This window comes from Mesorhizobium sp. M0016, assembly GCF_040324035.1.
Taxonomy (GTDB): domain Bacteria; phylum Pseudomonadota; class Alphaproteobacteria; order Rhizobiales; family Rhizobiaceae; genus Mesorhizobium.
The window spans coordinates 1-90527 of the sequence record NZ_JAMYVM010000026.1; the positions used below are offsets into that span (position 1 = coordinate 1).

Annotated in this window: 82 protein-coding genes, 1 other RNA gene and 3 pseudogenes; 28 read left to right on the top strand and 58 right to left on the bottom strand. The window is 63.7% G+C overall.

Annotated elements, in window-relative coordinates:
- Positions 1 to 156 precede the first annotated feature (156 nt).
- Positions 157 to 1997: pseudogene (locus NKJ88_RS27370) on the top strand (ATP-dependent helicase); the annotation flags it as partial.
- Positions 1998 to 2315: 318 nt separating this feature from the next.
- On the opposite strand, the gene NKJ88_RS27375 reads toward NKJ88_RS27370, so the two are convergent.
- The 5 genes from NKJ88_RS27375 to NKJ88_RS27395 form a co-directional block, all read right to left on the bottom strand.
- On the bottom strand, positions 2316 to 3356 hold the full coding sequence (locus tag NKJ88_RS27375) for an ABC transporter permease (protein ID WP_023668309.1): 1041 nt from the start codon (positions 3354 to 3356) through the stop codon (positions 2316 to 2318).
- The gene (locus tag NKJ88_RS27380; RefSeq protein ID WP_023696998.1) at positions 3353 to 4150 is read right to left on the bottom strand and encodes an ATP-binding cassette domain-containing protein; all 798 of its coding nucleotides are present in this window, start codon (positions 4148 to 4150) and stop codon (positions 3353 to 3355) included. Before NKJ88_RS27380 ends, NKJ88_RS27375 begins: the two co-directional genes overlap by 4 nt.
- An 86-nt stretch (positions 4151 to 4236) precedes the next feature.
- Positions 4237 to 5250 (bottom strand): substrate-binding domain-containing protein, encoded by a 1014-nt coding sequence (locus NKJ88_RS27385; RefSeq protein ID WP_023682113.1) that lies wholly within the window; start codon positions 5248 to 5250, stop codon positions 4237 to 4239.
- Positions 5251 to 5366: 116 nt separating this feature from the next.
- The gene (locus NKJ88_RS27390; protein WP_023744620.1) at positions 5367 to 6272 is read right to left on the bottom strand and encodes a sugar phosphate isomerase/epimerase family protein; all 906 of its coding nucleotides are present in this window, start codon (positions 6270 to 6272) and stop codon (positions 5367 to 5369) included.
- Positions 6272 to 7303 carry a Gfo/Idh/MocA family protein gene (locus NKJ88_RS27395; RefSeq protein ID WP_023744619.1) on the bottom strand — a complete coding sequence of 344 codons (1032 nt, stop codon included), beginning with the start codon at positions 7301 to 7303 and terminating at the stop codon, positions 6272 to 6274. Before NKJ88_RS27395 ends, NKJ88_RS27390 begins: the two co-directional genes overlap by 1 nt.
- A 194-nt stretch (positions 7304 to 7497) precedes the next feature.
- Between NKJ88_RS27395 and NKJ88_RS27400 the strand changes: the two genes are divergently transcribed.
- Both NKJ88_RS27400 and NKJ88_RS27405 read left to right on the top strand, forming a co-directional pair.
- Complete coding sequence (locus NKJ88_RS27400) at positions 7498 to 8523, top strand: LacI family DNA-binding transcriptional regulator (protein WP_023688052.1); 1026 nt, start codon at positions 7498 to 7500, stop codon at positions 8521 to 8523.
- Between the two features lie 161 nt (positions 8524 to 8684).
- On the top strand, positions 8685 to 10160 hold the full coding sequence (locus NKJ88_RS27405; protein WP_352446316.1) for an esterase-like activity of phytase family protein: 1476 nt from the start codon (positions 8685 to 8687) through the stop codon (positions 10158 to 10160).
- A 184-nt stretch (positions 10161 to 10344) separates the two neighbouring features.
- On the opposite strand, the gene NKJ88_RS27410 is transcribed toward NKJ88_RS27405, so the two are convergent.
- Entirely contained in the window at positions 10345 to 11028 is a 684-nt protein-coding gene (locus NKJ88_RS27410; RefSeq protein WP_502904774.1) for a L,D-transpeptidase, read from the bottom strand.
- A gap of 198 nt (positions 11029 to 11226) precedes the next feature.
- On the opposite strand from NKJ88_RS27410, the gene NKJ88_RS27415 reads away from it, so the two are divergent.
- Positions 11227 to 12699, top strand: a complete 1473-nt coding sequence (locus tag NKJ88_RS27415; protein ID WP_352446318.1) for an MATE family efflux transporter — start codon at positions 11227 to 11229, stop codon at positions 12697 to 12699.
- Between the two features lie 3 nt (positions 12700 to 12702).
- On the opposite strand, the gene NKJ88_RS27420 is transcribed toward NKJ88_RS27415, so the two are convergent.
- Complete coding sequence (locus tag NKJ88_RS27420) at positions 12703 to 13911, bottom strand: MFS transporter (protein WP_352446320.1); 1209 nt, start codon at positions 13909 to 13911, stop codon at positions 12703 to 12705.
- 213 nt (positions 13912 to 14124) lie between these two features.
- On the opposite strand from NKJ88_RS27420, the pseudogene NKJ88_RS27425 reads away from it, so the two are divergent.
- Both NKJ88_RS27425 and NKJ88_RS27430 read left to right on the top strand, forming a co-directional pair.
- Positions 14125 to 14235 (top strand): annotated as a pseudogene (locus NKJ88_RS27425) (TMEM175 family protein); the annotation flags it as partial.
- A gap of 94 nt (positions 14236 to 14329) precedes the next feature.
- Positions 14330 to 14644, top strand: a complete 315-nt coding sequence (locus NKJ88_RS27430) for a hypothetical protein (protein ID WP_352446342.1) — start codon at positions 14330 to 14332, stop codon at positions 14642 to 14644.
- Between the two features lie 12 nt (positions 14645 to 14656).
- Here the strand turns inward: NKJ88_RS27430 and NKJ88_RS27435 are convergent, their stop codons facing one another.
- The gene (locus tag NKJ88_RS27435) at positions 14657 to 14938 is read right to left on the bottom strand and encodes a hypothetical protein (RefSeq protein ID WP_023668298.1); all 282 of its coding nucleotides are present in this window, start codon (positions 14936 to 14938) and stop codon (positions 14657 to 14659) included.
- A gap of 132 nt (positions 14939 to 15070) precedes the next feature.
- Here NKJ88_RS27435 and NKJ88_RS27440 point away from each other — a divergent pair, with 132 nt between their 5' ends.
- Positions 15071 to 15937, top strand: a complete 867-nt coding sequence (locus NKJ88_RS27440) for an SDR family NAD(P)-dependent oxidoreductase (protein ID WP_352446321.1) — start codon at positions 15071 to 15073, stop codon at positions 15935 to 15937.
- A gap of 26 nt (positions 15938 to 15963) precedes the next feature.
- On the opposite strand, the gene NKJ88_RS27445 is transcribed toward NKJ88_RS27440, so the two are convergent.
- The 3 genes from NKJ88_RS27445 to NKJ88_RS27455 all read right to left on the bottom strand — a co-directional run bounded on the left by NKJ88_RS27445 (position 15964) and on the right by NKJ88_RS27455 (position 18029).
- A complete protein-coding gene (locus NKJ88_RS27445; RefSeq protein ID WP_023750938.1) occupies positions 15964 to 16395 on the bottom strand; it encodes a low affinity iron permease family protein in 432 nt (143 codons plus the stop codon).
- 382 nt (positions 16396 to 16777) lie between these two features.
- Positions 16778 to 17419: a DapH/DapD/GlmU-related protein gene (locus NKJ88_RS27450; protein WP_352446323.1), complete on the bottom strand. Its 642-nt coding sequence runs from the start codon at positions 17417 to 17419 to the stop codon at positions 16778 to 16780.
- A 91-nt stretch (positions 17420 to 17510) separates the two neighbouring features.
- Positions 17511 to 18029 (bottom strand): CreA family protein, encoded by a 519-nt coding sequence (locus NKJ88_RS27455; protein ID WP_023753104.1) that lies wholly within the window; start codon positions 18027 to 18029, stop codon positions 17511 to 17513.
- Positions 18030 to 18265: 236 nt separating this feature from the next.
- Here NKJ88_RS27455 and NKJ88_RS27460 point away from each other — a divergent pair, with 236 nt between their 5' ends.
- The 3 genes from NKJ88_RS27460 (at position 18266) to NKJ88_RS27470 (ending at position 21746) form a co-directional block, all read left to right on the top strand.
- Positions 18266 to 18841, top strand: coding sequence for an SCO family protein (locus NKJ88_RS27460; protein ID WP_352446341.1), 576 nt, complete (start codon positions 18266 to 18268; stop codon positions 18839 to 18841).
- An 82-nt stretch (positions 18842 to 18923) separates the two neighbouring features.
- Positions 18924 to 19796, top strand: a complete 873-nt coding sequence (locus NKJ88_RS27465) for a 50S ribosomal protein L11 methyltransferase (RefSeq protein WP_352446324.1) — start codon at positions 18924 to 18926, stop codon at positions 19794 to 19796.
- Between the two features lie 105 nt (positions 19797 to 19901).
- Complete coding sequence (locus tag NKJ88_RS27470; protein ID WP_352446325.1) at positions 19902 to 21746, top strand: aminopeptidase P family protein; 1845 nt, start codon at positions 19902 to 19904, stop codon at positions 21744 to 21746.
- A gap of 155 nt (positions 21747 to 21901) precedes the next feature.
- Here NKJ88_RS27470 and NKJ88_RS27475 read toward each other — a convergent pair whose 3' ends face one another.
- Positions 21902 to 22198: an AzlD family protein gene (locus tag NKJ88_RS27475; RefSeq protein WP_023741691.1), complete on the bottom strand. Its 297-nt coding sequence runs from the start codon at positions 22196 to 22198 to the stop codon at positions 21902 to 21904.
- Positions 22195 to 22923: an AzlC family ABC transporter permease gene (locus NKJ88_RS27480; RefSeq protein ID WP_023668289.1), complete on the bottom strand. Its 729-nt coding sequence runs from the start codon at positions 22921 to 22923 to the stop codon at positions 22195 to 22197. The genes NKJ88_RS27475 and NKJ88_RS27480 overlap by 4 nt, the downstream gene beginning before the upstream one ends.
- 115 nt (positions 22924 to 23038) lie before the next feature.
- Between NKJ88_RS27480 and NKJ88_RS27485 the strand changes: the two genes are divergently transcribed.
- Positions 23039 to 23797 carry an SDR family NAD(P)-dependent oxidoreductase gene (locus NKJ88_RS27485; RefSeq protein WP_352446327.1) on the top strand — a complete coding sequence of 253 codons (759 nt, stop codon included), beginning with the start codon at positions 23039 to 23041 and terminating at the stop codon, positions 23795 to 23797.
- Positions 23798 to 23819: 22 nt separating this feature from the next.
- Here the strand turns inward: NKJ88_RS27485 and NKJ88_RS27490 are convergent, their stop codons facing one another.
- The 21 genes from NKJ88_RS27490 to mraZ all read right to left on the bottom strand — a co-directional run bounded on the left by NKJ88_RS27490 (position 23820) and on the right by mraZ (position 49974).
- On the bottom strand, positions 23820 to 24515 hold the full coding sequence (locus tag NKJ88_RS27490) for a DUF2461 domain-containing protein (protein WP_023682130.1): 696 nt from the start codon (positions 24513 to 24515) through the stop codon (positions 23820 to 23822).
- On the bottom strand, positions 24512 to 26716 hold the full coding sequence (gene ligA / locus NKJ88_RS27495) for an NAD-dependent DNA ligase LigA (protein WP_023804333.1): 2205 nt from the start codon (positions 26714 to 26716) through the stop codon (positions 24512 to 24514). The genes NKJ88_RS27490 and ligA overlap by 4 nt, the downstream gene beginning before the upstream one ends.
- A gap of 111 nt (positions 26717 to 26827) precedes the next feature.
- Positions 26828 to 28501: a DNA repair protein RecN gene (gene recN, locus NKJ88_RS27500; protein WP_023668285.1), complete on the bottom strand. Its 1674-nt coding sequence runs from the start codon at positions 28499 to 28501 to the stop codon at positions 26828 to 26830.
- Between the two features lie 218 nt (positions 28502 to 28719).
- Positions 28720 to 29589, bottom strand: coding sequence for an outer membrane protein assembly factor BamD (locus tag NKJ88_RS27505; RefSeq protein ID WP_023668284.1), 870 nt, complete (start codon positions 29587 to 29589; stop codon positions 28720 to 28722).
- A gap of 262 nt (positions 29590 to 29851) precedes the next feature.
- A complete protein-coding gene (gene lpxC / locus NKJ88_RS27510; protein WP_023668283.1) occupies positions 29852 to 30799 on the bottom strand; it encodes a UDP-3-O-acyl-N-acetylglucosamine deacetylase in 948 nt (315 codons plus the stop codon).
- 271 nt (positions 30800 to 31070) lie between these two features.
- Entirely contained in the window at positions 31071 to 32729 is a 1659-nt protein-coding gene (gene ftsZ / locus NKJ88_RS27515; protein ID WP_352446328.1) for a cell division protein FtsZ, read from the bottom strand.
- Positions 32730 to 32795: 66 nt separating this feature from the next.
- On the bottom strand, positions 32796 to 34103 hold the full coding sequence (ftsA, locus tag NKJ88_RS27520) for a cell division protein FtsA (RefSeq protein ID WP_023823166.1): 1308 nt from the start codon (positions 34101 to 34103) through the stop codon (positions 32796 to 32798).
- Entirely contained in the window at positions 34100 to 35041 is a 942-nt protein-coding gene (locus tag NKJ88_RS27525) for a cell division protein FtsQ/DivIB (RefSeq protein ID WP_023688033.1), read from the bottom strand. The genes ftsA and NKJ88_RS27525 overlap by 4 nt, the downstream gene beginning before the upstream one ends.
- Positions 35029 to 35955, bottom strand: coding sequence for a D-alanine--D-alanine ligase (locus NKJ88_RS27530; protein WP_023668279.1), 927 nt, complete (start codon positions 35953 to 35955; stop codon positions 35029 to 35031). The genes NKJ88_RS27525 and NKJ88_RS27530 overlap by 13 nt, the downstream gene beginning before the upstream one ends.
- 302 nt (positions 35956 to 36257) lie before the next feature.
- Positions 36258 to 37223, bottom strand: a complete 966-nt coding sequence (murB, locus tag NKJ88_RS27535) for a UDP-N-acetylmuramate dehydrogenase (RefSeq protein WP_031199085.1) — start codon at positions 37221 to 37223, stop codon at positions 36258 to 36260.
- Positions 37220 to 38626 (bottom strand): UDP-N-acetylmuramate--L-alanine ligase, encoded by a 1407-nt coding sequence (murC, locus tag NKJ88_RS27540; RefSeq protein WP_352446329.1) that lies wholly within the window; start codon positions 38624 to 38626, stop codon positions 37220 to 37222. Before murC ends, murB begins: the two co-directional genes overlap by 4 nt.
- Positions 38626 to 39750, bottom strand: a complete 1125-nt coding sequence (gene murG, locus NKJ88_RS27545; protein WP_023699607.1) for an undecaprenyldiphospho-muramoylpentapeptide beta-N-acetylglucosaminyltransferase — start codon at positions 39748 to 39750, stop codon at positions 38626 to 38628. Before murG ends, murC begins: the two co-directional genes overlap by 1 nt.
- A gap of 1 nt (position 39751) precedes the next feature.
- On the bottom strand, positions 39752 to 40903 hold the full coding sequence (ftsW, locus tag NKJ88_RS27550) for a putative lipid II flippase FtsW (RefSeq protein ID WP_023823169.1): 1152 nt from the start codon (positions 40901 to 40903) through the stop codon (positions 39752 to 39754).
- Complete coding sequence (gene murD, locus NKJ88_RS27555) at positions 40903 to 42303, bottom strand: UDP-N-acetylmuramoyl-L-alanine--D-glutamate ligase (RefSeq protein ID WP_023823170.1); 1401 nt, start codon at positions 42301 to 42303, stop codon at positions 40903 to 40905. Before murD ends, ftsW begins: the two co-directional genes overlap by 1 nt.
- An 8-nt stretch (positions 42304 to 42311) precedes the next feature.
- Complete coding sequence (gene mraY / locus NKJ88_RS27560; RefSeq protein WP_023668273.1) at positions 42312 to 43394, bottom strand: phospho-N-acetylmuramoyl-pentapeptide-transferase; 1083 nt, start codon at positions 43392 to 43394, stop codon at positions 42312 to 42314.
- A gap of 18 nt (positions 43395 to 43412) precedes the next feature.
- Positions 43413 to 44846 carry a UDP-N-acetylmuramoylalanyl-D-glutamyl-2,6-diaminopimelate--D-alanyl-D-alanine ligase gene (locus tag NKJ88_RS27565; protein ID WP_023823171.1) on the bottom strand — a complete coding sequence of 478 codons (1434 nt, stop codon included), beginning with the start codon at positions 44844 to 44846 and terminating at the stop codon, positions 43413 to 43415.
- A complete protein-coding gene (locus NKJ88_RS27570; RefSeq protein WP_023823172.1) occupies positions 44843 to 46297 on the bottom strand; it encodes a UDP-N-acetylmuramoyl-L-alanyl-D-glutamate--2,6-diaminopimelate ligase in 1455 nt (484 codons plus the stop codon). The genes NKJ88_RS27565 and NKJ88_RS27570 overlap by 4 nt, the downstream gene beginning before the upstream one ends.
- A gap of 54 nt (positions 46298 to 46351) precedes the next feature.
- Positions 46352 to 48076, bottom strand: a complete 1725-nt coding sequence (locus NKJ88_RS27575) for a peptidoglycan D,D-transpeptidase FtsI family protein (RefSeq protein WP_023682141.1) — start codon at positions 48074 to 48076, stop codon at positions 46352 to 46354.
- A gap of 14 nt (positions 48077 to 48090) precedes the next feature.
- On the bottom strand, positions 48091 to 48483 hold the full coding sequence (gene ftsL / locus NKJ88_RS27580; protein WP_023682142.1) for a cell division protein FtsL: 393 nt from the start codon (positions 48481 to 48483) through the stop codon (positions 48091 to 48093).
- Positions 48484 to 48487: 4 nt separating this feature from the next.
- The gene (gene rsmH, locus NKJ88_RS27585) at positions 48488 to 49504 is read right to left on the bottom strand and encodes a 16S rRNA (cytosine(1402)-N(4))-methyltransferase RsmH (protein WP_023823174.1); all 1017 of its coding nucleotides are present in this window, start codon (positions 49502 to 49504) and stop codon (positions 48488 to 48490) included.
- Positions 49501 to 49974, bottom strand: coding sequence for a division/cell wall cluster transcriptional repressor MraZ (mraZ, locus tag NKJ88_RS27590; protein ID WP_023682144.1), 474 nt, complete (start codon positions 49972 to 49974; stop codon positions 49501 to 49503). Before mraZ ends, rsmH begins: the two co-directional genes overlap by 4 nt.
- A 402-nt stretch (positions 49975 to 50376) precedes the next feature.
- On the opposite strand from mraZ, the gene NKJ88_RS27595 reads away from it, so the two are divergent.
- Positions 50377 to 51492, top strand: a complete 1116-nt coding sequence (locus NKJ88_RS27595; protein ID WP_023823176.1) for a cystathionine gamma-lyase — start codon at positions 50377 to 50379, stop codon at positions 51490 to 51492.
- A gap of 9 nt (positions 51493 to 51501) precedes the next feature.
- Here the strand turns inward: NKJ88_RS27595 and NKJ88_RS27600 are convergent, their stop codons facing one another.
- From NKJ88_RS27600 to NKJ88_RS27630, 7 genes are all read right to left on the bottom strand, one after another.
- Entirely contained in the window at positions 51502 to 51666 is a 165-nt protein-coding gene (locus NKJ88_RS27600) for a type II toxin-antitoxin system RelE/ParE family toxin (protein ID WP_245259999.1), read from the bottom strand.
- A gap of 125 nt (positions 51667 to 51791) precedes the next feature.
- Positions 51792 to 52076 carry a type II toxin-antitoxin system ParD family antitoxin gene (locus tag NKJ88_RS27605; RefSeq protein WP_023735972.1) on the bottom strand — a complete coding sequence of 95 codons (285 nt, stop codon included), beginning with the start codon at positions 52074 to 52076 and terminating at the stop codon, positions 51792 to 51794.
- Between the two features lie 180 nt (positions 52077 to 52256).
- An RNA gene (gene rnpB / locus NKJ88_RS27610) (RNase P RNA component class A) lies at positions 52257 to 52654 on the bottom strand.
- 50 nt (positions 52655 to 52704) lie between these two features.
- Positions 52705 to 53409: a lytic transglycosylase domain-containing protein gene (locus NKJ88_RS27615; protein ID WP_023729353.1), complete on the bottom strand. Its 705-nt coding sequence runs from the start codon at positions 53407 to 53409 to the stop codon at positions 52705 to 52707.
- 184 nt (positions 53410 to 53593) lie between these two features.
- Positions 53594 to 54361 (bottom strand): N-acetylmuramoyl-L-alanine amidase, encoded by a 768-nt coding sequence (locus tag NKJ88_RS27620; protein ID WP_023668262.1) that lies wholly within the window; start codon positions 54359 to 54361, stop codon positions 53594 to 53596.
- Positions 54358 to 55077, bottom strand: coding sequence for a J domain-containing protein (locus tag NKJ88_RS27625; RefSeq protein WP_023668261.1), 720 nt, complete (start codon positions 55075 to 55077; stop codon positions 54358 to 54360). Before NKJ88_RS27625 ends, NKJ88_RS27620 begins: the two co-directional genes overlap by 4 nt.
- 208 nt (positions 55078 to 55285) lie before the next feature.
- On the bottom strand, positions 55286 to 55483 hold the full coding sequence (locus NKJ88_RS27630) for a hypothetical protein (protein ID WP_023668260.1): 198 nt from the start codon (positions 55481 to 55483) through the stop codon (positions 55286 to 55288).
- A gap of 177 nt (positions 55484 to 55660) precedes the next feature.
- Here NKJ88_RS27630 and NKJ88_RS27635 point away from each other — a divergent pair, with 177 nt between their 5' ends.
- The 3 genes and pseudogenes from NKJ88_RS27635 to NKJ88_RS27645 form a co-directional block, all read left to right on the top strand.
- On the top strand, positions 55661 to 59620 hold the full coding sequence (locus NKJ88_RS27635; protein ID WP_352446330.1) for a hydantoinase B/oxoprolinase family protein: 3960 nt from the start codon (positions 55661 to 55663) through the stop codon (positions 59618 to 59620).
- 31 nt (positions 59621 to 59651) lie between these two features.
- Positions 59652 to 60950: a BtaA family protein gene (locus tag NKJ88_RS27640; protein WP_352446331.1), complete on the top strand. Its 1299-nt coding sequence runs from the start codon at positions 59652 to 59654 to the stop codon at positions 60948 to 60950.
- A pseudogene (locus NKJ88_RS27645) lies at positions 60947 to 61603 on the top strand (class I SAM-dependent methyltransferase); the annotation flags it as partial. The gene NKJ88_RS27640 and the pseudogene NKJ88_RS27645, both read left to right, overlap by 4 nt.
- Positions 61604 to 61726: 123 nt before the next feature.
- Here the strand turns inward: NKJ88_RS27645 and NKJ88_RS27650 are convergent.
- Positions 61727 to 63106 (bottom strand): serine hydrolase domain-containing protein, encoded by a 1380-nt coding sequence (locus NKJ88_RS27650; protein ID WP_352446332.1) that lies wholly within the window; start codon positions 63104 to 63106, stop codon positions 61727 to 61729.
- 283 nt (positions 63107 to 63389) lie between these two features.
- On the opposite strand from NKJ88_RS27650, the gene NKJ88_RS27655 reads away from it, so the two are divergent.
- The gene (locus NKJ88_RS27655) at positions 63390 to 64187 is read left to right on the top strand and encodes a glycoside hydrolase family 25 protein (RefSeq protein WP_023682151.1); all 798 of its coding nucleotides are present in this window, start codon (positions 63390 to 63392) and stop codon (positions 64185 to 64187) included.
- Between the two features lie 32 nt (positions 64188 to 64219).
- Positions 64220 to 65449: a lytic murein transglycosylase gene (locus NKJ88_RS27660; RefSeq protein WP_352446333.1), complete on the top strand. Its 1230-nt coding sequence runs from the start codon at positions 64220 to 64222 to the stop codon at positions 65447 to 65449.
- 25 nt (positions 65450 to 65474) lie between these two features.
- On the opposite strand, the gene NKJ88_RS27665 is transcribed toward NKJ88_RS27660, so the two are convergent.
- Positions 65475 to 66374 (bottom strand): LysR family transcriptional regulator, encoded by a 900-nt coding sequence (locus NKJ88_RS27665; protein WP_023682153.1) that lies wholly within the window; start codon positions 66372 to 66374, stop codon positions 65475 to 65477.
- Positions 66375 to 66505: 131 nt separating this feature from the next.
- Here NKJ88_RS27665 and NKJ88_RS27670 point away from each other — a divergent pair, with 131 nt between their 5' ends.
- Positions 66506 to 67237, top strand: coding sequence for an SDR family oxidoreductase (locus tag NKJ88_RS27670; RefSeq protein WP_023682154.1), 732 nt, complete (start codon positions 66506 to 66508; stop codon positions 67235 to 67237).
- Here the strand turns inward: NKJ88_RS27670 and NKJ88_RS27675 are convergent.
- Positions 67234 to 68454, bottom strand: coding sequence for an alanine racemase (locus NKJ88_RS27675; RefSeq protein WP_023668250.1), 1221 nt, complete (start codon positions 68452 to 68454; stop codon positions 67234 to 67236). The genes NKJ88_RS27670 and NKJ88_RS27675 overlap by 4 nt on opposite strands.
- A 210-nt stretch (positions 68455 to 68664) precedes the next feature.
- Between NKJ88_RS27675 and NKJ88_RS27680 the strand changes: the two genes are divergently transcribed.
- On the top strand, positions 68665 to 69582 hold the full coding sequence (locus NKJ88_RS27680) for a DMT family transporter (protein ID WP_023699616.1): 918 nt from the start codon (positions 68665 to 68667) through the stop codon (positions 69580 to 69582).
- A 448-nt stretch (positions 69583 to 70030) separates the two neighbouring features.
- Here the strand turns inward: NKJ88_RS27680 and metF are convergent, their stop codons facing one another.
- Positions 70031 to 70948 carry a methylenetetrahydrofolate reductase [NAD(P)H] gene (gene metF, locus NKJ88_RS27685; protein ID WP_023690856.1) on the bottom strand — a complete coding sequence of 306 codons (918 nt, stop codon included), beginning with the start codon at positions 70946 to 70948 and terminating at the stop codon, positions 70031 to 70033.
- Entirely contained in the window at positions 70948 to 71970 is a 1023-nt protein-coding gene (locus NKJ88_RS27690) for an ArsR/SmtB family transcription factor (protein ID WP_023682157.1), read from the bottom strand. The genes metF and NKJ88_RS27690 overlap by 1 nt, the downstream gene beginning before the upstream one ends.
- Before the next feature lie 167 nt (positions 71971 to 72137).
- On the opposite strand from NKJ88_RS27690, the gene tsaA reads away from it, so the two are divergent.
- Positions 72138 to 72644 (top strand): tRNA (N6-threonylcarbamoyladenosine(37)-N6)-methyltransferase TrmO, encoded by a 507-nt coding sequence (tsaA, locus tag NKJ88_RS27695; protein WP_023699618.1) that lies wholly within the window; start codon positions 72138 to 72140, stop codon positions 72642 to 72644.
- Positions 72641 to 72955, top strand: a complete 315-nt coding sequence (locus tag NKJ88_RS27700; protein WP_023668245.1) for a DUF2293 domain-containing protein — start codon at positions 72641 to 72643, stop codon at positions 72953 to 72955. Before tsaA ends, NKJ88_RS27700 begins: the two co-directional genes overlap by 4 nt.
- Before the next feature lie 6 nt (positions 72956 to 72961).
- Here NKJ88_RS27700 and NKJ88_RS27705 read toward each other — a convergent pair whose 3' ends face one another.
- Positions 72962 to 73468: a hypothetical protein gene (locus NKJ88_RS27705; protein ID WP_023699619.1), complete on the bottom strand. Its 507-nt coding sequence runs from the start codon at positions 73466 to 73468 to the stop codon at positions 72962 to 72964.
- 151 nt (positions 73469 to 73619) lie between these two features.
- On the opposite strand from NKJ88_RS27705, the gene NKJ88_RS27710 reads away from it, so the two are divergent.
- Positions 73620 to 74582 (top strand): D-amino acid aminotransferase, encoded by a 963-nt coding sequence (locus NKJ88_RS27710; protein ID WP_352446334.1) that lies wholly within the window; start codon positions 73620 to 73622, stop codon positions 74580 to 74582.
- A 145-nt stretch (positions 74583 to 74727) separates the two neighbouring features.
- Positions 74728 to 75570, top strand: coding sequence for an SDR family oxidoreductase (locus NKJ88_RS27715; protein WP_352446335.1), 843 nt, complete (start codon positions 74728 to 74730; stop codon positions 75568 to 75570).
- 59 nt (positions 75571 to 75629) lie between these two features.
- On the opposite strand, the gene NKJ88_RS27720 is transcribed toward NKJ88_RS27715, so the two are convergent.
- A complete protein-coding gene (locus NKJ88_RS27720; protein WP_023830781.1) occupies positions 75630 to 76247 on the bottom strand; it encodes an MOSC domain-containing protein in 618 nt (205 codons plus the stop codon).
- Positions 76248 to 76316: 69 nt separating this feature from the next.
- On the opposite strand from NKJ88_RS27720, the gene NKJ88_RS27725 reads away from it, so the two are divergent.
- Positions 76317 to 76466, top strand: coding sequence for a hypothetical protein (locus tag NKJ88_RS27725; protein WP_023705569.1), 150 nt, complete (start codon positions 76317 to 76319; stop codon positions 76464 to 76466).
- On the opposite strand, the gene NKJ88_RS27730 is transcribed toward NKJ88_RS27725, so the two are convergent.
- From NKJ88_RS27730 to ettA, 5 genes are all read right to left on the bottom strand, one after another.
- The gene (locus tag NKJ88_RS27730) at positions 76467 to 77588 is read right to left on the bottom strand and encodes a beta-ketoacyl-ACP synthase III (RefSeq protein WP_023690850.1); all 1122 of its coding nucleotides are present in this window, start codon (positions 77586 to 77588) and stop codon (positions 76467 to 76469) included.
- 131 nt (positions 77589 to 77719) lie between these two features.
- Positions 77720 to 78508, bottom strand: coding sequence for a trans-aconitate 2-methyltransferase (gene tam, locus NKJ88_RS27735; protein WP_023830782.1), 789 nt, complete (start codon positions 78506 to 78508; stop codon positions 77720 to 77722).
- Entirely contained in the window at positions 78505 to 78771 is a 267-nt protein-coding gene (locus tag NKJ88_RS27740; protein WP_023668237.1) for a type II toxin-antitoxin system RelE family toxin, read from the bottom strand. Before NKJ88_RS27740 ends, tam begins: the two co-directional genes overlap by 4 nt.
- The gene (locus tag NKJ88_RS27745; RefSeq protein ID WP_031194871.1) at positions 78768 to 79028 is read right to left on the bottom strand and encodes a DUF6290 family protein; all 261 of its coding nucleotides are present in this window, start codon (positions 79026 to 79028) and stop codon (positions 78768 to 78770) included. Before NKJ88_RS27745 ends, NKJ88_RS27740 begins: the two co-directional genes overlap by 4 nt.
- Positions 79029 to 79078: 50 nt before the next feature.
- Positions 79079 to 80728: an energy-dependent translational throttle protein EttA gene (gene ettA, locus NKJ88_RS27750; protein WP_023688009.1), complete on the bottom strand. Its 1650-nt coding sequence runs from the start codon at positions 80726 to 80728 to the stop codon at positions 79079 to 79081.
- Between the two features lie 235 nt (positions 80729 to 80963).
- Between ettA and NKJ88_RS27755 the strand changes: the two genes are divergently transcribed.
- Positions 80964 to 82250, top strand: a complete 1287-nt coding sequence (locus tag NKJ88_RS27755; RefSeq protein WP_352446336.1) for a GGDEF domain-containing protein — start codon at positions 80964 to 80966, stop codon at positions 82248 to 82250.
- Between the two features lie 5 nt (positions 82251 to 82255).
- Here the strand turns inward: NKJ88_RS27755 and NKJ88_RS27760 are convergent, their stop codons facing one another.
- From NKJ88_RS27760 to NKJ88_RS27775, 4 genes are all read right to left on the bottom strand, one after another.
- Positions 82256 to 82870 carry a hypothetical protein gene (locus tag NKJ88_RS27760; protein ID WP_031194875.1) on the bottom strand — a complete coding sequence of 205 codons (615 nt, stop codon included), beginning with the start codon at positions 82868 to 82870 and terminating at the stop codon, positions 82256 to 82258.
- A 70-nt stretch (positions 82871 to 82940) separates the two neighbouring features.
- Positions 82941 to 83948 carry a ribonuclease T2 family protein gene (locus NKJ88_RS27765; RefSeq protein ID WP_352446337.1) on the bottom strand — a complete coding sequence of 336 codons (1008 nt, stop codon included), beginning with the start codon at positions 83946 to 83948 and terminating at the stop codon, positions 82941 to 82943.
- A 98-nt stretch (positions 83949 to 84046) separates the two neighbouring features.
- A complete protein-coding gene (locus tag NKJ88_RS27770) occupies positions 84047 to 84496 on the bottom strand; it encodes a MarR family winged helix-turn-helix transcriptional regulator (RefSeq protein WP_023815585.1) in 450 nt (149 codons plus the stop codon).
- Entirely contained in the window at positions 84493 to 85380 is an 888-nt protein-coding gene (locus tag NKJ88_RS27775; RefSeq protein WP_352446338.1) for an alpha/beta fold hydrolase, read from the bottom strand. Before NKJ88_RS27775 ends, NKJ88_RS27770 begins: the two co-directional genes overlap by 4 nt.
- A 132-nt stretch (positions 85381 to 85512) precedes the next feature.
- On the opposite strand from NKJ88_RS27775, the gene NKJ88_RS27780 reads away from it, so the two are divergent.
- From NKJ88_RS27780 to NKJ88_RS27790, 3 genes are all read left to right on the top strand, one after another.
- Complete coding sequence (locus tag NKJ88_RS27780) at positions 85513 to 86445, top strand: alpha/beta fold hydrolase (protein ID WP_023733090.1); 933 nt, start codon at positions 85513 to 85515, stop codon at positions 86443 to 86445.
- A gap of 82 nt (positions 86446 to 86527) precedes the next feature.
- Positions 86528 to 87703 carry a CaiB/BaiF CoA transferase family protein gene (locus NKJ88_RS27785; protein WP_352446339.1) on the top strand — a complete coding sequence of 392 codons (1176 nt, stop codon included), beginning with the start codon at positions 86528 to 86530 and terminating at the stop codon, positions 87701 to 87703.
- Positions 87700 to 89349 (top strand): thiamine pyrophosphate-binding protein, encoded by a 1650-nt coding sequence (locus tag NKJ88_RS27790; protein WP_023714796.1) that lies wholly within the window; start codon positions 87700 to 87702, stop codon positions 89347 to 89349. The genes NKJ88_RS27785 and NKJ88_RS27790 overlap by 4 nt, the downstream gene beginning before the upstream one ends.
- Before the next feature lie 246 nt (positions 89350 to 89595).
- Here the strand turns inward: NKJ88_RS27790 and NKJ88_RS27795 are convergent.
- Positions 89596 to 90527 (bottom strand): PLP-dependent transferase (locus tag NKJ88_RS27795; RefSeq protein ID WP_352446340.1); only part of this gene is annotated, 932 nt, incomplete at its 5' end.

A 90527-nucleotide genomic window follows, 5' to 3' on the forward strand; every position in this document is an offset into this window, starting at 1 on the left:
CCCCCCAATGGTGGGGGGGGGAGGGGGCTCCCCACCCCCCCCGCCCGCCCGGGGGGGGGGGGGGGGCGCGCGGGGGGGGCCGGGGGGGGGGGGGGGGACGCGCCGGCGCCAGTCACCCCTCCCCGCCGCTTCGCGGCGACCCTCCCCATCCAGGGGAGGGTAAAGCGCGATCGGCCGAAGGCCGCAAGCCCGACCGGGCGTCCGAGCCGTTGCGAGGCGACTCCCGCGACGCCGAAGGCGCGCAAAAAAGAGGGGGCGGAGGGCCCGCGCCGGCACGCGCGGAACAGCCCGTGAGCCAAAACAAAGTCAACATTTGCTGCGTCGGCGACGACGACCAGTCCATCTATGGCTGGCGTGGCGCCGAGGTCGACAACATCCTGCGCTTCGACAAGGATTTCCCGGGCGCCACCATCATCCGGCTGGAACGCAACTACCGCTCGACGGCGCACATCCTCGGCACCGCCTCGCACCTCATCGCCCACAATGAGGGTCGCTTCGGCAAGACGCTGTTCACCGAGAAGGTCGCCGAGGACGACGAGAAGGTGCATGTCCACGCCGCGTGGGATTCCGAAGAGGAAGCGCGCGCCGTCGGCGAAACCATCGAGACCTACCAGCGTGCCAAGCACAAGCTGAACGACATGGCCATCCTGGTCCGCGCGTCCTTCCAGATGCGCGAATTCGAAGATCGCTTCGTCACGCTCGGCCTCAACTACCGCGTCATCGGCGGTCCGCGCTTCTATGAGCGCATGGAAATCCGCGATGCGCTGGCCTTCTTCCGCGTCGTCGCCCAAGGCGCCGACGACCTCGCCTTCGAACGCATCGTCAATGTGCCCAAGCGCGGCCTCGGCGAAGCCACCATCCGGCAGATCCACGACACGTCGCGGAGCTTGCGCATCCCGATGCTGGAGGCAGCCGCCAAGCTTGCGGAAAGCGACGAGCTGAAGCCGAAACCGCGCGCGGCCTTGCGCGAAGTGGCGGCCAATTTCGAACGCTGGCAGAAAGCGCTGGAAACCACGCCGCACACCGAACTCGCCGAGACCATTCTGGAGGAGAGCGGCTACACCGACATGTGGAAGAACGACCGTTCGGTCGAGGCGCCGGGCCGGCTGGAAAACCTGAAAGAGCTGCTCCGCTCCATGGAGGAGTACGAATCGCTGCGCTCCTTCCTCGAACATGTCGCGCTGGTCATGGACGCCGAGCAGAATGCCGAGCTTGACGCCGTCAACATCATGACGCTGCATTCGGCCAAGGGCCTCGAATTCGAGACCGTGTTCCTCCCCGGCTGGGAGGAAGGCCTGTTTCCGCACCAGCGCGCGCTGGACGAAGGCGGCCGCTCCGGCCTGGAGGAAGAGCGCCGTCTCGCCTATGTCGGCCTGACCCGGGCCAAGAAGAACCTGCATCTGTGGTTCGTCTCCAACCGCCGCATCCACGGCCTGTGGCAGTCGACCATCCCGTCGCGCTTTCTGGACGAACTGCCGGAAGCCCATGTCGAGGTCGCCGAAAGCGGCAATTCCTACGGCGGCTACGGCAATTCCTATGGCGGCGGTTCGTTCGCGTCGGGCCGTGGCGGCCAGGGCGCAGGACGGCAGAACCCCTACGGCGCCTCGCGCTTTGACAATGTCGGCGCGGAAAAATCCGGCGCCTTTTCCAACACCTATGCCACGCCCGGCTGGCAGCGCGCGCAGGCCAACCGCACCGAGGCCACCGACCGCAACTGGGGCTCGCGCTCCGGCCATCAGGTCGAGCGCATCGGCTATGGCGAGACCGACAGCGGTTATGGCGCCGGCCGCACCTCGGTCAAAGGCCGCACCATCGACGGCGAACTGGTCGCCAAATCCGTCGCCGACACGCCCTCGCCCTTCAGCGTCGGCGACCGCGTCTTCCACCAGAAATTCGGCAACGGCAACATTTCCAACATTGAAGGCAACAAGCTGACCATCGACTTCGACAAGGCCGGCCAGAAACGCGTGCTCGACGGGTTTGTGGCGGCGGTGTGAGCGCCCGCTTGTCCTGTTGTCCTACAAGCGACCACATTGTTGTAGTCTGGCGGAGCCCTCCCCGCCTCGTCATCCACGGGCGGAGCAAGGAGCGTAGCGACGCAGCGTAGACCCGAGGATCCATCCCGCGTCTTCAACGCGTTGCCACGGTGCGGAATCCTGCACAGCTGCACTCCAAGGTCGCGGAATGGATTCCAGGGTCTACGCGACGGAGCTTCGCTCCTGCTCCGCCCTAGAATGACGAAGCGACGGGCGTCTGCCCAGTCGTCGGGGCATGCGGTCCGCAACATGAGCGTCCCCGTCAATTTAGCCCGCCCCTCACCTGTACCGCGCCTGGTTCCACTTATGCCCCAGCAGCGACAGGATGATGATCAGGCCGTTGAAGAACTGCACGTAGAAGCCGCTCAAGCCCGCCGCCACGACGCCGGTCTGGATGAAGGACACGGTGACCGCGCCGATGGCGCCGCCGGCAACCGTACCGATGCCGCCCCAGGTCGGCGTGCCGCCGACGAACACTGACGCCAGCACCGGCAGCAGATAGCCGTCGCCCGCGGTCGGCCACCAGGTGAAGTTGATCATCACCGAAAACGTGCCGGCGATCGCGGCCCCGATGCCGGTGAAGATGAACACTTTCACCCGCACACGCTTGACGTCGATGCCCATTTGCTGGGCGCTGTCGGGGTTGTCGCCGACGACCCTCACCTGCGCGCCGAAGCGGTGCCGGTTGTAGAGCATTGCCGACAAAATGACGAAGGCGAGTGCCCAGAAGACCTGTACCGGAAAACCCCACACCTGACCGGAGAAGATGGTGTACGCCCAGCTGTCGCTGAGACCGGTCAATGCCGTCGACCTGCCCTCGTTGATGATCTGGATCAGTCCCCGCAGCAGGAAATTCATGCCGAGGGTGGCGATCAGCGACGACAGCCCGCCATAAACGACCAGGGATCCGACGAGAAAGCCGAGCAGCGTGCCGGTGAGAATCGCCGCTGCGATGCCGAGAAACGGATCGTAGCCGGCCTGCACCACCAGCGCGAACACCCAGGAGGCAAAGCCCATGGTTGCGGGAAACGACAGGTCGATCTCGCCGCAGGTGACGACGAAGACCAGCGGCACCACCACGAACAGCGCAACGGGCAGCGTGGTCAGCACGGATCTGTAGAGATACCAGGTGGTGAACACGGTCGGGTTGGCGATCAGGAACGCCGCCATCATGATGATGAACACGGCGAGCGTGCCGAGCGCTGCGCGGTTGTCGATGACGAAACCGCGCAGCCAGTGGTCGGACGGGTGCTTCCACTCAGGCCGGGCTGCCTTGCCGCCGAGAGGACTCTGCAGATCGGGTTCCATGGTCTTGCTCATCGTGCTGCCCTCTCCGCGTCGCCGGCATCGTGCAGGCCCGGCAATCCGCCGGGATGCGCAACTTCTTCCATGAAGTTGATCAGCTCTTCGGCCGACTTGACCTGGCTGCGATCGGCGGTCAGCGCCACCTTGCCGCGGTCAATCACCACGAAGCGGTCGGCGATGTCGAAGACGTGGTGGATGTTGTGGCCGATGAACAGGATCGAACGGCCGCTCGCCCGCACCTGGCGCACGAAATGGAAGACCTTGGCGGTCTCGGTCAGCGACAGCGCCGTCGTCGGCTCGTCGAGGATGATCAGCTCCGCCTGCTTGTAGATGGCGCGCGCGATCGCCACGCCCTGGCGCTCGCCGCCCGAGAGCTGGCCGACGATCGAGTGCGGCGTGAACACCTTCGAGGTGAAGCCGATCTCGCGCATCAGCCGGCTCGCCTCCTCTATCTCTTTATTGACCTTCAGAAAGCCCATGAAGCCGGTGAGTTCGCGGCCCATGAAGATGTTGCGCACAATGGTCTGCTGCACGGCCAGCGCCCGATCCTGGAAGACCGTCTCGATGCCGGCGTCGCGCGAGCGTGCCGCACTCCAGCCGGTCACCGGCTTGCCGCGCACCAGGATCTCGCCGCTGGTCGGCTTGACGACGCCGGACAGGATCTTGATCAGCGTCGATTTGCCGGCGCCATTGTCGCCGATCAGGCCAACCACCTCGCCGCGGTCGACCGAGAGATTGACCCCGCCCAGCGCATAGACCTGGCCATAGGATTTGCTGATGTCGCGCAGTTCGATGATGCGTTCGGCCATGGCGATCCTCGCTCCTGTGGTATCATCCCGGCCTGGTGCCGGCGGTCCTGCCGGCCGGGCTTGCGCCCAGCCGGCAGTTTGGGAGGTCAGCGCAGCGCCTGCTTGGCGAGCTCGGCGACGATCTCGTAATTCTGCGGCGTGACGAAGCCGGCGCCAGTGTCGACATTCATCGGCGCCAGGCCCAGCACCACCTGCTGGCAAAGGCTGAGGATCGGCAGATAGCCTTGCAGAAACGGCTGCTGATCGGCCGTCAGTTGCACCCAGCCGCCCTTGAACGCCTCGACGATCTGCGGGCTGGTGTCGAAGCCGAAATTGAAGATGTCGCCCGGCTTGCGCCCCGCCGCCTGCATGTAGGTGGCGACGTTGCCCAGCATCTGGCCGCCGGGATAGCCGACCGCCTTGACGTCGGGATTGTTGAGCAGGGCCGCGGTGATCACCGGTATCGCCAGATTGGGGTCGGACGCCCATTCGCCGCTCGGCGGCGACGACAGCTGGATGACCTCGACGCCGGCTTCCTTGAGTGCTGCCACCGTGCCGCGCTCGCGCGCGCCGCGGGCCTCGTTCTCGAACGGGCCGATCATGATCGCCTTGTCGCCGGACTTGAGATTGCCGAGCTTGAACGCTTCGACGCCGAGCGCGCGGCCCTGCTGCTCCTGCTGGGCGCCGACATAGCCGCCGCCGAACGCAGCCACCACCGTCGGCACCGGCACGTTCTGGTACATCATCTTGATGCCGTCCTTGTGCGCCTGTTCGGCCAGCGGCATGATCGCGGCGTCGCCGGGATGGCCCATCATGGCAATGCCGTTGGGCTTCACGGCGACGGCCTCGCGCAATTGCTGAACCATCTTCTCGACGTCCCACTGCGAGAAGATGTAGTCGACCTTGGGTCCGAGATCGGACGCCGCCTGCTTGGCGCCATTGTAGACGATGGTGCCGAAAGCGTCGCCCTCGGCGCCGCCGACGAAAAAGCGGATGTGGACATCCTTGCACCACTGGGCGTCGAGCGCCTGCGCCGGCAGAGTGGAGATGGCAGCGCACAGCGCCGTGGCGGCGGCCACGACGGTCGAGCGCAGAAGTGTCGTTCTCATTGCGATGCTCATGCACGTTCCTCCCTTTTGTCCTCGGTGAGCCGAGGGGTTTCGTCGTTCGCCTGTCGGCAGTGCTTGTCGGCAGTGCTTGGGAATCTGTCAGGCCGGCTCCTCCCACCGGCCCTCGGTCACGCCGGGTTCGGCAGGTAGGTCGCTCCTCCCCGGCATTGCTTGAGGTATTCCAGCCCGCGCACCTGGCCTGTGATTTCGAGGTCGCCGCGATAGACCGGGTCGTGCCAGCCCTCGATGTCGATGGCGCCCTTGTAACCGGCCAGCCGCAATTCGCTGATCACCCGCGTCCAGTCGCTGTCGCCAAACCCGGGCGTGCGCATCTGCACGAAGGGCAGCTTGCCGAACACGCCGTGCTCGCGGATCACATCCCAGCGCACCGTCGCGTCCTTGCCGTGGACATGGAAAATGCGCGGCGCCCATTTGCGGATCTGCGGCATCGGGTCGATGAGGTAGACAAGCTGGTGGCAGGGCTCCCATTCGAGGCCGAGATTGTCGTCGGGCAATTCGTTGAACATCAGCTCCCAGGCGTCCGGATTGTGGGCGATGTTCCAGTCGCCGGCGGCCCAGTTGCCGTCCATGGCGCAATTTTCGAAGGCAATGCGCACGCCCTTGTCGGCGGCGCGTTTGGCCAGCGGCCCCCAGACCTCACGGAAGCGCGGCAGGCTGTCGGTCAGCTTCTTGCCGCGCAGGCGGCCGGTGAAGCCGCTGACCGTCGAGGCGCCGAACAGATGCGCATTGTCGATCACCGTTTCCCAGGCCGCGAGCACGCCGCGATCGACCTCGCCATCCTCCAGCGGATTGCCGAACACACCGATCGACGACACGACGACATCGGCATCGCCGATCGCCTCGCGGATCTCGCCGGCGAGCCGCGGCAAATCCTTGCCGCCCAGCGTCTGCCAGAAGAAGGGCTGGATGCTCTCGAAGCCGAGCGGCAGAATCTCTTTGATGTAGGCGGCCGGGTCTTCGAGATTGGCCCGCACCATGGTGCCGATCCGGATGTCGAGAAGCGGGTTTGGCATCATGATGCTTCCTGTGTGATTGCGACGCGCCGTCCGGTCTCGGCGCTTTCGATGGCGCCAAAAACCATGGCCAGGCTTTTGATGTTGTCGCTGCCACGGGTTTCCGGCTCGCTGCCGGTCTCGATGGCGTGGATGAAATCCTTGATGATGCCGAGATGACCGCCGACGCGGTCGGCGGAATCGAGCGGCGGTACTGTGATGGGCTGGGTCAGGTCGAACAGGCCGTCGCGGACCGACAACACAACCTCGGCCTTCAGTCCGTCCTCGCCGTCCCAGACCAGGCTGCCGTGCTCGGCGACGATGCGCCACGTGCTCTCCCAGCTGGTGCGGAAGCCCGCCGCGCACCAAGAGCCTGCATAGGTGAACACCTTGCCGCCGCCGAGATCGAAGATAGCGCTGGCCGACGATCCCTGCCGGTACCAGGAATTCGCCGGCTCCCATTCCTGGCAAAAGACGCCGGCGGGATCGCCGCCGACCATGTAGCGGGCGGCGTCGAAAGTATGGATCGCCATGTCGAGCAAAAGCACATGCGCCATCTCCTCGCGGAAGCCGCCGAAATGCGGCGCGACGAAGAAATCGGCATGGATGCTGGTTGGCTTGCCGATGGCGCCGGAGTCGAGAAAGCGCCTGATGCGCCGGACATTGGCGACGTAGCGGCGGTTCTGCACGACCGCATGGATACGCCCCGCGTTACGTGCCGCATCGACGATGGCGCGGGCATTTTCCGGAGTATCGGCCAGCGGCTTTTCCGTCAGCAGATGGCAATTATGGGCAAAGGCGGCAAAGGCGACATCACGCCGGGCGGCTGGAACCACGACATCGAACACCGCGTCGGGCCTGGTCTGGTCGAGCACCGCGTCGAGGCTGGTGCCGATTACCGCGCCGTCGAGCCCGTATTCGTGCGCCCTCGCCTTCGCCCGTTCGGCGTCGAGATCGACAAGGCCGACAATGGCCAGCCCGTCGATCTGCCTCGCGGCATCGAGCCAGGCCTTGCTCATCGCACCACAGCCGACGAGGACGGCATTCATCATCCGGCATTCCTCCCGTCCGGTCCCTCCAGACCGAATGTCACGGCATTTCCGGCATCACCGTAAACGTTTCTCCGTAAACGTTTACGAGAACACACCCGACGGCGTAGAATGTCAATCGGCTGTCAGCGAAAATCATCCCGAAGCCTTGGCCTGGGCGGCAGCCGGTGCTAGCCAAGACAGGGGGAGAACTGTCCTTGGCGTCCAGTATCCATGACCTAGCGCGTCACCTGAACATTTCGATCGGCACCGTGTCGCGGGCGTTGAACGGCCGCGCCGACGTCAATGCCGACACCCGCCAGCGCGTGCTCGCCGCCGCCAAGCAATTGAACTATTCGCCCAACCAGTCCGGCCGCAGCCTGCGGCAAGGCACCACCCATTCGATCGCCTTCATGCTGCAGCCGCATCCGGGCGACCAGCAATATGGCGAACCGTTCTTCATCCCGTTCCTGATCGGTCTGCAGGGCCGGCTGGCCGAGGATGACCTGGATCTGATGGTCGTCATGGGCGAGCCCGGCCAATATCAGCAGGAGAGGCTGCGCCGCGTGGTTGAGACGCGCCGGGCCGACGCGGTCGTGTTGGCCAATACACGGCGGGAAGACGATCGGATCGACTATCTCAGCAAGGCCGGCTTTCCCTTCGCCACGCTTGGCCGAAGTCAATCCGGCGACGACACCTATCCTTCGCTCGATATAGATTTCGAGAGGGCGGGTGATGAAGCCGTCGACCGGCTGGTCGCGCGCGGCCACCGCCGCATTGCCGCCATCCGCCCTTCGCTTGATCTCAACTTCGGCTACCTGTTCCTCGACGGCTACCGCAAGGCGCTGGAGCGGCATGGCATCGAAGTCGACCCCGGCCTGATCGCCGACGGCTTCATCAACGAGGCCGGAGGCTACCAGGTGACGCCGCGCGTGATGCTCTCCAAGGACCGGCCCACAGCCATCATCTTCAACAATGACGCAATGGCGCTCGGCGGCTGCAAGGCACTGGCCGAGATGGGCATCAGGCCCGGCCACGACATCGCGGTGATCGTCATCGTCGACACGCCGCTCTGCCGCTACTTTTCACCGGCGCTGACCGCCTTCCGTCCGTCGCTGGAGCCGATGGGCCGGCGGCTGGCCGAAATGCTGCTGGCCTCGCTTCCCGCCTTTGCCGGCCCGGAAGGTCCGCGCATCATCCGCGAAGTCTGGCCGCTGGAGCTGATCGCGCGCGACAGCGATTGATAGTGCGTCTCTCCCTTCTCCCACAAGGGAGAAGGAAGAGGCCCGCTCTGTCACGCAAGTATCATGTTCGCGTCCTAGACCGCTTTGCGAGAGGGCGACATCGTCGATGCGATGCGGTGGCCCCTTTGCGCCGCTCAAGGCTTGTCACAAAGAGGATCTCCATGAAAATCTCGCACCGAACCGTGTCGCTCGGCGCCGCGCTGGCGCTGTTTACCGCCCTGACCCCTGCCCTTGCCGACAGCACAGCCACCGTTGGTGGCTTCGTCAACAAGGGCCTGGTCGGCGTCGGCCGCATCCCGGCCGATCAGAAGGACAAGTTCGGCGAGACCTTCGGCTCCGGCTCCGGCATGTCCATCGACGCCGCAAGCTGGACCCGTGGCGCGGACGGCTACAAGGGCTCGCTCTGGTTGCTGCCGGACCGTGGCTACAATGTCGTCGGCACCACCGATTACCGGCCGCGCCTCAACACTATTCGCATCGAGTTCACGCCGGTAGCACTAGGCGCCACGCCCACCTCCGGCCAGGAACAGACAGGCGTCAAGGCGACGCTTGCCGATTCCCTGCTCCTCACCGACGACAAGGGCGCTGACGCCACCGGCCTCGATCCGCTCAACGGCGTGCGCGCGGCCAATGGCGACCTGCCGATCCTGCCCGAGGCCAATGGCAAGCTGGCGCTCGACAATGAGGCGATCGCGCGGCTGCCCGACGGCACCATGTTCATCTCTGACGAATACGGCCCCAACATCTACCGCTTCTCGGCCGACGGCCATCTGTTGTCGGCAACGCAGCCGCCCGCCGCTTTGGTGCCGATGCGCAAGGGCGCGCCGAACTTCGCCTCCGACAATCCGGGCCCCGGTGCAGCCGAACCCGATCCGAAGGATCCCGAAACCGGCCGCCAGAACAATCAAGGCCTCGAAGGCATGGCGCTGACGCCGGACGGCAAGTCGCTGATCACTGTGCTGCAGTCGGCGCCCCGCCAGGATGGCGGCGATTCGCCCGCGACGCGCCAGAACACCCGCGCGCTGGTCTACGACGCCTCCGACCCGGCCCATCTCAAGCTGGTGCATGAATATGCCGTGCCGCTGCCGGTGTTCAAGGACGCCAAGGACAAGACCAAGGTCGCCGCGCAGAGCGAAATCGTGGCGCTGTCCGACAAGACCTTCCTGATGCTGGCGCGCGACAGCGGAAACGGCCAGGGGGTGAAGGGCGATACTTCGCTGCTGCGCCAGATTTTCGTCGTCGACGTCTCTGGCGCCACCGACATTGCCGGCGGCGCCTTCGATGCCGCCGACAAGCCGCTGGCGCCCAAGGGCGTGCTCGACCCCTCGGTGACGCCGGCCAAGCTGACGCCGTTCATCGACATCAACGACAACAAGGAACTCGGCCGTTTCGGCCTGCATGACGGCAAGCCCAACGACAAGAACAATCTGTCGGAGAAGTGGGAAGCGATGTCGGTGGTCAGCGTGCTCGATCCGGCGCTGCCCGACGACTATTTCCTGTTCGTCGGCAACGATAACGACTTTCTCACCCAGGACGGTTTTCAGGTCGGCGCGCCCTACAAGGCCGAAGACGGCGCCGATGTCGATACCATGTTCCTGGTCTATCAGGTCATGCTTCCGGGCCTCGCCAAGAAGTAGCCATATACGGAAAGGCGGACGCGCCCGGCGTGTCCGCCTCTAGCCGTTTGTCGGCGATCAGCGATGCCGTGAAGGCACCTATTTCAAAATCTCCGCATCCCTTGGCACGCCGGCATCGATCGGCTCGGCGGTCCGGCTCGACACAGCCATGATCTTGCCTGCGGCCGACAGGTTCGGGCGCACATTAGACCTGGGCTACGCCGTTGACCCGGCTGTAGAGGTCGATGATGTCCTGGTTCATGAAGCGCACGCAGCCCGACGACGCGTTCTTGCCGATGGAATCCCATTCCGGCGTGCCGTGCAGCCGGTACATCGTGTCCTTGCCGTCGCGGAACAGATAGAGCGCACGCGCGCCGAGCGGGCTCTGCGGTCCCGGCGGCATGCCGTCCTTATATTTCGCCAGTTCCGGCCGGCGCTGGATCATTTCGGGCGGCGGCGTCCACACCGGCCATTTCTTGCGCGCCTGGATCACGGCGCTGCCGGTCCAGCCAAACCCGGCCTTGCCGAGGCTGACGCCATAGCGCATTGCCTTGCCGCCGTCGCGCACCAGATAGAGAAAATGCTCGGATGTATCGACGACGATCGTGCCGGGTTTTTCGCCGGTCGGATCGTCCACGATCTGGCGCACGAACTTCGGATCGAGCTTGGCCACGAGGATTGCCGGCAATGAAAAGCCCTCATCGACGCGCGCCGAATACATGGTGGCGGCATCGCCCAGAGCCGGTTCGGGCGCCGGGGCGGGCGTTGGCGGCGCCACCACGTCGGTCGTGGTGCAGGCTGAAAGCGCCATGGAAGCGGCACCCAAAGCGCATACCCCAAGAAAAGCGCGCCGGTTCAGGCGCTCGGAAAAAAGCGGATTCTCGGACATGATCCCCCCAGCCTATTCATCATATCCAACAGGATATGCGACCCCACGCGGCGACGACCCATATCCCATTCCGGATGTTTTGAGAACTGATTAGCGTGAAGCCGCCAGGTGGCATGTTCCAATGCCGCATCGACCTTGTCCGTCAAATCGGCGATCATCGCCGGGCGGACTTTGAGATGAACCTTCGCCGAACAGCCCATGGACGAAAAAATACCCCCGCGCCGGCGCACCGGCGATCTCACCAGCGGCCCAATCCCTCGCACGCTGCTGTTGTTCGCGCTTCCGGTGCTCGGTTCCAATGTGCTGCAGTCGCTCAACGGTTCGATCAACGCTGTCTGGGTCGGCCGCTTCCTCGGTGAATCGGCGCTGACCGCCACCTCCAACGCCAATCTGGTTCTGTTCCTGATTCTTGGCACCGTATTCGGCATCGGCATGGCCGCCACCATCCTGGTGGCGCAATCGGTCGGCGCCCGCGACCTGCCCGAGGCGCGGCGCATCGTCGGCACCAGCGCCAGCTTCTTCTTCCTCGTCTCGGCTATCTTCGCCGTCTGCGGCTGGATCTGGGTCGACGCCATCCTCAACACACTGGGCACCCCGCCCGATGCGCTGCCGCTGGCGCGCTCCTATCTGCGTATCATCTTCGTCGCCGTGCCGATGATGAACCTTCTGTCCTTCGTCATGACGGTGCTGCGCGGTGCGGGTGATTCGCGCACGCCATTCTTCTTCATGGCGCTCGCGGTCGTGCTCGACATCATCCTCAATCCGCTGCTCATTCGCGGCATCGGCCCCTTCCCCGAACTCGGCATCGCCGGCTCCGCCACCTCGACGCTGATCGGCCAGACGGTGAGCGTGATCGCCATCCTCGTCGTGCTTTATGGCAAAAAGCATCCGTTGCGGCTCGCCGGCGCGAACCTCGCTCTGCTGCGGCCGGATCCGGCGCTGCTCAGGATCGTCGTCTTCAAGGGCGTGCCGATGGGCCTGCAGATGATCGTCATTTCGGCGGCGGCGCTGACCGTGATGGGCATCGTCAACTCCTACGGCTCGCAGGTCGCCGCCGCCTACGGCATCGCGGCGCAGCTGTGGACCTATATCCAGATGCCTGCACTGGCGATCGGAGCCGCAGTCTCGTCGATGGCGGCCCAGAATGTCGGCGCCGGGCGCTGGGACCGCATCGGTCGCATCGCGGCGTCCGGCGTCGGCTTCAACCTGGTGCTCACCGGCGCCCTGGTGGCGCTGCTGTTCCTCTTCGACAGGCCGGTGCTCGGCCTGTTCCTTAGCCGCGACAGCACCGCAATCGACATTGCAGCCCACATCAACAAGGTGGCGTCCTGGTCGTTCATCCTGTTCGGCGTCACCATCGTGCTGTTCGCCACCGTGCGCGCCACCGGTGCCGTGATGCCGCCGCTGATCATTCTGGTGATTTCGGTGCTGGTCGTGCGCACCGGCTTTGCCTATTTCATGCGCGGCGTGATCGGCGAGGAGGCGCTGTGGTGGAGCTTTCCGGCGGGATCGATCACCTCGCTGGTGCTGGCCGCCGCCTATTATCGCTTCGGCCGCTGGCGCACCATGCACATGATCGAGGACCGGCCGGCCGCCGGCGAGCCGCCCGACACCGGCCTCGGCATCCCGCGCGGACGGGCAAACATGGCGCCCGAGACGCCAAACGGGTGAGGCTCAGCGCGCGTATTTGACGCCGAACCCCAGCGCTACGACAGAGAACAGCGTGATCATGCCGGCGAAGGCCAGGCTTGCCGTCGTCGGAGTGGCCCAACTCGACAGCAGCCCAATGCCGATCACCGGCAGCGCATTGCCGCAGAAGCAGCAGATGAAGAACGCCGACACCAATTCGGCGCGACGCTCGGCAGGTGCGATCTGGTTCACCACCTGCAGGCCGCCGCGATAGCCGAGCGCCGCCGCCACGCCGCACACAGCGGTGGCGGCAACCATCAGGGACATCGACGCGAAAAACTGAGCAGCAACCATCAGCCCTACGGCCGGGATCATCAGCGCCAGCGCGGCCAGCATGCCGGCGCCGCTGGACAGTCGGGTCGTGGCCAGAATGGTCGCGGCCGCAACGATCGACAGTTCAAAGAACAGCGCGCCGGCCTCGGCATGGTTGGCCACATGCAGCTGCTGCGCCAGGATGCTCGGCGCCAGGGCTGCATAGAAGCCGACCAGCGCCATGGCGCCGAAACCGGTGACCGCCGGCGCCACGAAGGCAGCGCGGATATCGCTCGGCACCGATAGCCGTGGCCGCAACGAAACGTCGGTCAGCCTGCCCGGCTGGGACACGGTTTCGCGGGTACGCCAGATCAGCAGCGTCACTACCACCAGCAAGGCAAGATAGACCGCAAACGTTAGTCTCAACGGCCAGGGCGCATATTCGGCGAGCAGGCCCGATGCCAGCGCGCCGAGGCCAAGGCCAACGAAGTTGGTGCTGGTGGCGATGATTGCCGCGCGCGATTTGTCCTTACCCTCGATCAACTCGGCAAGCCAGGCCGTGCCGGTTCCCGCGCCGACGCCGATGCCAAGGCCGCTCAATATGCGGGCGACATCGAGCCATGCGACATTCTCGGCCAGCAGGAACACCAGCGCGCTGACCACCGCTATGGCCATCGACGCCAGCGCCGCAGGACGGCGACCAATGCCGTCGGACAAGCGCCCGAACATCAGCAATGCGCCGAGATTGCCGACGACATAGACGGCGTAGACCAGCGTCAGCGTGATCTGCGAGAAACCGAAGGCCTGCTTGTAGATGACGTAAAGCGGCGTCAGCACCGTGCTGCCGGCGAACAGCGCGGCGATCATGGCGGCAACCGCGGCCATCGCGGGCCGGCCATCGAGTCCGTTGTCGCGCGTCGTGGTCTCGGCATAGCTGGTCATGGCAACCTCCGGCCAATCGCCCAACGCCCAATTGCGCCCCAACGTCCATGTAAGGATGGCCGTTCCACGCGCCGAACTTCATCCTGACAACCTTGTCAGGATGGTCTTGCCCGAAGTCCTCGCTTAACGTCTTTCCATCGAGAGGGAGAATCCATGGGAAAAGGTAGAGTCGAGGCATTCACCGATGGGGTGGTCGCCATCATCATCACCATCATGGTGCTGGAGCTGAAAGTGCCGCATGGCGAGGATTTTTCAGCGCTTCTGCCGCTGTGGCCGATCTTTTTCAGCTATGTCTTGTCGTTCATCAATGTCGGTATCTACTGGAACAATCTGCACAACATGTTCCACACCGTCCAAAGGGTCGACGGCCGCGTGCTGTGGGTGGGCCAACCTCAACCTTCTGTTCTGGTTGTCGCTGATGCCGGCAACGACGGCCTTCATGGGCGAGAACCATTTCGCGCCGGTCCCCGTCGCCGTCTATGGCATCGACCTGGTGCTGTGCGCGGTCGCCTACACCTTTCTCGCCACCAAGCTGCACCATTTGCACGGCAACGACACCGCCTTCGCCAAGGCGCTGGGCAATGACCGCAAGGGCAAGATCTCGGTGGCCCTCTACGCCGCAGCCGTCCCGCTTGCCTTCGTCAACCAATGGATCGGCGTTGCGATCTTTGTGCTGGTGGCCGCCGTCTGGTTCGTGCCGGACACGCGTTTTTCGCGGGTGCTGGAAAAGTAGCGTAGGACGTCTCTACTTGCGCATCGCCTTCAGCTTTTCGGCAACCGACGCCGCAAGGTCGGCATAGCGCTCCTCCAGCCGCTCGGCCGCCTTGATGATCGAAAAATCATGGCCGAATTTTTCCAGCGCCATGCGCAATTTCTCGACGAACTCGGCCTGTTTTTCGAGTGCCGAAAACAAGGTCTTCACCTGCGCTTCGCTTATGTCCGGATTGGCAAGCATCTGCGGCACCTCGCGGCCCATCTGGTCGCCGGTGGCGGTCTGCTCCTTCAGGATCGCAACCCAGTCGGTCAATCGGCAATCTCCCTGTTCGGCCGCAGCATGCACAGCCGCCGTTGATGCGGTCAACCCGAACACGCGGGACGGCCTTGCACGATGCGCGTCCCGCGCTAAGTTCGGCGCCACCCGAACCCTAGGAAAAAGATCATGACCTCCGACGCCGAAATCCAGTCCGCTTTGCCCGCCCTCAGCCGAGGCAACGTCGCCGTCATCACTGGGGGCGCCAGCGGCATCGGGCTTGCCGCCGCCAAAAGGCTGGCGGCTATGGGCATGAGACTGGTGCTGGCCGACATTGGCGGCGCGCGCCTCGATGCGGCCCGCCAGGCAGTCGCCGCGATCGCCGGCGAGAATGCCGTGCTTGCGGTCGCCACAGACGTCTCGAAGGCCGACGAACTCGGCCGGCTGGCGGAAAAGACGCATGCCGCTTTCGGCGCCGTATCGCTGCTGATGAACAATGCCGGCGTCGGCAACAATCCGGGAAAACCGTGGGAGAACGGCGACGCCTGGAAGCGGCTGATCGACATCAATTTCTGGGGCGTCGTACATGGCGTCGAGGCCTTTGCGCCGGCCATGCTGGCCTCCGGAGAGCCGGGCCTGATCATCAACACCGGCTCCAAGCAAGGCATCACCACGCCACCCGGCAATCTCGCCTACAACGTATCCAAATCGGCATTGAAGACGTTCACCGAAGGCCTGGCGCACGCATTGCGCAACGAGCCGGGCGCGAAGGCCGCGGCGCATCTTCTCATTCCCGGCTTCACCTTCACCGGCCTCACCGAAGGAGCGGTCGAAAAACCCGCTGGCGCCTGGACCGGCGAGCAGGTGGTCGACTTCATGCTGGCTTCGCTGGCGCGCGGGGACTTCTACATCCTGTGCCCCGACAATGAGGTGATGCGGCCGACCGATGAAAAGCGCATGGCCTGGGCGATCGGCGACATCATCGAGAACCGGCCTGCTCTCTCGCGCTGGCACCCCGACCATAAGGACGCTTTCGCGGCCTTTATGGGAAACTGATCGTCGAACTCAGCCAAAGCCGAGACTCAGGCGGGCGCGCGTTTTTTCGCGGTGCGCTTTTGCGCGACGGCCTTCTTGCCCGCCAGTTCGGCGAGCTCGTGGTCATGGCGTTTTGCCGCCCGCTCGCATTTGTCTCTGATCTCCTCGACCTCGGATTCGGTCAGGTGCTCGATGCCGATGAAATGATTGTGGCCCTCGCTGACGCGGATCAGTTCGTCGAGCTTGGCCTGAACCGCGGCGCCGTCGCGGTTCTGGGTGTTCTGAATCAGGAACACCATCAAAAAGGTGATGATCGTCGTTCCCGTGTTGATGACGAGCTGCCACGTATCGGAGAAGCCGAAGAATGGCCCGCTTACCGCCCAGACGATAACGATGGCGCAACAGGCGATGAAAGTCGGCGGCAGGCCCGCCAAGTGCGAAACGGTGTTGGCGATTCTGGTAAACAGCTTTTCGATCATTCACATCCTCAACCGTTCAAAGCGCGACGAGCTGACCAAGGCCGCATTCATCGCTCCAACAATAAACAACCGGCAGCCGCTTCCGGTTCCCTGTCGCAGAGGGCATCGCTGGTGCAATTGTATGCACGCCAAAGGCGCAGCGCCGTGAAAAGCCGCCTTATCGGTTTGTTGCCATTAGTCACCATGCAGGCCAAAACCTGTTCGTTCCGCTTCACGGCGGATTTGTCTCCAAGCCCCTTCCGCTGCGCCACCCCCGCATGGCGGAAGGGGTCCGTTGCGTTGCCGCAGACCGGCGGAACTCTTCCCGACACGTGCCGTTCAGAATTTTGGCGCCAGGATTTCGGCCAGCCGGTCGATGAAACCGCGCACGCGCGGCGAGCTCTCAGGAATGCTCTTGCTCCCAGCGATCGAGGAAATCCTCAATCGGCAAAGCCTGCATGTCGGGAACCGCTTTGGCGAGTTTCTCCGGCGGCCAGTCCCACCAGGCGAGGCTTTCGATCCGCGCCGCGATCTCGGAGGGAAAGCGCATGCGCAACGGCTTCGCCGGTACGCCGGCGACGATTGCGTAGGCCGGTACATTCCGCGTCACCACCGCATTGGCGCCGACGATGGCGCCATTGCCGATGCTGATGCCGGGCATGATGACGGCGCCATGGCCGATCCAGACATCGTTGCCGATGCTGACCGCCTTGGCCTGCCGCCGCGCGCGGAACGCCGCGTCGACGCCCAGCCAGCGGAAATACTCGTTCGGCCGGTAGCTGAGCTTGTGCTGCGTGATCCGCTCGATCGGATGCTCCAAGGCATTGATGCGGCTGTTGGCGGCGATCGAGCAGAATTTTCCGATCGTCGTGTAGATCGCCTCGGCGTGGCGCTCGAAATAGGAGAAATCGCCGACATTGACCTCGCGCAGCACCACCCGTTCGCCGATCGAGGCATAGCGGCCAAGCTTGCACGCTTTCAGCTCCGCGGTCGGATGGATGCGCGGCTCCGGATCTTTCAGGACGAGGTTTTCAGTACGGTCCATGCGGCGGATTTACCCCCGCGCAATTGCAGAAGCAATTGTCGCGTCGCGATCGGACCCGCAGGCGGGTGGATCGTGCGTCGGCTCCGACCGGCTATTTCGGCTTGCCGCCGGTCCACACCACGTTCTGGCCGAACAGCGGCACGGTCGTCACCGACATTTTCGCCGAGCCGTCCTGCACCTGGCGCGAATGCGAGAGATAGATCAGCGTCTCGTTCTTCTTGTCGTAGATGCGGTTCACCACCTGCTTCTTCCAGATCAGGCTGATGCCTTGCTTGAACACCTCTTCGCCGCCCTCGCTCATGTCGATGTCGCCGATGGTGATCGGCCCGGTCTGGCGGCAGGAGATCGAGGAATCAGACGGATCCTCGAACCAGTTGCCCTTGTGCAGCCGGTCGATGACGCTGCGGTCGAAATAGGAGACATGGCAGGTCACGCCGTCGATCTTGGGGTCCTTGATGGCCTCGACGATGATGTCGTTGCCGACCCAATCGACGCCGACCTTGCCGACCTCCTCTGCCGCTGCGGCACCGGCGCCAAGGGCAATGCATGCGGCCAGCGCGCCGCCGATCAGTTTCTGCCCAATCCGTCTCTGCCCAGTCCGTCTTTGCAAGGGAGCCTCCTCAGGTTCAGTTTGCCGGTCTCAGGTGGGATAAGGGCCAGCTGTTTGCAAGGTAGCGTCCAGCCCGGTTGCGGCAACGCGGCATCTTTGCCAAAGCGATCTTGAGCACTATGGTCTGCCCGTCATGAAATTGGAGGGCACTCAGCATGTCGTCGTCTTTGGACCCACATTCTTCGTCGCTATTCAGTTCAAAGGCAGCACGCTAGATGTACAGCGACGCGTCCCCTCTGATGCGCTTTATCCTTGTTGGCATCATCGTTGCGATGGTCGCCGGGCTCGGTGCAATGACCGTCTTGTCGTACAGGCCTTTCCAGAGTGGCGAACCGTATGGCGCGCCATTCACGCTGGTCGACCAGAAAGGCGCGCCAATCACCGAAGCCGCCTTCCGGGGAAAACCCAGCATCGTCTTCTTCGGCTTCACCCATTGCCCGGAAGTCTGCCCGACCACTTTGTTCGAAATGGCCGGCTGGCTGAAGACGCTGGGCAACGACGGCAAGAACCTCAACGCCTACTTCGTTACCGTCGATCCAGAGCGCGATACGCCGCCGGTGATGGACACTTACGTCAGCAATTTCTCCGACCGCATCGTCGGCATATCGGGCGATCCCGACAAGGTGCACGCCATGGCGAAGTCCTTCAACATCTACTGGAAGAAGGTCGACACCGGCGACGGCGATTACACGATGGACCACACCGCCTCGGCGCTGCTGCTCAACGCCAAGGGCGAGTTTTCGGGCACCATAGCCTATGGCGAAAGCGCCGACACCGCGATCGCCAAGCTGAAGCGGCTGGCGGCGGGCTAGGCATGATCCCGAAACGTGGATTCCGCTTTTCTCGGACAAAAAAGTGTTGTCCGGAGATCATGCTCGAACAAGAGACCAGCTGATGGGTCAGACCAGGCTCCACTTCATCGCTGGGAAGATCGAGGCCGACCGCATCTTTGCCGCGCTCGAACCGGCTTTCGAGGATGAAGGCCTGCCGATCGCCGTGCTCGAACTCGATGAAGACCGCGACATCTACGAGGTTTCGCTCTACACCGACGGCAATGTCGACGCGGTTGAGGCGCGGCTAAGGGACAGCCTTGCCGGACTGTCCCTGTCGAAGCCGATCGAGCGCGAGGTTCTGCCCGATATCGACTGGGTGGCGCGCTCGCTGGAGGGACTGAAACCGGTGCGCGCCGGACGTTTCTTCGTCCATGGCGCGCATGACCGCCGGAAGCGCCACAGCGGCGAACTCGCCATCGAGATCGAGGCTGGCCTTGCCTTCGGCACCGGCCATCACGGCACCACTGCCGGCTGCCTCGAAATGCTGGAACGGGTCGTGCGCCGCGAACGTCCCAGGAATGCCCTCGACCTCGGCACCGGCAGCGCGGTGCTGGCGATCGCCGTCGCCAAACTGGCGCATGTTCCGGTGCTGGCGACCGACATCGATCCGATCGCCGTCAGGGTCGCCGCCGCCAACGCCCGCCTCAACCACGTCAAGGCGCTGGTTGAAACGGTGACGGCGCCCGGCTTCCACCACCCGATCTTCGGCAAGCGCGCGCCTTTCGACCTCATCGTCGCCAACATATTGGCGCGGCCGCTGATGCGGCTGGCGCCTGAGATGGCCAGGCACATCAGCCTCGGCGGCTCGATCGTGTTGTCCGGCATCCTCGAGCGCCAATGCAATGCGGTGATCTCGGCCTATGTCGGCCAGAATTTCCGGCATGTCAGGACCTTGCATCGCGAAGGCTGGGTGACGATCCACCTGAAGCACTGAGACGCAACGCGCTTTGGACCAATCCGAGCCTGTTGCGATTGGCGAAAATTGATTCCGGTTTTCCGGGTCATGCGCTACGGTCGCGCCCGATACAGGAGGCATACCATGTTCCAGACCTTCGATTCCGCAGGCGACCCCAGCGTCGGCAAGCCGCGCGTGACGTTGCTGCGGCGATGGCTGGCGGATAATGGCCTCGACGGTTTCCTGGTGCCGCGCGCCGACGAGCACCAGGGCGAGTATGTCGCCGATCGCTCGGCGCGGCTGAAATGGTTGACCGGATTCAGCGGCTCGGCCGGCGTAGCACTTGTGCAGCGTGACCGCGCCTTCATGTTCGTCGATGGCCGCTATACCTTGCAAGTGCGCCACGAGGTCGATCTCGACATTTTTGCGATCGAGAGTCTCGTCGACAACCCGCCGGCCTCCTGGATCAAGGACAATTTCGGCAAGGGCGCCAGGCTTGGCTTCGACCCGTGGCTGCACACGATCGCTGAGGTCAAGGCGCTGAAAACCTCGGCCGAGCAATCCGGCGCGACGCTGGTGCCGCTCGACAGGAACCCGATCGACATCATCTGGAAGGATCAGCCGGCGCCGCCCGTGGCGCCGGTCGAAATCCACCCGATCGGCTTTGCCGGGGAACTCGCCAAGGACAAGCTGGCGCGGCTGGTGGCGGCAATCGGCAAGGAGGGCGCGACGCACGCCGTGCTCACCGACCCCTCCTCGATCGCCTGGGCCTTCAACATCCGTGGCGGTGACGTGCCGCACACGCCGCTGGCGCTCGGCTTCGCGATCCTTGCCGCCGACGGCAAGCACCAGCTGTTCATGGACCAGCGCAAGTTTTCGCGCACGATCGCCGCCTATCTCACCCAACTCGCCGATCTGCACGAGCCCGGCGAATTCGAGGCGGCGGTCGTTACCCTTGCCAAGGGCGGCGCCAAGATCGCGCTCGACCCGGTGCTGGCGGCGGAGAAGCTGAGAATGCTGGTCGAGGACAATGGCGGCGCATTTGTTTCAGCGGCCGATCCCGCCCGCATTCCGCGCGCCACCAAGAACCAGGCGGAAATCGCCGGCAGCCGCGCCGCGCACCGCCGAGACGGGGCGGCGGTGGCGAAACTGCTGTGCTGGCTGGAACGGCAGAAGCCGGGCACGCTCGACGAAATAACCGTTGTCACCAAGCTGGAGGAGGTGCGCCGGCAGACCGGCGAGGAAACGCAGATGCCGCTGCGCGATGTCTCCTTCGACACCATTTCCGGCAGCGGTCCGAACGGCGCCATCATGCACTACCGCGTGTCGCGCGCCACCAACCGCGAGCTGGCAAAGGGCGAGCTGTTCCTGCTCGATTCCGGCGCCCAGTATCAGGACGGCACCACCGATATCACCCGCACGGTGCCGATCGGCCAGCCGACCGAGGAGATGCGCGAGCGCTTTACGCTGGTGCTGAAGGGCATGATCGGCATTTCGACGCTGCGCTTTCCCGCCGGCACGCGCGGCTCGGAAATCGACGCGGTGGCGCGCATGGCGCTGTGGAAGCATGGCTGCGACTTTGCCCACGGCACCGGCCATGGCGTCGGCTCGTATCTGGCGGTGCACGAAGGGCCGCAGCGTATCGCCCGCACCGGCACCGAAAAGCTGCTGGCCGGCATGATGCTGTCCAACGAGCCCGGCTATTACAAGGAAGGCTCCTACGGCATCCGCATCGAGAACCTGATCCTGGTGGCGCCGGCCGAACAGGTCGAGGGCGGCGACATCGCCATGCACGGTTTCGAGACGCTGACGCTGGCGCCGATCGATATCAGGCTGATCCGCACCGACCTGTTGACGCGCGAGGAGTTGCACTGGCTGGATACTTACCATGCCTGGGTGCTGGCCGAGATCGGCCCGATGCTCGACGGCGAGACGCTGGCTTGGCTGGAGAAAGCGACAGCGCCGCTGCCGCACGACGCCAAGATCTGAAATGAGCTTCTTTCTCCCCGTCACTATACGGGGAGGTGAGGAGCGGTCCGCGAAGCGGACGAAAAGCCAATTGCTTGGCTTTTCGAGTGACGAACGCCCGGCAGGGCAATGAGGGGCGGCGCCGACAGTTCGAAATTGTTCCGCGCGCAGGCGCCCTATGCCACAAACTGCCGCGCGAGGACCAGCACCACCGCCCCGGCCAGAAACATCGCCATCAGGCCGCCGCGCAGCGAGACCACAGCGGCGACGACCAGCGCCGCCCATTCCGCCGGTCCGGCACTGAGTGCGGCGGGCGCCACCAGCGTCGTCAACACCGCCGCCGGCACGGCGTTCAAGCCAGCCTCGACGCGTGGATGGATGTGGTCGAAGCGCGAGATTACCAGATGGCCGCCGACGCGGGTGAGATAGGTGGCGATCGCGCCGGCAATGATGATCCACAAGGTCGCGCTCATCGTTTTGCCTCCACACCGCTATGGTGCGGCGGCAGGATGACGGCCAGAAGCACGCCTGCAACGGCGCCGATGGAGACGTGCCATGGCGATCCCACAGTTTTGTAGGCAATGATCGACGCCGCGGCGCTGGCGATCACCACCGGCAGCCACAGTGGCCGGTTGCGAAAGCCCATGACCAGCCCGAGGAAATAGATCGGCAGCAGGAAGTCGATGCCGAGCGCATGCGTGTCCGGGATCAGCTTGCCGAACACCGCGCCCAGCGCGCTCTCGATCCCCCAGAACACATAGACCGGCAGGCCAAGCCCCATGTACCAGGCAAAGCCAACGGTCTCGCCGGCTTCGGCCTTACGCTCGGCCACCGCGAATTGCGGATCGGTGAGCACGAAATAGCCCAGCGCTTGGCTGATAACCGGCCAGTGCGCGATTCGCCGGCCGATGCTGGCGGAGTAAAGCACGTGACGGAAGTTTACCGCGAAGATCGACAGCACGATCAGCCATGGCGCGACATGCTGGCCGAACAATTCGATGCCGACCATCTGGCTGGCGCCGCCGAAGATCAGCGCGCTCATCAAGAAAGCTTCGAGAACGGAAAAGCCGTTGTCGACGGCGATGGCGCCGAACAGCAGCCCAAATGGCGCCGCGGCGACAACCACCGGCATCGACAGCCGCACGCCGTCCCAGAAGTCGCTGGCCACGGAATTTTCGCTTAAGGTCTCTGCCGACATGTCACATTCCCATCTCGCGCTGCTATGTAGGAGCCGGCGTTTGAAAAGTCAGACGAATTCGCTTGAGCCAACAAATCAGCGAAACTGATGTTGTAAAAACAAATGAGGGGTTCGGATGATCGCTTATGATTTCACCGGCAGGCACGCGGTCGTCACCGGCGCCGGTGGCGGCATGGGCGAGGCGATCTCGCTGGCGCTGCTCGATGCCGGCGCCTCGGTCACCGCCATCGACGTCAAGCCGCGTCCGGCGTCGCTTGCCGCCTATGACGACCGGCTCACCTTTGCCCAGGGCGACCTCACCGACGCCGCCTTCGTCGAGCAGACCATCAATGCCGCGGGCCGCGAGCGCGGCGGCATCGATTATCTCGCCAATGTCGCAGGCGTGCTCTGGTTCGGTCGCGACAAATCGGCCCTCGAGATGGACCTCGATGTCTGGGATCAGGTCTTCAACATCAATCTGAAATCCTTCGTCCACACCGCGCGGGCGGTGGTTCCGCATATGCGGGCCGGCGGACGCGGCGGCGCCATGGTGCACTTCTCCACCATCCAGTGGTATCGCGGCGATCCGACCCCGCAGGATGCCTACCAGGCATCGAAGGCCGGCGTCTGTGCGCTGTCGAAGTCGCTCGCCATGCAGTTGGCGGGCGATGGCATCCGCTCCAATTCGATCTGCCCGGGAATGGCGTTGACGCCGCTGCAGGCGCGCTGGGACACCGAAGAGAAACGCGCGGCCGTTGCCTATTATGCGCCGCTCGGCCGCATCGGCACGCCGCAGGACATGGCCAATGCCGCGCTATTCCTGCTTTCCGATGCGGCAAGCTACATCACCGGCATCGAACTGGCAGTCGACGGCGGTCTTTTGATGCGGATGTAGCCGTGCAGTGCGCCGGGCTGATTTAGCTCCGCGGTGCCGTGCCCTGGATCGCCCTGCCCCAGTCAAGCAGCGGCTTGGCGCGCAAGGCGAAATCGACAAGCTCGTCGACCAGCGTCGGCGCGTGAATTCCAGCCGGATCGATCATGTGCTGGACATAGAAGTGCCGGTTGCGGATGGCGTCGACAAGATCGGGTTCGTTGACCTGCTCGAAGCCGCGCGGCGTGCGCTTCATGCGGCCCTCGGTTTCAAGTTCGAAGCCGTTTTTCTTCAGCGTTGAGAGCAGTTTTCGGAACTCGGCCGGCCGGGCGACGATCGCCTTGCGCATCGCCAGCAGCAGGGACGGCTCCGGATTCCACCAGGCGACATCGGCAAAGCAGCGGTCGATCCCGACATAGACGAAGAACACGCCCTGCTCCATCTTGGTGCCATCCGGCGACAGCATGGCCGACAAATGCTGGTTGTAGGGCCGCTTGTCCTTGGCGAAGCGCACGTCGCGGTTGATGCGAAACAGTGACTTCTTGCGGTCTCCGCGCAAGCCCAGACCCGCCGCCGCGAAGCGCTCGGTCAGCGTCTCGACCAGATCGCAGAACGGCTCATGCAACTCGCTGTCGTAAAGCGCGCGGTTTTCCTGGAACCATTCGCGGCTCTGGTGGAAGTCGAGCGCCTTGAGGAACGGTATGGCCTTTTGCCCGAACCCTTTGAACGAACCGGCGGTCATGCCTTGCCGACCCGTTGCAGCCATGTGTCCTCGTCGATGACTTCGACGCCGAGTTCGCTGGCCTGCTTCAGTTTGGAGCCGGCGCCCGGCCCGGCCACCAGCAGATCGGTCTTCGCCGACACCGAACCCGCCACCTTGGCGCCGAGCCGTTCGGCCATCGCCTTGGCTTCGGAGCGTGTCATCTTTTCCAGCGTGCCGGTGAAGACGATGGTCTTGCCGGCAACCTCGCTGTCGGTCGACACGGTGACGACATACGGCTTCGGCTTGACCTGTTCGAGCAGTCTGTCGAGCACGTCGTCATTGCGTTCATTGCCGAAGAAATCGCGCAACGCGTCGATCACCGTGTCGCCAATGCCGTTGATGGAGGGGAAGACGCTGTGCGGATCCTCAGCCGCCGCCGTTTCCTTGCCGACGCGGATCAGCTCCTCGATGGTCGAAAACGTCCGGGCAAGCACGGCCGCCGTCGTTTCGCCGATATGGCGGATGCCGAGTGCGAAGATGAAGCGGTCGAGCTCCGGCTCGCGGCGCGAATCGATGGCCGCGAACAGCTTGTCGAGGCCTTCATAATTGCGGTTCTCGACACCGCGCACATTCTTGCGCGCCTTGCCCGATGCCGCCTCGCGCTGCCTAGCCTGCTCCTCGCGCCGCTCGGCCAGCGCCCTGGTGACGGCCGGGCGGCGATCCCTGAGGGTGAAGATATCGGCGGCGGTCTTGACCAGTCCCGAATTGAAGAACAGGTCGATATTCTCGGCGCCCAGCCCCTCGATGTCGAGCGCGCCGCGCGACACGAAATGACGCAGCCGCTCCACGGCCTGCGCGGCGCAGATCAGCTCGCCGGTGCAGCGCCGGCGCGAATCCTCCTTGCCGGTCTTCTCGTTGATTTCGCGCGTCGCCGGCGAGCCGCAGACCGGACAAATGTGCGGGAATTCGTAAGGCACCGCATCAGCCGGCCGCTTGTCGACGACGACGCTGACGATCTGCGGAATGACATCGCCCGCCCGTTGTATGACAACCGTGTCACCGATGCGGACATCGATGCCGTCGCGAATCGGCAAGCCGTTGCTGTCAAAACCCTTGATGTAGTCCTCATTGTGCAGCGTGACGTTTTCGACCACCACGCCGCCGACCGTGACCGGCGCTAGCCGCGCCACCGGCGCCAGCGTACCGGTACGGCCGACCTGGATGTCGATCTTCTGCACCGTCGTCATCGCCTGTTCGGCCGGGAATTTATGCGCAACCGCCCAGCGCGGCTCGCCGGTGACAAAGCCCCAGCGACGCTGCAATTCCAGCTGGTCGACCTTGTAGACGACACCGTCGATGTCGTAGCCGAGCGACGAACGCAGCTCCTCGATCTTGTGGTAGTGCGCGATCAGCTCCTCGACAGACTTCGCCCGCACCATCAATGGGCTGACCTTGAACCCCCATTCGGCGAATTTCTGCACCGAATCATATTGGGTCGGCGCCGGATCCGCTGTCGTATAGCCCCAGGCATAGGCAAAAAATTTAAGATTGCGGCTGGCGGTGACGGACGCATCCTTCTGTCGCAAGGAGCCCGCTGCCGTATTGCGCGGATTGACATAGTCCTGGCCGCCCACCGCCGCCGAGCGGGCCTTCAGTGCCTCGAATTCCGCATAGGTCATGTAGACCTCGCCGCGGATCTCGATGGTCTCGGGCCAGCCCGATCCTTTCAGCTTGGCGGGGATGTCGGCGATGGTCCTGAGATTGGCGGTGATGTCCTCGCCTACAGTGCCGTCGCCGCGCGTAGCACCCTGCACGAACACACCGCGTTCATAGCGCAGCGACGCCGACAGGCCGTCGATCTTCGGCTCGGCCGTAAACGCGATGTCGAGGTCCTTGTCGCGGTCGAAGAAGCGCCGGCCACGCTCGATGAAATCGGTGACGTCCTCGTCTGTGTAGGCCTTGGCGAGGCTGAGCATCGGCACCGCATGGCGCACCTTGGCAAAGCCTTCCGCCGGCGCGGCGCCGACCCGCAGCGAGGGCGAATCCTCGCGCACCAGACCGGGAAAGCGCTCCTCGATGGCAAGATTGCGCCGCCGCAGCGCGTCATATTCTGCGTCCGTAATCGTCGGCGCGTCCTCGGCATGATAGCGCCGGTCATGACCGGCGATCTCCTCGGCCAGCCGCTGGAGCTCATCCGCGGCTTCGCTTTCGCTCAACGATTCGACTGGTTTTTCAGACATGCAGCGGTCCCTGGACAGTGGCGAGGCACCATAAATCAGGATTTCGGAAAAAGCATTCCTGAACAGCGGGATGGAGCCATATCCTGACTCAGTCCGAAAGCCTTGCGACGACTACGCTGCAGCAATATTCTCGCGCAGCAGCCGTTCCGCGGCTGCGCGCGCCTCGTCGGTGATGGTAGCGCCGGCCAACATGCGCGCGATCTCTTCCTGGCGCGCCGCCCGGTCCATTTCGGCGATGCCGGTGGCGACCTTGTCCGAGCCGCCGGATTTGGAGATCAGGAAATGCGTCGCAGCACGTGCCGCCACTTGCGGAGCATGCGTGACCGACAGCACCTGCACGCGCTTCGACAGCCTGGCCAGCCTTTGGCCGATCGCATCGGCCACGGCGCCGCCGACGCCGGTGTCGATCTCGTCGAAGACCAATGTCGGCGCCGAGCCACGGTCGGCCAGCGCCACCTTGAGCGCCAGCAGGAAGCGCGACAGCTCGCCGCCGGAGGCGACCTTCATCATCGGCCCAGGCCTGGTGCCGGGATTGGTGCGCACCCAGAACTCGACCTGGTCGATGCCTTCTTCCATGCGGTTCTCGCCATCGCTGGCCAGTTCGACGATGAACTCAGCCCGTTCCAGCTTCAGCGCCGGCAATTCGGCCATCACAGCCTTGGTCAGGCCGACCGCGGCCGCATGGCGAAGGGCGGAGAGCTGGGCTGCGGAAATATCGTAGGCTTCTCGCGCCGCTGAGGCCTGCTTTTCCAGGACATGCAGGCGCCCCTCGCCGGCATCAAGATCGGCGAGATCGGCGGACATGGTGTCGCGCAGTTGCGCCAAATCGTCAACGGCCACACTGTGCTTACGTGAGGCCGCACGCAGCGAAAACAGCCGCTCCTCCGCCTTCTCCAGCCTCTGCGGGTCGTATTCGGTGGCGCGCAGTGCCGCCTCGACGCCCGATTGCGCTGCATCCAGTGACAGCATCGCCTCGTCCAGCGACTTCACCACATCCTCGAGCAGTCCCGGCGCTTCGCTGGCCTTGCGCTGCAGGCGCCTCAGCAGGCTGGCCAGTTGCGGCAGCGGCGAGGACGGGCCTGACAGCACATCCTGTGCATCGTGTATTTCCGAGGCGATCTTTTCCGCCCGCATCATCGTTGCACGCAGTTCCGCCAGCTGTGTCTCTTCGCCGGGCTGCGGATCGAGCTTTGCCAGTTCCGCCACCGAGGCCCTGAGATAATCGGCCTCGCGCGCCGCTGCCTCGACCTTGGCGCGGTGCCTGGCAAACTCCTGCTCGGCGCCGCGCCAGTAGCGCCACGCCTCGCCGGTCGCGCGGGCGGCGCCGAGATGGCCGCCAAAACTGTCCAGCAATTCGCGATGCGCGCCTGGATCGACCAGGGCGCGCTCGTCATGCTGGCCGTGGATCTCGACCAGCGCGTGGCCTATGTCGCGCATCAGCGTGACGCTGGACGGCTGGTCGTTGACGAAGACACGGGTACGGCCATCCGCGGTCTGCAGCCGGCGCAGGATGATGTCGCCGTCATCCTCGATGGCGTTTTCGGCCAGCAGCGCGCGCACCGGGTGGTTGCGCGGCACATCGAAGACGGCAATGACCTGGCCCTGGGCAGCACCGTGCCGCACCAGCGAGGCGTCGCCGCGCGCGCCAAGTGCCAGCGACAGCGCGTCGAGAAGGATGGATTTGCCGGCGCCGGTTTCACCGGTCAGCACGGAAAGGCCGGGCTGGAAGTCGATATCCAGCTTCTCGATCAGGACGATATCGCGGATCGACAGTCTGGAAAGCATCAGAACCCGGACCTCAAGCAATTCCAGGAAAAGTGCGTAGCGGTTTTCCGTCCGGAATTGCGTAGAACAAAAAGTTAGGACGGTTCAGCGCCTCAATCAAACCACTGAACCGCTGTGAAGCGGCATGCGACCGATGGAGTCGCAGCGCCGCACTATCTTTTTGTTTGAGCGTCGGATCAATCCGAAAAGCGCGTTCCGCCTCAGTCGATGCTCGGGCGTCAGGCGCCGGTGATCAGCTTGCCGGCCTTGGATATCCACGATCCGGCATTCTCGCGCGGCTCAAGCCCGTTGCTCTGCAACAGCTTGTAGGTATCCTTGTACCATTGGCTGTCGGGATAATTGGTGCCGAGCACCGCAGCGGCGGTTTGCGCTTCCGAGGTCAAGCCCATCGCGTAGTAGCTTTCGGCCAGACGCGCCAGCGCCTCTTCGACATGGCGGGTGTTGGAATAGTTCTCGACCACGTTGCGGAAGCGCTTGACGGCAGCAATGTATTCGCGCCGCTCGAGATAATAGCGGCCGATCTGCATCTCTTTGCCGGCCAGCTGGTCGTTGGCGAAACGGATCTTTTCCTTGGCGTCGTCGACATATTCCGACGTCGGCCAGCGCGTCACCAGATCCTGCATCGTCTGCACGGTCTGGCGTGCTTCCTTCTGATCCTGGGTGACGTCCTTGATCTGCTTGTAGTAGCTCAGCCCGATAATATACTGGGCGTAAGCCGCGTCGTCGGTCGACGGATAAAGCGTCAGATAGCGCTTGGCCGAGCCGATCGCTTCGTCATAACGGCCGGCACGGTAGTCGGCGAAGGCGCCCATCACCATCGATTTGCGGGCGAATTCCGAATAGGGGTGCTGGCGGTCGACGGCGTCGAACTTCTTGCTCGCCTCATCCAGGCGGCCGGCATTGAGATTGGCAAGGCCTTGATTGTAAAGGACGTCGGCCGGTTCGGTCTGGTCGACATAGGTCGACAGGTCGACGTCTTTCTCGGACGACATGCAGGCCGAGAGGAACAGCGATGGCACAACCACCGAAAGCGCCAGGAAAACAGCCCGATACGGCGCTTTCGATTGACCAACTCGCTTGAAGAACATGATTGGATTGCGCCCTTTCGGCGTTAGTTCAATGCCTTTCGCATGGCGTTCCCTCAAAACTGATCCCCACTTTTGAGCGACATGCGCCTAACACACGGCCGCAGCCATAAACCATAACTGCCTTGCCCAGCAACGCTATGTCTAGCCAATCGCACATTTTTGTGGCGACTTGGTGTTGCCCGGAAAGCTATGCACTTTCACGGCCGGTGATGCATCCGTGCAACACCGGCCAGCGTTCAGAAAGCCAGAAATACGTTAAGAATCAGATCACCCAAGGTGCAAAGACAGGGCCGGTGACGGCGCTCATCTCGGCGGTGCGGCCGCGCTCGCGGCGCGTGGTCTCGACGACCTCGAAGGCCGAACGGTCGGACAGAAGCCGCCGCAAAGCGGCCGCATTCATCCGGTGACCGCCGCGATAGGAGCGGAAACAACCAATGAAACGGGCGCCGGCCAGCGCCAGATCGCCCATCGCGTCCATCGTCTTGTGGCGAGCGAACTCATTGGGGTAGCGCAGGCCGCCCATGTTGATCACCCGGTTGTCGTCGCCGATCACCAGCGAGTTCTCCAGCGAGGAGCCCAGCGCATAGCCGGCCGCCCACAGCCGCTCGACATCCTTCATGAAGCCGAAGGTGCGGGCGCGCGCGATATCCTGGCGAAAGATGTCGGGGTTGATGTCGGAGGCGAATAGCTGGCGGCCGATCGCCGGGCTTTCGAAATCGATCTCGACCTCGAAGCGCGTGCCGCTATAGGGCCTGAACTCGGCCCAGGACGCGCCATTCTCGATGCGGACGGGCTTGACCACCCTGATGTAGCGGCGCTTGACCGCCAGCGTCTCGATGCCGGCTTGGTCGATGGCCTCCACGAACGCCACCGCACTGCCATCGAGGATCGGAACCTCATGACCGTCGATCTCGATGACGATGTTGTCGATGCCAAGCCCGAAAAGCGTCGCCATCAGATGTTCGACGGTGGCGATATGCTCGCCTGCCGGATCGCCGAGCATGGTGCAGAGATCGGTCGCGCCGACTTCAGCAACCAGCGCGCGGAACTCGCGGCTCTCGCTTCCGTTCGAAAGGTGGAAGAGCACGCCGGTGTCGGCGTCCGCAGGGAGGAAATTGACGGTGACCGGTTTGCCGCTGTGAACGCCGGTACCGGTCAGCGTTGCACGCGATTTCAGTGTCGTCTGATAGTCTTGCAAGACAAACCCCATAGCCCAAACGCCTAAGTCCGCTTTAACCCAAAAGGCGCGGCTCTTTTTTATCGGCAGGCAGGGCCACTTCCCCGAATCCCAGCACACCGAAAGTGCTGCCGCAAAGATAATGGTCTGTCAGGGAGACTCCAAATCACGGTTTCTTACTCTGTGTAACCGCGACAGACCTTGAGCGTCACATCGTAACGCCTTGTTATTAAACCACTTTAAACGTTAACAGGCAGACAATCTCTCGTCTGCCTGTTAACAAGTGTTACATACCGTTAACGGCTCAGTTGGCCTGGCGGCGCAGGAAAGCCGGTATCTCCAGCTGGTCGTCTTCCTGGGTCGACCTGGTCTGCGGCGTCAACCGGCCCTGATCGTCGAGCTGGCCGCGGCGCGGCGCGTAAAGCTGCGGATCCTGGCTGGCAAGGCGGCGCATTTCCGGCGCCGCCTGGCGCAGTTTCGGTTCGCGCGGCTGTGCCGGCTGCAACCGGGCCGGCTCTTCTTCGCGGCGCGTCAGCCCGTTGGTCAGCCGCTTGAGCAGCCCCATCGGCCCGCTGTTTTCATGGTCGGCCGGACGGCCCTTGGCTTCCACCTCGGCCCGCACCACAGGCGGAAAATCCTCCACCCGCGGCATGCGCTGCGGTGCGGCAGCCACCGGCTGCGGCACTTCCCGCATCGGCGCCGGTTGCATCACCTGCTGCACGACAGGCTGCGGCTGGGCAGGCGGGGCCTGGAAGATCTTGCTCTGCGGGCGGAAATCTTCCGCCTGGGCCATCGGCGCCGGACGAGCCATTGCCGCCGCATTGGCCTCGGCAAGCTGGATCGCCTCGGCCACCGGATCGGCCGCGCGCTGCTCATAGGTCTGCTGCTGGACCGGTGCCGGACGGCCTTCCGCCCCCGGAGCCGCTGGGCGGCTGACCGGCTTCTGCTGCGGCGGCACGGCCCGGATCGAGATCGGCGCCGCGGCAATTTCAGCTGCCGATTTGTCGATGCCGGTGGCGACCACCGAGACGCGGATGACGCCTTCGAGTTCCTCGTCGAAGGTGGCGCCGAGGATGATGTTGGCGTCCTGATCGACTTCCTCGCGGATGCGGGTCGCGGCCTCGTCGACTTCGAACAGGGTTAGGTCGCGGCCGCCGGTGATCGAGATCAGCAGGCCCTTGGCGCCCCTCATCGAGGTCTCGTCGAGCAACGGATTGGCGATCGCCGCCTCGGCGGCGGCCATCGCGCGGCCCTCGCCCGAAGCTTCGCCGGTGCCCATCATCGCCTTGCCCATTTCGCGCATCACCGAACGCACGTCGGCGAAGTCGAGATTGATCAGGCCTTCCTTGACCATCAGGTCGGTGATGCAGGCAACACCGGAGTAGAGCACCTGGTCGGCCATGGCGAAGGCGTCGGCAAAGGTGGTCTTGTCATTGGCCAGCCGGAACAGGTTCTGGTTGGGGATGACGATCAGGGTATCGACACATTTCTGCAGCTCCTCGATGCCGAGATCCGCCGTCTTCATGCGGCGCTGGCCTTCGAAATGGAACGGCTTGGTGACGACGCCGACGGTGAGGATACCCCGTTCGCGCGCCGCGCGGGCAACCACGGGAGCCGCACCGGTTCCGGTGCCGCCACCCATACCGGCGGTGACGAAGCACATATGGGTGTTGGAGAGATGATCGATGATCTCATCGATGCACTCTTCCGCCGCCGCACGGCCCACTTCAGGCTGCGAGCCGGCGCCGAGCCCCTCGGTGACATGCGCGCCGAGCTGGATCAGCCGCTCGGCCTTCGACATGGTCAGCGCCTGTGCATCGGTGTTGGCCACGACGAACTCGACACCGCGCAAGCCCGCGGTGATCATGTTGTTGACGGCATTGCCGCCGCCGCCGCCGACACCGAATACGGTGATCCGCGGCTTGAGCTCGGTGATGTCCGGCTTTTGCAGATTGATCGTCATTGTCTCCGTCCTTTGCCTTTCCCGCCGCTTCGCCGCCGCGGCCGCCTATGGGGCTGTCCCCGTCAATTAGAAACTGTCTCTCAACCACTGACTCATGCGATGCAGTTTTCCGCCCGTCCCGGTCATCCTGAGACCGGAAATTCCTTTCGCCGGATGGCTCTCGAAGCTCGCCATCTGCGGATAGATCAGCAGCCCGACCGCCGTCGAGAAAGCCGGCCCCTTGGCAGCTTCCGGCAGGCCCGCCACGCCGAGCGGGCGTCCGATGCGCACATTGCGTCCCAGAATGCGGCGCGCCGCCTCGGGGAGACCCGCAAGCTGGCTGGCGCCGCCGGTCAGCACGACGCGTTTTCCCACGGCATTGCCGTAGCCCGACTTGTTCAGCCGGTCGCGCAACAGTTCCAGCGTCTCGTCGATGCGGGCGCGGATGACGCGCGTCATCACCGAGCGCGGGATCTGCAGCGGCATCTCGCCGTCTTCGCCGATCGGCTGGATCGAGACCAGGTCGCGATCGTCGGCACTGCTAGGCAGCGCCGAACCATGCATCACCTTCAGCCGCTCCGCGGCGTCGAGCGAGGTCGACAGGCCCTTGGCCATATCGAGCGTCACATGATTGCCGCCGATGGCAATGGCATCGGCGTGGACGAATTTGCCTTCCGAAAACACCGAGATGGTCGTCGTGCCACCGCCCATGTCGATGCAGGCCGCACCCATTTCCAGTTCGTCGTCGACCAGGGCCGCAAGCCCGCTGGCATAGGGCGTCGCCACCATGCGCTCGACCGAAAGATGCGAGCGGTTGATGCAGAGCTCCAGATTGCGCAGCGGCGCGGCATCGCCCGTCAGCACATGCATATCGACGCCGAGCTGGTCGCCGACCATGCCGCGCGGATCGCGCACGCCGCGCTCGGCGTCCAGCGAAAAGCCGACGGGCAGCGAATGGATCACGTCGCGTTCGGCCTTGAGCGCCTGCTTGGCGCCGGCGGCAAGCACGCGCTTGATGTCGGCTTCGTCGGCCTGATGGCCACCGAGATTGATGGTGGCCGAATAGGTTTCGCTCTTCAGCCGGCCGGCCGTCATGTTGACGATCAGCGAATCCACGGTCAGTCCCGCCATGCGTTCGGCTGCGTCGACGGACAGGCGAATGGCGTGCTCCGCGCGGTCGAGATCGACGACCACGCCCGACTTCACGCCGTGCGATTTCTGGTGGCCGATGCCGATCACCTGGATGCGGTGCGAGCGGCCGCGCAACAGCTTGCCGTCCTCGCGCGGCTTCAGTTTCGCCACCACGCAGCAAACCTTGCTTGAGCCGACATCCAGCACGGTGAGCGTGCCGGAACGCCGCGAAGAGGCATCGCTGTTGCCGCCAAGCCAGCTCATATCTTCGTCCCCGACTTGCGCTTCAGATTTTGCGGCTTTTCATTGAGCGCGGCCTGGCGCTGCGTCGCCGCTTCCGGCGTCAGCTGCACCACCAGGCGATCGGAGATGCGCATGTCGACGGCGGCGATGTCCCGCGTCAGAAGCCCGTTGTCGTGGTCCATCCGAACCAGATCGGCGATCGCCTGGTCCTCGCCATCCTCGGGCAGCTTGATCGTGATGCCGTTTTCCAGCTTAAGGTCCCAGCGCCGTTCGCCGATGCGGATATAGCCTTTGACCCGAGCCGCGAGCTCGGGAAATTTGTTGATCTTGGCCACGAAGTCGGGGGCCTTGGCCGGCGCGCCGGTGCCGATGATCAGCGGCAGCAGCGCCTGCTTGCCGCCGGAGAACGGCGCGATCACCGCGCCGGAGCGTTCGATGACCGAAAGCTCCGCGCCCTGCTGCCAGAGCGCGAAGGGCTCGCGCTCCTCGACACGCACTTCCAGCGTATGTGGATAGACCTTGCGCACCGCCGCCACTTCGACCCAGGGCAAGGTATCAATACGTTCACGCGCGGCCTCGGCATCGAAGCCGATCAGTGACGTCCAGCCGTCGAGCTCGAGCCGGTCCAGTATGTCGATCTCCGAAGTCTGGCGGTTGCCGACCACCTTGATCTGGTCGACGGCAAAGCCGGTCCGGGCGGTGATGCTCTGGACGATGTCGTCGGCATGACCGCCGAGAATGGCGCCATAGAGGCTGCTTGATGCAATGAGCGAAGCCGACAGGATGGCCGCGGAAAAGCGCGGCGCGACGAAGTCGCCGCCGCCCAGGCGCGCCAGCACGCGCACCGGCCGGCGCAGCACGCGCGGCAGCACGAAATGGTCGAACGACAACGGCATGCCGAACAGCGCCGGCCCGGCGCCGCCCCTGCCCTTGTCCTGTCCCCATTTCAACGCAGACACGAAGCGTCCTCCACCATCCAACTCAACAATTCGCCAAACGAGTGCCCGGCCTGGGCGGCGATTTCAGGCACCAAAGACGTCGGCGTCATGCCCGGCTGAGTGTTGATCTCGAGCCAGACAATCTCGCCGTTTTCGGAGTGACGGTCGTCATAGCGGAAGTCCGATCGGGAAACGCCCCGGCAGCCGATAGCCAGATGTGCCTTGAGCGCCAGTGTCTGTATTTTTTGGTAAATATTTGATGAAATTTTAGCAGGGATTTCGTGTTTTGATCCGCCGGCGACGTATTTTGAATCATAGTCGTAGAAGGAATGGCCGGTCGGAATGATCTCGCAGACGCCGAGCGCCACGTCGCCCATGACAGCGCAGGTCAGCTCGCGCCCATGGATGTAGCGCTCGACCATGACGGTCTCGCCATATTTCCATTCGGACGAGCCGATGACCTGCGGCGGATGCGACTGCCCTTCATGCACGATGACGACGCCGAAGCTTGAGCCTTCATTGACCGGCTTGACCACGTAGGGCGGCTTCATCGGATGCTTGTTCTGGATGGCAAAGCGGCTGGCAACCTTCGATTCCGCCACCGCGATGCCGGCAGCCTTGGCGACCTTCTTGGCTTGCTCCTTGTTCATGGCGAGCGCCGAGGCGAGCACGCCCGAATGGGTGTAGGGAATGGCCAGATATTCGAGGATGCCCTGGATGGTGCCGTCTTCACCGAACGGGCCGTGCAGTGCGTTGAAGACGACATCGGGCTTGAGTTCGGTGAGCACGGCGCCGACATCGCGCGCAACATCGACGCGGGTAACCTGGTAGCCTTCATTCTCAAGCGCATCCGCACACGCCTTTCCCGAAGACAGAGACACGGGCCGCTCGGACGAGAATCCGCCCAGGAGGACAGCCACATGCTTGTTCTTCATATCCCGTCATCCCTCTCACGGCGGGCCCGCAACCACGCATTCAGCGATCAGATTGAGTCCGAGTCTCCCGGCAGGTTGCCCCCCAGACGGAAAACGCGGTCGACGCGTCGAACGACTCAAATCAGGAAACGCTTTAAGGCAGAGAATCAGAGAGTTGATTCGCTGGCAAGTGCTTATGATTCCGACAGATTCACTTTCCGCGAAAACGGCCGGAAAAAGCGTGTTGTGAGTCTTTGGAGCAACGGTGGCGCTGTTGTTTCAGACCGTTTGAAGTTCAAGCATCACATGAACTTCAGCTTGCGCTAAAGAAGCTGTCCGAGGAATTCCTGCACGGCATGGCCGGGGCGGAAATTGCCGAGCCGCTTGATTTCCCACTGCAGGCGGATGCCTGAATTTTCAAGCACGCGGGCGCGCACCGTCTCGCCGAGATATTCGAGGTCGTATCCGGTCGCTGTTCCGGTGTTGATCATGAAGTTGCAGTGCATCGGCGACATCTGCGCGCCGCCGATCATCAAACCGCGGCAGCCCGCCTTGTCGATTTCCTTCCAGGCCGAGGTGCCTTCCGGATTCTTGAAGGTCGAGCCGCCGGTCTTCTCGCGGATCGGCTGCACCGTCTCGCGATGCGTCTGGACGGCGTCCATGGCCGCCTTGATCGCCTCCGGGTCTTCCAGAACACCTTCGAAAACGGCGGAGGTGAAGATCAGCCCGGCAGGTGCGGCCGAGTGACGATAGGCATAGCCCATGTCGTCGTTACTGAGGGTGTGGAGATTGCCCTTGCGGTCGAGCGCCCGCACCTCGACGACACGTTCCCGCGTCTCGACGCCATTGGCGCCGGCATTCATCCTCAGCGCCCCGCCGATGGCGCCGGGAATGCCGTGATAGAAATGAAAGCCGCCAATGCCGGCCTCATAAGCGACGGCCGCGACGCGCTTGTCGGGCGTCGCAGCACCGGCCTTGATGACGGTCGGCGAAACCACCTCGGCCTCGCCAAAGCCCTTGGCCGAAAGCCGGATGACGAAACCCGGAATGCCGCCGTCGCGCACCAGGAGGTTGGAGCCGATACCGACGATGGTGAGCGGGATGTCCTCCGGCACGGCGCGCAGGAAGGCAGCCAAATCCTCCTCGTCGGCCGGCTGGAACAGGGCGTCCGCCAGACCGCCGGCGCGGAACCAGGTGATCTTGTCCATCTCGGCATTGGGCGTGATGCGGCCGCGCAGGCCGGCAAGCCGGTCGCCAAGTTTGTCGAGCAGGTCCTGGCCGCGCATCATGAGACGGTACCGCCGAGTTCCCCAGGCAGCGCATAGGCCCATTGGGTGATGTTGCCGGCGCCCAGGAAGATGACGAAGTCGCCCGGTTTCGCCAACGCGCGGATGACGGGCGAAATCGCGGCAGGGGTTTCGACGTAGCGCGCATCGCGATGGCCCCCGGAGCGGATGCGCGACACCAGCGCCTCCGAGGTCACGTCGTCGATCGGCTCCTCGCCCGCCGCATAGACCGGCGCCACCATCACCGTGTCGGCATCGTTGAAACAGACCGAAAATTCGTCGAACAGATCATGCAGCCGGGTGAAGCGGTGCGGCTGCGCAATGGCGATGACGCGGCCCTTGGTGGCGCTGCGCGCCGCTTTCAGCACCGCCGTGATCTCGACCGGGTGGTGGCCGTAATCGTCGAAGATGTCGACGCCGTTCCACGAGCCGGTGTGGGTGAAGCGCCGCTTGACGCCGGCAAAGGACGACAGCCCTTTCTTGATCGCTTCGGCCGACAGGCCGAGTTCATGCGCGACCGCGATTGCGGCGGTGGCGTTGGAGACGTTGTGGCGGCCGGGCATCGGCAGCCGCAGATCAGATATCGTCGTCTGGCCGCCGGTCTTGCGGTCGCGGATCACCACGTCGAATGCCGAGACGGCACCCGCCATGCGGTGGTTGGTGAAACGCACATCGGCCTGCGCGTTCTCGCCATAGGTGATGACGCGGCGGTCCTCAATGCGGCTGACCAGCGCCTGTACTTCCGGATGGTCGGTGCACATCACGCCAAAACCGTAGAACGGCACGTTCTCGACGAATTGCCGGAACGCCTCGCGCACCTTGTCGAAACTGCCATAATGGTCCAGATGCTCGGGATCGATGTTTGTGACGACGGCGATCTCGGCCGGCAGCTTGAGGAAGGTGCCGTCGCTTTCGTCGGCTTCGACCACCATCCACTCGCCATCGCCCATACGGGCATTGGTGCCATAGGCATTGATGATGCCGCCATTGATCACCGTCGGGTCGAGCCCGCCGGCATCGAGCAGCGTCGCCACCATCGACGTGGTTGTGGTCTTGCCATGCGTGCCACCGATCGCGACCGCCTGGCGGAAGCGCATCAGTTCGGCCAGCATCTCGGCCCGGCGCACGATCGGCAGCAGTTTTTCGCGCGCGGCCTTCAGCTCGGGATTGGATTTCTTGATCGCGGTGGAGACGACCACCACTTCGGCCGCGCCGATATTCTCGGCCTTGTGGCCGACAAAGCATTCGATGCCCTTGTCGCGCAGCCGCTGGACATTGGCGCTGTCGGCCTGGTCCGAACCCTGCACCTTGTAGCCGAGATTGTGCAGAACCTCGGCGATGCCGCTCATGCCGATGCCGCCAATGCCGATGAAATGCACAAGGCCGATGGTCTGCGGCATCTTCATCAATGCGTCCCTTTCCTGAAATCCGAAACGGTTTTTCTGGACGCAATAGCCTCTGTGAGATCAGCGAGCAACCGTGCCGCGTTCGGCCGGCCAGCCGACTTCGCTCCGGCAGCCATGGCCGTCAGCCGCTCGGGAGTGTCCATCAGCCCGCCAATGAGAGCCGCGATGCGCTCCGGCGACAGTGACGATTGCGGATGCACCTCGCCGCCGCCCGCCGCGGCAAGGGCGGCTGCGTTCGCCGCCTGATCGTGATCCAGCGCATAGGGATAAGGCACCAGCAGCGCCGGCCGGCCGATGACGGCGATCTCCGAAACCGTCGAGGCGCCGGAGCGCGAGATCACCAGATGCGCCGCGCCCATGCGCTGTGCCATATCGGTGAAGAAGGGCGAGACCTCGACATGGACGCCGAGTGCCGCATAGCCAGCCTTCACCCGCGCCACGTCGTCGGCGCGGGCCTGCTGGGTGATCACCAGCCGCTTGCGCTGCGCCTCCGGCAGAAGTGCGATCGCCGTCGGCATGGCGTCGGAAAAGAACTGCGCGCCCTGGCTGCCGCCGAACACCAGGAGCCTGAACGGATCCGCCCCTTTGGATGCGGTGTAAGGCGTCTTGGCCGCCTCCAGGATTGGCGGCCTGACCGGATTGCCTGTCGTCACCGTCTTGGCGCCTGTGGCACTTTCATCTTGCGGCAGGAAGCCGCCGGCAATGGCATCGACGCGCCCGGACAGCGCCCGGTTGGCGCGGCCCATCACTGCGTTCTGCTCATGGATCAGCGTCGGCAGCTTGCGCCGCGTCGCGGCATAGAGCGGTGGCAAGGTCGGATAACCGCCAAAGCCGACGACCGCATCAGGCTTGATCCTGGCCATGACGGCGGAGGCCTGGCGCACGCCGCGCCAGATCTTCCAGAACGCGCCAAGCAGCGCGACAGGGTTTTTCGAGCCCATCGTCGCCGACTGGATCGGATGGATGGCGGCGGCCGGGAAATGGCCGGCAAAGCGCTCGGCGCGGTCGTCCGTCGCCAGGTGCACGCCCCAGCCGCGCTCGATCAGCTCATGCGCCAGCGCCTCGGCCGGAAACAGATGTCCACCGGTTCCGCCAGCCGCGAGAAGGATCACACCCCGCGCCATATCACTCCGCCGGCAGGGCGCGCTGCGACAGGGCAAAGCCCATCTGCTTGCGCTTTTCCGGTCGCTTGCGGGTCAGCGCCAGCACCATGCCCATCGAGATGGCAATGGCGATCTGCGAGGAGCCGCCATAGGAGATGAAAGGCAGCGTCATGCCCTTGGCCGGCATCAGCTGCAGGTTGACGCACATGTTGATGACCGACTGCAGGCCGAACACGGTGACGAGACCGCCGACGGCGTAGCGGGTGAAATCATCATGTTCCTTCAGCGCCGTGCTGAGGCCGCGCAGCACGATGAAGGCGAAGATCGACATGATGAAGAAGCACATGATCAGCCCGAACTCTTCGCCGGCGACCGAAAAGACGAAGTCGGCATGCGCGTCGGGGATGACGCGCTTGACGGTGCCCTCGCCCGGGCCGACGCCGAACCAGTGGCCGTTGATCAGCGCCTCGCGGCCCATGTCGACCTGGAACGTGTCGCCTTCGCCGGTCAGGAATTTGTCGATGCGCGCGGCGACGTGCGGGAACACCGTATAGGCGGCAAACAGGCCGCCGGCGCCGGTGGCGCCAAGCGCGATGATCCATAGCCAGGGCAGGCCGGCCATGAAGAACATGACGCCCCAGGTGCCGGTCACCAGCATGGTCTGGCCGAGATCGGGCTGCGCCACCAGAAGCGAGATGACCAGGATCAGCAGCAGCATGGCAAACAAATTGCCCGGGATGTCGGGCTGGCGCTTGTGTTCGGCGAACAGCCAGGCGCAGACTATGACGAAGGCGGGTTTCAGAAATTCCGACGGCTGGATCGACAGGCCGACAAACGACACCCAGCGCCGCGCGCCTTTCACCTCGACGCCGATATAGAGCACGGCCACCATCAGCACCAGCATGATGCCCAGGATGATCAGCGCCATGCGCCGGATCTGCCGCGATTCCAGGAAGGACACTGCCAGCATCACGCCGAGCGCCGGCACGGTAAAGATGATCTGCCTGGTGGCAAAGTGGAAACTGTCGAGGCCGATGCGTTCGGCCACCGCCGGGCTTGCCGCAAAGGACAAGACGATGCCAAGCCCCATCAGCGACAGGAACGCCGCCAGGAACCAGCGATCGATCGTCCACCACCAGGTTGCAACCGGGCTTTTGTCGAGACGGCTTTGCATTATCGTGCCCCTCCGATGGGTTTCACGCCCTCGATAGCATTCGCAGCTTGCCTGAAGGCTTCGCCGCGAACTTCGAAATTCTTGAACTGGTCGAAACTGGCGCAGGCCGGCGACAGCAGCACCACCGCCTCGCCGCTGTCATCCTTGGCCGCGTCTTTCGCGGCATGGTCGACCGCGGCGGCCAGCGTGCCCGAGATTTCATAGGGCACGGCTTCGCCGAGGGTCGCCGAGAACGCGGGCGCCGCCTCGCCGATCAGATAGGCCTTGGCGATGCGTGGGAAAAAACCGCGCAGCGGCTCGATGCCGCCTTCCTTGGGCAGTCCGCCGGCGATCCAGTAAATGCGCGAAAAACTCGACAGCGCGGGTGCCGCCGCATCGGCATTGGTCGCCTTGGAATCGTTGACAAACAGCACGTGGTCCTTGCGTCCGACCTGCTCCATGCGATGCGCGAGGCCTGGAAAGCTCTCCAGTCCCGCCTGGATCTCGCCCAGGCTCAAGCCGACCCTGAGGCAGGCGGCAACAGCGGCAAGCGCGTTCTGCGCATTGTGCTGGCCGCGCAACGAACCGATGCCTTCGAGGAAGGCGACGCGGCTGTAGCGGCCATGGACGGCTTCCATCAGATCGGAACCGTCTGCGAAATAACCGTCGGTCAGCGGCAGCCGCTTGGAGATGCGGATCACCTCCCGGCCCGCCCTCTCCAGCCGGTCGGCGATCTGCGCGCACCAGGAATCGTCAACGCCGACGATCGCCGTCTCGCTGCCGGCAACCAGCCGCTCCTTGATCGAAGCGTAATGCTGCATGGTGCCGTGGCGGTCGAGATGGTCGGGCGTCAGGTTGAGCAGGATGCCGGCCGTCGGGTTGATCGAGGGCGCGAGATCGATCTGGTAGGACGAACACTCGACGACATAGTCCCGGTCAGCCTGCGGTGGATCGAGCGTCATGATGGCCCGGCCGATATTGCCGCCCATCTGCGTGTCGCGCCCTGCCGATTTGAGGATATGCGCGGTCAGCGCCGTGGTCGTCGACTTGCCGTTGGTGCCGGTGATAGCGATGAACGGCGCATCAGGCGCGCGCGCAATCCGCTCGCGGCAGAACAATTCGATATCGCCGATCACCTCGACGCCGGAGCCACGCGCCAACTCCACCGTCCAGTGCGGCTTGGGATGCGTCAGCGGCACGCCGGGCGAGAGCACGAAGGCCGAGAATTTCGACCAGTCGGCGCCGCGCAGATCGGCGGTCGCAATGCTTTGGCCAGCGGCCTTGGCGACGCTATCGGGATTGTCGTCCCAGGCGAGCACGTCGGCGCCGCCCTCGATCAGCGCGCGCGCCGTGGCGATCCCCGAGCCACCGAGCCCGAAGAGCGAAACGCGTTTGCCCGAAAAGGATGCGGCGGGTATCAAGCGGGTTCCTATCTCAGCTTGAGGGTCGACAGGCCGACCAGCGCCAGGATGACGGCGATGATCCAGAAGCGGATCACCACCTGGCTTTCGGTCCAGCCGAGCTTTTCGAAATGATGATGGATAGGCGCCATCAGGAAGACGCGCTTGCCGGTCATCTTGAAGTAGCCGACCTGGATGATGACCGACAGGATTTCCACGACGAACAATCCGCCGACGATGACCAGCACGATTTCGTGCTTGGTGGCGACCGCGACCGTACCGATCAGGCCACCCATGGCCAGCGAACCGGTGTCGCCCATGAAGATCGCTGCCGGTGGCGCGTTGAACCAGAGGAAGCCGAGGCCGGCGCCGATGACGGCGCCAAGCACGACAGCCAGCTCGCCGGTGCCGGGCACGAAATGAATCTGCAGATATTCGGCGAACACCGCATTGCCGGAGAGGTAGGCGATGACGCCGAAGGATGCCGCCGCGATCATGATCGGCACGATCGCCAGCCCGTCGAGGCCATCGGTCAAATTCACCGCATTGCCGGCGCCGACAATGACGAAGCAGGAGAACGGCACGAAGAACCAGCCGAGATTGATGATGAATTCCTTGGCGAAGGGGAAAGTCAGCGACGATGAGAACGGCGCCTGGCCATTATGCATGATCGCCCAGGCGGCAATGCCGGCGATGACGAATTCCAGCGCCAGCCGCGCCTTGCCGGAAAAGCCGAGATGCGACTGCTTGGTTACCTTGAGATAGTCGTCGTAAAAGCCGATCGAACCGAAGCCCAGCGTCACCAAGAGCACCACCCAGACATAGATCGAGGAGAGGTTCGCCCATAGAAGCGACGAGCCGACGATGCCGCACAGGATCATCAGCCCGCCCATCGTCGGCGTGCCGGCCTTCTTGAAATGCGTCTGCGGGCCATCGGCGCGGATCGGCTGGCCCTTGCCTTGCCGCAGCCTAAGCGAATTGATGATGGTCGGCCCGAAGATGAAGACGATCAGCGCCGAGGTGATCAGCGCACCGCCGGTGCGGAAAGTTATGTAGCGGAAGACATTGAAGACCGAGACCTTGTCCGCAAAATCGACGAGCAATGTAAACATGCGATTCCGTCCCCCGGACTAGTTCTGTTTCGTGCCTGCGGCTTCCGCCGGATATTTGCCGAGCAAGGCCTCGACCAGCTTTGAAAAGCCTATGCCTTTCGACGATTTGATCATGACCACGTCGCCGGCCTTCAGCGTCGACAACAGCAGCGGCTTCAATTCCTCGGCGCCGGCGCGGTATTCCGTTTTGATCTCGTCGGGCAGGATGTCTGCCAGCGCCCGCATTTCCGGGCCGCCGAGAAAGACCGTGTGCGTGCCGGTCCCGACGATCAGTTCGGCCAGGGCTGCATGCAGCTTGGCCGAATGGTCGCCGAGTTCGAGCATGTCGCCGAGCACGGCGATGCGCCGGCCCTCGCCCGTGACAGGCGTCGCATTGAGCAGCGCCATGGCAGCAGCCATCGAGGCCGGATTGGCGTTGTAGCTCTCGTCGATCAGTGTGATCAGTCCCTTGGGATGGCGCAGCACATGGCGCTTGCCACGGCCGCGTTCGGCGGAGAGATCGGCCAGCGCTTCCGCCACCTTTGCGATGTCGGCTTCAACGAGATGCGCCGCGCCAAGAACGGCGAGCACATTCTGTACCATGTGGCGGCCGGGCGCGCCGATCCGGGCAACGACATCCTGCCCGCCGATCCTGGCGGCAATGTCGGAATGATCGGCATGCAGCTCGCATCTGGTGAGTTTGTAGGTCGAGCGGGCGTTCTCACCGAAGCCAAAGACATGTTCGACGCCGGCGGCCCGCGCCATCTTGTCGAGCAGCTTCCAGCGCGCATCGTCGCGGTTGAGCAAGGCCGCACCGCCGGGCTCGATGCCTTCGAAAATCTCGGCCTTGGCCTTGGCGATCTCGTCGAGATTTCTGAAGAAGCCGAGATGCGCGGCGGCAATCATCGTGACGATGGCCACATGTGGCCGGACCATCTTGACCAGCGGCCGGATCTCGCCGGGATGGTTCATGCCGATCTCGAACACCGCATAGTCGCAATCATCCGGCATCCGCGCCAGCGTCAGCGGCACGCCCCAATGATTGTTGAAGGACTGCGCCGAGGCATGCACTGTGCCGACGGTCGACAGCACATGGCGCAGCGCCTCCTTCGTGGTGGTCTTGCCGGCCGATCCGGTCACCGCGATGATTTTTGCGTTGGAACGGGCGCGGGCGGCAACACCGAGTTTCTCCAGTGCTGCCAGCACATCCTGCACGACGATCATCGGCGCCGTCAGCCGCCCGAGCGACGGCAATTTGACTTCGGCGACGACCAGAACGCCGGCGCCGGCCTTGATCGCCGCGGTCGTGAAGTCATGGCCGTCCATCGCCTCGCCCTTGATGGCGAAGAAGGCGTCGCCCGGCTGCAGGCTGCGGCTGTCGATCGAGATCCCCGAAATTCCCTCCGGCATCGGCCCGAGCGGCCGACCGCCCATGGCGTCGACCAGCGCCTCGGAAGTCCAGAGCACGCTCATGCGGCCCGCTCCCGCAGCGCCGAGCGGACTTCCTCGTGGTCGGAGAAGGGAAACGTCTCGGCGCCGATGGTCTGGCCCTCTTCATGGCCCTTCCCGGCAACGATCAGCGTATCGCCCGCTTTGAGCATGGCGACCGCTTCGTGGATCGCCTTGCGGCGGTCGCCGATTTCAATCGCGCGGGGCGCGGCTGCCAGGATCGCGGCACGGATCGTTTCCGGCACTTCCGAGCGCGGATTGTCGTCGGTGACGATGACGACATCGGCCAGCCGCGTGGCGATTTCGCCCATGATCGGCCGCTTGCCCCGGTCGCGGTCGCCGCCGCAGCCGAACACGACGATGACGCGACCGGTGGTGAACGGGCGCACGGCGGCCAGCACATTTTCCAGCGCATCCGGCTTGTGGGCATAGTCGACATAGACGGGCGCGCCATTGGCGGTGGCGCCGACAAGGTCGAGCCGTCCCGGTGCCCCCTGAAGTTTCTCCAATGCCATCAAAGCTTTGGCGACCGGCGTTCCAGTGGAAATGGCCAGCCCGGCCGAAACCAGGGCATTGGCGATCTGGAAGTCACCTGCGAGCGGCAGGTCGATCTCGTAGAGCACGCCGTCGGCTTCGACCTCGGCGCGCTGGCGGTGGCGCTCGTGCTCGACCCGCTTCAGGCGCAGGAAATCGCCATGGCGGCCGACCGTCAGCACATTGAGCCCCGCGGCCTGCGCAGCCTGGATGGTCGGCGCCGACCACGGATCGTCGGCAAAGATGACCGCCGGCGCGCCTTTCGGCAGCAGCGTGTCGAACAGGCGCAATTTGGCGCGATGGTAGTCCTCGACCGTCGGATGATAGTCCATATGGTCGCGGCCGAGATTGGTGAAACCGCCCGCGGCGAGCTTGACGCCATCGAGACGGCGCTGGTCGAGACCATGGCTGGAAGCCTCCATCGAGGCGTGTGTGACGCCGGCCTCCGCCAATTCCTTGAGCAACTGGTGCAAAGCCACCGGATCGGGCGTGGTCAGCGAACCGTAGTCGTTGCGGCCCGGCGCCACCACGCCGGTGGTGCCAATGGACGCGGCGGCAAAGCCGGCCTGCTCCCAGATCTGCCTGGTGAAGGCGGCGACCGAGGTCTTGCCTGCGGTGCCGGTAACCGCGACCATGGTCTCCGGCTGGCTGCCGAAGAAACGTGCCGCGCTCAGCGCCAGCGCCAGGCGTGGGTCGTCGACGCTGAGCACCGGGACGGACAGGCCGGAAACGGCGCTGGCGTTGCCAACGACAACCGCCGCTGCGCCGCGCTTTGCCGCATCGGCGGCATAGGCCGAACCATCCGCCTTGCTGCCGGCGAGCGCGAAAAAGACCACGCCGGTCTTGACCGTGCGGGAATCCGACGAAATCCCGGTTACCTCCACATCGCGGGAAGATGTTCCCTCGACAGGCAGGATACCGGCTAAATCTCTCAGGTGCATCGAACCCCGTTTATCTCAACAAAATGGCGCGCAGTTGCCGGCGCGCCCTAAGAATCACTGATAGGAAACCAGCGTTGCGCCATTTTCATGGCTGAAATCTGGCTTCACGCCAAGCATGGCGGCTGCCCGCCTGATGATGTTTCCGGCCATGACACCCGCATTGTTGGCGGCAACGTCGGTCATCCCGGGCTTTTCCGGGTGCGGAGCGTCAGCGATCGTAAACACCAGATATTGCGGATCGTCCATCGGGAAGGCAGCGACGAAGGTGTTGAAATTCAGTTCCTTCGAGTAGCGGCCATTGATCACCTTCTCGGCGGTTCCGGTCTTGCCGCCAACGCGGTAGCCGGGGGCCCTGGCGTTTCTGGCCGAGCCTTTCTCGGCATTGAGCGTGTAGAGGTAGCGCATGCCCTCCACAGTCTTTTCGCTGACCACTCTCTTGGCCACCGCCATGGCATCCTGCTCGCTGCGGACCAGGAAAGTCGGCGGGATCAAATAGCCCTGCATCAGCGCCGCGCAGCCGACGGCCGCCTGCAGCGGCGTCGTCGACACGCCATGGCCGAAGGCGATGGTGAAGGAGTTGACCTGCTTCCAGACCTTCGGTTCGGTCGGGCGGGCGACTTCAGGCAGTTCGGTCTGCATCCTGTCCAGAAGGCCAAGGCGATGCAGGAATTCGCGGTGCCCCTCGATGCCGACCATTTCGGCCTCACGGGCCGATCCGATATTGGAGGAGTAAAGGAACACCTCCGGCAATGACAGCACGCGGTTCTTGCCATGGAAATCGTGGATGGCCTGATGGCCGACCCGGATTGGGTGCGAGGCGTCGAAACGGCTGTTCATGTTCGCCTTGCCGGAATCGAGCGCCATGGCCGAGGTGAAGCTCTTGAAGGTCGAGCCCATCTCGTAGAGGCCGGCCGACATGCGGTTCAGCCGATCCTTGTCCTGCGCATTGAAGGGATTGTTCGGATCGAAATCCGGCACCGAGGCCATCGCCACCACTTCGCCGGTCTTGATGTTGAGCACGACGGCGCCGGCGCCCATGGCCCGATAGCGCTCGAGGCCGGCGGCAATCTCGTCGCGCACCACATGCTGGACGCGCAAGTCGATCGACAGCTGAACCGGCTTCAGATCCTTGGCGATCGCAAGGCCTGAGGCCTGCAGGTCGCTTAAGCCCTGCTCGTCAATGTATTTCTCCATGCCGGAGATGCCCTGATTGTCGATGTTGGTGAGGCCGACAATGTAGGACGAGGTCACGCCGGCCGGATAGAAGCGGCGCTTTTCGGTGCGAAAGCCGATTCCGGGAATGCCGAGCTGCATGATGTCGGCCTGCTGCTTGGGCGTCAGCTGCCGCTGCAGCCAGACGAAGCCGGCGCCGCTCTTCAGCTTGTGATAGGTCTGCTCGGGGTCGATGTCGGGCAGAATGGTCGACAGCTTTTCGATCGCCTCGTCGGCATCGACGATGCGGCGCGGCTCGGCAAACAGCGATGCCGTCTTGATGTCGGTCGCCAGCACCTCGCCGTTGCGGTCGACGATGTCGGGACGCGACGCCGTCACCCGGCTTTGCGGCCCATTCGACATGTCGGGGGACTGGAAACCGAGATAGACCAGCCGCCCGGCGATGGTCGAATAGATGCCGAAGAACACCGCCATCGTCATCACGATGCGGGTCTTGGCCTTGCCACCGGTCGCCTTGCGCGCGCCTTCGACCACGATGGAGCCGTCCTCGCCGGTCCGTGCGCGGCGCTTCAGCAATTTGCCGACCGACGGAAGTTTGGCGCGCATTGGAAATCCAGCGATCATTGGACGATGGCTCCGGTGACCACGGGATCCTTGTCGGCTGGTCCTTTGCCGGAATTGTCGGCCATGCCGCCAAGCCGTTGCGACGACAGGTCCTCGATGTTGAGCGGTTTTGCCGGCAGGTCGTCGAGCCCGACGATCTGCCGCGCATTGACCGGCTCGAGTGCGAGCTGCGATTTGTAGATTTCAGCCAGCTTCTGCAGGCGCGACGGCTGGGTCAGCAGGCTCCAGTCGGCCTTGAGCAGGTCGATCGTGTCCTCCTCATAGCGGATCTGCGCCTCGATCTTCTGCACCGAAGCCAGCTGTTCCTCGGCCTCGCGCTTGGCCTTGTAGGTCAGGGCCGCGGCCGAGACCATGACGGCGATCAGGACTATGTCGCTGGTTCGAAACACGTATTCACCTCTCTCGCGGCGCCTGGATGCCGGGAAGCTTTGGAAGGCCGAAAATGGTGAGATCACCGGCGCGCGCCGGCGCCTCGGTGCGGATGGCGGTACGCAGCCTGGCCGAGCGCGCCCGCGGATTGGCAGCGACCTCGGCATCGCCTGCCGTCACGCCGCCACCAGCCTTGCGGAAGGTCGCAGTGCGCGCGTGCGCCTCGGGCAAATGACGTGAGCCGGTGGCGACGTCGGCGCGGTCGGCGATGAAGCGCTTGACGATGCGGTCTTCCAGCGAATGGAACGTCACCACCGCAAGCCGCCCGCCGGGCTTCAATACCCGCTCGGATGCCATTAGGGCTTTGGCCAATTCGCCCAGCTCGTCATTGACAAGAATGCGCAGCGCCTGGAAGACGCGGGTGGCCGGATGAATCTTGTCCTTCGGCGCGCGGCCGATATGCGTTTCGATGGCGTCGGCGAGATCGAGCGTGCGCTCGAACGGACGTTTTTCGCGGCGTGACTCGATCATGCGGGCAATGCGGCCGGCATTCCGCTCTTCGCCGAGGAAGCCGAAGATGCGGGCAAGGTCGCCTATCTTGAACGAATTGACGACGTCGGCAGCACTCAAGCCCGCCTGCGCCATGCGCATGTCGAGCGGCCCGTCGGTGCGGAACGAAAAGCCGCGCTCGGGCTGGTCGACCTGCATGGAGGAAATGCCGATGTCGAGGACAACGCCGTCGGCGCTTTCGACCTGCTCGTCCAGCGTCGAAAATGGCGCCTGCACCAGCCTTAGCCTGCCGCCGGATTGCTGTTCCAGGCCGCGCCCGGCGGCAATCGCATCGGGATCGCGATCGATCGCCACCACCGAGGCGCCGCTCGCCAGGATCGCCTTGGTGTAGCCGCCGGCGCCAAACGTGCCGTCGACGATCACATCGCCGGCTTTGGGTGAGAGCGCCTCCAGCACTTCGGCGAGGAGGACCGGAATGTGGCGGACCGGTCCGCCAACGGCGCTAAGATCATCGCCGTGATCCGCCATCATTCCGGCCGCTCCCCAGCCTTGGCCTCGTGAGCCTTCGTCCCCTGCCGAAGCTGCAAAAGCCGAGCGCGCGCCTGCGCCCCATAGGCGGCCAGCCGTCCAGGCTCCCAAACTTGAAAGAAATTGCCACGGCCGACAAAGGCCACTTCGCTCGTGATGCCCGTATGCTCGCGAATGAAATCGCTCATCGTGATGCGGCCATCCTGATCGAGCTTCAGGAACGTCCCGTCGCCATGGCAGAAGAACGACATATCGTCCGCCGTCTGCAAAAAAGGGTCTTCCAGCGCGATGCGCTGCTCGTAGCGGTCGAGCAGATCGAGCCCGCCGACATCCATCGCAGGCACGTCCAGGCCGCGCAGCGCATAGAGTTCCGAATAGCCGCGCTTCTGCACGACCGCGCGGAAATGCGCCGGAACGGAGACCCGCCCCTTCGCATCGATCCTGTTCACCGCGCTTGACAGAAACCGGTCCATGACACGCTGCAGCCGCTTCCGCCGCCGCACCCCTCTCCATGTATTCGTCCGCGCCGAAGCGCGTCCCCTGCCGAAAATCCGCTTCGCTCCCAGCGGCAAAACGCCGCAAACGCACAGCCGCCGCGGCTGCCCGATTGGCGTACGCTTTACCCTGACGCGGAACGAAGGCTTTGGTATCGAAATGGGATATCATGGGGCACTATGGGCGTCAACGGGAACAGGCTTCACAAACGCGCGCGCCACAACCGGTGAAAGCAGCTCTGACAACACTCCCGTCTTTATCTCCCATTAAGCCTAACGAACCGTTTAGAGCGGGCTGGCCCAAGCGGAAGCGGCTTGCCGCGCATCACTGCCGCGAATAGCGTCGTCAGTCTTTTCGCTGAGCAACAAGGTCAGAAATCCATGTCCGAAACAGCCAGGTCCCGCGCGGCCTCCCTTGCCCATCTGCGTCGCGACGGACTTGTCAAAGGCGACCCCATCCCATTGCCGCTGACCATGGCCGCTATTTTCCACAACCCGGGCGACGGCGCCGGCTACAGTCAGTACGGCCGTTACAGCAACGCCACCTGGGATGCGGTCGAGCACATGCTGGCGCATCTGGAAGACGCGCCATGCGTCGGCTTCCCCTCAGGAATGGCGGCAATCTCGGCGGTGTTTTTCGGCCTGTTGAAATCCGGCGACCGCGTGCTTTTGCCTTCGGACGGCTACCATGCCACACGCGCGCTGGCCGAACGTTTCCTCAAGCCCTTCGGCGTCGCCTATGATCTGCGGCCGACAGCTACATTCCTCGACGGCGGCTTCGACGGCTACCGCCTTGTCTACGTTGAAACCCCGTCAAATCCGCGATTGGACATTTGCGACATCACAGCCGTCACCGAGGCCGCGCACCAAGCGGGCGCGATCGTCGTCGTCGACAACACCACGATGACGCCGTTCGGCCAGCGTCCGCTCGATCTCGGCGCCGACATCATCGTTGCTGCCGACACCAAGGCGGCCAACGGGCATTCCGACGTGCTGTTCGGCCATGTCGCCAGCCGCAATCCAGATATCATCGCGGCCGTCACCGGCTGGCGCGAGACCGCGGGCGGCATTCCCGGCCCGTTCGAGGCTTGGCTGGTGCATCGCGGCCTGGAGACGCTGGGCGTACGCTTCGACCGCATGTGTTCTTCTGCCGAGGTGATCGTGAAGCGCCTGAAAGACCATCGCGCCGTTAGCGGCTTGCGCTACCCCGGGCTGGAGGGCGACCCGTCGCACAACCTCGCCCGGGCGCAGATGGAGCGCTTCGGCTTCCTCGTGTCCTTCGAACTCCTCTCCCAGGAAAAGGCCGAGGATTTCATCAACAACTGCACGCTGATGCAGGCGGCAACGTCGTTCGGGGGTGTCCACACCTCCGCCGAGCGGCGGGCCAAGCGAGGAGATTCGGTTCCGCCCGGCTTCGTGCGCCTGTCGGTGGGCTGCGAGCCGGTGGAAGAACTCTGGCAGGCGATCGAGGCATCGCTGGACAAGATCGGCGTCTGAACTGGTGGATTAGGTCACCAAGTCGTCGGCGCCAATATCGCGCCTGCCGTGCAAAACGCGGACGATCTCGATCGCGTCTTCGCCCATGCGATACAGAGTGACATATTCGCCGACGATCAGATGACGAATGCCGGGCGCGATATCATCGCGCGGCGCACCTGAGAACGGGTGCAAGGTGAGCAGTGTCTAGCGCCTCTCCAAAGCGTCCACAAGGCGCATGGCTCCCTTTGGGCTATGTTCCGCAATGTAGTCACCGATGCCTTCGACATCTGATATCGCCTGAGGAAGCAGCCGATATTTCACTCTTCCGAGCCTGCAGCTTCCGACATCCTCTGATATTTGGCTCGCAGCCGGTCCATGAAGGGCTGGCCGTCCACCGCCGGTCCGCTGTCGATCCCCTCCTGAATCAGCCTGCGCAATTCCTCGACCGTGTAGCCGAGAAGATCGCGGCGGTCTTTCCATTGCCGCAGCGCATCACGGATGACTTCGCTGGCCGAGGCATATTCGCCGGCGGCCACGACATCGTCGACCGCCGCCGCCAGTTCCGGCGAAAGCGTGATGCTGCGTTTGTCGACGTGACCTATGATGCGCTCCTGATCAAACCATGACAATCATGGTACGATTAAATCGTACCAGCTTCAAGGATGCGTTTGTCTCGACCCCAGCATGCGTACTTGATTCAATCGCTCAAGCACCTGAATCGCCAGCTGCGCCCGAAGGCGCAGACTGCTGATCCAAAGGATTAGTCGCGATATGGGGGAGAAATTGCCAGCTGGCCTGTAAGCCGGGTTTTGTATGGCCCTCGCCCCTTTCGGGGCGAGAACGTGGCGGCCATTCATCTTGGGCGCATGTTGCCATGCGCCTCACGCAACCTACCCGGACGGTGAGCCGGAAACAGCCCTCGAAGGTTTCCCCTCGCACCGTCCCTATTCGGTCTTGCTCCCGGTGGGGTTTACCGTGCCGCTCCTGTTGCCAGTCGCGCGGTGGGCTCTTACCCCACCCTTTCACCCTTGCCCCGATAAATCGTGGCGGTTTGCTTTCTGTGGCACTTTCCCTGGGGTCGCCCCCGCCGGCCATTAACCGGCACCGTGTCTCCATGGAGCCCGGACTTTCCTCACCCGCAGCCTTTCGGCTTTGCGGGTGCGGCCGCCCGGCCAGCTGGCAGAGCGTATAAAGGGGTTCACGTTCCAAAACGCAAATGAAAAAGCAGACTTATGCCGGCGATCCCAATGCCGCCAACTGCACCTTGACCTTGCCGCAATAGGCCGCCGACACCGGGTTCATCCGCGTCGCGGCATGGCCGGCATTGTATTTCAGGATCGTGCCGCAGGTGGTGCCGCCGCCGAGATTGCGCGCCATGGCAAGGTACTTCATGCCGTATTTGATGTTGGTGTCGGGATCGAACAGACCCTTGGCCGAGCCGCTATACCCCATCATCCGCGCCGTTGCCGGCTTGATCTGCATCAGGCCGATTTCACCCGCGCTGCCGACGATGTTCGGCCGGTAGTTGCTCTCGATCTTAATGACCGCCTGGGCCAGCGACACCGGCACGCCTTCGGCCGCAGCATAGCGGGCAATGATTGCCGAATACTGGCCGCCAAGCGCGGCTGCCGCAGTCGACTCCGCAGCGGTGCTTGGGCGGATCGATGCGGTCGTCGTCAGGTCGACGCTCTTCCTGTTGCGCTTAAAATGCCTCTTGGCCGTGGCTTTTCTGGCCTTCACCACGGCTGCTTTGCGCACTTTCGCGGTGGTTGCCCTTTTTGCTTTCGGGTTTGCCTTCGTCATGGTGGCCTTGGCGGGTGCGGCGATGAAGCCCTGGTCTGCCCTCTGGCTCACTGGTGCGGCATCGGCCGTGCTGAAGGCAAAAGTCATTACTCCGGCAGCAATAGCTGCCGTTACAACGGTCAATTTCTGCATGTGGTCCTGTTCTGTTTGGCCGCGCGAAGATCTTCACGCAGCAACGCCTAATCAATATCGGAGCATCCGGGGGGCTGGAGGTCCGATAACTTGCACGAACTGCCTTTGAGGGCGGAATTTGTGTCGAACAAGGCGAGGCAATTCACTTTCAGTGACAGGCTGTAACTTGGATATCAGGAAAAGATTATTTAGACGCAACTGACCTAAGGGAAGTCAGCAGGCTTTGCAGCGTGCTAGACGTAGAGCCGTCGGCGACGCCATCCACCAGGCGTGGTCGGAAATGCCGCTGAAAAGCTTCGACGACGATTTCGGTCTGGCGGTCGAAGACACCTGATATCTCGACGCCATAGCCATAGAGCGCCAGCATCGACTGCAGTGCCTCGACCTCGGCGCCGGTATCGCCGGCTTTCAGCACCGCGCCGCGCCGGACCGGCGCCGCAGGCACGAGATGGCCGACCCCGGCCGCAAACAGCGCCTTCCAGGGGAATTTCTCGCCCGGGTCGATCTTGCGCCCCGGCGCGATGTCGGAATGGGCAAGCACCCTTTGCGCCGTAATGGAATGGCGTTCGATGACACCAAGGCAAAGACCGATCACCGCTTCCACCTGCCGCTTGGGAAAGGCCGAATAGCCGAGCGAATGGCCGGGATTGACGATTTCGATGCCGACCGAACAGGAGTTGATGTCGCGACGACCGAACCAGGAACTTGCACCGGCGTGCCAGGCGCGGTCGCTTTCGCGCACCATCTGGATGATGCGACCGTTCTCATGGACGAGGTAGTGGGACGAGACTTCGCTTGCGGGGTCGCACAGCCAGGCTTCCGCGGCAGCACCCGTCGCCATGCCGGTATAGTGCAGCACGATCATGTCGGGCCTGAGCGTTTCGCGCCGCGGGCCGAAATTCGGCGATACCCTGACCTCCGCGCTTGGCTCGTCGGGCGAGAAGCCGGTCATGCGTGCCTGAGGCCCCGCTCGATCATTTCATAGGCCGCGTTGATCGCCGCGACTCTGGTCGTTGCAATCTTGATGAATTCCTGCGGCAGGCCGCGCGCGATCAGCCGGTCCGGATGATTGTCGGAGACCAGCTTGCGGTACCGCTTCCTGACCTCCTCGAACGGCTTGCCGCGCTCAATGCCGAGCACGATATAGGGATCGCCGGCCCCGAGATTGACGTGCCTGGCCATAATGGCCTCGTAGTGCACCTCGTCGATGCGGAAAATCTCGGCAATACGGTGCAGGAAAATCCCTTCGCGCTCATGCACCAGCCCGTCCGCCTTGGCGATATGGAACAGACCGTCGAGTATGTCTTCCAGCATGACGCAGTTCGAATGGCCCGAGCCGCACATCTGCGCCATACTCTCGGCATAGGTCTCGAACCCGGCGACGTCGCGCTTGGCCAGATCGTAAAGCCGCGCCACATTGCGGGTCTGTTCTCGCGGCACCTCGAATATTTCCTGGAACGCGCGAACCTCGTCCTGGGTGACGATGCCATCGGCCTTGGCCATCTTGGCTGACAGCGCAATCATCGCCACAGAGAAGGCGACACGCCGGCGCAGATCAGCGTCACCGGAGAAAACCGTGCGCACGGCCTCGACCACATCGGCTACGCCGGACGTGGCTGAAGATGAAACGCGGGTGATGAAGTCGCCGAGGCGATCCCAAATCGACATGAGCGCTTATTAGGGCCGCCGGCCATTGCTATCAAGCCAAGACAGCGCCGCAGAGTGGATCGATTTACGCAAGCAACCGACGCGCCAGATCCCAAACCGTAGGAAAGAGCCGGTTCAAGGCCCTTGAGCCCCCGAATCGCCTAAACGCAGGAAGGCCGGCGCGAAGCCGGCCTCCTCTCTCGTCACGTCAAAGTGACCGAGACTGCTGCTACTGCGCGGGGGCAGGAGCAGGTGTTGCCGGAGCCGGTTCTGCAGGCTTCGGTGCATCCGGCGTCGCCGGCTTCATGGGCTCGGCGGCTGGCGGATTGGTGCTCTGGGTGGTGGTGTTATCCGTACCGCTGTCGCTGCAGGCGGCAACGCCGAACAGGGCCAGGGCGGAAACGGAAGCAAGAATCAGCTTTTTCATGACATCTCTCCTTCAACACACGCTCACGTTGCGGTGAACGGTCGAAGGCAAAATGCATCAAACGGTCATGAGTTTCGTAACGTTGCGTTTCCTGATGTAACATCCGCGCACTACCGATTGCGGGCCGGGCGATGCCGAACTAACAGTCTGGACCCAAATGCAATGCCGGAGTTCTGCGTGGACAAGAAATGGGATTTTTGGATCGACCGCGGCGGCACCTTCACCGACGTGATCGGACGTGATCCGCAAGGCGGTTTGCATCCCAGGAAATTCCTGTCGGAAAATCCCGAAGCCTATCCCGATGCGGCCCTGGCCGGCATCCGCGAGCTTTTGGGGCTGAAATCCGGCACCGCTATTCCTCCGGGCCTGGTCGGTGACGTCAAGATGGGTACCACCGTTGCCACGAATGCGCTGCTGGAGCGCAAGGGCGACCGTGTGCTTTTGCTCATCACCAAGGGCTTTCGCGATGCGCTGAAGATCGCCTATCAGGCCCGGCCGGACATCTTCGCCAAGGAGATCATCCTTCCGGAACAGCTCTACGAGCGGGTCATCGAGATCGACGAACGCGTGCGCGCCAATGGCGAGGTCGAGCGCTTGCTCGACATCGCCGCCTGCCGCCCCGCCATCGAACAGGCGAAGGCTGACGGCATCGATGCGGTGGCCATCGTCTTCATGCATGCCTGGAAATATCCCGACCACGAGAAGGCGGTGGCGAAAGTCTGCCGCAAGATCGGGTTCAGCCAAGTCTCGGTCAGCCATGAGGTCTCGCCGCTGATCAAGCTGGTCGGCCGCGGCGACACCACCGTGGTCGATGCTTATCTGTCGCCGATCCTGTCGCGCTATGTGCAAAGGGTGGCGGGAGAACTGGGCGCGATGCCAATCTCCCCACTTGTGGAGGGTGAGGAGCGGTCGGCCAAAGGCCGAGAAAAAGCCGACGATTTGGCTTTTTCAGCGACGAACGCCCGGAGCCATAGCGAAGGGCAGTCGGCAAAGCCGACAGAGGGGGTTCTCTCAGGAGGCACCACCAAAGCGTCGAGCACTGCCGCGGCGACCCCACCCGGCGGCTCCGCCGCCACCCTCCCCTCGAGGGGGAGGGAAAACCCTCGCCTGATGTTCATGATGTCGTCGGGCGGGCTCACCGCCGCCGACATGTTTCAGGGCAAGGACGCGCTGCTGTCCGGCCCGGCCGGCGGTGTCGTCGGCATGGTCGAAACGGCGAAACTCGCCGGTTTCGAGAAAGTCATCGGCTTCGACATGGGCGGCACCTCCACCGATGTCGCCCATTTTGACGGCGAGTATGAGCGCGCTTTCGACACCGAGGTTGCCGGCGTGCGCATCCGTGCGCCGATGATGCGCATCCATACCGTCGCTGCCGGCGGCGGCTCGATCCTGCATTACGAAGCCGGCCGCTTCCGCGCCGGGCCGGATTCCGCCGGCGCCAATCCCGGCCCCGCCGCCTACCGGCGCGGCGGCCCGCTTGCCGTCACCGACGCCAATGTCATGCTGGGCAAGCTGCAGCCCGATTTCTTCCCGGCGATTTTCGGACCCGGCCAGGACCAGCCGCTGGACGTCGCCGCCGTGCGTAAAAAATTCGCTGCGCTCGCCGCCGAAATCGGCGACGGCCGCACGCCGGAAGCCGTCGCCGAAGGCTTCGTTACCATCGCGGTGGAAAACATGGCCAATGCCATCAAGAAGATCTCCGTGCAGCGCGGCTACGACGTCACCGAATATCTCTTGAACTGTTTTGGCGGCGCCGGCGGCCAGCATGCCTGCCTGGTTGCCGACGCGCTCGGCATGGAGGCGGTACTGATCCACCCCTTTTCCGGTCTGCTCTCAGCCTATGGTATCGGGCTGTCGTCGGTTTTCGCGTCGCGCCAGCAGGCACTCCTGAAGCCGCTTGCCGAAGAATCCAGGACCGAGATCGCCAGCCTCATCGGCACGTTGAAAAAAGCCGTCATCGCCGAATTGGCAGCGCAAGGCATTGCGCAGGACAAGGTTGCCGCAAAGCCGGTGCTGCACATCCGCTATGACGGCACCGACACCACGCTGCCGGTGAATTTTGAGCAGGACTCGATCTTCCAGGCCAGGCGCGATTTCGAGATCGCCCACAAGGCGCAGTTCGGTTTCGTCTATGACGACAAGCCGATGATCGTCGAGACGCTCAGTGTCGAAGGCAGCGAAATCGCCGAGACCAGGGCCGAGGCCGTTGCGCCGGCCGGACCGGCACGGGTTGAAGCCGGCGCTTCCGGAACGCGGCGCATCTACACCGAGGGCCGGTGGCACGAAGCCGGCATCCATCGTCGCGAAAATCTGCGCCCATCCAACCTGGTCGCAGGCCCCGCTTTGATCATCGAGCCGAACCAGACCATCGTCGTCGAGCCGGGCTGGCGGGCCGAAATCACCAACCTCAATCACGTCGTCATCCGCCGCACCGAACGGAAAGTTCGCACGGCTGCCCTCGGTACCGAAGCCGATCCGGTGATGCTGGAGGTCTTCAACAACCTCTTCATGTCGATCGCCGAACAGATGGGCGTTACGCTGCAGAACACCGCCTATTCCGTCAACATCAAGGAAAGGCTGGATTTCTCCTGCGCCGTCTTCGACCGCCACGGCGCGCTGGTCGCCAACGCGCCGCACATGCCGGTGCATCTCGGCTCAATGGACCGCTCGGTCGAAACCATCATCCGGCTGAACTCCGGCGACATCCACCCCGGCGACGTCTTTGCGCTGAACGCACCTTACAATGGCGGCACGCATCTGCCCGACATCACCGTGGTGACGCCGGTCTTTTCCCTCCCCCTCGAGGGGAGGGTGGCCGCGCAGCGGCCGGGTGGGGTCCTCTCAGAAGGCACCGCAAGGGCGTCGAGCACTGCCGCAGCGACCCCCTCCGGCGGCTCCGCCGCCACCTCCCCTTCAAGGGGGGAGGAAATCCTGTTCTGGGCGGCCTCACGCGGCCATCATGCCGACATTGGCGGCACGGCACCTGGCTCGATGACACCACTTGCCACCACGGTCGACGAGGAAGGCGTGCTGTTCGACAATTTCCGCGTCGTCGATCGCGGAAAATTCCGCGAGGCGGAGCTGCAAACGCTGCTCACCGACCACCCCTACCCCGCCCGCAACCCGCACCAGAACATCGCCGACCTAAAGGCGCAGATCGCCGCCAATGAAAAGGGCGTGGCGGAACTGCGCAAAATGGTCTCCCATTTCGGCCTCGATGTCGTCGAGGCCTATATGGGCCATGTCCAGGACAATGCCGCCGAAAGCGTGCGCCGCGTGCTGGAAAGGCTGCCTGACAGCTCGCAGTATGAATACCCGACCGACACCGGCCAGGTGATCAAGGTGAAGATCACGGTCGACCGGCAAAAGAGCGAAGCGACCGTCGACTTCACCGGCACCTCGCCTGTCATGAAGAACAATTTCAACGCGCCCGAGCCCGTCGCCCGCGCCGCCGTGCTCTATGCCTTCCGCGTCATGGTCGAGGACATGATCCCGATGAATGCCGGGTGCCTCAGGCCCATCAACATCATCATCCCCGACGGCTCGATGCTGAAGCCGGCCTACCCCGCAGCAGTCGTCGCCGGCAATGTCGAGACCTCGCAGCATGTCACCAACGCGCTGTTCGGAGCCATGGGCGCCATGGCCAATGCGCAAGGCACGATGAACAACCTGACCTTCGGCAACAAGCAGTACCAGTATTACGAGACGATCTGCTCCGGTTCGCCGGCCGGACAGATGAACTCCGGCCGCGGCTTTGCCGGCACATCCGGCGTCCACACCCACATGACCAATTCGCGCCTGACCGACCCGGAGGTGCTGGAATTGCGCTTTCCCGTGCTGCTCGAGGATTTTCACATTCGCGAAGGCTCCGGCGGCAAAGGCAAATGGGATGCCGGTGACGGCACCAGGCGGACGATCCGTTTCCTCGAAAAGATGGAATGCGCCATCCTGTCCTCGCACCGCAACCGCCCGCCGCAAGGCCTTGATGGCGGCGGTGACGGCGAGGTCGGCTCGACCAAGGTCCGCCGCCAGGACGGCAGCGTCGAGACGCTGAAGGCCTGCGACCAGACCGTGCTCGACGCCGGCGACGCCGTCATCCTGACGACGCCGACGCCGGGCGGGTTTGGCAAGGCCTGAACTCGCGTCAACAGGCTGTCACCCGCCTGTCATGCCCCTGAGTTACCCGCTTGCGGCAAAGCAAATGGGGAATCACTTTGCCATGACGGACGTCTCCTCGGATCTCGTTTTTCGCCGCGGCAAGGAAGTTGGAAAAGCCGTCTACCAGAACCGCCCGCTTTCGCAGGCCGGCCTTTCCGAACGACTGTTTGCGCTGCTGTTTTCCGGCCTTGTCTATCCGCAGATCTGGGAAGACCCTGAAGTCGACATGGAGGCCATGCAGCTTGGCCAGGGCCACCGCCTCGTCACCATAGCGTCGGGCGGCTGCAACATCCTCGCCTACCTCACCCGCTCGCCTGAACGCGTCGATGCGGTCGACCTCAACGCCGCCCACATCGCCTTGAACCGGATGAAGCTGGAGGCGGTGCGGCATCTGCCCTCGCAGGGCGATCTGTTCCGTTTCTTCGGCGCCGCCGACACCAACCACAATTCGCAAGCCTATGACCGCTTCATCGCGCCGCATCTCGACCCGGTCAGCCGCCACTATTGGGAGCGTCGCAGCTGGCGCGGCCGCCGGCGCATCACCGTCTTCGACCGCAATTTCTACCAGACCGGCCTGCTCGGCCTGTTCATCGCCATGGGCCACCGCATCGCCAAATTCTTCGGCGTCGATCCCGCCGGTATCATGGCGTCGAAGAGCCTCGCCGACCAGCGCCGCTTCTTCAACGAAGAGCTGGCGCCGGTCTTCGACAAGAAGCTGTTGCGCTGGGCTACCTCGCGCAAGGCTTCGCTGTTCGGCCTCGGCATTCCGCCGGCGCAGTACGATTCGCTGATCACCTCGGGCGATGGTTCGATGGCCAGCGTGCTGAAGGCCCGGCTGGAAAAGCTCGCTTGCGATTTTCCGCTGAAGAACAACTACTTCGCTTGGCAAGCCTTCGCCCGTCGCTATCCCAATCCGGGTGAGGCCGCCCTGCCCGCCTATCTAGAAGAGGCCAACTACAAGGCGATCCGCAACAATGTCGATCGCGTCGGCATCCACCACGCCAATCTGATCGAATTTCTGGCCGGCAAGGACGCAGGCACCGTCGACCGTTTCGTCCTGCTCGACGCGCAGGACTGGATGACGGACGACCAGCTCAATGCCCTTTGGTCGGAGATCACCCGCACCGCCTCGGTCGGCGCCCGAGTCATCTTCCGTACCGCCGCCGAGCCCAGCCTGCTGCCGGGCCGCGTCTCGATCTCGCTGCTCGACCAGTGGACCTACGAGGACGAGGCCTCGCGCGACTGTTCGGCCCGCGACCGCTCTGCGATTTATGGCGGCTTCCACCTCTATGTGAAGCGCGCGGCATGAGCGCGAGCGGGCTGCCGGCCGATCATGCCGAACTGATGGACGGCGTCTACCGCTGGCAGCGCCACATCTACGACCTGACCCGCAAATACTATCTGCTTGGCCGCGACCAGATGATAGTCGGGCTGGATGTGCCGGCGAATGGCAGAGTGCTCGAACTTGGCTGCGGCACCGGCCGCAACATCGCGCTTGTAGCCCGCCGCTATCCCGACGCCCGCCTCTACGGCCTCGACATCTCGGCCGAGATGCTGGAGACGGCGAGCAAGGCGATCGGCCGCGACGGCCTGTCCGGCCGCGCCGTGCTGGCGCGCGGCGACGCCACCGATTTCGACGCCAAGACGCTGTTCGGCGTCGAGCGCTTCGACCGCATCTTCGTGTCCTATTCGCTGTCGATGATCCCCGGTTGGGAAAAGACGGTTTCGGCAGCCCTTGCGGCACTCGCGCCCGGCGGCTCGCTGCATGTCGTCGATTTCGGCCAGCAGGAAGGCTTGCCCAACTGGTTCCGGACATTGCTGCGCGGCTGGCTCAAGAAATTCCATGTCACGCCGCGTGAATCATTGCGCGAAGTCTTGGAATCGGAGTCTCGGCGAACCGGCGCAAGCTTCCGTTTCCGTACGCTTTATCGCGGCTATGCCTGGCTGGCGGTCGTCAAGATCGCGCACTCTTACCTCCCCTCGATGGGGGAGGTCGCGCCGAAGGCGCGGGTGGGGGTGAAGTGCCAGGCACCCTGCCCCGGCGCTACGCGCCGACCCTCCCCATCAAGGGGAGGGTAAAGGGAGCTAGCGCAGTGCCTTCATCAGCGCGCCGACCATCACCTGCGGCCGGTAGCCGAGCTTGGCCGGCGTCAACCCCAGCCGCACCACCACCAGTCGCTCCGACCGGATGATGGCGACCGTCTGGCCGTCATGGCCCTCCATCCAGTAGGTATCGTTGGGCAGGCCGGCGGCGACGCCGGCGCCGGGATTTCCTTCGTCCCCCGGGGCTTCGATCCAAAGTTGCCCCTTGCCGTAGACTTTCGAGGCCGGTGCCGGTTCGCACATCCAGTCGACGAAACCGGCCGGCAGGATCTGGTTGCCGTTCCAGACGCCGCCCTGCAGCAGGAATTGGCCGAACCGCGCCCAGTCATGCCCCGTGGCATAGAGGTAGGATGAGCCGACAAAGGTACCCTCCTCGTCGGTTTCGAGCACCGCGCTTTGCATGCCGAGCGGCCCGAACAGCGCTGCCCTTGGCCACATCAGCGCCTTGTCCTTGTCGCCGATAGCATCCTGCCACAGCCGCGACAGCATCACCGCCGTGCCGCTCGAATAGGAAAAGACCTTGCCGACGTCGCCGGTCAGCGGCTTGGCCTCGGCGAAGCCCGCCATATCCGGTTCGAGGTAGAGCATGCGCGTCACATCGGCAACGTCGCCATAATCCTCGTTGAACTCGAGTCCGCTCGACATCGCCATCATATCGGCAAGGCTGATGGCGGCGCGGCCGTCCGCCTTCCATGAGCCGAACAGGCCCTGATTGGTCACCGCCATCTTGCCGTCCTTGACCAGCGTGCCGACGAGCGCGGCGTTGACTGTCTTGGTCATCGACCAGCCCAGCAGCGGCGTTTTCGCCGAAAAGCCGTCGCCATAACGCTCCGCAACAATGCGGCCATTTTTGACCACCACCACGGCGCGCATGCCGATGCCGGTCATCGCCGCACCGTCGAGGATCTTGTTGATTTCGGGATTTTGCGAGGCATCGACTCGATCTCCCTCGGGCCACAGATCGCCCTTGGTGGCCGCCGACGCCTCGGCAGGGATTGACGTGCGCCGTGCCTTGCCGACGTCGCCATCAGGAACCGAGGCGCAACCCAGGCCGGCGCGCGCAACAGCAACGCTCTTGCCGAGGAAGCCAAGCAGCCCGGCCGAGACGGTCCCCCTGTTCTTGTCGACCGACACCTTCATCAGCCTGAGAAGCGGATGGCCGGGCGCCTGCACGTCGATGGCAAGCACCTCATTGGGATCACGGCCGGCGATAAAAACATTCGAGCAGACAATCTTGGCGGAATAGCCGGAACCGACGCGGATCAGTTCGGGCGGCGCGACGTAGAGCCAGGTAAACAGGGCGGCTATGGCCAACACGACCAGGCCGAGCAGCCATTTGATGATCTTCACGGCGATCCGCATCTTTCCGTCCCTGCTTTTCCGCTGCCCGTGGCTTGCGGCCCGATTTATGTCATCGATTTGCCGCCATTGCTTCCGCAAAATCGGTGTTCTTGTCGAGCGCCGTCAACCTGTTATCAACCATGATCGGCGATCACTGGTGCATGTCGCCCAAAAGTGCGCAGCGGTTTTGGAACAACGACATGCACGAAAATAGCGTATCAGGCGATGCTGTGGGGCGATCGCCTGAGGGGCACCTGCAACGACAACCCAACAGCGACCGGCTGATTCCGGCTCGGGAAATGCGATGCGCCGTTTCGCGGCCCTCATCACGTTGACGCTGCTGGCCGCCTGCTCGACCGCCGGCGATCTCGTGCCCTCGATGTCGCCATCCAGCAGCCCGACGGTTGCCGTGCGCGCACCGCGTTTCGAAGACTCCAAGCCGCATGAATGGGATAGCGGCGCGCCTTGGAACTATGCCGTTCACGGCACCGACGTCTCCAAATACCAGACCTCGGTCGACTGGCCGACGGCCAAGGCCAGCGGCATCTCCTTCGCCTTCATCAAGGCGACCGAGGGCGGCGACCGTTTCGACGAGTATTTCAACGAGCATTGGTCGCGCACCAAGGCCAATGGCATTCCGCGCGCGGCCTACCATTTCTTCTATTTCTGCACGCCTGCCGCCACCCAGGCGCGCTGGTTCATCCAGAACGTGCCCGTCGACCGCTCGGCCATGCCGCCGGTGCTCGACATGGAGTGGAACCCGCAATCGCCGACCTGCCGGCTGCGCCCGGATTCAGCGACGGTGCGGGCCGAAATGACCACCTTTCTCGAGATGATCGAGCGGCACTATGGCAAGAAGCCGATCATCTACACCTCGGTCGACTTCTTCGACGATAACGACCTTGCGACCTTCCGCGGCTATCCCTACTGGCTGCGCTCGGTGGCCGGCCACCCCCGCCAGAAGTACGGCAGCCACCCTTTCACCTTCTGGCAATACACCGGAACCGGTATCGTGCCCGGCATGAACGGCAAGTCCGATATCAACGTCTTCAACGGCACTGAGGCAGCCTGGAAAAAGTGGCTGCGGCAGAACACCCGTTGACACCGGCTCTACCGCCTGCTTTTCGACGTCCCATGCGCACCTACCTGCAGCCACTGGGACATTTACGCCGGAAACAGTCGAAGAGCCGCCTGCGCTCCGGGCTGCTCGCGGCCCTGCTGCTCGGCGCTACGGCGATGCCGGCGGCGGCGCAGGAATGCGGCGGCGACTTCGAAACCTGGAAGCAAGGCGTGGCGGCCGAAGCCAAGGCAGCCGGTGTCGGCGCTGTCGGCCTTAACGCGCTGGAGGCCGCCACCATCGACGACAAGGTGCTCGCGCGTGACCGCGCCCAGGGCGTCTTCGCCCAGACCTTCATTCAGTTCTCCAACCGCATGATCTCGGCCTACCGGCTGAAGCAGGGCGCGGCCAATCTGAAGAAATACGCCGAAATCTTTGCGCGCGCCGACCAGCAGTTCGGTGTCCAGGCGCCGATCATCACCGCCTTCTGGGGGCTGGAGACCGATTTCGGCGCCGTACAGGGCGATTTCCACACGCTGAGCGCCTTGGTGACGCTGTCGCATGACTGCCGCCGCCCGCAGCTGTTTCGGCCGCAACTGCTGCCGCTGTTGACGCTGATCGATCGCGGCGTCGTTCCGGCCGACGTCACCGGCGCCTGGGCCGGCGAGATCGGCCAGACGCAGATCCTGCCTTCCGACTATCTCGCGCGCGGCGTCGACGGCGACGGCGACGGCATCGTCGACCTCAGGCGCAGCGTACCCGACGTGATCATGACCACGGCCAACAAGGTGCTGTCGCGCGGCTGGAAACGCGACCAGCCGTGGATCGAGGAAGTGCGCGTGCCCGAGGACATGCCCTGGGAGCAGACCGGCCGCACCAACAAGCTGCCGCTGTCTCAATGGGCCGCGTGGGGCGTCACCAATCCCGATGGCACGCCGCTGATCGACAATGGCCTGAAGGCCGGCCTGGCGCTGCCGATGGGCCGCAAAGGTCCGGCCTTCCTCGCCTACGACAATTTCGACGTCTATCTCGAATGGAACCAGTCCTTCACCTACGCGCTGACCGCCGCCAACTTCGCCAGCCGCCTGGCCGGGGCAAAGCAGTTCGACCCGCGCAATCCCGAAACCGGGCTCAATGGCGACCAGATGAAGGAATTGCAGACCAAGCTCGAAGCCAGGGGCTATGACGTCGGCACCGTCGACGGCATTCTGGGCACCAACACCCGCGAAGCCATCCGCAAGGAACAGATGCGGCTCGGCATGCCGGTCGACGGCTGGCCGACGCCGGAGCTTTTGGGGAAACTGTGAGTAGAATCTGCCCAAGCTGGGTTCCTTATTCCCTACTCCTTGCCCGGACGAAGTCGATAAATGCCCGCAAAGCCGGGGGGACGTGCCTCGAACTCGGGTGATACAGGAAGAAGCCTGGAAAGCTGGGCGACCAGGGCTCTAGAAATCTCATCAGCCTGCCCGCATTGATCCAGGACTGGACCTGATAGTCGATCATGTAGGCAACGCCTGCTCCACCCAGCGCCGCGTTCAGCATCAGCTCGGTGTCGTTAACAGTCAGGCTGCCCTCGACGGCGATTTCCAGAGACCGTTTGCCGCGCGCGAACTCCCATCGATAGAGGTTGCCGCCACCAGGCCACTGGAATGTTATGCATTGGTGCTGATGCAACTCCTGCGGATGGCGCGGTATGGCCCGATTTTCGAGATAGACGGGAGCGGCCACCGCCGCCATCTGCAAATCCCCGCTCAGTTTCACTGCCACCATGTCCTTCTCCAGCCGCTCGCCAAGCCTGATTCCGGCATCGAACCGTCCTCGAACAATGTCGGTCAGCGTATCGTCGACGATGACGGTCAGCGCGATATCAGGATAGGCGCGTTGGAAGTCGCCAAGGATCGGGCCGATGAACCGCACCGCGGCAACACGCGGCACGTTTATTCGTAGCGAACCCGCCGGCCGATCACGCGCGGCTTGAATGTCCGCTACGGCGCCCTCCAGCTCTTCGAACGCAACGGCAAGGCGCGCAAACAGCGTCTCGCCGGCACCAGTGGGTGAAACACTACGCGTCGTGCGATTCAGCAACCTGATGCCGATGCGAGCCTCCAGTTGCCGAATCGACTGGCTGAGCGCCGGCGGGGAAACACGCAGCCGGGCGGCGGCGCGGACGAAACTACGCTCTTCCACGATTGCGGCGAATGCCTTGAGCTCGGCGAATTCAGAACCGCGCATTGTGTATCCCTAGATTAACAAGCTAGTCAGATAATAGGCCATTATCTGATCAGTTGCATGGCCCTATTTCTCGACTAGCGGACCCGTCAGATGAAACCGGCACGGGCCTGAATGATTGAAGGAAACGTATCATGCCCAAGTCCTTGCAAGGCAAAACCGCACTCGTCACCGGCAGTTCGCGCGGCATTGGGCGAGCCATCGCCGAAGGACTCGCCTCCAAGGGCGCTGCCGTCGTCGTCAACTATGTCGGCAACCACGAAGCCGCTGACGAGGTCGTGGCCGCCATCGCCGGCAGGAGAGGAAAGGCGATCGCCGTCCAGGCCGACATATCAAGCGTCTCGGATATTCATCGCCTGTTTGACGAGGCTGAGAGTGAGTTCGGCGCGATCGACATCGTGGTTGCCAATGTCGGCGTCGCCGTCATCAAGCCTCTGACGGAGGCAACCGAAGCCGATTTCGACCATGTCTTCGGCACCAATGCCAAGGGCACCTTCTTCGTGCTTCAGGAAGCAGCGCGCCGTGTGCGAAACGGTGGCCGCATCATCGCGGTCTCCACCGGCGGCACCAAGATGTTCTTCACGCAAACGGCGCTCTATCTCGGCAGCAAGGGCGCCGTCGAACAATTCGTCCGTGTGCTCTCGCGTGAACTCGGACCGCGCGGCATCACCGTGAATGCGCTGTCGCCTGGCTTCACCGACACGGACCTGCTTCCCGAGCGCGATCGCGCCGTGGCGGCCGGCATGTCTCCATTTGGCAGGATCGGCGCGCCCCGCGACGTTGCCGATGTCGCGGTCTTCCTGGCCAGCGACGAGGCCCGCTGGCTGACCGGCGAGAATATCCAGGCCGGTGGGGGCGTCGCCTAATCCGCCATTGTCTCCAGGCTGGCGAATCCCTGCGGCGCATCGCCTTCATCGAAGGGTGTCGTCACCTCGACGAAGGTATCGGGATAAAAGCCGTTGAAGCGGGTTCTCAGCGACAGCGAATAGGCACCGATATGGCCGATCTCGATCCAGTCGCCGGTGTCGACGGTTTCCGGCAGCCAGAACGGCCGCGACAGGATGTCGACGGAATCGCAGGTCGCGCCGCAGACCTTGAACGGCACGATGTTCTTCTCCTCGCCATTGCGCGAGCGGATCGCCGGATCGGGGATGAAGCGGGCCGGCAGTGTGATCTTGCCGGTCCAAGAATCCGACAGCGACGCCCAGATGCCGTCATTGATGTAGAGCCGCTTGCCCTTGCGCAGCAGCACCCGCACGATCAGCGAGAGGCAGCGCGCCACGATCACCCGGCCGGGCTCGGCCACCAACGGGATCTGGTCGAACTGGTATTCCCTCAGGTCGCCCGACAGCCGCGACATGATCTGGCCGAGCGACGGCATCTCGATCTGCTTGCGATTGGGGTCATGGCCGTACTCGGCGGGAAAGCCGCCGCCGACATCGAGGCCCGCAATGTCGAAGGTCAGCCGGTTGCGCACCCAATCGGCGGAGGCCAGCGCCCGTTCATAGGTGTCGGGATCCTCGATCTGGCTGCCGACATGGAAGCACAGGCCGACCTTGTAGCCGGTGCGGTTGAGCCGCTCGGCGAGTTCCACCGCATAGGCCGGCCCGGCGCCGAATTTCTTCGACAGTTCATAGGCCGCCGAACCCTTGGTCTGGATTCGCACGAACACGCTGATGGAGCCCGGATCGATGTCAAGCGCCCGCACCACCCGCGTCAGCTTGGTGATCTCGTCCTCATGGTCGAGCGAAATGACCCGGATGGCGTATTTTTCCAGCGCAAGCTTGATGTCCGACTGCGCCTTGACCGGATGCATGTAGAGCATCTCGGCGTCGGGTGAGACGGCGCGCACGGCGGCGAACTCGCCGGGCGAGGCCACATCGAAGGCGGTGACGCCGGCTTCGACCAGCGCCTTGAGCACGATCTGCTCGCCATTGGTCTTGACTGCGTAGGCGGTCTTGCCGGGAAACATGCCCATGAACTGTTTGGCATCCGCCTTCAGCACCTGCGGGCGAAAGCAGTAGACCGGATCGTCCGGCCGAAGCGCCAGCGCCGCCTCGCGGGCATTCTCGAATCGCTGCATGGACGAATCCCCTGACTTCTCGGCTGCGCACAATTAATCCAAGCTAGCGGCCAAAGAAAACAATTCTGTGTCTGGCGGGCACTGACCCAGCGGCGCACCCTCTGGCAGCACTGTTGCCAGCAATCAGGTTTCGGGTGGCTCTTGTCGCCGGACCCGATATGCCTTCTGCCTGAGTGGCTGGCATTGATGCCGCGGGGAAGGACGTTCACGATGGCAATAGCCACGACAGCCGTGCAGCGCGGACCGATGACGCTGAGGGACTGGGGACAGCTTCTGCTGCTCGGCGCCATCTGGGGCGGCTCGTTCTTCTTTGCCCGCATCGCCGTTGCCGAAATGCACCCGCTGGTGCTGGTGCTGTTTCGCGTTGCCATTGCGGCCATTGCACTGCAGCTCTATCTCGGCATTCGCGGTCCGTCCTTCCGCCTCGCCTTCCCGCATGCCGGCCTGTTTTTCCTTTTGGCGCTCGCCAACAATGTCGTCCCGTTCTCGCTGATCTTTGCCGGCCAAACCGCGCTTGGCGCCGGCGTTGCCTCGGTGCTCAATGCGACGACGCCGTTCTGGACGCTGATCCTCGCCAACGCGCTGACAGCGGACGAAAAGCTCTCCTGGAACAAGCTTGCCGGCATCGGGCTCGGCATCGCCGGCACCGCTGTCATGATCGGCCCCGGCCTGCTGGCCGGGCTCGGCGGCCCGGTCTGGGCGAAATTCGCGCTGATCGGCGCCTCGCTGTCATACGCCGTCGCGCTGATGATTGCCCGCCGCTTCAAGGGCGTGCCCTCGCCGGTCATCGCCACCGGACAATTGACGGCGTCGACCATCATCATGATCCCGGTGGTGCTGCTCACCTATGGCCCGGCCGGCCTGTTCTCGGCCTCGCCGCCGGTCTGGACGGCGGTGCTGGCGCTGGCGCTGCTCTCCACCGCCTTCGCCTACATCCTCTATTTCAACCTCGTCGCCTCGGCCGGCGCCACCAACGCCTCGCTGGTCACGCTCATCGTCCCGGCCAGCGCCATCCTGCTCGGCCTCCTGTTCCTCGGCGAGCGGCTCGCTCTGTTCGAGTTCTGCGGCATGGCACTGATCGCGCTTGGCCTGTTGACGATCGACGGGCGGTTGTTTGGTCGGCGCTAATGCCTGTCGATCAAAAGTGCGCAGCGGTTTTGGGACAACGACGCGCTTTAGGTCTGGTAGCGCTGCCATGCCTCGCTTTCGCCACGGCCGCGTCACAATTTATTCACAGGCTGCCAGCGGCTTTTGCCGAAGAGTTTCAACGCTTAACGACAGGTGGCAGGTCGCAAATTCCACAATCGCGTCGCATTGCAGCATATTTTCCGCTTGCCTGTGGCACAAATGCCCCTAGACTCCACCCATAGCTCTTGAAGAGGAGACTATGACATGGGACTTACGAGGCCAATCAACGCATTGATGATCTGTGCTGCATTTGCCTTCATTGGCGCCCTTATCATAGGTGTTCTTCCGTAACCGCCGGAGCGGAAGAACAGCAGCAATAGCCCACAAATTCGAAAGGCCGGGTGTTTCGCCCGGCCTTTGCATTTCAGATTTCATACCACGATGAAGCTCAGGCGGCGGCGGATCCAGCTGCCTCTGTTTCGTGGGAGCGGATGCCGATCATATGGCAGATGGCAAACACCAGGTCGGCCCGGTTCATGGTGTAGAAATGGAAGTCGCTGACGCCGCGCTCGACGAGATCGAGCACCTGCTCGGCCGCCACGGCAGACGCCACGAGCGCATGCGTCTGCGGATCGTTGTGCAGCCCTTCGAAACGCTCGGCCAGCCATGCCGGCACCAGCGCGCCGCAGCGCGCCGAGAAATTGGCGACCTGGGTGAAATTGTGCACCGGCAGGATGCCAGGCACGATCGGGATGTAGATGCCGGCACGGCGCGCCTTCTCGACATAACGCTCGTAGAGATCGTTGTCGAAGAAGAACTGGGTGATCGCCCGCGTCGCGCCATTGTCGGCCTTGCGCTTCAGCATGTCGAAGTCGGTGGCGAAGTCGGGGCTTTCCGGATGCTTTTCGGGATAGGCCGAGACCGAGATGTCGAAATCGCCGGCGTCCTTCAGCGCTCCGACAAGTTCGGCGCCATTGGCATAGCCATCGGGATGCGGCCGGTAGGCCGTACCGACACCCGCCGCCGGATCGCCGCGCAACGCAACGAAGCGCTTCACGCCCATATCGGCGAATTCGCGGACCACGGCATCGACCTCATGGCGGGCGGCGTCGACGCAGGTCATGTGCGCCGCCGGCGTCAGCGCCGTCTCGTTCAGGATGCGCTTGACCGTGCGCGCCGTGCGCTCCCGCGTCGAGCCGCCGGCGCCATAGGTCACCGAGACGAATCTCGGCTTCAGCGGCTCCAGCCTGGTGACGGTGTCCCAGAGCCTGGCTTCCATCTCGTCGGTCTTCGGCGGGAAGAACTCGAAGGAGACGCGGACCTTGTCGCCAATGTCGGGACGGCGGGAAAAGCGGAACTGGTTCATCAGGCGATTTCCCCCATAGGGTACGCTTTGGTGGGTTGGGTGTCATTTGAAGGCTCGGCGATCAGCATGCGGCGGTCGCGGCCGAGCCACAGCTTGACGGTGAGCCTGGCTTCGTTGCCGCCGCGCGGCTCGAATTCCTGGGCATCCTCGAGATCGAGCCCGGCATCGGCAAACCATTCGGAGATCTGGCGGTCGGAAAAGCCCAGCCTGACATGCGCATGCTGGTCGCGCAGGAATTCCAGAGCATGCGGCGCGAAATCGACGATCACCAGCCGGCCCGACGGGCGCAGCAGCCTTGCCGCCTCGCGGATGGCGCGGGCGGGATCGTCCAGATAGTGCAGCACCTGATGAATGGTGACGAGGTCGAAGGCGTCGCGCTCGACCGGCGGCGCGAAAATGTCGCCTTGGCGGACCTGGGCATTGGCGATGCCTGCCTTGTCGAGATTGGCCCGCGCCACCGTCAGCATTTCGCGCGACATGTCGATGCCGACACCGCGCCGGTAGAGCGGCGAAAATATCTCCAGCAGCCGCCCGGTACCGGTGCCGAGGTCTAGCATCGACTGGAATGGCCGCTTGCCGACCAGCTTGAGGAGTGCGGCTTCCACCGCGCGGTCCGGCACATGCAGCGAGCGGATGTGATCCCAACTGGCGGCGTTCTCGGAGAAATACTCGGCGGCACGGTCCTGGCGCTTGCGCTTGACCGATGCCAACCGCTCGAGATCGCGCTCGACCTGTGGATCGGCGCCGCGAATGCCAGAGACCAGCCCCATGACGAAGTCGCGCGCGGAATCCGTATCCGACAGCCGGAAGAAGGCCCACGAGCCCTCCTGGTAGCGGCCGATCAACCCGGCCTCCAGCAGCAGCTTCAAATGCCGCGACACCCGCGGTTGCGACTGGCTGAGGATCTCGGTGAGGTCGGACACGGTGAGATCGCCGCGCGACAGCAGCGCCAGGATGCGGAGCCGGCTCGATTCGGCCGCAGCCTTCAACGTATCAACCATCGTATCGAGCGAAACATGCATCGGCGCGTTCTCGTTGAAAAAGATATAAACATATGTTTATGTCAGCTTTGACGACATGGCAAGGCCTATGTCGCTTCCTGACAAGAAAATGCCGCACACATGATCCCCGCCTGAGAGAACCGCTTTTCCCTGACGATCAGCTGGAAACTTGTGCTAGGGCGAAAGCCATGTTCGAGAAGCGCGACGGCGAAAAGCTCCTGCAGACTGACCCGGCTGACATGCCGGCGGATGGCCATATCGTGTTTATCGGCCGCATCGCCTCGCCATGGACCACGCGCGAAAGCTGCCCGAAGAACATGCGCGCCGCCCGCGAGACAGGACAGGCGGCCACCGTTCTCATCGACCCACCCTATCGCGACGGCCTGCTTGCGCTGGAGCGGGCCAGCCACATCGTCCTCCTGTCCTGGCTGCATCACGCGCCGCGGGCACTGATTGTCCAGAGACCCCGCCATGCGGCTGAGCCGAAAGGCGTTTTCTCGCTGCGCTCCCCTGCCCGGCCGAACCCAGTCGGGCTGCATATCGCCAGGCTGATGGCCGTCGACATCGACAACGGCCGCATCGACATCGACGCCATCGATGTGTTCGACGGCACCCCGGTGATCGACATCAAGCCCTATTTCGCCTCGACCGACGCCTTTCCCGAGGCGACCATTGCCGGGCGTGACGAAAAATGAGCGCGCCCACCGGCCGCCGCCGCGCCATCGCCAAGGCGCTGACCGCACTGCTGCCCCTGGCGCCCTATGCCGATATGGAGAAAATCCGCACCGAGGCCGGCGCCGTGCACATGAAGACGCTGCCGCCGGGCATCGCGGTCTGGCTGGCGACGATCGCCCATATCAGGCACGGCCATACCGACTATGAAAAGCTGCTGGCCGAGGGCTATGACCGCGACTCGGCGCGGTTCTTCGTCATCGAGCAAACAAACATGGTGCTGACCCGTTGGCGCGCCACGCGCCTGCTCGATGCAGAGGACGAAGAGGAATAACTTCAGCTACCGTCGCTTCAATACGGCAACCGCATTGTAGGGCTGGCCGTCGGCCTGGCCAACCCAGGTCCAGGACAGGTTCCCTTTGAAAAATCGGACGGTGATGCCGCCACCGTCGATGCACTTGTCCTGGCCGTAGCTGATGTTTTCCCGGTATTCCGCCGAACTGTCGTCGCGAGAAATCTCGGTCAACGATCCGCCGCAGCCGAGCGACGGATAGTCGATCGACGCGGCGCCATCGCCGATTGTCATTGCGATCGCCCAATCGGCACCGGCAGCCCCGGCCGGACTTTGATGACCGCTGCCGGTCCAGACGCCGTTGAGCCCCGCCGCGTTGACCACGCAAGGCACGTTCTGAAAGATCGGCGTCAGCTCGCTGCCCGTCTTCTCGCAACGATAGGTCTGGCCGTTCTGGCACAGCGCCTCGCCCTCGCGAGCGCATTGCGCGAAGGCATGGCCAGTGACGAAGACGAGGAAAATTGCAAAGCTGATGGTCCGAAAAGATCTGCCCATTTTGCCCCTCCCGGCCGGATATTTTCAAGCCGGACCATAGGGCATATCGAATGTGCTACCTAGGACAAACAGCGATGGTTGGGTGGCCCTATGCCGCCTGCAGGGGACCACTAGCTTGACTCTGCCGCATCAAGCCGAAGGACCAATCGCCATGAACCGAAGCGCAGCAGCCGGTAGCATTGTGCCATTGCCGGCTTTGTCGGATCGCCATATCGATCCGCATTCCTATCCCGACGGCATCGCCTTTCTCGATGGTCAGTATCTGCCGATGTCGCAGGCCAAAATCTCGGTGCTGGATTGGGGGTTTCTGCATTCCGACGCCACCTACGACACCGTGCATGTCTGGGACGGCAGCTTCTTCCGCCTCGACCTGCATCTCGACCGCTTCTTCGCCGGCTTGCAAAAACTGCGCATGACGATCCCGTCCGACCGCGATGGCGTGGCCGAGATTCTGCACAATTGCGTGGCGCTGTCGGGCCATCAAGCCGCCTATGTCGAAATGCTGTGCACACGCGGCGCCTCGCCGACCTTCAGCCGCGATCCGCGCCAGGCGGTCAACCGCTTCATGGCCTTCGCAGTTCCCTTCGGCTCGGTCGCCAATGCCGAGCAGTTGCGGCGCGGCCTGCATGTCGCCATTAGCGACAAGGTGCGCATTCCGCCGGTCTCGATCGATCCGGCGATCAAGAACTACCACTGGCTCGACCTCGTGCGCGGCCTCTACGACGCTTATGACCGTGGGGCCGAAACCGCATTGATTCTCGACTTCAACGGCAATGTCGCCGAAGGCCCCGGCTTCAACGTGTTCTGCGTCAAGGACGGCAGGCTGTCGACGCCAGCCGCCGGCGTGCTGCCCGGCATCACCAGGCGCACCGTCTTCGACCTCTGCGCCGAGGCAGGCCTTGTCGCCGCTCCAGTCGATGTCAGCGTCACCGCGCTGAAGGGAGCCGACGAAGTCTTCATCACCTCCACCGCCGGCGGCATCATGCCTGTGACGGTGATCGACGGCGCTGCTGTCGCCGACGGCAAGATAGGCGCGATCACAAAGCGCTTGATGGCGCTCTACTGGCAAAAGCATGACGACCCGGCCTGGTCAAGCCCGGTGCGCTATCCCTGACCGGCGAAGATCCTGCTCCACACGATGTCGTGACCAAAAAGATTCCCCCTCGCCTCTGGAAAATCGCTCGACACACCGTATATCGCGGAAGCGGAGAAGCCTCCGCTTCCCAGTTCACGGCCCGCATGGGCAAGGATTCCACGTCATGACAAGCAAGGTTTGGTTCATCACCGGATCATCGAAAGGCTTTGGCCGAGTCTGGGCCGAGGCCGCACTCGCCCGCGGCGACCGTGTCGCCGCAACCGCGCGCGATGCCGGCACGCTCGCCGATCTCGTCGCGAAATACGGCGATAATGTCGCCGCCATCAAGCTCGACGTCACCGACAAGAAGGCCGTCGATGCGGCCATCGCCGAGGCGCACAAGCGCTTTGGCCGGCTCGACGTCGTCATCAACAATGCCGGCTATGGCCATTTCGGCGCCATCGAGGAAGTCAGCGAACAGGAAGCCCGCGACCAGATCGAAACCAATGTGTTCGGCGCGCTCTGGGTCACCCAGGCGGCTTTGCCGATCATGCGGGCGCAGGGCTCCGGCCATATCATCCAGATCTCGTCGATCGGCGGCGTCAACGCCTTCGCCTCGCTCGGCCTTTACCATGCCTCGAAATGGGCGCTCGAAGCCTTCAGCCAGTCGCTCAGCATCGAGGTCGCCGAATTCGGCATCCATGTGACGCTTGTCGAACCGGGAGGCTTCTCCACCGATTGGTCCGGCGCCTCGGCCAAGGTCTCCAAAGCGATCGAGGCTTACGCGCCGGCCCGCGCCAAGATGGCGGAACGCTGCGCCAACTCGGTCGCCGGGGACCCCGATGCCACCGGACCGGCGATGCTTGAAATCGTCGACGCGGCCGAGCCGCCGCTGCGCGTCTTCTTCGGCGATGGCGGCCTGCCGATGATCAAGCAGGAATACGCCAACCGCATCGCGCTGTGGGAAAAGTGGGACTACGTTTCCGTCGAGGCGCAGGGCGCCAAGAAGAACCGCAAGGCGGCCTGAGCGCGTCTTGAAATCCGGCTGCGTCGCCCCGGCGGCGCAGCCCTTGCCCTAGCCCGGTGCTAGGATCGATAAATCCACTGCTCGGGCACGCGCACCGAGATCTCTTCCCCTGTTGTCATACGACCCGGTTTCTCGACCCAGGCAACGAGGCCGCGCAGCCGTTTCGCCGCCTTCGGGAAGGCCAGCGCGCCGGCCTCCGGATCGGCCATCCCGGCGTTTTCGGCAATCGAACGTCCGGCAAGCCGGCAAGGTCCGTTCTGCGCATCAACCTTGATCGTCACGCCACCTCTGAAGAACAGCAGCGTGCCTGACGGCAGCATCGAGAGATGCGGCACGCCTTCGATCAGCAGATTGGCGCCGATCCATTCCGGCTTGATCTCGGTCAGCCCCATCCGCTCGGCAACGACGCCGAGTTCATTCGCTGCTACGATTGATATCTGCCGCTCGTTGCGGATTTCGGTGCCGCGCGGATACCAGGGTTCGCGACCGCCGGAACGACGGGTGGCGCCGGCGTGGAAGTCGCCGTCGATGCCTTCGAAACCGAGCTGCAATGCTTCCACCGGGCGCGTCTGGAACTGATTCGAAGGTGCGACGTACAAAGCGGCCACTTTGGCGGACAGCTTCCTGGCGGGGATGATGTCGACCGGCTTCTCAGACTCCGGGAAGAGGTCCAGCATGGCTTCGTTCCTTCTGCAGGATGACGTCGCAAATAGCCGTAGCCGTGGGCTCGGGTCCAGTCGAAAGCGATGATGATTCGATCAAACCGGCTGATAGCGTCCATCGGCATCGTCATGAAGGCAAGGCTGGAGGAACGCTTTCTGCGCGGAGAACTCGGCAACGCCTATGACGACTATGCCCGCCGCGTGCCGATGCTGGTGCCGTTCATGCCGGCCTGATTACAGCATCCGCAAAAGCGCGCCGCCGATCGAATAGCCGGCGCCGAAGGCGCACAGCACGCCGAAATCGCCGGGCTTCATGTCGGCGTGGTTTTCCGACAGCGCGATGATGGCGCCAGCGCCGGCGGTGTTGCCGAGCCGCTCCAGCACCATCGGCGCGCGGTCATGGTCGACCTCGTGGCCGAAGGCCAGTTTCAGGATCATGGCGTTCATTCGCGCATTGGCCTGATGCAGCCAGAATCGCCTGATGGCTTGCGGCGTCAGCCCGTGCTCGGCGAGGAATTCGACAATGAATTTGTGGCCGGCGACGGTGACTTCCTTGAACACCTTGTTGCCGACCTGTTTGATCAGATTGCCTTCGAGGTTGATCATGTAAGGATCGTCCTGGGCGGTGCGGGTGTGATAGCCCAGATTGGTGCGGATATTGTTCGACATCTGGGTCCAGGTGCGCGTGTCCAGCACCTCGAAACGCCCCGGCCGCCTCTCGCCCTCGCCCAGCCCCTCGACCACCATCGCCACCGATGCATCGCCGAAGATGAAATGCGTCTGCCGGTCGCGGAAATTGAGATGGCCGGTGATGATCTCCGGCGTGACCACCAGCACGCGCTTGTGCGCGCCCGCCCGCACCAGATTGGCCGCAATGTGCAAGGCGGCCGCGGCCGATGAACAACCAAGCCCCATGTCGAAGCCGGCGCCCTTGGTGCCCAGCGCCTCCTGCATTTCGATGGCGATCGCCGGATAGGGCCGCTGCTGGTGCGAGGCCGAGCAGATCACCAGGTCGATGTCGGAGGCTTTCAGCCCGGCATGGTCGAGCGCCTTCCGGGCCGCGGCCACGCCGAATTCGGCCTGCAGCGACAGTGCATCGTCCGGTCGCGCCGGGATGCGCGGCGCCATGCGAGTCGGATCGAGAATGCCTTCGCGCTCGATCACATGCCGGGTCTGGACGCCCGAGGCATGGACGATGAAGGCGCTGTCGGATTTCTGCAGCAGCGTCTCATCCGTGCCTTGCCGGCGCGCATTCTCCGTGTCGACCCAGGCATTGAAACTGGCGACCAGTTCTTCATTGGTGATCTTGGCTTCAGGGATTTCAACGCCAATGCCGCTGATGATGACGCGATGCATATCCAGTCCGTCCATGCGCAGGCGTTGTCGTTCTCATGTGAACGACCAGGGGGCGCGACACAACACTTTTCTCACCCCACCGGTTTACGCCGGCTTAAACCACAGGCTGTGGCCGGATGTCATCGGGAGTGCTAGCCGGCCCGCTTGGCGACGATGAAAATGCGCGGGAAGCGCAGCAGCACCTTGCCGTTTGCGGTCTTCGGATAGGCCTTGGCGATCTTGGCCGTGTAGCTGTCGAGGAAGATCTTGCGCTCGTCGGCGTCGAGCGGATCGAGGAAAGGTTTCAGCCCCGTCGACTTCACCCATTCGACGATCGCCTCGGCGTCGGTCAGCGGATGATTGTAGGCTGTATGCCAGATATCCACCCGGTCGGAGAGCGGCGACAAGAGATCATAATAGAACGACACCGCCGGCAGCGGTCCGCGCGCAGCACCTGCCATCTTGGCGGCGAACGGCATTTCGGCGGCCGTCTCGCGCATCACCTGATGCGACGGCTCAAGCAGATTGTCGGGCATCTGGACGGCGAGCGCGCCACCGGGGGCGAGAAAGCCCATCAGCCGCTGGAACACTACCGGGTGGGTGGGCAGCCACTGGAATACCGCGTTGGCGAAGATGACGTTGACCGGCTCGGCCGGTCGCCATGTCGAGACATCGGCGAGGTCGAAATTGACGCTGGGCAGGCGCGCCTTCGCCTTCTCGATCATGTCGGGAGAGGTGTCGAAGCCGCTGATATCAGCATCCGGCCAGCGCTCGACCAGCAGCTCGGTCGAATTACCCGGGCCGCAGCCGATGTCGACCACCCGGCGCGGGAAATCCACCGGCACCTGCGCAACAAGATCGCGCGCGGGCCGCGTCCGCTCATCCTCGAATTTCAGATATTGGGCGGCGGACCAGTCAGGTTTTGCGGCTGTGCTGTTCATCGATAAACCTCACGACGGTTGCCAACCTCCACGACCAGCACGACAAGCCGGCTGTCCTGGAACTGAGTAATGATCCTGTGGTCACCGACACGAAACCGCCAAGCTTCTTCCTTTGTGCCCGTCAGGCGCTTGGCAAGGGCTCTCGGATTGGGATGCGCTGAAACTCTCTGATTCAGGAACTCCAGGATGCGCCGTTGATCTTTCGTCGAAAGCCGTTCGATGTCTTTCTCGGCGCGCGGCGTGAACTCGACACGCCAGGTCATTCAGCGGCAGGCTTCTTGCGACGCTCCTCGGCTTCACGACGTTCGAGCTTCCGGATCACTTCATCCAGCGGAATGCGCACACCGTCATCATCTCTCAGGCGTTCGTCCGCAATTGCGGCGTCGTGCCAATCTTCGATGGCCTCGAGGATCGCTTCGGCTGCAACCTGGTCGGCGGTGCGACCGCTGGCCTTGGCCATTTCGGCCAGCAGTTTCTCGGCTTTTTGCGGCAGTTTGACTGTGATCATGGACGACTCCATCCGATCAATTTAGGTCAAACGCACACCGCCTGCAACGGATCGCCGCAGCCCTACCGCGTCAGCCTCTTGTACGTCATCCTGTGCGGGTTGACGGCCTCGGGGCCGAGCCGGCGGATCTTGTCCTGCTCATAATCCTCGAAATTGCCCTCGAACCATTCGACATGACTGTCACCTTCAAAGGCCAGGATGTGGGTGGCCAGACGGTCGAGGAACATACGATCGTGCGAGATGATGACGGCGCAGCCGCCAAAGTTTTCCAGCGCGTCTTCGAGCGCCGCCAGCGTTTCCGTGTCAAGGTCGTTGGTCGGTTCGTCGAGCAGCAGCACATTGCCGCCGGTCTTCAGCATCTTTGCCAAATGCACGCGATTGCGCTGGCCGCCGGAGAGGTTGCCGACCTTCTGCTGCTGGTCCCCACCACGGAAGTTGAACGACGCGCAATAGGCGCGCGTGTTGGCCTCGAACTTGCCGAGCTTGACCACTTCTGCGCCGCCGGAAATCTCCTCCCACACCGTCTTTGACGGATCGAGCGCATCGCGGCTCTGGTCGACATAGCCGAGCTTCACCGTTTCGCCGATGCGGACAGAGCCGGCATCCGGCGTTTCCTGGCCGGTGATCATGCGGAACAGCGTCGTCTTGCCGGCGCCGTTCGGCCCGATAACGCCAACGATGCCGCCCGGCGGCAGTTTGAACTCCAGACCCTCGATCAACAGCGTGTCGCCAAAGCCCTTCGACAAGCCTTCCGCCTCGATCACCACATTGCCGAGCCGCTCGCCATGCGGAATGACGATCTGCGTATCGCTCGGACGCCGCTTGTCGGCTGCATCCAGCAGGTCCTGGAACGCCTGGATACGCGCCTTGGACTTGGTCTGGCGGGCTTTCGGGCTGGACTGGATCCACTCGCGCTCGCGGCCGATAGCGCGCTGGCGGGCGTCGTCCTCGCGACCTTCCTGCTTGAGGCGCTTGGCCTTGGCTTCGAGGTATTTGGTGTAGTTGCCCTCATAGGGAATGCCGCGGCCGCGATCGAGCTCGAGGATCCATCCCGTGACATTGTCGAGGAAGTAGCGATCGTGGGTGATGATCATCACGGCGCCCGGATAGGCGCGCAGATGCTTTTCGAGCCACGCCGTGGTTTCGGCGTCGAGATGGTTGGTCGGTTCGTCGAGCAGCAAGAGGTCGGGCTGACGCAGCAGCAACTGGCAGAGCGCGACGCGGCGGCGCTCACCGCCCGAAAGCTTGGTGACTTCGGAATCCTTGGGCGGGCAGCCCAGCGCTTCCATCGCCATCTCGACCTGCTGTTCGAGATCCCACAAATTGAGCCGGTCCATCTCGTCCTGGAGCTTGGCGGACTCATCGGCCGTCTCGTCGGAGTAGTTCATCATCAATTCGTTGTAGCGCTCGATGATGGCGGTCTTGGCGGCGACACCTTCCATGATGTTCTCGAACACCGTCTTGTTGGCATCGAGCGCCGGCTCCTGCGCGAGATAGCCGACGGTGGCGCCTTCGGCGAGCCAAGCTTCGCCGTTCCACTCCTTGTCGAGCCCGGCCATGATCTTGAGGATCGTCGACTTGCCCGAGCCGTTGGGGCCGAGGATGCCGATCTTGGCGTCGGGATAGAAGGAGAGATGGACATTCTCAAGCACCTTCTTGGTGCCATAGGCCTTGTTGAGGCCGGCCATGTGATAGATGAACTGGCGTGCCACGCGCGCTTTCCTTGATGATTGACCGAAAATGTCGGATTGAATGGAGGTTGGCCGCTATGTAGGCGATGCCGGGCCGAACGGCAATCGCTTTTGCCATTTCAAGCCGGGTGTACACCGCACGTTATGTTTTCCGCCGGTTGTGGGGAGCGTTGAAATCCCCGGTTAACCCTTCAGCGTCAAAACAGGATCGATCGCTGGCCTGTCGCGATCGAAAGTAAAGATCGGACCGAAGGTAGTGCTGAACAGTTTCCTGCTCCTTGCCGAAGCGGTCGTCTACTTCAGCGTCATGGTCACGCTGTTCCGCTTCAGGGATCGCATCGGCCTCGGCGTCTTCGTCTGCGCGCTGGGCGCCATGCATTTCCTCGAAACCTATCTCGCCAGCGTCTTCTATGTCGCCCTGCCCTTCGGCATGGTCTCGCCAGGCTCGGCGGTGCTGTTTTCCGGCAAGCTGGTGATGCTGCTTCTGCTCTACATGAAGGAAGATGCGGCCACGGTGCGCCAGCCGATCTATGGCCTTTTGCTCGGCAATGCCTTGATGATCGGGCTGGTCCTGATCCTGCGCCTGCACGATATTTCAGCCCTTTCCGACGGCAAGCTTCCCGATATCGGTTTCATCGACCAGTTGGGCTGGCTGATGGTGTGGGGCACGACGCTGCTCTTCATCGACGCCATCCTGATCATCCTGCTTTACGAAAAGCTCGGGCGTTATCTGCGCAAGGCGCCGTTCTCCCGCATCCTGATTTGCGTCGCCTGCGTGCTCACCTTCGACCAGGCCGGATTTTTCACCGCCCTGCATTTCGTCGCAGGCGCACCGATCGCCGTCTTCTTCGGCGGCTGGTTCGCCAAGATGGGTGCCGCTTTTGCTTACAGCGCCATGCTTGTCGCCTACCTCAGATGGTTCGAAACGCGGCGGGTTACCGCACCGCGCGGATTGTCCGACGTCTTCGATACCTTGACCTACCGCGAGCGCTACGAAGCCCTGGTCGAACATGTCGGCCGCGACGGCCTCACCGGCCTGTTGCACAGGGGACGCTTTGACAGCGACGGCGAACGTCTGGTCGCTGTCAGCCTGCGCACGGCCCAACCGCTCAGCCTGCTGATCGTCGACGTCGACCATTTCAAGTCGATCAACGATCGCTTCGGCCATGCCGAGGGCGACAGGGTGCTGAGATCGATCGCCCAGGTGCTGACCCAGGCGGCCGGCGCACACGATCAGGTTTTCAGGATCGGCGGCGAGGAGTTCGCCATCCTTTGCTCGCAGCCGCATGCGGTCGCCAGGTTGCTCGGAGAAAACCTCCGCCAGGCCGTCAAAGCGTGCGTAAACCGGTTCGACATCAGCGTCAGCGCCGGCATCGCCACTGTCGATGAGACCGTAGGCTCGCTTGCCGATCTCTTCGCCCTTGCCGACGAGCGTCTCTACAGGGCCAAGTCCACCGGGCGTGACCGCGTCGTCGGCGAAGCGCATGACGATGCCGAAGACCTAACTGCGTGGACATTGCCCACGCGTGGCGTCAGCGGATAAGGCTGTCAGCTCCGCTTGCGCTGCTGCAACGCGCCGACCGCAACTGAAACGGCTATCAGCGCGATGGCCAGCCATTTCAGCACGGTGATGATCGGACTGGCATCGATGTCATAAGCGATGAACAACAGAATGCCGGGCACCAGCAGGCCGCACATGACCAGCATGATGCGGTTGATCTGCCAAGACACTTTTGCTGCCAGCGCTTCGTCACCGGCTTCGCCGACAAGACCGGCGCGCATCTCCCGGGAGATGGCCAACGCGCTCGACAGGCGCATGGAGATCGGCAAGCCGAGCCCGATTATGAGGAAGGCACACGCCGCCAGCAGAGCCGAGAATTTGAGCGCGCTGGTGTCGGCCGGCACCGGAAACAAAAGTGTCGCCAGCGGCAGGAAGACACAGACGATGCCGAGCGCGGCAATGGCGATGAAGATCGCGGCATTGACCCAAGTGAACAGCTGGTAGCGGCTTGCCCCGATCGGCGCGGCAAGCACGCGCATGCGCGCCCACTCGGCATCGGTATAGGAAAAGCCCGGCCATTCCATGCGGCCGTCTTTAATGGCGGTCATCCCCCTGGCCCAGAAAGCCAGCCGCGCCAGCGCGCCTGATGTCATGCCACTCATCGCCACCCCCGCCGAATGAAACACATCCAGACCATATCACCGCGTCACTGCCAAGCGACAGACGGATATCCTACTGGAACCCGGCCGCATCGACCGAGCCCTTCGGACAGCCCGCCTTGGTCGTCGGCGCCGAGGCGAGCATGAGAGTGCTCAGCGAACTGTCGGGGCCGATCGGGCCGGTCAGGCCGAGCGTCAGCTCGCCGATCAGCCGCCTGCCGCTCGACGGATCGACCAGGCAGGAGACACGCACCCGCGCGCCCGACCCGGCGCCGAAGGCGCTGTCGAAGGCGCTGCGGATCTGGTCCGAAGTCAGCTGCTTGCCGACATTCCTGGTGAAGAGCTCGCGCACCGGCGAGGCATTCACCGCCCGCATCAGGTTCAGCGCCTCGGCAAAATACTCCTGCTGGCTCTTGCCGTAGCAGGTGCCGTGCTTAATCCATTCATGCCGTTCGAGCTTGGAGGCGGTGCCAGGCATCACCTGGTCGAGTTCGGCGCGCGTATTGGCATCGAGGTTGACCGGCGGCAGGTCGGCCCAATGGGCCGGATTATCATTGGCCTTGTCGCTCGCCGGCACCTGGCAATAAAAATTGCCGTTCGGCTGCGGCCAGAGCCCATGCAACGTGAAATGCGACGCGTCGAAGCCGCCCGCCGTCTGCGCCTGGCATTCGGGCTTGCTCGACTTGGTTTCGCAGAAGGCCGGCTGCCAACTCAGCGCAAAGACATATTCGGGCTTTCCCGAAGCCGCAGGCTTGCCCTGATCGGCGGGCGCGGCCGGCTGGGCGGCTGCGCTGCCGCCGGCGACATGACCGCAGCTGATCTTGACCCAGCGACGCTCAGGATCGGCGCCCGGCACGCGGATGAGGTAATGCGTCGGCGCATCCTTGTTGCCGGCCAGGAGGTCGTAGCTCTGTCCAGCCGTTGTCGCGATATTGCCGGGGTTCTTGCCGCTCTTGATTGTCTGCGTTGCTGGACAGGCAGCATCGGCCACGAAGGAGCCGCTCATCTTCACATCGGCGCGCGCTAGGCCGACACCGGCCAGCGCCACCAACACCGCACCCCATATCGCCGATATCCGCATTCCAGCACTCCTAGCGTTTCATAGCGCAAGCTAGAAACGTGTGACATGTCAGAATTACGATTTCTTTCGTCCGCCGCAAAAAACAATCGCTCGGTCGATCAGACCCCGCCCTCCTCGACCCGCTTCGTCAACATACGCAGCAGATCAAGCGCGGTCTCAAGCACGCGAGGCTCGATGCCCTCGCTGATGCGGTTGGCCCAGACATGCTGGCGCGTGCCGATATCCCTGATCGCGGCCCGGCCCGCATCGGTCATCGCCAGGAGCTTGGCGCGGCGGTGCGCCGGGTTGTCCGCATAGGCGGCGAGCCCTTCGGCGGCCAGAATGTCGGCAAGGCGCTGCACGCTCTGACGGGCAAGCCCCATGTCGCGGGCAATGTCGGCCACCGATTTTGGCTCCTTCAGCACCGCGCCCAGAACCTGCCAGCGCGCCGCCGTCAACCCGGCAGGCTCCGCCAGCCGGTCGGCCGCGTCGAGAAACCCGCCATTCAGCCGGAACACGGCAAGCACCATTTCGGTGAGCACATCTCCGGCTTCGGTCCTGCTTGTCATTTCTGGCCGGCCTCGATGGTGGAAACGAAAGTGTTGACGGCTTCAGCCACCGCCTCCGGCTTGTCAAGCATCACCCAATGGCCGGAACCGGCGACGGTTCTGTGGCCAATTCGGCTGCACAGCCGAAACAGGGCCGCCGCATTGTCATTGGCCTCCGTAGCCAGCACGAAGATCGGCCCGCGATAGGCGTCGAGCGTCGGTTCGGGATTCCATTCCGCCAGCGCCTTGCCGACGCCTGCCAGAGCCGCCGGATCGACCACCGCCGCATCGGCGAGGACCCGTTTGCGGACATCTGGATTGGATCCGGCGATCGAGGTGTAATAAGCGCTCAGGACGTCGCCGCCGTTTGGCCCCGCCAGATCGCGCACGAACCCGTCGCGAATCTCTTTGGGCAGGGCGCGCGGATCGGTCGCCGGATCGACCAGCAGGATGCCGGCAACACGGTCGGCATGGCCGGCGGCATAGGCGAGCGCGGCCCCACTGCCGCCGCTATGTGCAACGAGGACAAACCGCTTCAGGCCGAACGCATCGGCCACCGCACTAATATCGTCGGAACGGCCGTCATAGCCGTAGTCGGCATCAGCTGCAGGCGCCGATGCGCCATGGCCGCGAAAATCGAAGGCGACCGCCTCACGGCCACCTGCGGTGAGCTGCATCACCCGGTTCCACTGTGTGGCGCGGCTGCAGTCGCCATGCGCGAACAGGATCGGCAGGCCGTCGCCGGATTTGATGTCGTAGCCGGCAAGCTGGCCCTGCGGGCCGGCAATGGTTGAGGTCTTCATGGTCATCTCCCTGGTCTGGCTGGAAGCAATGCCGGGCAGGAGCATTGCGGATGAAAGGCTCGCCAGCAGAAACGCGCGGCGCGAAACGGTTTTCATGGTCATGCTCCGATCCAATTGACAGTATGCTGTCATATAACCAAATTGACAGCAAGCTGTCAATAGTGACCCCGGCTGATTTCGACCTCCCCTTGACGTCGGTCCCGCCGTCGCCCAACAGTCGCCGAGGAGCGAGACATGGCATTTGACAAGCAGACGACGCTGGCCTCTCCGACCGGGGCCACGCTCAACCTCTATGTGAAGCACGCGGGGGGCTCTCCACGCGCGGTAGTCCAGGTCAATCACGGCCTGGCCGAACATGCGGCGCGCTATGCCCGCTTCGCCGATTACCTCAGCACCCGCGGCTTTCATGTCTACGTCCACGACCATCGCGGCCATGGCGCGACCAAGGCGCCCGATGCCCCGCTCGGCAGGTTCGCCGGCACAGGCGGCCCGGCCAAGGTGATCGCCGATGTCGATGCCGTCCACGATTTGATCGCAAGGGAGCAGCCCGGCCTGCCGGTCATCCTGTTCGGCCATTCGATGGGTGCGTCGGTGGCGCTCAACTACCTGCTGGCGCACTCGCCGCGCGTCCACGCCGCGGCGATCTGGAACGGCAATTTCTCACAAGGCTTGCTCGGCCGGCTTGCGCTCGCCATCCTCGCTTATGAGCGCTTCAGGCTCGGCTCCGATGTCCCCTCACGCATCTTGCCCAGGCTGACCTTCCAGGCCTGGGGCAAGGCGGTGCCCAGCCACAAGACGCTCTTCGACTGGCTGTCGCGCGACGAGGCAGAAGTGGCGAAATACATTGCCGACCCGCTGTGCGGCTGGGATGCCTCGATCTCGATGTGGCGCGATGTCGTGGAGATGGCGCAGAAAGGCGGCAAGGATGCGGGCTTTGCCGGCATCAGGCGCGACCTGCCCGTCAGCATCGTCGGCGGCGAGAAGGATCCGGCCTCCGACTATGGCAAGGGCATCGACCATCTCGCCAAGCGCATGCGTGCGATGGGCTTTTCGAATCTGGTTTCAAAGGTTTACGCCGACACCCGCCACGAAAGCTTGAACGAGGTGAACCGCGATGTCGTCATGGACGATTTCGCTGCCTGGGCCGATAGCGTGCTCAAACGCTGACATCGCTGGCCCACCGCAAGGCCCGTGACAGCGGCATCCCGGGTTGATAGAGGCTGCGGTTCCGACCCGTTTTTGGTGATTTATGGCTGAACCTCCGCTGAAAGGCGTCCGCGTCGTCGAACTCGCCCGCATCCTGGCCGGCCCGTGGGCAGGACAATTGCTGGCCGATCTCGGCGCCGATGTCATCAAGGTCGAGAGCCCCGATGGCGGCGACGATACCCGCAAATGGGGTCCTCCCTTCGTCATGAGCCATGATGGCGAGAACCTGTCGGCCGCCTATTACCACTCCTGCAATCGCGGCAAGCGCTCCATCGCCGTCGATTTCTCGACGCCCGAAGGGGCCGAGACGGTGCGCCGGCTGGTTGCCACGGCCGACATTCTGATCGAGAACTTCAAGCTCGGCGGCCTCAAGAAATACGGGCTCGATTACGAGAGCCTGAAGGCGATCAATCCAAAGCTCGTCTACTGCTCGATCACCGGCTTCGGCCAGGATGGGCCTTACGCACCCCGCGCCGGCTATGATTTCATCATCCAGGCCATGGCCGGCATGATGTCGATCACCGGCGAGGTCGGGCGCGAGCCGCAAAAAGCCGGCGTCGCCATATCGGACATCTTCACCGGCCTCTATTCGGTGATCGCCATCCAGGCAGCGCTTCGCCATGCCGAAAAGACCGGCCAGGGACAGCATATCGACATGGCGCTGTTCGACACGCAGATTTCCGCACTCGGCAACCAGAACCTCAACTATCTCGTCTCCGGCAAGGCGCCGGTGCAGATGGGCAATGCGCATATGAACATTGCGCCCTATGAGGTTGTCCCGGTCAGGGACGGCCATATCATCCTGGCGGTCGGCAATGACGGCCAGTTCGCCAAATTCTGCGCCGCCGTCGGACTCGACCATCTCTCAGCGAATCCCGATTTCGCCACCAATCCGGCCCGCGTCGCCAACCGGGTGAAATTGCGCGAGCACATGATCGAGACGCTGAAGAACTGGGACCGAGACCCGTTGCTGGCCAAGCTCGAAGCGGCAAGCGTGCCGGCGAGCCCGATCAACAATATCGGCCAGATGTTTGCCGACCCGCAGACGATCGCACGCGGCATGCGCCTCGACCTCGACGATGGCCATGGCAATCGTCTGCCCTCGGTGCGCGCGCCGATGGTGATGTCCGGCACACCGCTGGTCTATGAACGCCCTTCGCCACGCCTTGGCGAACATACCGAAGAAATTCTTGCCGAACTGGAGAAGTCTAAACGATGAAGACCGGTGGACAACTGATTGTCGACGCACTCGAGGCGAACGGCACCGACCGCATCTTCTGCGTGCCCGGCGAATCCTATCTCGCGGTGCTCGACGCATTGCATGACTCGCCCATCCGCACCATTGTCTGCCGACAGGAAGGCGGCGCCGCCATGATGGCCGACTGCCAGGGGCGGCTGACCGGCCAGCCCGGCATCTGCTTCGTCACCCGCGGCCCCGGCGCCACCAATGCGTCGGCCGGCATTCACATTGCCATGCAGGATTCGATACCCGTCATCCTGTTCATCGGCCAGGTCGCCAGCCACGCCAAGGAGCGCGAGGCTTTCCAGGAGGTCAACTACAAGCGCTTCTTCGGCGACATCGCCAAATGGGTGGTGGAGATCGACGATGCCGCGCGCATCCCCGAACTCGTCACCCGCGCCTTTGCTGTCGCGACATCGGGCCGCCCCGGCCCCGTCGTCGTCTCGCTGCCGGAGGACATGCTGACCAGTCTTGTCGACGCGCCCGCGGCCTTGCCGCACACGCCGGTCGAAACCCGGCCCGGCGAAGCCGAACTCGATGCTTTGGAAAAGCTTCTGGCCAAAGCCAAGCGTCCCTTCGTCATCCTCGGCGGCACACGCTGGGACGAGGAAGCGGTGGCACGTATGCGCACCATTGCCGAGGCCTGGTCGCTGCCGGTCGGCTGCTCCTTCCGCCGCCAGATGCTGTTCGACCATCTGCACCCGAACTATGCCGGCGATGTCGGCATCGGCATCAACCCGAAGCTGGCCACCGCCATCAAGCAGGCCGACCTGGTGCTGCTGATCGGCGGCCGCATGGGCGAGATGCCGTCCTCCGACTATACGTTGCTGAAGAGCCCTTACCCCGACCAGACGCTGGTCCATGTCCATGCCGATGCCGGCGAACTCGGCCGCGTCTACCGGCCGACCCTGGCGATCAACGCTTCGCCTTCGGCGTTCGTCGAGGCTTTTGCCAAGCGCAAGCCAACCTCCACGCCAGCCTGGGCGGATGAGACAGCGAAAGCACACGCTGCCTACCTCGACTGGTCGACGCCGCCTGAGACCGGCCCCGGCCCGGTCCAGATGGGGCCGATCATGAACTATCTGGAAAAGATTTTGCCCGATGACGCCATTTTCACCAACGGCGCCGGCAATTACGCCACCTGGGTGCACCGCTTCCACCGCTTCCGCCGCTTCGCCACCCAAGGCGCGCCGACCTCCGGCTCGATGGGTTACGGCACCCCGGCTGCGGTCGCCGCCAAGGCGCTCCATCCCGACCGCACCGTGATCGCCTTTGCCGGCGACGGCTGCTTCCTGATGAACGGACAGGAATTCGCTACCGCCGTGCAATACGACCTGCCGATCATCGTTATCGTCGTGAACAACGGCATCTACGGCACCATCCGCATGCACCAGGAGCGCGACTATCCCGGCCGTGTCGTCGCCACCGATCTGAAGAACCCTGACTTTGCCGCTCTTGCCCGCGCCTATGGCGGCCACGGCGAGACGGTCGAGAACACGGCAGATTTTGCCCCTGCCTTCGAGCGTGCCCGCGCCAGCGGCAAGCCGGCGATCGTCGAAATCAGGCTCGACCCCGAGGCGATCACGCCGACGCGGACGATGACGCAGATCCGCGACAAGAGCTGAGAAGTTAGCAGCGAAAGCCGAGTTCCGTCACACCCCCCTCTGTCCTGCCGGACATCTCCCCCTCAAGGGGGGAGATTGGATGTCATGTCGCCCTTCGCCAATCTGCAGCGTTGCAGACAGGGCGCTATGGTCAGAGCTGCTGATCTCCCCCCTTGAGGGGGAGATGTCCGGCAGAACAGAGGGGGGTGCTGTCCCGCCGACGCTGCCAAGACGATCGCCCCTTTCCTGATATCTACAAGCGAGCTATCAGACCGCTGCCAGCGCCTGCGTCAGGTCGGCGATAAGATCGTCCGGATGCTCGACGCCGATCGACAGCCTGACCGTGGTCTCCAGCACGCCAATGCGCTGGCGCACGTCGAAGGGAATGCCGGAGTGCGTCATCGCCGCCGGGTGGCTGGCGAGTGACTCCGTGCCGCCGAGGCTCACCGCCAGCTTGAATATTTGCAGCCCGTTGAGAAATGCGAAGGCCGCCTTCTCTCCGCCTTTGATATCGAAAGAAAATGTCGACCCGGCGCCGCTGCATTGCGCCTTGTAGGCCCGTCCCGCTGCCGTATCCTCGCCCAGGAACGGCAGGTAATGCACCTTCTCGACCTTGGCGTGATCGCGCAGGAATTCGGCCACGAGCCGCGCATTGTCGTTGGCGCGCTCCATGCGGATGGACAGCGTCTCCAGCGAGCGGCCGAGCATCCAGCAGGAATGCGGGTCGAGTTGCGTGCCGATGGCGCCGCGCAGCGCCTTGATCGGCTTGGTCACCGCCTTGCTGCCCATCGCCGCACCGGCGATCAGGTCGGAATGGCCGCCGACATATTTGGTCAGCGAATAGACGGAGACATCCGCGCCATGTTCGATCGGTCGCTGGAACACCGGGCCGAGCAGCGTGTTGTCGCAGACGATGATCGGCGTTGATCCTTGGCTTGCGCCGATCTCGTCGGCAAACTTCCGGATCAGTGCGATGTCGACCAGGCTGTTGGTCGGATTCGACGGCGTTTCGATGAGAATGACCGAGACACGCCCCTTCGCCACCGCTGCATCAGCAGCGGCCCGCACCGCCTTGTCGTCGACGCCCGCGGGGAAACCCGCCGCCCCCCTGGCCCAGCCGGGCCCGGGGCGCGGCGAAATCCGGGAGGTGCCGCCGGCAAAGGGCGGGGGATTCAAGAATACCAAGCCCCGCCCGGCGA

Coding starts and splice junctions, on each gene's coding strand:
- NKJ88_RS27375 (WP_023668309.1), bottom strand. CDS start 3,356: ATGAGCAAGACCATGGAACCCGATCTGCAGAGTCCTCTCGGCGGCAAG.
- NKJ88_RS27380 (WP_023696998.1), bottom strand. CDS start 4,150: ATGGCCGAACGCATCATCGAACTGCGCGACATCAGCAAATCCTATGGC.
- NKJ88_RS27385 (WP_023682113.1), bottom strand. CDS start 5,250: ATGAGCATCGCAATGAGAACGACACTTCTGCGCTCGACCGTCGTGGCC.
- NKJ88_RS27390 (WP_023744620.1), bottom strand. CDS start 6,272: ATGCCAAACCCGCTTCTCGACATCCGGATCGGCACCATGGTGCGGGCC.
- NKJ88_RS27395 (WP_023744619.1), bottom strand. CDS start 7,303: ATGATGAATGCCGTCCTCGTCGGCTGTGGTGCGATGAGCAAGGCCTGG.
- NKJ88_RS27405 (WP_352446316.1), top strand. CDS start 8,685: ATGAAAATCTCGCACCGAACCGTGTCGCTCGGCGCCGCGCTGGCGCTG.
- NKJ88_RS27410 (WP_502904774.1), bottom strand. CDS start 11,028: ATGTCCGAGAATCCGCTTTTTTCCGAGCGCCTGAACCGGCGCGCTTTT.
- NKJ88_RS27415 (WP_352446318.1), top strand. CDS start 11,227: ATGGACGAAAAAATACCCCCGCGCCGGCGCACCGGCGATCTCACCAGC.
- NKJ88_RS27420 (WP_352446320.1), bottom strand. CDS start 13,911: ATGACCAGCTATGCCGAGACCACGACGCGCGACAACGGACTCGATGGC.
- NKJ88_RS27430 (WP_352446342.1), top strand. CDS start 14,330: ATGCCGGCAACGACGGCCTTCATGGGCGAGAACCATTTCGCGCCGGTC.
- NKJ88_RS27440 (WP_352446321.1), top strand. CDS start 15,071: ATGACCTCCGACGCCGAAATCCAGTCCGCTTTGCCCGCCCTCAGCCGA.
- NKJ88_RS27445 (WP_023750938.1), bottom strand. CDS start 16,395: ATGATCGAAAAGCTGTTTACCAGAATCGCCAACACCGTTTCGCACTTG.
- NKJ88_RS27450 (WP_352446323.1), bottom strand. CDS start 17,419: ATGGACCGTACTGAAAACCTCGTCCTGAAAGATCCGGAGCCGCGCATC.
- NKJ88_RS27465 (WP_352446324.1), top strand. CDS start 18,924: ATGGGTCAGACCAGGCTCCACTTCATCGCTGGGAAGATCGAGGCCGAC.
- NKJ88_RS27470 (WP_352446325.1), top strand. CDS start 19,902: ATGTTCCAGACCTTCGATTCCGCAGGCGACCCCAGCGTCGGCAAGCCG.
- NKJ88_RS27475 (WP_023741691.1), bottom strand. CDS start 22,198: ATGAGCGCGACCTTGTGGATCATCATTGCCGGCGCGATCGCCACCTAT.
- NKJ88_RS27480 (WP_023668289.1), bottom strand. CDS start 22,923: ATGTCGGCAGAGACCTTAAGCGAAAATTCCGTGGCCAGCGACTTCTGG.
- NKJ88_RS27485 (WP_352446327.1), top strand. CDS start 23,039: ATGATCGCTTATGATTTCACCGGCAGGCACGCGGTCGTCACCGGCGCC.
- NKJ88_RS27490 (WP_023682130.1), bottom strand. CDS start 24,515: ATGACCGCCGGTTCGTTCAAAGGGTTCGGGCAAAAGGCCATACCGTTC.
- ligA (WP_023804333.1), bottom strand. CDS start 26,716: ATGTCTGAAAAACCAGTCGAATCGTTGAGCGAAAGCGAAGCCGCGGAT.
- recN (WP_023668285.1), bottom strand. CDS start 28,501: ATGCTTTCCAGACTGTCGATCCGCGATATCGTCCTGATCGAGAAGCTG.
- NKJ88_RS27505 (WP_023668284.1), bottom strand. CDS start 29,589: ATGTTCTTCAAGCGAGTTGGTCAATCGAAAGCGCCGTATCGGGCTGTT.
- lpxC (WP_023668283.1), bottom strand. CDS start 30,799: ATGGGGTTTGTCTTGCAAGACTATCAGACGACACTGAAATCGCGTGCA.
- ftsZ (WP_352446328.1), bottom strand. CDS start 32,729: ATGACGATCAATCTGCAAAAGCCGGACATCACCGAGCTCAAGCCGCGG.
- ftsA (WP_023823166.1), bottom strand. CDS start 34,103: ATGAGCTGGCTTGGCGGCAACAGCGATGCCTCTTCGCGGCGTTCCGGC.
- NKJ88_RS27530 (WP_023668279.1), bottom strand. CDS start 35,955: ATGAAGAACAAGCATGTGGCTGTCCTCCTGGGCGGATTCTCGTCCGAG.
- murB (WP_031199085.1), bottom strand. CDS start 37,223: ATGATGCGCGGCCAGGACCTGCTCGACAAACTTGGCGACCGGCTTGCC.
- murC (WP_352446329.1), bottom strand. CDS start 38,626: ATGAAGATGCCGCAGACCATCGGCCTTGTGCATTTCATCGGCATTGGC.
- murG (WP_023699607.1), bottom strand. CDS start 39,750: ATGGCGCGGGGTGTGATCCTTCTCGCGGCTGGCGGAACCGGTGGACAT.
- ftsW (WP_023823169.1), bottom strand. CDS start 40,903: ATGCAAAGCCGTCTCGACAAAAGCCCGGTTGCAACCTGGTGGTGGACG.
- mraY (WP_023668273.1), bottom strand. CDS start 43,394: ATGTTTACATTGCTCGTCGATTTTGCGGACAAGGTCTCGGTCTTCAAT.
- NKJ88_RS27565 (WP_023823171.1), bottom strand. CDS start 44,846: ATGAGCGTGCTCTGGACTTCCGAGGCGCTGGTCGACGCCATGGGCGGT.
- NKJ88_RS27570 (WP_023823172.1), bottom strand. CDS start 46,297: ATGCACCTGAGAGATTTAGCCGGTATCCTGCCTGTCGAGGGAACATCT.
- NKJ88_RS27575 (WP_023682141.1), bottom strand. CDS start 48,076: ATGCGCGCCAAACTTCCGTCGGTCGGCAAATTGCTGAAGCGCCGCGCA.
- rsmH (WP_023823174.1), bottom strand. CDS start 49,504: ATGATGGCGGATCACGGCGATGATCTTAGCGCCGTTGGCGGACCGGTC.
- mraZ (WP_023682144.1), bottom strand. CDS start 49,974: ATGGACCGGTTTCTGTCAAGCGCGGTGAACAGGATCGATGCGAAGGGG.
- NKJ88_RS27595 (WP_023823176.1), top strand. CDS start 50,377: ATGTCCGAAACAGCCAGGTCCCGCGCGGCCTCCCTTGCCCATCTGCGT.
- NKJ88_RS27615 (WP_023729353.1), bottom strand. CDS start 53,409: ATGCAGAAATTGACCGTTGTAACGGCAGCTATTGCTGCCGGAGTAATG.
- NKJ88_RS27620 (WP_023668262.1), bottom strand. CDS start 54,361: ATGACCGGCTTCTCGCCCGACGAGCCAAGCGCGGAGGTCAGGGTATCG.
- NKJ88_RS27625 (WP_023668261.1), bottom strand. CDS start 55,077: ATGTCGATTTGGGATCGCCTCGGCGACTTCATCACCCGCGTTTCATCT.
- NKJ88_RS27630 (WP_023668260.1), bottom strand. CDS start 55,483: ATGAAAAAGCTGATTCTTGCTTCCGTTTCCGCCCTGGCCCTGTTCGGC.
- NKJ88_RS27640 (WP_352446331.1), top strand. CDS start 59,652: ATGCCCCTGAGTTACCCGCTTGCGGCAAAGCAAATGGGGAATCACTTT.
- NKJ88_RS27650 (WP_352446332.1), bottom strand. CDS start 63,106: ATGCGGATCGCCGTGAAGATCATCAAATGGCTGCTCGGCCTGGTCGTG.
- NKJ88_RS27655 (WP_023682151.1), top strand. CDS start 63,390: ATGCGCCGTTTCGCGGCCCTCATCACGTTGACGCTGCTGGCCGCCTGC.
- NKJ88_RS27660 (WP_352446333.1), top strand. CDS start 64,220: ATGCGCACCTACCTGCAGCCACTGGGACATTTACGCCGGAAACAGTCG.
- NKJ88_RS27665 (WP_023682153.1), bottom strand. CDS start 66,374: ATGCGCGGTTCTGAATTCGCCGAGCTCAAGGCATTCGCCGCAATCGTG.
- NKJ88_RS27670 (WP_023682154.1), top strand. CDS start 66,506: ATGCCCAAGTCCTTGCAAGGCAAAACCGCACTCGTCACCGGCAGTTCG.
- NKJ88_RS27675 (WP_023668250.1), bottom strand. CDS start 68,454: ATGCAGCGATTCGAGAATGCCCGCGAGGCGGCGCTGGCGCTTCGGCCG.
- NKJ88_RS27680 (WP_023699616.1), top strand. CDS start 68,665: ATGGCAATAGCCACGACAGCCGTGCAGCGCGGACCGATGACGCTGAGG.
- metF (WP_023690856.1), bottom strand. CDS start 70,948: ATGAACCAGTTCCGCTTTTCCCGCCGTCCCGACATTGGCGACAAGGTC.
- NKJ88_RS27690 (WP_023682157.1), bottom strand. CDS start 71,970: ATGCATGTTTCGCTCGATACGATGGTTGATACGTTGAAGGCTGCGGCC.
- tsaA (WP_023699618.1), top strand. CDS start 72,138: ATGTTCGAGAAGCGCGACGGCGAAAAGCTCCTGCAGACTGACCCGGCT.
- NKJ88_RS27700 (WP_023668245.1), top strand. CDS start 72,641: ATGAGCGCGCCCACCGGCCGCCGCCGCGCCATCGCCAAGGCGCTGACC.
- NKJ88_RS27705 (WP_023699619.1), bottom strand. CDS start 73,468: ATGGGCAGATCTTTTCGGACCATCAGCTTTGCAATTTTCCTCGTCTTC.
- NKJ88_RS27710 (WP_352446334.1), top strand. CDS start 73,620: ATGAACCGAAGCGCAGCAGCCGGTAGCATTGTGCCATTGCCGGCTTTG.
- NKJ88_RS27715 (WP_352446335.1), top strand. CDS start 74,728: ATGACAAGCAAGGTTTGGTTCATCACCGGATCATCGAAAGGCTTTGGC.
- NKJ88_RS27720 (WP_023830781.1), bottom strand. CDS start 76,247: ATGCTGGACCTCTTCCCGGAGTCTGAGAAGCCGGTCGACATCATCCCC.
- NKJ88_RS27725 (WP_023705569.1), top strand. CDS start 76,317: ATGATGATTCGATCAAACCGGCTGATAGCGTCCATCGGCATCGTCATG.
- NKJ88_RS27730 (WP_023690850.1), bottom strand. CDS start 77,588: ATGCATCGCGTCATCATCAGCGGCATTGGCGTTGAAATCCCTGAAGCC.
- tam (WP_023830782.1), bottom strand. CDS start 78,508: ATGAACAGCACAGCCGCAAAACCTGACTGGTCCGCCGCCCAATATCTG.
- NKJ88_RS27740 (WP_023668237.1), bottom strand. CDS start 78,771: ATGACCTGGCGTGTCGAGTTCACGCCGCGCGCCGAGAAAGACATCGAA.
- NKJ88_RS27745 (WP_031194871.1), bottom strand. CDS start 79,028: ATGGAGTCGTCCATGATCACAGTCAAACTGCCGCAAAAAGCCGAGAAA.
- NKJ88_RS27760 (WP_031194875.1), bottom strand. CDS start 82,870: ATGAGTGGCATGACATCAGGCGCGCTGGCGCGGCTGGCTTTCTGGGCC.
- NKJ88_RS27765 (WP_352446337.1), bottom strand. CDS start 83,948: ATGCGGATATCGGCGATATGGGGTGCGGTGTTGGTGGCGCTGGCCGGT.
- NKJ88_RS27770 (WP_023815585.1), bottom strand. CDS start 84,496: ATGACAAGCAGGACCGAAGCCGGAGATGTGCTCACCGAAATGGTGCTT.
- NKJ88_RS27775 (WP_352446338.1), bottom strand. CDS start 85,380: ATGACCATGAAAACCGTTTCGCGCCGCGCGTTTCTGCTGGCGAGCCTT.
- NKJ88_RS27780 (WP_023733090.1), top strand. CDS start 85,513: ATGGCATTTGACAAGCAGACGACGCTGGCCTCTCCGACCGGGGCCACG.
- NKJ88_RS27785 (WP_352446339.1), top strand. CDS start 86,528: ATGGCTGAACCTCCGCTGAAAGGCGTCCGCGTCGTCGAACTCGCCCGC.
- NKJ88_RS27790 (WP_023714796.1), top strand. CDS start 87,700: ATGAAGACCGGTGGACAACTGATTGTCGACGCACTCGAGGCGAACGGC.